Consider the following 115,343-nt stretch of genomic DNA (forward strand, 5'->3'; position numbering starts at 1 on the left):
CTTACACTTAAAGTAAGCATTCTTATGCCAACAAATGCCATAAGCACTCCTATAATATCTTGAATTATATAATAATAATGAAACTCCATATCTGATTACTCCTTTATTTATATAGCATCTTTAATATCGCTATTGCATTTAGCTTCTTCTTTTTTCTTAGCTTCCTTTAACTCTTCCTCTGTAAAAGTCTTCATATTAAATCCAGTCACACCATATATAAATGTTATTATTGGGTTTATCCAGCTTAAGAAACAATATGGAATAAACTCAAATGGGCTAACCCCTAAAGTTTGACTACAGAAGATTGCATTAGAGTTCCAAGGTATTAATGGAGCTCCAAGAGTTGCGGTATCTTGAATTATTCTTGCTAAGTTTTCTGGCTTTAACTTAAAGGTCTTGTATATTGGTGACATTATAGTACCAACAAACACATAAGTGAACATCATTGAAGAACTAAATGCATTTGCAAGATAACTTGCCACAAAAGTAGTCGTAACTAACTTAGCTCTAGAATTTCCTATTTTGCTTAGCATAGGCTCAAGTAATACTTCTAAAAAACCTGTTTTTTGTAGTATCCCAGCTATAACGAAAACTACAAATACTAATAATACAGTTTCTGCCATACTCATTATACCACCACGATTTAAAAGTTGATCCGTATAAGAAAGACCTGTCTCTATAGAGAAACCATTAAGCATATAGTTAAATAAACTTGATAAACTTTCTCCCTCTTGAACAAATGCTACTACTGCCCCTAAAGTAGCTGAAGCTAATATAGAAACTATAGATGGCTTTTGTAATAATAATAAAACAAATAAGAATATTATTGGAATTATAGCAACAAAACCTATATTAAAGTTAGACTTTAAAACGTCCATAACTTGATTTATTTGATTATAATCAATAGTGTTGTTAGCGTACTTAAATCCTATAACTGTATATAATACCACACATATTATATAAGAAGGAATTGTAGACATCATCATATGCTTTATATGCGTTATAACATCAGTCTTACAAACTGCAGCTGCTAAGTTTGTTGAATCTGAAAGTGGAGATATCTTATCTCCAAAGAATGCGCCAGATATTATTGCCCCAGCAGTTAAACCACCTGGAACACCCATACTTGTACCTATACTCATTAAAGCTATACCTGAAGTTCCTAATGTTCCCCAAGAAGTTCCTGTAGCTATAGATGTTAATGAACATACTATTAGAGTTGTAACTAAAAAATACTTCGGTGTTATTATTGTAAGTCCACTATAAACTATAGTAGGTATTGTTCCTGCTGCTATCCAAGTAGCGATTAATACTCCAACAGAAAGTACTATTATATTAGATTGAAAAGCTCCTTTTCCCATTTCAAATCCTAATTCTTCAATTTCACTATTTGTATAACCCAGCTTCATTGCGGCAGGCACTACTATTAGCCATGATAATAAAAACATTGTTGTTATAGATGCGTCAAATACAACCATCCCAACAGTAGTTAAAGATATAATTGCAATCATTACTAAGGCTGCAAATTTAAATGTAGGTTTTCTTTTTTCCGTATTTTTACTCATTTTACTCCGTCCTTTTGATATCACTTATTTTTAATCATTCGTATAACGTTTTCATACTTAAATATAAATATTCTAATGCTTTTTATAGTCTAGCTTAATTATTACCTTTAAGCTAGACTACAATAATTATCCTACTATAGCTTTTTTAATCCTCTCAAGTCCGTCTTCTACCATTGTTCTTGGACAAGCTAGATTTATTCTTTGGTACCCTTTTCCACCTATACCGAAAGAGTCTCCACTATTTAAAGCTACCTTACCTTTTTCTACTAAAGCATTAACAACTTCTTCATCACTAAGTCCTGTATTACTAAAGTCTACCCATAATAAATAAGTTCCTTCTGGCTTTCTAACTTTTAAAGATGGTATATTTTCATTTATATAATTTATAGCAAAATCTATGTTTCCTTCTAAATATTCAAGGTACTCTTCTAACCACTCTTCCCCTTGATTGTAAGCAGCTTCTGTTGCTACTAAACTAAATGAGTTGTTTCTTCTTATATCTAGTCTTATGAAAGCATCGTCTAATATTTTGTAATGTTCTTCATTCGGTAATATAACTTGAGATGTTTGAAGTCCAGCGATGTTAAATGTTTTAGTTGGGGCCATACAAGTTATACTGTTTTTTGCAAACTCTTCACTTATTGATCCAAATGGAGTATGCTTATAATTTTTTAGTATTATATCACTGTGTATTTCATCAGATACTACTAATACATTGTGCTTTAAACATATATCTCCTAATTTTTTAAGTTCTTCCTTTGTCCAAACTCTACCAACTGGGTTGTGTGGGTTACAAAGTATAAACATTTTTACATCTTTGATTTTTTCTTCTATATCTTCATAATCCATTACATAGTTTCCATCTTCTAGCTTAACCAATTGGCTTATTACAAGCTCTCTTTTGTTTTGTTTTACAACACTATTAAATGGACTATATACTGGTTCTTGTATCATTATCTTGTCATTTTCATTAGTAATTTCATTTATTAATATACTTATAGTTGGAATAACTCCTGGGCTAAATACTAACCACTCTGGCTTTATTTCCCATCCATATCTTCTCTTCACCCAATTGCAAATTGACTCATTATATGATGCAGGTCTTGTTGTATATCCATAAATACCTTGGTCTAATCTAGACTTAAGTGCATCTATTATACATGGTGCAGCTTTAAAATCCATATCTGCTACCCACATAGGTAAAAGGCCGTTAGTACCATATTTTTTGTTCATTTCAGACCACTTAGCTGAGAAATTGTCGCTTCTGTCAATTACAGTATCAAAATTGTAATGCATAATAATATACCTCCATGTTTTTTTAATTCTATAATGTTATAAAGCAACATACGTGCCAAATGTTATTTTCTTTCTTCTGCTATCTCCTAAAACATTGAAATATACATAAATATTTTTATTTTTTAATAATAATAAACAAGATTTTTTCTACCCTAAAAATTATCCCACTATTTTTTTCCTTATATATTTAACCCACAAACAAAATAAACAGGCTTAACGGTAATACCATTTAACCCGTTAATCCCGTTTATTAATTTCATTTTGTTTAATTCATTTTTTAACTTTCATTAAATCTATTTTCTAAAATTTATATTTGATATTTTTTATATTCTTTTAAAAATAATCTTCCTTTTTCCGTAACTATTGAGCCTCCTCTACCAGATAAGACTTTTACAAAATCTTTTTCTTGAAGCTCAAGGAGAATACTTCTTATTTGTTGTTCACCTAAAAACAATTCTTCTTTTAAAGCATATTCATGTAATCTTCTTCTACCTATTCTTTGTTTTAAATCAAAAGCTTCAATCATTTTTTCTAATACAAAAATATAATCTTCTAAGTCTCTCTTAAAACCTAACCTATAAATGTTTCTCTCTATCTCCTTTTTTTCCTCATTACATCTCTTGTACTCTTGTTCTCTTAAAGTTTCTCTTATATCAATATATTTTTGATCTTTTCTTTTTTCTTTTACGCTTCTTTCTTTCAAGGTTTCTCCTGCATTAACATATCCTACTTCTTCTACATTTATATCTTCGTACTCTATATTCTTTAAATTTTTATAAGTTCCATTCTGAGCTTCGATAGGCTCTAATATATATTCAGGCAAATCCTCTATCTTTATTACGTCCTTATCAATATAAGAAAAATATTCAGCTATATTTCTTAATTCTCTTATATTACCTTCCCAACTATAATTTTTAAATACTTCTATAACCTCATTAGAAAGAGTAAAATTAGCATCTAAATTTTTCTTAAAAGACTCAAATATTAAAAACAAATCCTCTATACGATCTCTTAAAGGACTAATATTTAATGGCAATACATTTAATCTATAAAACAAATCTTGTCTAAACTTTTTTTCCTTTACTAATTGTTTTAAATCCCTATTTGTTGCAGCAATTATTCTTATATCCAAATCAATAACCTTATCAGAACCAACCCTTCTTACTTCTCTTTCTTGTATTACTCTAAGAAGACTTGCTTGAGAATTCAAATCCATTTCTCCAATTTCATCTAAAAATATTGTACCCTGATTAGCCAGTTCAAATATACCTTTTTTCCCTCCTTTCTTAGCTCCTGTAAAGGCACCTTCTTCATATCCAAAAAGCTCACTTTGAAGTAATCCTTCTTGGAAAGTACTACAGTTTACAGCCACAAAAGGACCTCTTTCTCTTGAAGAAGCACTGTGTATAGACTGAGCAAAAAGTTCTTTTCCTGTACCACTTTCACCTATTATTAATATTGATGAATTTGATTGAGCCATCTTGTAAGCTATTTTTTTAGTATTTAATATTTTCTCACTACAACCTATAATATCATCTAAATTATACTTGCTTACATTTCCCGATTTCATAAGTTCAGCTCTTAGTTTTGCTTGTTTTTTCTCAGCTTCATAAAACTTGACAAGCTTTATTATAAATCCACTAAAGGAGTTAGTGTCTGTATATTTAATCTCAAAATTTATATCAATGTTATTTACTTTAACAAGTTTTTGCAGAATCGAATTTTCTTTATTTTTTAATTGGCTGAAATCAAAAGACTTTATATAATCACCAATATATTTTCCTATCATTTCGTCATCATTTATACTAAGTATTTCTCTTGCAGAGTGAGTATAAAATTGTACTATTCCATCTTCACTTACACATACCAGCCCTTCATCTATTGAAGATAATAAAAGCTCAAATATACTTTCTAACTTACTTTGGCTAACCAAAAGCTTTCTCGCTATATAACTAGTTGGAACAATTTTATCAGTAAACTTTTGAAGTAAATCTTCTTTTATTAAATGTTCCAAGTTTAGTTTTATTGCTATATCTGAGATACATCCTAAGTCTATTGTTCTATATCCAAGATCTATTATTTCACAGTTATAAGACTCTATTAAAATTTCTTCACCTGGAGTTAAAATCACAGAATCAGGTAATATATTATCTGAACCTGGATAGCTTGGTATAAGGTTTTGTTTATTAAATCCTAGTCTACGTATTATGGTTATAGTCTCAAGTGCCATAGCTTTAGTTAGATTATACACAAATGTTTTTTCATTTTTATCTATATTTGATAGCTTCTTAAAGCTTGATTTTTCAAAGGTTAATCTAGGAATTATTATTTGTGAGTCCTTTGCACAGATTGATGAAATCTCATCATACTTTAACTTAACTGAAAGAACTATTAGCTTTTCCTTAAAATACGTAATATTCCCTTCTTCATAAGAATACAGATATATCTTTATGTTATTTCCTAAAAAATCTCTTATTTGATTTGCATAAGCCTTTGCTGCATCTTTTTTTAGTGTAATTATAGCTAGTTCTCTTGTCTCCATGGTTGCTCCTTATAACCCATTAATTTTGTACAGATGATTATATCAACATTTTATCTCAAAATCAAAGTCAGCATATCACTTTATCATATTTTTATAATAAATAAGCCACTTTTTTATTAAAAAAGTGGCTTATCTACATGATTGATATTAAATTAATAGCACTATGTATTTTTCTAAGTTTGACTATTAGGCTAGTTACTATTTTTTTAAAACAGCTATAGCTTCTATTTCACAAAGTACTCCTTTTGGTAATTCTCTTACTGCTGCACAGCTACGAGCTGGATTAGATGTAAAGTATTTTGCATATACTTCGTTAAATGCTGCAAAGTCTGACATAGTTGCTAAGAAGCAAGTAGTTTTGAATACATTATCTAAACTAGCTCCCGCTGCTTCTAATATAGCTTTAACATTTTTACAGCTTTCTTCTGCTTGTAGTGTTATACCTTCAGGTACAGTTCCATTTTCTGCATTTACAGGTATTTGTCCTGATGTAAATATAAAATCTCCTATTTGATATCCTTGAGAGTAAGGTCCTATTGCTCCTGGTGCTTTTGTTGTTTCAAGTACTTTCATGATAAAATATCCTTCCTTTTGTAATAATAATTTGAACTTGTCTGATACAATCAGATTATTATTTTTATTAAAGCAATATTTATGCCAATTTTATTGAAAGTTTATTTTCAGGCTGAAAGTGTTTATATTACTTCACTTGAAGATTTTATATATTACAAGCTTTTATTTCCTTAATCTGTTTATTGTTTAAATAGGTTAAATTGTACATACCATTTATCCTTTTATATGAAATATCATTTATTTGTGATAGTTTTTTTCATTTTATTATAAAAAACAATACCTACAATTAAGTATGATAAAAATACACTGTTTATAAATGTAACCACTATTCTCCCAAGACCAACGTATCCTTTGGTCTTTAAGAAAATACTAATAGCTAATACCATAATCATAACTGCAACAAATACTATACTTAAACAAACCCTCTTTTTATTCATCTTTAAGTAATATGATTTTTTTCCAACATCTCTATTTTTATAAATATAAATAAAAATAACTAAAAATCCAATCATAGTACTACCATGCTGAAGTATTTTATAAACTGGAATACTCATACCAAATAAAACAATACTACTTCTTAAAAAATCAATATTCTCCACAAAAAATCCACTACTATGAGTAAATGTATCCCAAAACACATGTGTAGCCATTCCAACTAAACATGAGTATGTAAACTTCAAAATATCATTTTTATTTCTAGTCATATACATATATCTTTCTGATATAAACCTAGGTAAAGTAAATATAAACAACTCTTGTATATATTTATAAAACAAATAATTTAATAAAAAACACATTGGTAAGTTAAATAATATGGACCCCCATAATGTATGCCCCAAATTACTGCTTGGACTAAATAATACAAAATATATTATATCTGGAGCCATTGCCCCTAGTATTAAACCACTCAAATTAAAGTATTTACTTTTTAAAGGCAACACAATAGATGGATGCGCAAATGTAAATGGCATAACTTATTCTCCTCTCATAAATCTGTTATAATTATTAACTGTTGTATGATACTAACCACTGTTTAAAAATAAATAGTGGTTAGTATCATACAACAGTTAGTATTCTAATTATAACATGACCAATCACATAATCCATCAATAATAAATTGATTATACCTAACAACCTATTGAATTGAAATATATTCCTTTATGTATGAATACATCTGGTCTCCTAATTCTATGTAATAATATGTAGAAGTCAAATAATCCGACTCAAATAATTTTTTTGAATCTGCATTATCTGCTTTTAATTGCTTAATTAAGTTTTGTTGATGTCTTAATGATATTATATAGCTATCAACTATAAATTGAATTTCCTCAGAGAAATATAAATCCGCAAATGAATTCTTGTAAAAAGCTCTATGCCTTTCTAATGCAGCTCTTACATCATTAAGTTCTATTAAATTATTTTGTATATATAATTCTATATTATTTAATTTATCAACACTTGCATCAGCCGTTGTATTTACTGTACTCATATTTTTCCTAATTCTAGCTATTTCATCTACCTGCATCATCAAATCTGATTTTCCTTTTAGATTTTCTACTTTAATAAATTTATTCAATTTATAATAAAATTCTCAACCTTAATATAGAACATATGTTTCATTTTCTTGAATATTGTGCTATAGTATTTTTAGATAGAAAAATATTTAACACATAAAAATGCAAATCTATATACTTAATTTATATTTTGAAAGGTGATGATTCTTATTAAAATACTAGCTAAAGAAATAGATGTAATCTCAGTTACAGACAAACTTGGCAACATAAAACCTCTAAGGTTTAAGCTAAACAACAATGTTATAAAAGTAGATAAAGTAGTGGATACTAAAGAAACTAATTTTGCAGGTCAAAATGCCTACGTTTATAGATGCCAATCATGGATTGATGACCATGAAAAAGTCTATGAACTTAGATACGATAAAAAAACATGTAAATGGGTCTTATACAAAATGTAGTAATAATCAGTACATTGACATCAAATGTTTCACATTAGTTGCGCATAGATTGTGATGTATTATATATTCCTTGTACTAAAAAAGTAGTAAGCTTTTAACTTACTACTTTTTCATACATATAAAGTATTACTTGATTAAGGTAAACATTGCTAATAGGTAAATCTATAACAGCAATTTTCACCTTCTTCTTTATTCTTATGTAGTTCTTTTTCCCTAAAACATTCTTAACCATGATACTTCTATATTCCAAATTAACTTAATTCAACTCTATAGTAGCTATTAATATATGTCATTATCTGATCTCCCAAAGCAACATAATAATATATATGACCTAGGTGCTCAGAATAAAATAAAGAATTCGCCTCTCTCTCATCAGCTACAAGTAACTCTATTAAATTCAACTGTTCTTCCAAACTTATTTTGTAGTTTGAAATAGTAAGGTTTACTTGTTCTATAAAAAGCACATCTGATTTTGAATCTTTGTACTGTCTTTTTAGTTCATTTAATTGCATTTGAATATTTTTAAATTCACTCATATGAAAGTTGATTTCTTTATTTAGCCTAAGAGCATTATTTTTCCCTGTTATTGTATTAATATTTATAGCGTAAAGGTTATTCCTAATTCTATTTATATCAGATAAAATCTTATTATAATCATCTTTTCCCTTTAAGTTCTTAGACATAGGTGCCACATTTTCACTATAATGATCTATTTCATAAGCATTACTCATTGTAGGTGATAAAAAACATGAAATAATAATAATAATAGCAATATAAATACTTTTCCTTTTCATAAAGAATCCTCCTTACCTTAATAATAATAAGTTTACCTACTTAAAGACTTTATATTCACAATAAACCTTTTTATCTAAAGTAAGGAAGGATATTATTTTTCCATAAATTTTATATTAAATCATTTGCATAATCTTTTATTGGAGCTTTAACTAATAATCTAATACCCAAAACACTAAATGCAATTATTGCAACAACTTTAAATCCTATATATATACCTTGATTAGTTATTACAAAAAGTATTGGACCAACTATAGAATCTAAGATTTGTTCCATTTTTTCAGGATTTCTCATCCCAAAATTAACACCATATGCTGTAAATGCAACAGGAATTATAACAAATAAAAGCACGCTAGTTTTAACCTTAAGTCTATACCAAATAGCTCCTACCCCAAAGGCTAAAGAAAATATTGCCATATTACCAGTTATTCTACTAATAATGTTAGTAGCTAGTTGCAATCTCCCCATTTGAATCCATAACATCTCCGAATAAATTTTTACAGGCATACCAGTCCATGCTTCTAAAATTACTTTACACAACAAATCAAATACACTACTAAATAAGCCTAACCCTACTGCTAATATTACTCCCCATAAAATGGCAGATTTTAAATATCCTACTCTATCTGCTTTTATACTCATAGTAGATGCAAATAATGAGAATGAATAAAAGAATCCAACTCCTACGCAGACCATTCCACCAACTACACTACACTGGCTTACAAAATTAATCACACCATCTTGAATATGTGGACTTTGAACTGTTCCAAAAATTGATAGAGCTGTGTTTACACATAACATGGTCAAAAATATAGCCACCATCTTCATATTCATATCTTTAAGGTATTTAAAATAAGGCTTATAATTACTCATACAAACTCTCCTCTTTCTTATTAATATTTACAAACAAATCTTCTAGCTTCATATTTTCTAAATCAATATCTAACTTATCTATTAAATATAAATCATTATCACAAATCTCACCGTAGTAATAATACATTTGGGTATTCCCAAAGTCCTTAATTGGTTTTAGATTCCTTAAAATACTAAGTTTACTAAGCTCATCCTTATGTCCGCTTATATAATAAGACTTTTGATTCACCTCTTCTATATAATCATCAATAACCACATTACCATCTTTAATAACTACAACCTTTTCAAGTATTTCTTCAATATCATTTATATGATGTGTAGAAATTATTATAGTTCTATTTTCCTTCATATAGCTTTCTAATAATATACTATAAAATTCTTTTCTATTAACAGCATCTAACCCAACAGTAGGTTCATCAAATATTGTAATAGGTGCATTGGAACAAATTCCTATAATATTAGATACTGAGGTCTTCATCCCTCTTGATAACTTTCTATATTTTAATTTTGGGCTTATCTCAAATAACTTACAAAGCTTATCTTGAAGTTTGTAATCATAGTTTGGAAAGAAATATGAATATGATTTAAGTACTTCCTTTACTTTCACCTCTGTGTTTGTATTTGTTATTATTTCCTTTTCTCTTACTACACAAATATTATCTATTACACTAATATCTTCTTTCGGAGATTTTCCCATTATTTTTATATCACCATCTTTTGCTATTAGCTGATGAGCAATCATATTTATTAGCGTAGTCTTACCTGCTCCATTTTTTCCTAATAACCCGTATATTTTGTTTTTTTCAAAATTTAAAGAAAGATTATCGCAAACTACTTTATCTTTAAACCTTTGATTTAAGTTTTTAATTTCTATTGCATAATCCATTATCTCACCCCTAATATTTTTTTATCATATCTATTAACTCTTCTTTACATATAGAAAGCTTACCAGCCTCTTGTATAAGCTCTTTTACATAGATATTTTTAAAGTTTTCTTTTCTCGCTCCCTTAATTGTTTCTTTCGCTCCTTTACTTACAAACATACCTATTCCTCTTTTCTTATAAAGTATATTTTGGTCAACCAATATGTTTATCCCCTTCAGTACTGTAGCCGGATTTATCTTATATAGCTTTGACAGCTCTGTTGTTGAAGGTATTTGATCTTCTTCTCCAATTCCATCTGATAAAATTTCATCTTCAATGGCTTTTGCTATTTGTATAAATATAGGCTCATTATCACTTAAGATTAATTTCAAAGAAACACCTCCTCACTTCGATGGTTAATCACTCAAGTAACTAACCTTATGTTATATATTATGTATCACATTCCAAAAATTTACAACTATTTTTTGTATTTTTTAATTAATTTTTTCGACTATATGCAACTGCACTTATAAAAAAATGAAAACAAGCCTGTATCTTAAACTTAATTTTAATACACAGGCTTATTTTTAATTTTTAAAATCGCTAAATGTATAATCCCGCAAAAAGGTGATTTCTGTTTTGTAGAAATCACCTTTAACTTATTCTTTAGTTATAAACCACTTTATCTAATTTATATTACCAAATACAATCGCAGTCGTCTTCGTCTTCCCAATGTTTTTTACATCCGCAGTCATCTTCATCTTCATGATCGCAACTTGGCTTTGGAACTAATATAGGGCAGCTTCCACTACCTGATTCTTTTAAGCACTTAACTGAGTTTCTAAATGCATGCTCTAGGCATTCTATTATATCATTAATTTGCCCTTGAGTAATTAATGCATCTTCTACAGCTTCTTCTGCTTTTACTAAATAAGGATTTTCTTCGTCGTTTATTTCATCAATTACACCTTGAAGTGCATTTTCTGCTGTTTCAAGTCCTCTTCTTAATCCATCTAATGCATTAGCTATAGCTTGTAACTCTGGTTTTATATTATTATTTAAATCTTCAGCTGCTAAAACTTGATTTTCTTGAGCTGTAGTTAATTCGTCTTCTAATCTATCTACTTTATCTTCTAATGCTTCAATTAATTCATTAGTCTTACAGATATATTTATTACATTTTTTTGATCCACCTTTAGATTCTTTGCATTTATAATATACTACTTCTTGCTCTTTATGGCATGAACAAGAACTAGGTTTATGTTTGCACCAGTAACCATTTGAGCTTTGATTTTTACAAGACATATATCATTACCATCCTTTTAATATTTATACTAGAGGATTTTACCTCTGTAATATAAAATATGCCAAATTTCGACTTTTGTTACCATTTTATCATAAAGTTATTATTTTTCTTATGTCTTAACTTACTAAAATATGTTCACACTACCTGTACTTTTAAAGATAATGATTGTAAGAGAGTGTCTCTAACTGTTGACTCTTCAATAGAGGATGTTACTTAAGAAGAAATACATACTGTTATGAACTTTATAATTGAGAAGGATATCTTCTCTCCTGGTGGCAATAAATTAGAAGAATTATTAGAAGCTAAAGTAGTTGAAAGTAACACTACTCTTCACGATTTAGTATTGTAATCCTATAATTTTTATCTATAGAGGTGATATTTAATGGATAGTAATATACAAAGTCTTATTGCCAATGTTGATTTTCCTATTACCTTATCTATGTATCTTTTAGTTAGAATTTAGGGGAAATTAAGCAAGTTAACAGACAGTATAAATGAACTGCCTAAAAATATTGTTAATATAAAATAATTTATTACAAATAGAAAAAGAGTATATTTTGTGTTTTTTAAGACACAAAACATACTCTTTTTTATTAGCCTATTAGCATAAATATGAAGTGAGCCGAAGCCCCTGCACATATTCCACCTATTGTATGTGATATTATAGCTTTACTTGTAAGTGCTCTTGCATTTAATGCATCCATCATACCTACATGTGTACTTAAATATCCACTCCAACACATACCCATAGCTGTAAATACTGCTATATCATTAGGAGTTATTACACCATCAGTTATAAATTGTGGTACTAAAGACATTGCAGCTCCAACAGCTCCTAAAGATGTTATTGGGAATGCAATAGCTTCTGGTGATGTAAATCCAAATAAAGGTTCTAATATAAAGCTTAACTTTTCACCTATAACAGGAAGTAATGCAATACCTTCGTATGCTGCTCCTGTGTATACTGCTTGTCCTGTTGCTGGATCAGTAGATGGACCAAAAGTAAGTAACATAACTAATGTACAAACGATTAAAACACCTGGTATAATAGCAAGACCTAAATCAACACCACTTTTTCCACCTTCTAACATTGCATCTAGAACTCTTTGGAATAAGTTACCTTCTCTTATTTCTCTATATTCATCAGCTTTGCTTGATTTTTCATTTTTAACTTCTAACTTAACATCATAGTTATAATATTTTTTAGTGAAATGTAACATTATTCTAACACTGACTATACTTCCTACGATTGCTCCTACATTTCCTATGATTGCTGGTAATACATATTCTTGACCTTGTGATATCATGAATGTTGTTACTATAAGCCCCATACCAAAAGCAGTACCTAAGTTACATAATGCAGGTATTTCGTGCTTTTTAAAATATTTTGTAAATGATTTATCTTTACTAAAAGAAATTATAGCTGGGTTATCCGACAGGTAAGTTGCTAAAGCACCTGCAATACTTGCTCCCGGTAATCCATAAAGCGGTTTCATGAACATTGCAAATATCTTGTTTAATAATGATATAACTCCAAACTCAGAAAGTAGTGCACTTAATGCTCCGGCAAGAACAGCCATAGCCATTATTAAGAATACAGTGTTTAAAAGTAAATCATGTGCTGTATTCATTATTACTTTAAACATTACTCCAGCACCCATAACACTGCCTACATATCCAAATCCTAAGACTAAAACACCTAAGAATATAAATGTTTCCAGACTTACTGCTTTTACCTTATTCTTACCTTCTAATCTCTCTACACTTTCAATTTCTGTAATACGTTCTTGCATATAAACGCCCCCTTTGTTTTTTTATAAAGAATCTCTTTACTTATATGCACTTTACTTTACATAAAATTTTATTTGTTTATTATTATATACTAATTTTGATAATAAATAAACAAAAATTGTTAGCTTTCAAATTTTCGTATTATTCATATATTTCTCTATTTATGGAAAATTTTCACATATTAACTAAATCAATGAAAACGTTACACCCTTTGCAAAAACTTTAAATCAAAAAAAGAGCGAACAATTTATGTCCACTCTTCTATATTCATATGTATATATCAGAAAATTCTATTCTCATTTTATTTAAATCACTTAAGTACTCAGGCACTTTAGTTACACTACTTTTTTGACTATTAGTTAACATGTCTGGTAGTGTAATAATAAACTCACTGCCTTCTCCATATACACTATTTACACTAATGGTTCCATTATGCATTTCTACTAACGATTTTACTAATGATAAGCCGATACCGCTACCTTGTTTTTCTTGCTTAAACTTATTTTTTACTTGCTCATATCTTTCAAATATACATTCTAATTTTCCCTCAGGTATTCCTACGCCACTATCTTTTATACTTATTTTTATATCGTCTTTACAGCTCATATTAACTTCAATTTTCCCATTTGGCTTGTTAAATTTTATAGCATTAGATAATAAATTTAAAATTATTCTTTCCATGTTATCAGGATCAAAACTTATTATTTTTTCTTCTTCATCAGTATCAAATATTATTTCTAAATCATTGGTATTTACAAATGGTGAAATAGACATACAAATATCCTCAACATATCTTACTATGTCATTATTTTCCGGATTATAGTCAAAACATCCTGCATCTAATTTTGTAGTATCTATTAAATTATTTACTAACTTTAATAATCGTCTTCCATTTTGAGATATTATATTTAAATAGTTAGTAAAATACTCAAGAGTTTCTAAATCTAGTTTATCCATTCTTAAATGCAGAACTTGAAGAGCACTTAAAATTAAATTTATTGGCGTTCTCAGCTCATGAGATAAATTAGCAATAAAATCCATTTTCAAATTTTCTACTTCATTTTCCATACTTTTATGTTCTGTAATATCACTTAAAATACCTATTTTTTTAATTACTTTTTTATTTTCATCTAGTACAGATACGAATCTAGACCATATCCATTTATCATCCTGCCCTTCCTTACTAAGTTTTAAATTTGATACATAAGTTTCATCACTCTCAAATGGAGTTGGCTCTTTTTCAAATTCAATATTATCCCAATAGTCATACCATTTATTAATATCTTTATATAACTCATCAGGTTTAAATCCGTAAACCTTTTCAAACGCTGGATTTATATAATGAGCCTTTTCCTCATCTTGTATAATAATAACATCTTTTATGTTATTAGCTATTTCCAAAAATCTTTCTTCTGTTTCTTCTAGTTTTTTTCTTAATTTAACATTTTCACTAACATCTATTCCAATACCTATAGTTCCTAAAGTAAAAGTCTCATCTTCACTCATATATGGCCATTTGAACACTTCATAATATCCATCTTCATTTAATGGATTCGCAAGATAGTCTTCATATCTAAACATTTTATTTTCTCTTATAACTTGCTCATCCTGCTCTTTTGTAAATTTAGCTCTAGCTTCATCTACTATATCAAAATATGTTTTTCCTATTACCTCGTCATAAGTCTTATTTAATGACTCTAAATATTTTTGATTTACGTCTATAACTCTACCATCTCTATCTTTAATCCATGCTACAAAAGGCGAGTTTTTAAGAACAGATGATAGCTTGTCATGTTGTTTACTAATCCTATTTAACCTAAGATGAAACTCATTTTGTTTATCGCTATATATATCTATATTTAAGTGTTCACCTATAGTTTCTACGTATGCTTCCACAGTATGCTTTTTGTTTTTTATGGCACTTTTAAACATATTATTCCAAGCTATTTTTTCTTTTTCATCTCTTGGAGTTCTGATAAAACTTTTAAAATCAAAATTTTTATTTTTTACAAAGCTTTTTTTATATGCTTTATTATATCCCATTATTTCTATAGATTCATAGTCGCCAAGTTTATCATCTATAAGCTTTATATGAATATGCGGAATGGGACTATCTTCTATCATATTCTTATATATACTATCTAACATTTTTCCTCCCCCAAAGAAACTGCTATTTATAATCAATTGAAGTAATATTTTTCTTTTTATATATGTTATTTCTTACTTTTGCTACTATATCTGCTAATTACTAAGTCCGCCCCATAAATTACCAATATAATTATAACATAAGCTTATTTGTCATATTAACTGACCGCCTCAAAGAATGCTTGTTAATATATATTCATTTATTCTATGCCATACTCCTTTATATTTTAATGCAATTTTTATTTTATCATCTATAAATAATTTAAATTAAAAAGCTATTCACTTAAATAACTACCTCGTCTAACACCAGTTTATATCGCAAAAATAAAAAACATTGCATGGGCAATGTTTTTTATTCTATATATTTAAGCCAATCCAAATAATCTAAATATCGTAGTTGTCATGAAGCACACACCTATTCCAATAACCGTAGGCAAGATAAAACCAACTGCAGTCCACTTTTTGCTACCAGTTTCTTTCTTAATAGTCATTAAGGTAGTAGCACAAGGCCAGTGCAGTAAACTAAACAACATAACATTTAAAGCAGTAAGATATGTCCATCCATTATCCCTAAGAACTTGACCAAGCTCAACAAAATTATCAAGCTCTATCATAGAACCAGTAGCCAAATAAGACATTAATAAAATTGGAATTACTATTTCATTTGCAGGCAACCCAAGTATAAATGCCATTAAAATAAATCCATCTAGACCTATTATCCTTGCAAATGGATCTAATATTCCTGCCACATATGCCAATATACTAACATCGCCTATATAAATATTTGCAAAAATCCATATAATAACCCCTGCTGGTGCTGCAACTATTACTGCCCTATACAAAACAAACATAGTTCTATCTATTATTGATGAATACAAAACTCTACCAAACTTCGGAGTTCTATATGGTGGTAATTCTAAAGTAAAAGTAGATGGTACACCTTTTAATAAAGTTTTAGAGAGCAAATATGATGCTAATAGAGTTATTATTATACCTACTACTATTGTTAAAGTAATACATAATGCTGTAACAAAGTTAGCTGAAGTTGATGAACTAATTGTTGATGAAAAGAAAATTGTTGCCACTGCTATTAAAGTTGGAAATCTTCCATTGCATGGAACAAAATTATTAGTAAGAATAGCAACCAGTCTTTCCCTAGGTGAATCAATTATTCTACATCCTATAACTCCTGCTGCATTGCACCCAAATCCCATACACATAGTCAAACATTGTTTACCATGACAACACGCTTTTTTAAACAAATGGTCTAGGTTAAATGCAACTCTTGGCAAGTAGCCCAAGTCTTCAAGCAATGTAAAAAGTGGGAAAAATATTGCCATAGGTGGAAGCATTACTGATACAACCCAAGCAAGAGATCTATACATACCATAAGTTAGCATTTCACAGATCCATAAAGGTGCATGTATAGACTGTAAAAAACTAAACATGTGAGGCTCAAAGGAGAATAAAATACTTGATAAAAGTTGAGATGGATAGTTTGCCCCTTGTATAGTAATCCATAATATTACACCTAGACATAACAACATTAAAGGCATACCAAAGGTCTTTGAAGTTATTATTCTATCTATCCTTTCATCTCTCTTAAATCTGTTGCTATCTTGAATTTTTACACATTCATTATATAGTTTTTTTGCATATTCATAGCTAATATTACTTATTGTGTCTCTAATATTTATCTTGTCTATATCCTTAGGTAATTTAGATTTTATTTCTTCAATCGACTCTCTATAATCTCCTTCTATATAAGAGTCCATAGAATCATATATGCGATTGTCACCATCTATCAATCTCATACCTAGCCATCTTGATTTGATGTAAGGTATGGCATTTTTTAAGTCCTCTTCTATAAGACTTAAATTCTCTTCTATTTCATTGTTGTAAGTTATTATTTTATTGTTATAAGAATATTTTTTACTAACAACATTATCTAATGTATCTAAAAGTTCATTTATTCCTATATTATTTCTTGCTGCTGTTAGTACCACTGGAATCCCTAATTCTTTTTCTAGAACATCTTTATCTATATAAATTCCTTTTTTCTTTGCTTCGTCTATTAAATTAACACACAATATTACTTCATCAGTAAGCTCCATAACCTGAAAAACTAGATTCAAATTTCGCTCTAAAGAAGTTGCATCTGCTACTACAATTACTGCATCTGGTTTTCCAAAGCATACAAAATCCCTTGCAACAATCTCTTCTTGAGATGCAGCAAATAATGAATAAGTACCTGGTAAATCTATTAAAGCATATTCTTTATTGTTATAATCAAAATCTCCCCTTGCACTACAAACAGTCTTTCCAGGCCAATTTCCAGTATGCTGTCTAAGACCTGTTAAAGTATTAAATACTGTACTTTTACCTGTATTTGGATTACCACAAAGTGCTATAACATATTGATTGTCCTTTCTTTCAATATGAAAAATATCACTCATAGCCTTTATTTTAGTTGAATCATGTGTTAACCCCATATTCTTCCCCCCTACCTGATTATACTTAGATGTGTGATACTATTATTTTTTCCCCTTCTTCTTTTCTTAAAGCTATCATTGTACCTCTAATATTGTATAAAGTTAAGTTATCCTTAGCCCCACGTCTTATTACATCAATAGTTGCTCCCTTTGTAAGTCCTAAAGCTAACATTCTTTCTCTTATATATCCATCAGATAAAAGCTCCTCTACTTTTACAGTAGTTCCCATTTTAATATTTACTAATTTTTCCAAAGTCCTGCCTCCTAAGATGATATTTAAGTTAGCTTTAACTAACTTTTTATAATAAATAATATGATAGTAAGCATATATTTGTTACATAAGACTAACAATTTTTTGGAGGAAATAATATGAGGCAATATCACACTTTTGGTGAATATATAAAATTACATGAATTATCACCCAGCGAAGAAGATTATATAGAAATGATTTATAGGCTACAGCTTACCAACGATGGTGTAAAAGTTGTAGAACTTGCCAGTTCTTTAAATGTATCAAAACCTTCTGTAAGCAAGATGGTTAAAAGACTTCAAACTAAAGACTTACTTGTACACGAGCACTACGGCGATATTAGATTAAACGACAAAGGAGAAAAAATAGGTCAGTCTTTACTTGATAGACACAATACTGTAGAAGAATTTTTTAGAATTATTGGTGTAACTAACAATCTGCATGATGAAACAGAAAAAATAGAGCATACACTAAGTTATGAAACTTTAGGATGCATAATGACCTTTGTTAATTTTTTTAAAGAACATGATGATGTACTAGATAAATATAATAGCTATATTTCTGAAAATATTAATTGTAATAAAAAATAAGGACATAAAAGTCCTTATTTTTATTCTTCTATAAAATTACAAATTAGTAACTACCTTAGATATATTTACAAAATATTTCTGTTAATTGCTATTTTTATCTTTAAGTTAAAAATAAAGAACATAAATATTGTTTTTTATCAGATAATATTTATAATTATATAACTTAAGGAGTCTAATATGTTAAGCAGATTTGAATTTATAAAAGGAAAAGTTAAAGAATACATAAAGTTTAATATAGTTGGTTTTGCTAACTTTTTAGTTTCTCAAGGAATATATTTAGCTCTACACTTAATATTTAAATTAAACTATGTAATAGCCTACACGATTACTAGTGTTTTTAGCTCTATAGCGTCATATTTTCTAAACTCAAGATTTACTTTTAAAGAAAAAAAATACACAAAAACTAAGTTTTCTTTATCTGTTTTAATTTATATATTTGCATACGTACTTAATATGGGGATAATAATATTCTTTGTTAACATACTTCATTTTAACAGTGTAATATCACCAATATTAGCACCTGCTATCTCAACACCTATAGTATTTTTCATGATGAGAAAAGTTATAAAACACAAGAAAAAATAAAAAAACATTGCCAATAGACAATGTTTTTTTTATTTTTACATATTATTTAAAATTTCCTTCATTTCCTTTATCTCTTTGCTTTGAGATTTGATTATATTATTAGCCAAATTAGTTACGTCTTCATTATCAGTGAATTTCAAAATAATTTCAGACATAGCAACAGCCATCTCATGATGCTTTATCATTTCAGTAGCAAAAGCTTTATCAACACTATCTATATTACTAATATCATTGTTTTTCATTTCACCACTGTTCATGTCGTTCTTCATACTGTTATCAAGCATATCATCATATTCTTTTAAATACTCTTGTTCTTTTTGTTTATCTATTTTTAGATTTGACTCCATATTTTTAATCATATCTTTCATTTGATTTATTTGTTCGATCTGGCTAGTTATAATATTTTCAGCTATTTTTTTTAATTCTAGATTTTGACCACCGTATTTAAGCAAGCTTTTAGACATTTCAACTGCAGCCTGATGATGCGGGATCATACCATATAAATAATCAATTCCTGCATCACCTGTATGTACTATATTTTTCATGCCTTCCATTTCTTTATCCATTTCTGATTTTTGCTCTTCTAAGTACTTTTTAAGATTGTCTTCTGCATAGGCAATGTTACTTTTTTGATTAAATTCCACGAAAGTAAATCCACAAACTAATATTAAAGTAATACAAATCATTAACCTTTTCTTCATATTTATCCTCCTATTATCATTATTAGTCTGTGTTATTTTTCCCTAAATTACTTTATTTAATCTCTAACCGGTAAACTTACAATAAACTCACTCCCTTGGTTTACCTTGCTTTTAACTTCTATTTTCCCATTGTGTAAATCAACTATTGATTTTACAATAGTCAGCCCCACACCAATACCTCCAGTATTCTTACTTCTAGACTCATCCACTCTATAAAATCTTTCAAAAATATGACTCAGATTTTCTTTTGGTATACCTATACCCTCATCTTTAAAATGTATTTTAATATTATTTTTTTCTCTATATGCTCTCACTAATATGTTCGAACCATCCTTTGTGTATCTTATGGCATTAGATAACAAGTTGACTATAACTTGAGATATTTTGTCTTTATCTAAATAAACATCTACACTTTCTAAATCAAATATTATATTAATATTTTTTTCTAATGCTCTTCCTTGATTATTATAAACAATATTCTTAATTAAACTTTCTATATTAAATTCACTCAAATTAAGCTTACTTTTTTCACTATCAAACCTAGCCAAATTGCTTAATTGATTTACTAAACTAGTAAGTCTTATTACCTCTTCATTTACACTAGTCAATCTTTCTATATTGGGTTCCCATATACCATCTATCATTGCTTCAAGATGTGTTTGTACACTTGTAAGAGGTGTTCTAAGCTCATGAGAAATATCCGTAGTTAATCTTTTTCGTAGATTTTCTTGTTCATTTAATTTATATGCCAAATCATTGATAGACCTAATAAGAGTATCGATCTCGAAAATATTACTTTTGTAATCTAACTGAGAGTTATATCCCCCCTCACCCATTACATTTGCCATATTTGATACAACTTCTATAGGTTTTGATATTTTGCTGGCAATCACTATTGCTATGACTATCGTTATTACAGTCATCACAATACCTAACCCTAAAATAACCTTATTTATCTCTCTTAAAAAAACTACATCTTCATCCATGTAATAAAGAGATCCATATGTCCCCACTTTAATGCTACCTATATTTTTGTTATTTGAACTTAAAAGATCAAAAGTACGCTCTACATATTTACCAGACCAATTCGGAGTCAGATTATTCATGTTACTTTCAATACTTCCCTTAACCACATGACATCTATCTTTGTTATAATCTGTAGCTCCCCAAACCAAATTATTCTCTGTATCATATAAATCTATGAAAATTCCGTTTTCTATTGCATCTCTTCCTATTTTTTCAATACTTTTAACATTCCAGTTACCGTTGTTATACTCATCTTCTATTACATCAATTATACTAGAAACTTCTTTTTCATTATTCTTTATAATATATTGCTCGAACTTCTTTTCAAAGACACTATTTATAGATACTCCTATTAACACTATTGCTAAAATTATTACCGAAACTAAAGCTAAAATTAATCTAGTATTAAGCCTTAGCTTCTTTGATTTATAATCCAAATTTATAACCTATCCCATATACAGTTTGAATTATTTTTGGCTTTTTAGTATCTATCTCTATTTTTTGTCTAAGATTTTTCACATGAGCATCTATAATTCTATCCAATTTCTCAAAGTGTTCTTCTATTGTTAATTCTAATAAATGCTCTCTATCAAATACTTGATTTGGATTTTTTGCCATAAGCAAAAGTATTTTATATTCTGTATTAGTTAGCATCACTAACTCACCACGAATCTTTACCTCATGAGATGACATATTTATTTCTACCTCATCCTTAAACTTTAATATATCCTTATTTTGTGAGTCCATTTTTCTAAATACAGCCTTAACTCTTAATACCAATTCTTTAACATTAAACGGCTTACATACATAATCATCACATCCTACATTAAATCCATCTATTTTGTCGCTATCCCCTATCTTTGCAGTTAACATTATTATATGAACCATTGAAGTTTGCCTCATTTTTTCACAAATTTCTTCTCCACTTATATCGGGTAACATTCTATCTAGTATTACTAAATCAAAATTATTATTATAAAAATATTCAATAGCTTTATTTCCATCATTAGCTACAGTACAGTTATATCCTTCCTTATCTAAATATGCCTTTATTACCTGTGTTATCTTTTCTTCATCATCTACTATTAAAATATTAAACACTTCTGATTCTCCTATTCTAATGTTTGTATGTTTATTATACTTTATTTTCTAAAAATATATTTTATTTATTAACTATAACTATTCCATAAGGTCAAAAATTCAAAAATAACTTATATGTAAAAATAGACCTAATGTATCATTAAGAATTAGGTCCTATTGCACTAAACAAATATTAATTTATATTATCATAATTTCCTGAAGATACGTTTGCACAACATTCATTAGGATAATTATTATGGTGTCTATAATAATTATCATTAGATGTATTATATTGATCTGTATTTTGATTATTTGGATAATTACCATCTAATGTTTCAAACTGATTATTATGATAAGTATAACTATTTTGATTTACATTTGATGCTGCTGGAGCTAGATTATTACCAAATGAATTAGCATATACTTCCTTTTCGTTTGCGAATGTTTTCATCCCCAAACCTACTGCTGTTCCGCCTATTACTAGCCCTAGTGCTAACATTCCTATTAATGACTTTTTCATATAAACACTTCCTTCTTAATATTATTTTCGAGACAATTATAAATAAAGATTATGAATAAAATATGAATGCCTTAATTAATTATAGAAATATAAAAGGAGCCTTAAAAGACTCCTTTTATATTTCTGTTAATATGTTAGGGTTTCATACCAACAAAATTTAATCAATTGATACATTAGGGTTTTATATCAATTTGGGTTTAATTATCTTATCGCACTTACTATTATAATCTTTAAATGTGAAGAAGTTGTGAAGTTATATACTTAATTTAATTTAATAATATATTAAACTTTTTAAATGTATAATCCTATAACTCTAATCTATATCCATATCTGTAGATGGTCTCGACCTTAAGATTTGGCATCTTCTTTCTAAGCCTTCTCATAAGATCATCAACCACCCTATCACTACCAAAATAATCTCTCTCCCAAATATTATTTAGTATCTCATCTCTGGTAAAGGGTCTACCAACATTTCTATACATTAAGCATAAAAGCATATACTCTCTATTTGATAAATCTAACAATACACCTTTATCGTATACCTTATGAGTCTTAAAATCAACTTCATAATCGCCTATTTTGGCACTCTCGTCAGGTTGATAGCATCTATCTAGTATCCTCTTCGCTCTAAGCACTAGCTCCTTAGGAGAAAAAGGCTTAGTTATATAATCATCTGCTCCTTTTTCAAGTCCAAGTATTTTATCAAAATCTTGATCTCTTGCTGAAATTAAAATAATAGGTTTCTTATTGTTAATCCTCTTTATCTCATCCATTAATTCAAATCCACTCTTACCAGGAAGCATTATATCTATAATCCATAAATGAATATCATCATCTAGATTTTCTAAAACCTCCTCTACGCTACCATATGAAAATATCATATAATTTTCCTTTTCAAGATAGCTTTTCATAATATCATTTAAATTTTTTTCATCTTCAACTAACCCAATTTTAGCCCTCATAATAACTTCCTTTCTATAATAATAGCTATATAAAGCTAACTATTAATGACAACTAAATCCAGATCCAGGTATAAAAGGCATATTCTCATTACTTTTTATACTACTTGGTACATAAGACTCAACATCACCATCGACTACAGTAATTGTATTTCTTATCATTCCCATCCAACATGAATAAGTAAATGTTCCCGCTTCATCAGGATAAAACTCTACAATATTTTTTCCTTCTTGAAGCTGTCCACCTATATTAAACTTTGGTATATTTATCGCATAATTACAGCTTGTTAAAGTACCTGGCTCAACATTAAAAATCAATTTTACAGGCATATCTTTTTGAACAACTATATCTCCATAACTTCTAGATTTTACAGTGGTATTAACCACCTGATAACCATCTTCTATTACAGCTTGAGCATAATCATTATTCACTTTCCCAAAGCTTGTATTAATTCCTAATGTTGATAACCCATTTAACATCATACTTACACCAAGTAAAATTACTAAATATCCACCCATTCTAAAAACTAATTTTTTAAATGAAATTGATAACTTAGTAATAAACATACCTAAACCTAACATTAAAGGCACTGTCCCCAAACTAAATGCAAACATTGCAATAGCTCCATCTATAAAACTTCCTGTACTTAAAGCATAAATCTGCATTAATTGTAATGGCCCACAAGGCATAAGTCCATTAACTAATCCAAGTACAAAAGGACCTTTATCATCACCTAACTTATTTCTTAATTTAGATAATTTAACATTAATCTTTTCCATAAAACTAAATCCAGAAAAAGATATTAATCCTGCATTATTTAATCCCATTACTATCATAAATAAGCCTAAAATAATAGGAACTACTGAGAAAAATCCGTTATTTAAAGTTATTCCAGAACCAATTAAACCTACTATACCTCCCAGTAAGGTATAAGAAATTATTCTTCCTAGATTGTAGCTAATGTTTCTTTTTACGTTATTATTATCACCAATAACTTGTGACAGAGCAATACCTCCACACATAGAAACACAATGGAACGAAGTAGTCACTCCAACAATAAATAACATAATCACACTTAAGTTACTTCCTGTAGTTAATATACTTGAAAAGTCAGGTACAATCCTATTTACTAATAGAAAAATTATTATAGCTACACTTAATTGTAAAATTACCTTTTTCTTATCTTGGTTAATCATTCTATCTATATTTTTATCTTTTCTTTTATCTTTATTTGCATCTTTATCTTCTACTTTATCTCCTAATTCATATCCTAATTCTTCTAAAATCCTTTTTATTTCAGATAAACTAATTACATTAGAATCAAAATCCAATTTTAAAGTCCTAGTTTTTATGTCAACATCTATAGTGTATATTCCATCTCTTTTTCCAATAGATTTCTCTATAATGTTCTTACAATTACTACACGTTATCCCACTTACTTTATAAGTCTTAATCATAATTCCTCCCATTACTTTTTTAACTTAATTCTAGCAAAGCAATTTGTAATAATTACAAAGTAATTATGGGACAATTATGTGATTTTTAATATTATATAATCTTTCTACTCTTATTTTATTAGCATTATCTACTCTTACTTCATCCATATTTTATAGTTTTTTCAATATCTATCTAATTAAAAGATTTCTATTCTTACTTAAATATTTTAAATGATACGCCAAAGTCTTCTTCATTATTGAAATCAACCTCATAACCGTAAAGCTTCACAGTCTTTTTAACAATAGAAAGGCCAAGTCCTGTCACTCCACCTTTACCAACTTCAAAAGGATTAAAAATACTTCCATATATACTTTCTTCAATATGAGGACCATCATTATATATTAAAAGTTCACCATCTTTAACAGTAACTATTATCTTGCTCTTAGCATATCTTTTTGAGTTGTCTATTAGATTTTCTATTACTACTCTCCACTTTTCTTTATCTCCTATAAAAATAGAGTCATCGACCTCTACCATCATTAATATAGAATTTTCCACATCATTCATATATTCTACAACTTCTTTTACCAAATCTCCTATAGCAAACTTATCATATTCTTCACTTTGACCTTTTATATAATCTAATCTATTAAGATACAATAAACCCTGAACCTTCTTTTCTAGTCTTTCCGCTTGATTATAAATTACATGAGCAGTTTCCTCTATACTTCCATAAGGATATACTCCATCAATTATGCCTTCTGCATAGTTTTTTATAACTGCTAAAGGAGTTTTTAAATCATGAGAAATATTATGAATCATATCTTGCTTTACTTTTTCATTTTCATAAAGCTTTCTTCTCATAGTCTCCAATGACTTCATTAATTCCTCAATTTCTAATGTATAATCATCTACTTCGATTGATTTCTCCAAGTGACCTTCTCCTATATAGTCCAACTTATTTTGAATATCCTTTAAATTATTTATTAACCTTTTATTCCATTTATAAAATATATAAAATATTATAGTCATTGTAACTGCTGCAATTACTAATATATTCATAAATAATTGATGAGAAATCACCTGACTACTATAGTCTATCTTATAAGATATCAAAACATCTTTAGGATAGGATTTATTAATAACATAATAAATCACATCATCTCCTTGAACATATTTATTCTTAGAAACTATACCACTTTTTTCTACCTTATCTTCTACTTCCTCAAAAAAATCTTTATACATTAACTTTTGATGAAGTAATTCTTTATTTTTCTCAAGGTCTATACTCTTAATAAAGTCACTATATAAAAGATGATATACATCATGACCTTCTTTATTTTGCTCTTTCCCCATCAATAAATTTTCTTGAGATTCATAAATATCCCTAAGCAATTTATTTTCTATAAAGTACTTACTTGTAGTAGGCATAACTATTGCAAATGCAATTATACTTCCTACAATTAATGCAACAATAGTTAAGAACAATTGAAAGTTTAATCTCTTAATTTTTTTCATATAACAACCTACTTTACTAAATCTATTTAAAATAGCACAATAAACATTTTATAGATAATTACTTACATTATTAATTATCTACAAAATGTTTATTTGCACCATTGCTTATTTTTATATTATAGTTTATACTTTTCTCATTTCATCACTTATACTTACTTTTGATTAATAACTTACACTTATTTTAATTTCTTAACTCACATTTTATTTTACTATATTTCCCAATTCATTACTATTATATTTGCTAGTGCTATAAATATTATTCTTTTATAGCCTCTTCTTTTTTACAACAACTGCTTCCCTTTTCACCACTTAACAATCCAAACACCATTAATCCCATGATTATTGGGCAAATCAGTGACGATATCATTGTAACAATTGAAGCAGATCTGAAACTTATTCCAAGTAATGGTAGTACAAAGACTGCAATAATAGGAAGTAGACAGCATATGCCCATCATTCCAATGTATTTAAGTGGTCTCTTTAATTTGGATTTTTTATTTTCTTTCATTTTCATAATAGCCCTCCATATTTTTCATTAATTATTAAATATACCTTCAATATATATCTTCATATTTTTATAATTCTATATATCAAAAATAACCTCTAAACATATATGTTTCTCTACACTGTCATTGTACTAAGAAACTTTGGAATAAATATAACGTAATTTCAGAATAAATATGTGATTTTCAAATATACCCCAAAATAAAAGAACTACCTCTTATAGGTAGTCCTTATTTGGGGGTATATTTCATGATAACTTATTTATCCTTGATAGCTTATTAAATTCATTTAACTTAATGATTTTTATCTTGCTTCTGTTGTATATCTAGATTCTTGACTATAATTTCCTCTCATGTACTCTCCACATTGTTTATGCATATTATAGTAATAATCATCTCTAGAGTTATAATTTTCTACATTATCTCTATCTTCTACATTATTATTTTTCGGTAAGTAATAGTCATCTTCATAATCCATCTTATCCATATATTGTGGATTTTCTGTACTATTGTTATTTTGAGAAATTACATTTACTGGTGCATTGCTAAAATCATATCCTACCTCTTTATTATCGGCAAATGCTGTGTATCCTAAAGAACTTACTATTACCCCTAGACCTAATATTCCTAATACTTTGTTTTTCATAATAAACCTCCTTATACTACCTTTAATATATTTACCATCTTTAAATTGTTATTTTATTCCAAGTAACTTGGGCTTAAATACATTATAAAATACAATTATGAGATGACTATGTGTAATTTATGGGATAATTATGTTATTTACGGAGTCATATATCCAATCCCCTCCTTATTTTTCTTCAGTTATACTAACTACGAAATATCTATCTCCTAATAAATTAACTATTTCATAATTATCTAAAGTACTATCTAATAATACATAAGATTCTTCTAAATTAACTTCCACAGATTTAACTTCTTTTAAATCTTCAAACATACCTCTTACTCTAGCTACACAGTGCCCACAATTCATTCCTGTTATTATTATTTTTTTCATTTTATTAATCACCTTTTATCGTCACTATATTTTATCGATTATTTTTATTTATTACTTATAAGGTTTAAATCTCTTTAATCTAAGTGCATTACTTATTACTGATACAGAACTTAAACTCATCGCAGCTGCTGCAAACATTGGATTCAATAATGATCCTCCAAAGATGTATAACACACCTGCTGCTATTGGAATTCCTATTGTATTGTAAGCAAATGCCCAAAATAGATTTTGCTTAATATTTTTCATTGTTTCTTTACTTAATTTTATAGCCGTTGGAACATCCATTAAGTCACTTTTCATTAGTACTATATCTGCAGATTCCATAGCTACATCTGTACCACTACCTATTGCTATACCAATATTTGCCTGAGCTAAAGCTGGAGCATCATTTATACCATCTCCTACCATGGCTACAAACTTACCTTGTTCTTGAAGTTCCTTAACTTCATTTGACTTATCTTGAGGTAAAACTTCAGCTAAGACTATATCTATTCCAACTTCTTTAGCTATTGCCTCTGCTGTTTTCTTATTATCACCAGTAACCATAGCTACCTTTATTCCCATAGAATGTAACTTTTCTATAGCTCTTTTACTACTTTCTTTAACCACGTCAGCCACAGCTATTATACCTGCTAACTCATTTTCTATAGCTATATACATAGGTGTTTTACCTTGTGATGCTAATTCATCAGACTTGTTCTTTAACTTTCCTAAGCTTATATTTCTATCATCCATAAGCTTCTTATTTCCAAGTAATACATTTTTATTATCTATACTTACTTCTATACCATGACCAGGTATAGCCTTAAACTCATCAACTTTTAAATATTTAACTTTCTTTTCTTCACCAAATCTTACTATAGCTTCACCTAGTGGATGCTCTGATCCTTTTTCTGCACTTGTTGCTATAGTTAATAAATAATCTTTATCTACATTTTTAGTCACTATAATATCTGTAACTTGAGGTTTACCTTCTGTTATAGTACCTGTCTTATCAAAAATTATAGTATCTATTTTGTGAGCTAACTCTAAAGCTTCCCCACCTTTTATTAAAATACCATTTTCTGCACCTTTACCTGTGCCTACCATTATTGCTGTAGGTGTAGCAAGACCTAATGCACAAGGACAAGCTATTACAAGCACTGATATAAATATTGTAAGAACAAACTCTAAATCCTTACTTCCAACTACAAACCAAAGTAATGCTGACACTAAAGATATTACAATAACCGCTGGTACAAAATATCCAGATACAGTATCTGCTAACTTAGCTATAGGCGCTTTATTTCCTTGAGCATCTTCAACTAACTTTATTATTTGAGAAAGTACAGTATCTGCACCTATTTTCTCTGCTCTAAACTTAATACTTCCATTTTTATTAATACTTGCTCCTGTCACCTTATCTCCAACATTTTTCTCAACAGGTATACTTTCACCAGTAAGCATAGATTCATCAACTGAAGTATGACCTTCAACTACTATACCATCTACAGGTATCTTGCTACCTGGTTTAACAACTATTATATCTCCCACTTCAACTTCATCTATTGGAGTTTCTATTTCTTTTCCATTATTTATTACTATTGCTGTCTTAGGTTGAAGACCCATAAGCTTCTTAATTGCTTCACTTGTTTTACCCTTAGATCTTGACTCTAAATATTTCCCAAGTAATATAAGCGCGATTATTATACCTGCACTTTCATAATATAATTGGTAGTGTCCATGGCCCATCAGCATATCTGTAGTAGCCATTTTGATTGTTGTATAAACACTATATAAAAATGCTGCTAACGTACCTATTGCAACTAACGAATCCATATTTGGACTTTTATTAATCAGTGCTTTAAATCCATTTGTATAAAACTTACTCCCAGCTATCATTACTGGTGTTACTAATGCTAACTGTATTAATGCATAGTTTAATGGGTTAGCTATTGGGTCTATAACATTTTGGACTGGCCATGGACCAAAAGGCTTAGAAATCATAGGTCCCATAGCTATATAAAATAATGGCAATGAGAACCCTATCGCCACTATAAACTTTGTAAATAATGACTTCATTTCTTTTTCTTTTCTTATTTTATCTTCATCTACATTTGAATCTTTACTTTCATTTTTTTCTAATACTTTATATCCTGCTTTTTCTATTGTATTTCTTATTTGAGTTAACTTAATTTTTGTAGCATCATAGCTTATTGTTGCTTTTTCAGTAGCTACATTAACGCTAACCATATCTATACCATCTAGCTTATTAACTACTCTTTCTATTGCTTTTGCACAAGAGGCACATGTCATACCTCCTATTTTAAAATCTATCTTACTATGACTTATATCTTCTAGTAAGTTGTAACCTGCTTTTTTAACTGCACTTTCTAAATCCTTAAATTGTACCTTACATTCATCAAACTCTATTGTTATTTTTTCTGTAGCCATATTTACACTTTGGCTGGTTACTCCATCGATTTTTTTAACAGCTCTTTCAGCTGCCTTACCACAAGATGAACATGTCATTCCTGTTACTTTATAACTTCTTTTTACCGTACTACTCATTTTGCTTCTCCTTTCAGTTTTTTATAAAAACTCTTTATATTTTTATAAAGCTTTGTATTTTTTCAGCCGCTTATTTTTGTTTTCAATATACCCCCTACGGGTATATTACGAATTTAATTATACTCTCATTTTGATAAATGTCAACCAAAATATATAAAAAATATTTTAAACTAATATTACTTATCCTGCACTCTTTTATTTTAGATAAATTGTAAGCTATTATAATTTTCTTATACATAAAAAAAGACACTGTATTTAAACAATGTCTTTTTTACTCTTAAACTTAATACTTTAAAATTTTACACGTAAGACTTTAAAACTTCTATCTTACCTTTTATAGTGTATTCAACACCAGATTTAATATATACAGTTTCCTCAGCCTTTAATTCAACTAAACCTTCAGCTGATTCTATAGTCCCTTCCCCACTTATTACAGTATAAGAATGGAACTCTCCACATACCTTATCATCATAACTTCCATCAACATCTATCTTTTCAACAGTAAAATAAGGAGTCTCAAGCTTTGTAAAGTTTTCTACCATCCCACCCTTATTTTTCATATCATAATCAATAACATCAAGAGACTTCTCTATATGCATCTCTCTATCTCTTCCCCAGTCATACATTCTGTAAGTTACATCACTACTTTGTTGAACCTCTAATATTTTAAGTCCACCTTCTATAGCATGTACAGTGCCTGCTGGAATATATATCATATCTCCCTTTTTAACACTAACTCTAACTAAGTTTTCTTCAACCTTATTTTCTTCAATAACTTTCGCAAAGCTATCTTTATTAAATCCTTCTTTAATGCCACAAACTAAAGTAGCATCTTCCTTAGCATCTAATATGTACCAACATTCTGTCTTCCCGTTATCGTTTTCATACTTTCTAGAATATTCATCATCAGGGTGAACTTGTATAGATAAAGCTTCATTTGCTTGTATTATCTTTATTAATATTGGTAATTCTCCTCCTAAAGCATCTGCTAAAGACTCTCCAGTACCCACTACTGTAGAACAACCATTTCTATGAGTAGATAAGTTCCACTCTTCATATCCCCATATTTTTTCACTATAAAAAGGTTTTAATTTTAGTATTCCATTCATATAAAGTCCTCCATAACCGTCTGTTAATATTTGTTATTTACTTTTATACTTTACCTTGTTACTAATATATCAACTCATTATACCACGTTTTCCTATTATTTCAAATCGCTGTACAGTTCTTTTTGTTCAAATATTGACACAACTTTAATAAGAGTAGCGATACTAATAATTATAAAGTCAGCTCCATCTTTCTTTTCTACTTTATAATGTTTTTTATCTGAAGAATTCATTCTTATTTCTACTGTAAATTCATCTCAATCTTCTTTAATATGCCTTTCTACAGTAAATACTTCTCTATACTAAATCTAACATTCTTTAGTTAACACTTGGTTAAATATTTTTTGATATTTGTTATAATTTCCAAACTTACTTACATAAAAAAAAAAAGACTGTTTCCGATACAGTCTTTATCAAAAGGGTATATTGTGTTTTATACTATATAGGGGATATAGTATTTTCAAATGTTATATAGGGGATATAACATTATTTTACTTATACAGTTTAAGTTTATATTTGGAGGAGAATTAATTTTCTCCCCCTTATGTCAATTCCTAATGTCTATCAGTTCTTGTCGTTTCCTGTTGTCTATGTATACAATATATTATATTTTAAATACTTTGTCTATAATATAAATAAAACTTTATATAAAAATAACATTTTGCGATATTTTTTTATTACAACTTCTATTTTTTAAAATCAATTAAAATATTTTATACAATATTCTTTTAAATCATAGTACAATCAAAACTTTTCTAATATTTTTTATTATTTAAATCCAGACAATAACGATGCCCTTTAACTGTCTGTTCATACTTTTTAAATCCAACCCCCTCAAATAGCTTTTGTGAACCTGTATTGTAACTATATATTTCATTTACAAATAGTTTTTCATATCCCAGATTTCTTCCTCTCTCAATTAAATTTATAACTACCTTTTTACCTATTCCATAACCACGATATTTTGTATTTCCTATTATAATCGGCATATCATATTCACTAAATGCTACATCTCCAATTTCAACATATATATCATTTATTTTATACTCGATAAAGTAAAGTTCACCATGTTTATCTAAATAGGTATACATTCTATTTAAACGCTCCATATTGTATATCTCATTTTTCCCATCAACAAGCATGAGTGTTTCCTCATCTTGATACCAACTTAGTGCAAAGTCTATTCTTCCATCATATTTACGTAGCCTAATTTCATTATTAATATTAATACATTCTGGTTGTATTACACTTTCTATAGGCATAGTATTCCCCCCACAAATTCTTATTTATATAAATAGTATCAAAATTACTTTTAATTCGCATTATATAACAATTGCATATTTGTTCTTTATATATGATTTTCAAATTATTTAAAACAGGTCCTATTACTTGAATTTACATATGATTAATTTTTTGCAATAAAAAAAGACTGTTTCCGATACAGTCTTTGTAAAAGGGGATATTAGTTATATACTATACAGGGGAATATAGTATACTGCAATGTTACATAGGGGATATAACATTATTTTGCGCTATAAAGTTTAATATTATACGTGGAGGAGAATTAATTATCTCCTCCTTATGTCAATTCCTACCGCCTATCAATCTTTGTCGTTTCTTGTTGTCTATGTATACAATATATTATATTTTTTATACCTTGTATATAATATAAATAAAACTTTATATAAAAATAGCATTTTATATCATTTTTTATTATTTATAACTCTTTTATTCTTTCATCGAAGCAATTAATTAAAATTATATTTTATCTTTTAATTTAAAAGATTATTTTAACACTTTTTAATTTTTTCTATCTCCTAAATTAGATTTTATAATTTATTGCTGCTCATTCACCATATTTAATGTTTATATCTTTACCATTCTACTTTTATACAACTTCCTATTTTTTCTTCTAATAGAATCTCCATTATTTTCACACCATTGTCACTTAATTCACTTGATTATATTTTTATAAATCTCATATTATTATACATAAAAAAAAGACTGTTTCCGTTACAGTCTTTATCAAGAGGGGTATTATTATCTTAATACTACATAGGGGATATAGTATTATTTACTTAATACATTTTGGGATTATGGTAGGAGGAGAATAACTCCCCCCCTTATGTCAATTCCTATTGTATATCGCTTATTGTCGTTTCTTGTTGTCTATGTATACAATATATTATATTTTTTGTACCTTGTCTATAATATAAATAAAACTTTATATAAAAATATCATTTTATACTATTTTTTTATTCAAACTCACTTTCACCGTTATTTTATAAACTATATTTTATAGTTTTATTTTATTTTTATTTAAAACACTTCATACTCCACTAATTTAAAATTTATATAATTTCAAGTTTTCAAAACATATCTATAAATATTTCTCTATCTATAAAACTAAACATCATGATTATATTCTACATGAACTATACACAGATAGTCGCTCTCAGACTTTCCTTATACGCAAAAAGAGTTGCTCTAACAGCAACTCTTATATATTATTCTTCATCTTTATTTTCTTCTACTTTAACGCTGTCAACATAAGCTTTGATATCTTCAACAACATTACCTTCAACAAATTTTATAGCCTGTCTTATAGCATTCTTTACTGCAACACCATTTGAGCTACCATGAGCCTTTATAACTCCACCATTTACTCCAAGAAGTGGTGCTCCACCATACTCAGAATAATCCATATAACTCTTTAATTTCTTTAAATCATTCTTAAGTAGCATAGCTCCAACTTTACCTTTAGTACTTGATAAGAACGTTTCCTTTAATAGACCCATAACAGACATAGCTACACCCTCAGTAGCTTTTAATAATATATTACCTGTAAATCCATCACACACTATTACATCAGTATGAGCATTTATTACATCTCTAGCTTCAACATTTCCTATAAAGTTAAGATCTAATTTTTTAAGTTCTTCATAAGACTTCTTAACTAAGTCATTACCTTTACCTTCTTCTATGCCCACGTTAGCTAAAGCTATTCTTGGACTGTTTATTCCTAAAACCTTGTTAGAGTATATACTACTCATTACAGCAAATTCAACTAAATTATTTGGCTTACAATCAGCATTAGCTCCACCATCAGCTATTATTGTCATACCTCTTTTTACGTTAGGTAGTGCTGGACATAAACAAGGTCTATCTATCCCTTTTATTCTTCCAACAACAAATAACCCACCTGCAAGTAAAGCACCAGTATTACCAGCTGATACAACAGCCCCAGCATTACCTTCCTTAACTTGTCTAAGCGCTACTACCATTGAAGAATCCTTCTTGCTTCTTATGGCTTTTACAGGTTTATCTTCATTTTCTATTATTTCAGTTGTATGTATTATTTCTAACTTGCTTTTGTCAAAATCATATTTTGCAAATTCAGCTTCTAATATGTCTTTATCTCCAGTAACAATTAAGTTTACCCCATATTCTTTGATTGCTGCAACACAACCTTCTACATTAGACTTTGGTGCATTATCTCCACCCATTCCGTCAATAACTATCTTCATCTGTACTCCTCCTATTCTATTTCCTCAAATACAAATTCACCTATAAATATTTGCTCTTGCAATCTATTATTTACAATTACATTTATGTAGTGCTTCTTATCTTCTACTTTAGATATTTCAGCTTTTGCTATCAGTCTATCTTTTTTCTCTATCAGTTTTAAATACTCAGAATTACAAGCTGAAAGTCTCACCTTTGGTGCATCTATTACAGCCATAGCTAATGAATTTGCCATAGAAAATATATATACATCTCTTAGGGTATTAGTTTTGGAGTAAATCATATCATCAGTGATTTCTAACATAGATATACCTACATCACCTACATTTAAGTCTATAATTTCTCCCGTAATCTCTGTAAGACCTAATGTCTTTACCTTTGAGCCTTGTATCTTTGCTATAGACTTGACTCTCTCTCTTAGCTCAGGTATATTTAAACTCATTCTATCTAATCTTATAGTCTGAATGCTTACTTCAAAAATATTAGCAAGCTCTTCATCCGTATAGAAAGTATCGTCTTTAAGCATGTCCACAAGCTCTTCTTGTCTTTGCTTCTTGCTTTTCTTTTTCATGTTACCTCCAGGTGTTTATGTCTGAAATTTATACTAGCTACTAATAGTAGTTTATGATACATTAGTAAAATTATCAATAGTTATATTATATCCTATATACATTATAGCATCCAATGAAAACACTACATTTATTAACCTTCAAAATATAAAAGCATATCATAAAGATATGCTTTTATCTAAAATCATTGTATATATCTTGAACAAATTTTTCAAAATTTTCTCTTTGACTATGATTATTTCCATTGTAAATTTTAAGAGAAGATAAATATTTATTTAATTCTGTGCTATCTAGAGATTTCATTTTGCTATATCTTCCTCTTTCATACAACTCTTTCAGGGTTTCTCCTATTTCCAAAAGTGCTCTATAGTGCTTTCCATTTGAGAAACCAGGCTTCTTAGAATTGTCATTCAATTGACCAAAGAAAACTGATTTACAGAGCCATCCTTTTATTGCAGTGCTATCTAGTGTTGTATTAGATAGAACATAGTTTATATAATCTGTAAACTCACCAAATTCGCCCTCTTTTAGTTTAATACCTACAATAGGATACCATAATCCCTTTACCTTACCATCATTAGTTCCTGATGACCTATAATAAGCTAATGTTACTATCTCTACTCCATAAGAATATTTAATTTTCACATCCACTAGCCCTATAGCTCTAAATGGTCTTTTAGAATATTGATTTGCTCTAAAGCTACTCATATCAATTTCTAGTATTTGATTAATATTTGCCACATTATACATCTCCATTTATATATTGCTTAAACGTTAAATGATTAACCTTTTTAAGCAATATCTATATGTTTAACCCTTATTTAGAATTCTTATATCTCGAAGACTAAATTTTATTTCATCTACACTTTTAAAACTGACTTCAATACCCATTAATCTTTTTAAAAACAAAGATTCTTCTTTGCTTATATTAAGTTCTTCAAACCATGGTCTTTCTTCTAAATCACTTTCCTCATAAAATGATGTGTAATATAGATGTATTAGAAAATCTGCAACATACCAGTAATCTACTTCTTTTACATATCTTTTACTATCTATATATCTTGATAATCCAAAATCAATTAACTTTATTTTATTCTCTTCATCAAGTATTATATTTGGCGTTCTTAAGTCTCTATGAATTATACCTAATTCTTGAAGAGTAGTAATTATTTCTACAAGTTGTTCGGCTATATCATATATCTCGTCCTTAGTAAACTCATGTTCATCTTCAGTTAATATTACTTCAAAATCTTTACCATCTATATATTCTAATACATAAATTTGACTACCTTCATAATTAAACTTTTCTATAAACTTAGGAAACCTATCATCATCTAATATTTTTAATATTTCTTCTTCATAGAACATTTTTTTTCTAGAGGCTTCTAGCATCTCATTTTTTAGTTGTTTTAATACATATTTAGTTAGGTTTAAATCCTCCACTAAATATGCAATGCCATATCTGCCTTCCCCTATTATTTTTATAATAGAGTACTGATTTATATTATCACCAGGGCCATAATGCTTATCCATAATATCCCCCCATATATTCATATATTATGCACTATATGGCTTACTATTTGATACATTTGATTTAGATCCACTCTTTGATGCAGCTGACTTAGATCCACTTTTTGATGCCTTAGACTTACCTGCTCTTGTATAATGACTAGATCCTTGATAAGATTGCTCTTTTAAAGATTCCATAACCTCACCTCTTATATAATTTTAGTGCTGTATTAAATTATATGATATATTATTCTATTTTGTTACTTAATAGCATATTTTATATTTTTTCATAATAATATGAATCCTTGTTTTAAATATAAAAAATGTATATAAATTTGAATTTATCCAAATCTACATACATCTTTATTTTTTTAATATATTTTAAAGCTAAACTATGATTTAGGAATATAAGTCTTAAAAAGACTTAGTTTAGAATTTGCTTCGGAATTAACTACATAAAACAATTGTAAATTAATATACTTATCTTCATCCGTTTCTGCTAAAATATATGCTTCTAATTGCGTCAAGGCAAACCTATATTCATTTAGTATTAATCCTATTGCGTAAAGACTATTTAATGTATAATTATCATCTTTGTATTGACTGTATTTTTTTTGAATATCAAGAATTAAAGAATTTATCTCGATTATTATAAAATCTATTTCCTTTAAGTATTTTTCTTTGTTATTTTTAAATTCTTCATCATCTGCATTTATTATAGTCTTTGCAGTTAAGTGAATTTTAGATGATAGTCTATCTAAATCATTATATATATAATCATGAACTATTTGATTTTTAGGTTGTACGATTTCATTTCCATATGAAATCTCCCCTTTTATATATGTAATTACACAAATAAATAATATTGTAGTTATAAGTAAATGAGCCTTTTTCATATGTACCTCCATAAATGATTTTTTTTATAGTTTTTGCAAGGCATAAATAAATATTCATTTATTATTACAATAAAAAAAACATGTAGCTTAACTACATGTTTTGATTAGAAGTTATTATTCTCCAACAACTTCTTTACCTTTATAATGTCCGCAATCTGGACATACTCTATGTGGTAACTTTGGCTCATGACATTGTGGACAACTTACAAATCCAGTTGCTGTCATTTTTGAGTTAGCCGCTCTTCTCATTTTAGTTTTTGATTTAGACGTCTTACGCTTTGGTACTGCCATTTACGCCACCTCCTTAGTCATTTTTAAATAAATCTTTTAATTTAGCAAAACGGGGATCTATAATCTCCTCGTCGTTCGCGATTTCACTACAAGAACAATTTTCTTTGTTCAGGTTTGCGCCACAGCCTTGACAAAGACCTTGGCAATCTTCATTACAAAGACTAACAGGCGGTAAATTAAAGTCTAATGTTTGTTCTATTATAGACATAAGGTCTAAGTCAGCCCCTTCTATAAAGAACGCATCATAATCTTCAAATTCATCTTCAACATAGTCTTCTTTAACTAAAAAACCTTGTATAGAATAATTTATAGGTACTTCAACATCTTCAAGGCATCTTGCACAACTATCAAGTATTGTAAATTCAACGTCTGCATCTATATACAACCCCTTATTGTTAGTCGATATTTTACCTTCAATATTTATAGGTGAAGTTAGTCTATAAATGTTATCACAATAATTAATAGTATCAACTTTTTCAGAAAAATTCAAGTCTATTTTCTCAATTTCTCTTCTAAGTAACTTATCTAAATTAATTTTCATTGGTCTCACCTCAATTTGTCGCCAAATTTATTATACAAATCTGAGATTTGTTTGTCAAGTATTTTTACTTGATAGATAAATTTGTCAGTATTACCTTTTTTGTAATGGTGACTAACATGACTTAAGGTAGGTTAATAACCTACCTTAAATATATTATAACCAAATTTAATTATTTTACTAAACTAACTGTATCTCTAGCTATAACTAATTCTTCGTTAGTAGGTATTAATAATATCTTAACTTGAGAATCTTCAGTAGATATTACTCTTTCTTTTCCTCTAACCTTATTAGCTTCAGCATCTAACTTCATTCCTAAGAATTCCATGTTAGCAGCTATTTCAGCTCTCATATCTATTCCATTTTCACCTACACCAGCAGTGAATACAACAGCGTCAACACCGTTCATTTCAGCAGCGTAAGCTCCTATATATTGCTTAACTCTCTTAGCGTATGCATCTAAAGCAACTTGAGCTAATTCATTTCCTTCTTTAGCAGCACCTTCTATATCTCTGAAGTCAGAAGATATTCCAGTCATACCGTAAACACCTGATTGCTTGTTCATTAAATCAGATAATCCTTTAGCATCTAAGTTTTCTTTTTCCATTAAGAATGGTAATATAGCAGCATCTATATCTCCACATCTAGTTCCCATTATTAAACCTTCTAATGGAGTGAATCCCATAGAAGTGTCAACACACTTACCACCATCAACAGCAGCTATAGAAGCTCCGTTTCCTAAGTGACAAGTTATAACTTTAACGTCCTCTGGATTCTTACCTAACATAGCAGCAGCTCTTTGAGAAACGTAGTAGTGAGAAGTTCCGTGGAATCCGTATCTTCTTACTCCGTACTTAGTGTATAATTCATGAGGTAAACCATATAAGTATGATGACTTAGGCATTGTTTGATGGAAAGCAGTATCGAATACTCCTACCATTGGTACTCCAGGAAGTATAGCTTTACAAGCTTCTATTCCCATTATGTTAGCTGGATTGTGAAGTGGTGCTAATTCAACACACTCTTCTAAAGCAGCCATAACTTCATCAGTTATTACAACTGAAGATGCGAACTTTTCTCCACCGTGAACAACTCTGTGTCCTACAGCTTCAACTTCGCTTATTTCTTTAACTCCACCGTAAGTTGGATCTACTACACCTTTTAATACTAGTTCTATAGCATCTTGATGGTTTTTCATAGGTTGTTCTACAACGTATTTACCTTCTACTCCATCTTTCTCTTGCTTTAATACAGAACCTTCTATCCCGATTCTTTCAACTAATCCTATACATAAAACTTCTTCATTTGACATATCTATTAATTGATACTTTAATGAAGAACTACCACAGTTTAATACTAATACTTTCATTAGTATACCTCCTTAAATTTTATCAATAATATGTAACAAGTCATTAAGACCTTAAATTTACCTATCTTGTAACATTGTATACATTGAACATTCATTTCTTTAAATAATATAACATCTTTTACATAAAAAGTACATACTCTTTATAAGATTTTCAAAAATATCAAGAAATTTGCGTTGACATAGATTATTTTTCTCTATTTGTTATAATATTATAATAGAATATTTTAATTTTGAAAAAATATTATAAATGTATAAGAAACATCATAGTTTGCGCATACGGTATTATAATTCCACAAAAATATCGTTTTCCCTTTATTTTTTATATATTTTTTTATAAATATTCACCTATAATATTATTTATAATTTTACTAAGTTTCATACTTAATAAAATAAATATAAATCCAAGGAGAAAATAATGAATATATTAGGTTTAATCGTTGAATATAATCCATTCCACAATGGTCATTTATATCATCTATTAAAATCAAAGGAAATAACAAATGCTACTCACACTGTAGCAATAATGAGCGGTAATTTTCTTCAAAGAGGAGAACCTGCATTATTTGATAAATATACTAGAGCTGAAATGGCTGTAAAAAATGGAGTTGATTTAGTAATAGAACTTCCTACATTGTTTGCTTGCCAAAGTGCTGAGATTTTTGCTTACGGAGCTGTAAATACTTTAAACTCTCTAAACTGTATAAATTCAATTTGCTTTGGAAGCGAGGAAGGCAATATAAATACTCTTTCTACTATTTCAAAAATATTAGTAGATGAACCGGAAGAATTTAAAATCCTTTTAAAAGACTATCTAAACCAAGGTATGCTTTATCCTAGCGCTAGAAGTAATGCTTTATTTGATTATATTTCAAAATACAAGTTATTAAATGTTTCTAAAGAAGACTTATTAGAAATTCTTAATTCATCAAACAACATACTAGGACTAGAATACATAAAAAGCTTGTTTAAGTTAAATAGTAATATTAAACCTTATACGATAACAAGAGTATCCGCAGCATATAATTCTGAAGATATTAATAGTAATATTTGCTCTGCTACTGCAATAAGAAAATCATTAAAGGAAAATAATAATCTAAATGATATAAGTAATGTTGTTCCATCTCCTACATATAACAAAATGGAGGAAAAAATAACTTCTAACTTTAATCCAATGTTTGATGATTATTATTTTGACCTATTATCTTCTACAATACTTAGAGATGTTGATATACTAAACACTTATTTTGATGTAAATGAAGGTATAGAAAATAAAATATACCAAAGTGTATTTACTTCAAATTCTTTAAGTGAACTTCAACAAGAAGTAAAATCAAAAAGATATACTCTTACAAAAATAAAAAGAACTTTAAACAACATCTTACTTGGTATTACTAAAGATGATATGAGGAAAGTAAAAGATATAGAAACTATGCCTTATGTAAGAATTTTAGCTTTTAATGATAAAGGCCGTGAAATAATCAAAGCTATTAAGACTAATTCTGAAATAAATATAATAAACAAATTTTCTAATATCTCTTTCAATATGAATGATGATAAATTTAAAACTTTAATTTCATACGATCTTAAAGCTAGTAACATGTACAATATGCTTTACTATAAAAATAATAAAAATCTTTTAAAAGGGCCTATGGACTTTTACATCACCCCAACCTACGTTAGGTAAACTTAATTTACTACTATAATTTCGTAGATAATTTATATAAGTATAGAAAATAGTGAGGTATCTTACCTCACTATTTTTTATACTTATATAATATCTAAGAACTCAAAATTTTGTTATACACAACAATCTATTACAATATATCAACTATCCTATAAGAAATCACACAATCATTTTTATCTATTCTTTCTACAATCTTAATACTTATAACATCTCCAACATCATAATTATCAAAGGTATCTTTATCATCAAAAGAATAATCCCTATTCTCATCACTACAAAATATCATACATGTATCAGGATATCTAGGATAGGCAAATTTTCCAGATACAGTAGTACTCATAGGTAACCCATCTACCATTTCTTTCTTATATATTTTAACTTCTATTATTGATTCTACCATTTCCTTCGTTCTTACCTTCAGCCTAATTTTCTCTCTACATTCTTGTATGTATTTTACAAGCATATACAAACTTCCAATTACAACAGCAAGTATCCAAATTTCTGACTGTAACTCCATTATTTATATCCCCCCTAATACCTATGTAACTTAACTAATTATATTGCATAAACTTTCGTACTAATATACCACAAATAAATAATAATATATTTATATGGATGATAGCAAATTTATAGAGTAATTATAAAATAGCTATGTTTAAATAAGATAACTAAAAATGAAGCAAGCTATATTCTTGGCATTAGGCAACTATAACTGTGGAGTAATAATTAATAAAGCATAATACCAACTTTTGAATAATATAATAGTTCTATATTATTTAAATATGTTAGGTGGTATAGATATGAAAAAAAGCAAACTAATAATATTTTTTACCCCTATAATAATCGTACTACTTCTAATACTTGGAATAATATGCTATCCTTCAGAATCTTTAGAAGCTGCTAAAGGTGGGCTTAATATTTGGACTAGTGTTCTTATTCCTTCTCTTCTACCTTTTATTATAGGTGCAAACCTAATTGTAGAACTAAAAGTAGTTGATATTATAGGTTTTTTAATTAACCCAATTACAAAATTTATATTTAATGTATCAGGAAAAAGTGCACTAGTATTTGTAATTTCAACGGTGTCTGGATATCCTGTTGGTGCAAAACTAGCTTCAGAACTTCGAAGTAATCATCAAATTTCTAGGGCTGAGGCTCAAAGACTAGTATCTTTTTGCTCTACTTCTGGCCCACTATTTATAATAGGTGCTGTTGGTACTGGTATGTTTAAAAACCCCTCTCTTGGATATTTAATGATCGTCTGTCACTATCTATCTTCAATAACAGTTGGGCTACTATTTAGAAAATATGGCGGCGAATATCTGCCTAAGTCTAAAGACAATATCAGAAGCAATATAACAAGAGTCATAGGTGAAAGATACTCAAACAATCAAGGATTCTTTGTACTATTTGGAAATTCCGTATTTAATGGAGTTAATACCTTACTTATGATAGGCGGATTTGTAATAGTATTTTCAGTAGTTTTTAAAGTATTATCTTTGTTCAATATAATATCTCTATTCGCAACAATATTATATATTCCACTAGCTCTATTTGGAGTTAATAAAGACCTTTGTTATGCATTCATAAGTGGTCTATTTGAAATGACTATAGGGTGTAATAATATATCAATGGTAACTTCTTCTCCAGATATAATAAAAGTTGCCTTAGCAAGCTTCTTAATCGGTTTTAGCGGCCTTTCTATACTTGCTCAGTGCTGTACATTTATATCTAAGACTGATATTGATACTAATTTGTACATATTTAGCAAAGTATTGCACGGGACTTTTGCATCATTCTTTACCATAGTTTTATATCCAATATCAAACTCTGTTGCTTTAGTTTCTAATTTTTCAAATATATATGATGTTTTTTATAACAACTCACTTTGGTTAACTTATATAAATAATTTTAAATCTATCTTGCCTTTATTTATCATTATTTATTTAATATCATATTTGTACATATGCATTAACCGTGAAAAAAGCATTGGATAATCTTATAATAACTAAGTTAGACCTATTAGAAAGGAAGAATTAATGTCTTCCTTTTTTACATAAACAAATACCCCCTAAGGGTAATACTTGTTCTTTTTATGGCAAATGTATTATAATTTTAATATAAACATTTAAATAAAAATAATAGTAGAAGGTGAATATAATGCTTGATAAATTGTACAACGATTTACTTAACAATGTTAACAAAGGAATTCAATGCGTAATGCTTACTTATTTAAAACCTGATAGTGATACAAAAGGTTCTATAAAAGAAAAAATATTATTAACTATAAGTGATATAGATAATAAAACTCTACCTCTTGAAGATAGTATTTACAAAAGTATTAATAACGCTATTTCTACAGGAAAGATTGAGACCTTAAGTACCGAAAATAATAAACTGATTCTAATAGAGCCTTTTTTCCCTAAGCCAAGACTTATAGTTTTTGGTGGAGGACACATCGCCAAGCCTTTAGTAGAATTTGCTTCTAAGGTTGGTTTTTCAGTAACAATAATTGACGATAGACCCTATTTTGCAAATATTTCTAGATTCCCAGAAGCTGAAAAAGTTATATGCGAAGATTTTAAGAAATCATTTGACCTTATTGATTTCAGAGAATCAGACTTTGTGGTTATAGTTACTAGAGGTCACAGACATGATGGTCTAGTTTTACGAAATGTTTTAAATCACAACTTAAGATATACTGGAATGATTGGATCAAAGCGTAGAGTAAAAGGTATGATGGAAGAGTTAGCTTCAGAAGGTTATCCTAAAGAAGCTCTTAATAAGGTAAACTCCCCTATAGGTCTTGATATTGGTGCTGTTACTCCTGATGAAATAGCAATCTCTATAGTTTCTCAGCTTATTGCCTTTAAAAATAAAGGAGCTATAGATAGTAAAAATAAAAAACATTCTTATCCTGAGTTCGATAATGATGTTATCTCTGAAATATACAAGGAAGATATTATGCCTAAAGCACTTTTAACTATACTTTCTTCTAAAGGATCTGTTCCTAGAAAAGCAGGGGCTAAAATGATTGCTTATTTTGATGGTAGAACTTTAGGAAGTATTGGTGGTGGCTGTAGCGAGGCCGAAATTTTATACAAAGCTAGAGACCTTATACACGAAAGGGGATACTCTATTGAGCGTGTAGATATGACTGGCGATGTAGCAGAGGCCATGGGTATGGTCTGTGGTGGAGTTATGGACGTACTTATAGAAATAATATAAATACACTCTTTGAATTAAATTAATATATATAATTTTAATTATATTATTGCCGCCCTTTATTTTATAACCTACAATAATATAAATTTATTGAGAACCTATAGTAAATAACTAAACTCAATTAAGTAAAGGGGGCCATACTAATGTTTTACGGAGAAAAAGTATGTCTTAGAGCATACAAAGCTGATGATATAGAAATTGCTACAAAATATGTAAATGACAAAGAACTAAAAAAACTACTAGTAACAACTATCCCATTCCCTATGACAAGTTGGGAAGAAGAAGGATGGATAAAATCACAAAAATCTAACAACCAAGGAAATTATAACTTTGCCATAGAAGATATAGAAACAGGCAAATACATAGGTGGTTGCGGAATTCAAAGCGTAGACTGGCTTGCTCGAGTAGCGATAGTAGGAATAATGATAGGAAACAAAGACTACTGGGGTAAAGGTTATGGAACAGATGCAATGAAAGTTTTAATAGACTTTATCTTCAACGATATGAACATAAATAAAATAAGGCTACAAACATTCTCCTTCAACGAAAGAGCAATAAAATCCTATGAAAAATGCGGCTTCAAAGTAGAAGGTGTATTAAAAAATGAAATATTCAAAGAAGGAAAATATTACGACGAAATAATAATGTCCATATTTAGAGATTAAAAAAACCTTCATCAAGAAGGTTTTTATTTTTATATTCTCTTTTTCAACTAATAATAAAAAAGAGTTATACAACTCTTATTTATTACTTAGTTGTGATCTATCTCTTGCTACTTCTTCAAGTATGCTTTTTAAGCTTTGCTCTACGCTTAAAAGTACATCCTCAGCATATTCTATAGAACCAAGCCTTATTTCTGTAGCAACTCTTTCAGCTCTTTCAACCATATCTGTAGCTTTTTCTTCAGCTAAACTTACAGGATCACTAGCTTCAACATATGCATTAACTATTTCCTCAGAATTCTTCTTTAATTCTTCAACATTTTGAGCATAATCAGCTTGTATTCTTTCAGCTTCTTTTTGGGCTTGTGCTATAATTTCTTCAGCATTTTGCTTAGCTTCACTAATTATTTTTTGTCTTTCTTTATTTATCCAAACTGCTTGAGTAACTTCCTCTGGTATAACAGCCTTAATGTCATTTATTATATTTAATGCTTCTTCTCTTTCTATACTACACTTGTGACTTGAAAAAGGTAGTGAAGATGCATTTCTTATCATGCTTTCTAACTCTTCGAATAACTCAATCATCTCTAGGTCTACGTTCATTTCCTAATTCCCCCTATTTGTTTTTCTTTTTAACTCCTTTAATACTTCTTCTGGCACTAAATTCTTAATATCTGCATCAAAAGTTAATACTTCTTTTATTAAAGATGAACTAATAAATGAGTACTTTGTACTTGTTGGTAATATTACAGTCTCAATATTAGGGCTTAACTCTTTATTCATATGAGCCATCTGAAGTTCATACTCAACATCTTGCCCACTTCTTATTCCCCTGACTAGCGTTTCTATACCATTTTCTTCACAATACTTTACTAATAGACCATCAAAACTTACTATTTTTATGTTGTTTAAATGACTTGTACAGGATTCTATTAGCTTTACTCTTTCTTCAAATGTAAATAATCCTTTTTTATTTGGATTATATGATACACCTATATAAAGCTCATCAAATATTTTTGATGCTCTACAGATTATGTCTAGATGTCCGTTGGTAATTGGGTCAAAGCTTCCTGCAAACATAGCTCTGTGAATTTTATTTACCATTAATTAGTCCTCCATCTTATAAAATGTTAAAGTAGTATTTCCATATTTTTTACTCTTATTTTGTATAAGTCTTCCGATTTTTTCTGGGAAAGAATCCTTTGAGTCATGCTCAATCATTATTATTCCCTCTTCATCAAGTAAATCTGCATTATCTACACTTTCAAGAGCTTTAACAAACATCTCTTTATAATAAGGAGGGTCCATAAATATTACATCAAACTTATCCTTACCTTCTAATCTTTTAATTGCCTCTTTAAAGTCTGCATTGATAACAACACTTTCATTTTCGACTCTTGCTTTTTTAATATTTGATTTTACTATACTTATACTTTCTTTGCTTACATCTACAAAGACACATTTCTCTGCTCCCCTTGATAGGCACTCTATCCCTAAAGAACCCGTACCTGCAAACAAGTCTAGTACTCTACTATCCATTATGTAAGAATTTATTATATTGAATAAGGACTCCTTTACTCTATCAGTAGTTGGCCTTACATCATCATTTTTAGGAGTATCTAATTTTAGTCCTCTTACTTTTCCTGAAATAACTCTCAATGTCATTTCTCCTCTCAGTATATTTTATCACAAAATTTGTATTAATTTAACGAAATTTCTTTCACTGCATACTCAAATTTATCAAGAATTTCCTTTTTTAATAATACATTCTCATAGTGAATTAATTTTTTATCTTCTCCCATTATATAACGGGCTTCTTGCTGAGCAATCTTAAGTATTTTCATATGTTTAAATATATTAGCAATCTTAAGTTCTGGAAGACCATGTTGTCTTGTTCCAAAAAATTCTCCAGGACCTCTTATTTCCAAGTCCTTTTCTGAAATTTTAAAACCATCGTTAGTTTCTTCCATTATAGACATTCTCTGTTTACATACATCAGACTTTGAAGCATATATAAGTATACAGTAAGATTTATGGCTACCTCTACCAACCCTTCCTCTAAGCTGATGAAGCTGAGCAAGTCCAAATCTCTCTGCATTTTCAATAATCATCAATGTAGCATTAGGAACATTTACCCCAACTTCTATAACCGTAGTTGAAACTAATATATCTATTTCTTTATTTTTAAAGCTTTTCATTATAGCATCTTTTTCTGAGCCTTTCATCTTTCCATGAAGTAGTCCTACTCTAAGATCGCTAAAATATTCTTCTTTAAGCTCCTCTACAAGTTCTGTAGCCGCTTTTGCTTCTATAGCTTCACTTTCTTCTACTAAAGGACAAACAATGTATACTTGCCTTCCCTTTTCTACTTCCGTCCTTACCAAGCTATTATATGCCTTATCTCTCTTAGACTTATCTAGCGCAATAGTTTCTATTGGTTGTCTTCCTGGAGGAAGTTCATCTATTATAGAGATATCTAAATCTCCATAAAGAATAAGTGCAAGTGTTCTTGGTATCGGAGTAGCAGTCATAACTAATATATCTGGATTTTGGCCTTTTTCAGAAAGCTTACTTCTCTGTCTAACGCCAAATCTATGTTGTTCATCTGTAATAACAAGTCCTAGTTTTGCAAACTCAACTTTATCTTCTATAAGTGCATGAGTCCCTATTAGTATATCTACTTCTTTATTTTTAACTCTCTCTAAGACTTTTTCTTTTTGCTTCTTAGTAAGACTCCCAACTAAAAGTTCTACATTCATCCCAAAGTCTTTTAAAGTCTCTGTAAGAGAAATATAGTGTTGTTCTGCTAGAATCTCTGTAGGAGCCATTAAAGCCCCCTGATAGCCATTCAAGACGCAATCTGCAAGGGCAAGTAGTGCCACAACAGTTTTACCACTACCAACATCTCCTTGGACAAGTCGGTTCATTACCTTATCAGACTCCATATCTACCATTATCTCATCTAAAGCCCTACTTTGAGCACCAGTTAATTTAAATGGAAGTGAATTTCTTACAGCTTGAAGATTTTCATTTTTATTAAACTTAATTCCATCATTTTCTGTTACTCCATTTTTAAACATAAATAAACCTAGTTGTAAAATTAAGAATTCTTCAAAAACTATTCTATACAAAGCAATCTTTAAAGCCTCCTTGCTACTTGGAGAGTGAATATTTTTCACTGCGTAGTCAATACTACATAACTTATACTTCTCAATTATTCTAGGTGGCATATATTCTTTTATTTTTATTTCATTATCATTTAATATTGATTTTATTATACTTATGATTTCCTTATTTGTTACTCCATATGTAAGTGGATATATAGGCATAACCTTACAAGTATTTTTAGGTGCGTTAGTTAAGTGCTCTATTTCACAAGAAGTAAACTCTATAGTCTTAAAAGCTTTTTTAACCTTACCAAATACAAGTATTGTATCTCCTGGCCTAAAAGTTTTCGCTACAAAGTCTTGATTAAAAAAGGTAAGCTTAGCAAGGCCTGTTTCATCTTTTACATCCACCTTAGTTATTTTCATTCCCTTTTTAGGGCTTGTTGTATTTATCCCGACTATAATAGCTTTTATAGTTGCTTTATCTTCATTTTCAAGTTGTATTATTTTTTTTAGATTATTTCTATCTTCATATTGTCTTGGAAAATAAAATAATAAATCTTTTAAAGTAAATATTCCTAGTTTATTCAGCTTGTATGCTTTTTTAGGTCCGATTCCCTTTACATACTGAATATCTTTATTTAAATCCATCATGGTAATCACCTATTGGTATTATTTATTATTATAACTATGTACTAGAAATTCACTTTTATTACGTGAATTATCATTTCCTTATACTTAAAAGTCCTGTATAACCGACTTTAATAACAGTAGGATATACAGGACTAATTAATCTTATTCAACTGAAACTAAATAATAGTATAGAGGTTGACCTCCGTAGTATAATTCTATGTCTAAATCTTCAAACTTTTCTTCTAAAGTATCTCTTAGAACATTTGCTTGTTCTTCAGTTACATCTTCTCCATAGAATAAAGTTACGATTGCGCTGTCTTCATCTACTAGCTTTTCTACAAGTTCAGTAGTTATTGCATCTACTCTATCTCCTGCAGATTGTATCTTACCTTCTGCTAATCCTATTATGTTTCCTTCTTTAACTTCAACATCATTCATTACAGTATCTCTTACTGCAAATGTTACTTGACCAGACTTAACCATGCCTAGTGCTTCCATCATAGCTTCTTCATTTTCTTCAACTGAAGCTTCTGCATTGAAGTTAACTAATGCACTAAATCCTTGTGGAGTGTTTTTAGTAGGTATAACTACTATATTCTTCTCACTTAATTCTTTAGCTTGGTTAGCAGCCATTATTATGTTGCTATTGTTAGGGAATATAAATATATTTCTAGCATGTATTCCTTTTATTGCCTTCATAAAATCTTCTGTACTTGGGTTCATTGTTTGACCACCTTCTATTATGTGATCTACTCCAAAGTCTTTGAAGATTTTAGCTAAACCGTCACCCATAGAAGTAGCTATAAATCCAAATTCTTTTTCTTCTACAGACGCTACTGCAGTTTCTGCATCGCTATCTATTAGTGTATTTTCATGTTGCATTTTCATGTTTTCTATTTTTATAGTTAATAATTGTCCGTGCTCTAAAGCCTTTTGAAGAGCTAAACCTGGCTCATTGGTATGAACGTGTACTTTTATTACTCCGTCATCTCCAACAACAGCTAAGCTATCTCCAAGAGGTAACATTATGTCTCTTATTTGTGTATCACTTACAGTGTTACTTTCTAATATGAATTCTGTGCAGTAAGCAAACTTTATATCCTCAGTGTTTATTGTACCTTGAGGAACATTTATAGTTTGAGTAGTTGCTGGAGCTTCATCCATTAATACAATAGGATTTCCTTTTAAGCATGCAAGCATACCTTCATATATAAGAACTAGACCTTTCCCTCCAGAGTCAACAACTCCAGCGTCCTTTAAGTTCTTTAAAAGTTCTGGTGTTCTTTCAACAGAAGCATTTGCTTCTTTTATGAATAATTCTAAGAACTCAACTATGTTCTTCTCTTTTTTACAAGTTTTTACTGCATATTCTCCACTTTCTCTAACAACAGTAAGTATAGTACCTTCTATAGGCTTTATTACAGCTTTGTATGCTGTATCTGATCCGTTCTTAAAAGCATGTGCTAAATCTTCGCTAGATAACTTCTCTTTACCTTCTATTGATTTTGCAAATCCTCTTATTATTTGTGATAATATAACTCCAGAGTTCCCTCTTGCACCCATTAAAGACCCTTTAGATAGTGCTTTTCCTATATCTGTTATGTTATCATTATCAACTTTAGATAATTCCTTCATTGCATAAGATATAGTAAGAGACATGTTAGTACCTGTATCTCCGTCTGGAACAGGGAATACATTAAGTCTGTCTATCAAATCCTTATTATTTTGAAGATTGTTTGCCCCAGAGACAAACATCTCTTTCAGGGTTTTACCGTCTATATACTGAATCATTTTTTTCCTCCTAAATTACTTAACTCTTATACCTTGTACGTTAATATCTATCTTACTAACTTTTATTGCCGTCATGTTCTCAACTGTATATTTTACTCTATCTATTATATTGTTTGCAACTGTTGATATATTTGTTCCGTACTGAATTATAACATAAAGTTCTATTGCTATGGTATTATCTTCTAATTCCTCAACGTTAACACCTTTAGTTATGTTGTCACCTTTTAATAATTCCACTATACCTTTTTGCTTGTATGCTAATCCTACTAATCCGTAGCTTTCCATTGCTGCTCTGTACGCTACTTGCGCTATTACTGCCTTATCTATTTCGATAGTTCCATATTGATTTACTACTTTTGCACTCATGGTTGACCCCCTTAAGTTCATTTTTATTTTTTATTTCTATTTTGCTCAAAATTAATCTAAAACTTTCTACTTTTTTCAAATTCGCTAAACTTTAATAAAAACCTTGCATTAATATGTACTTTAAAATAAAAAATTTTAAGATGTCCTATTTCAGTCTTTGATTTTAAGATACTAATTCTATCTATAAAACTCAATTTATTCAATAGGATAAATTTTTTATTCAACTATTTTTAATTTTTTGCGAATTTTTGTGTTATATAAAATTATAACTACTATAATACTATAAATATGTTATAATTTAAACCTACCAATTTTTTTGACATTTTAATCAAAATTTATTGGAAAAAAATAAAATATTTAAGATTTCTTTTTTAATATTTACATTATGTGAATTTATATATATAATTTTATATGATAATAAGAAAATCTTCAATATATGAAAGGCAAATATATATTTATATTGCACGTTTTCGATATTTATGTTAAAATAAATATGTTTTTAGTCTTTAAATAGTTAACATTTTAAGGAGGTGCACGTAATGGCAAAGATATGTAGCGTATGTGGTAAAGGGAAGGTTGCTGGAAACCAAGTATCACATTCAAATAGACACAGCAGAAGAACATGGTCAGCTAACTTAAGAAGCGTTAGAGCTATAGTTGATGGAACTCCTAAGAGAGTAAAAGTTTGTACTAGATGTTTACGTTCTGGTAAAGTTGAGAGAGCTTAATAGTTCTCTTTTTAAAAGCCTACAACTTAGTAGGCTTTTTTTATTTTATTTATTTTTTCTCATAAACTTCAAAACTATATTTGATAACCACTTAGGAAGTTTGATTGTTACCATTTTCATAATGTATCCCTCCACCTTTTCATAATATAATAAAACCATTCCTCAAATTTCATTCACGTTATGTAGTGTGAATTTCATCTATATAATTTTATATTACTATTTTTTATAAATTATTCTTTTGTATTTCACATTTAAATTATATTTATCTCTTTACCAAATTATGTACTAATAAAAATTAATAAGCTTTTATTAATAAAAAAATAATAGCGCTCCACATCCTATAAGTAATAATGCACATAGACCTGACCAAATCCAATTAGGTAATAAAATAGATAAAAGTAATGTAGCGCCAGTAGCCAAGCATAGAATTCCTAGTAATCCTTTAGACTGATTCCTCATAATACACCTCCTTCTACCATACCTACTTGAACCAACAGGCTATTTGTATACTTAAATTTATGCGCCATTAGTCAAATTTAGACCTGTCCTAATCTTTTTTATTATTTTTTCCTCAGTTTAACTTGTCCATTTACTTTCAACAAAATTTTGTAAATTAAAAGGCACATCACCGTATCATTAATTGATAAAGTAATGTGCTTTTTCTTCTAAAAAACTTCTTCAGCTTTTATATTTTCTATTATTGATATTGCTTCTCTAAGATTTTTTGCTCTTGAGTATGCTAATTTTAAAATTTCCTCTTTAGGTTCTTTCATGTCTGGTATTACAATAGGTAACATACCTGCTCTACTTGCAGCTAATACCCCATATTCAGAGTCTTCTAACACAACCACCTTATCAGCATCACATCCTAGTTCTTTAGCTACCTTCGCAAATATAAATGGATCAGGCTTAGATTTTACTACTTCATCTCCACATATTATATAATCAAATAAATTTATTATACCTGCTTTTTTAAGTAAACTGTGAGCTCTTTCTTTACCTGAAGAAGTAGCTACTGCCATTTTTATGTTCTTATATCCTAAAAAGCTTAGTACATCCCTTAAACCTTCCTTTTCTATAAGCCCATCTTCTTCTATAATACTATGCATTTTAGAAATTCTATCTTTTAGTATTTCATCATATGGAAAATCATTACCATAAATGCATCTAAAGTAATCACCGATTTCAACTTCTCCAACACCTAAAGTATTTATAAATATCTCCATAGAAAAGTCATATCCTAATTTTTCGACTGCATACTCCCACCCTTTATAAGAAACAATCTCTGTATCAAACATAAGTCCATCCATGTCAAAAATTACTAATTCTACCATTAACAAATCCCCCTTAGTATGATAAGCTTATTAATTTTTTTACTTAAATAATAAGCTGAAATAACTTCCTCTAAACTTCCTACTAATTTTAACATATATTTATCCATATATAAGAAAAAGTTTGTACAGATAATTTTACATCTACACAAACTTTTTCTTTAACTATTTATTTCTTACTATTAATAAACTACCTTTATTTACTTTAACGCTACATTTATCTGCTAACATTATATTTGAAATCCCTAATGGTAGTCCATATTTCATATTGTAATTATTTAGTGGATACTCAAATCCACTAAGGGTTACACCATTAGCATCTCCCCCTAAAGGAATTACAGATAATGTATCCTTGACTTTACCTTCAATAATTACTTCTTCATCTATTGCTATATACATTTCTTCGCTTTCTGTTAGTATTCTCGGAACTATGTTCATATTTCTTATACAATAAAGTAAACTAACATTGGCTAACATATGGTCAACTCGTCCACCTAGCGCACCTATAAAATCTATTTTAGTTGCACCAAGTTTATTAGCCTGGTATATGCATAACTCAGTGTCCGTTTCATTCTTTTTAGACGGAAATTTTTCAAAGATTACATTGTGACTTCTAAAGTATTCTATAACATTAGTATCAGCAGAATCTAAATCACCAATAATATAATTAGGTACTATTTCCATCTTATATGCATGATTACTTCCACCATCAGCACAAATTATATAATCATAATTATTTTTTACAATTCTTTTAGTAGCTTCATAATCTTTTATTTCTCCATTTAAAATAATACAAATATTCATATTATCTGCCTATAAAGATGCATTCTTTCTAAATAATTTTACTGTTTCTTCAATATCAGCACTATTAAATATTGCTGATCCAGCTACTATTACATTAGCTCCTGCCTTAACTACTTTGTGTACGTTATCCGGCTTTATACCACCATCAACTTGTATATCTACATTTAAACCTTTGCTATCTATTAAAGCCTTTAATTCTTCTATCTTCTCTATCATAGACTCTATGAAAGATTGTCCCCCAAATCCAGGATTAACAGTCATTATAAGTACCATATCTACATCAGCAAGTACATGCTTTATAGTTTCTATTGGTGTACCTGGATTTAAAGATACTCCAGCCTTTATGTTGTGAGATTTTATGTTTTGTATAGTTCTGTGAAGGTGTGTACAAGCTTCTTGGTGAACTACTATCATATCACATCCTGCATCTACAAAATCAGCTATGTAGTTATCTGGATTTTCTATCATAAGATGTGCATCAAATACCATATTAACATCTTTTCTTAAACTTTTAACTATACCAGGTCCTAATGTTATGTTTGGAACAAAATGCCCATCCATTACATCTATGTGTAAATACTCACATCCTGCTTTCTCAACTTTTTTTACATCCTCAAGTAATCTTGCAAAGTCTGCCGATAATATTGATGGCGCTAACTTAATCATCTTTAGTATCTCCTTTTCCCCTGTCTAATTTCGTTTAGTAGCTGTATATAACTATCATATCTTTTTTTAGATATTTTTCCGTTTTCCACAGCCTCTTTTACAGCACAAGCAGGCTCATTTTGGTGAATACATCTTGAGCCAAATCTACAATCATCAAAGTCATCAAATTCTATAAAGTAATCCTTAAGTTCATTTTCACTTATATCATCTAATGTTAATGAACTAAATCCAGGTGTATCTGCAACCATTCCACCACATTCTAGTTTTAATAACTCTGCATGACGAGTAGTGTGCTTACCTCTTTTTATTTTATCACTAACTTCACCAGTTTGTAGCTTAAAATTACTATCTATTTCATTTAATAAACTAGATTTACCAACACCAGATGGTCCGGCAAATACTACAACACTGTCTTTTAACTCTTCTTTTATTTTATCTATGTTAATATTAGCTTTATTACTTACCGGTATTACCTTATATCCACTAAGCTCATAAATACCCTTTATTTCTTCTAAATAGTTTTCATCATCTAAATCTATCTTAGTGAATACTATTACTATTTCTAGGCTTTCTTTTTCCGCTAATACTATAAATCTATCTAATAGAGATAAGTTTGGCTTAGGATTTTTTATAGCAAATACTATTAGCGCTTTACCAACATTTGCTATAGGTGGTCTTATAAGCTCTGTATCTCTTTTATCTATCTCCTCAACAACACCTTTTTTAGTTTCTTCATCAACTACACTTATACTAACTCTATCTCCAACTAAAGGCGTGATTTTTTGCTTTCTAAATATCCCTCTAGCTCTACACTCATAAAGTCCATTATCTGTATCTACGTAGTAAAATCCCCCTATTCCTTTTATTATCGTTCCATTTAACATTAAGTTCCTCCTTAAAAATTTTGATACTATCTAATTGCTTCTATTTCTATATAATATCATAATACCATTGCAAATTAATATTCTTTTCAAATTTTAACACTATTATATTTTATGCATACCTTTTCTAAATTATAAATTTATTTCACGTAAAAAAAACCAACTTGTTTAAGTTGGGTTTTAGTATACTAAAAATTATTATTATTGTCCTTGTGATCCCGTTCCTTGATCTGTTCCACCTGTATTACCATTATTTCCACTATTACCATTATCTCCTGTAGATGGAGGTATTGGCTCTGGTTCCGGTGTTGGCTCTGGATCTGGTGTTGGCTCTGGCTCTGGTTCCGGTGTTGGTGTTGGTGTCGGTGTCGGTGTTGGTGTTGGTGTCGGTGTTGGTGTTGGCGTTGGTGTTGGTTCTGGTGTTTCTACCTTATCCTCAACCTTAGGACCTTTACTTACTACAACATTTATTTTGTCACCTTCTTCAACGCTAGATAAACCTTGCGCTGGGTCTTGGCTTAATACTATTCCTTTTTTATAGATTTCACTATATTCATAAGTTATTTTGCCTAACTCAAGTTTATTTTCTTTTAATACATTTTCTGCTTCATCTAAAGTAAGACCTTCAATATTTGGAACTTCAGCTCTCTTTGCACCCTTACTTATAACTACATTTATTGTATCACCTTTTTGCATTACTGTTCCAGCTGCTGGAGTTTGCTCTATTACGTTATTCTTTTCTATTTCCGCGTTGTACTCATCTCTTACAGTTATCTTCAATCCTAACTTATCAAGTTGTTTTTGTACTTCGTCTAAACTCATATTATGGAAATCTGGTGCTGTGATCTCTTTATTACCTAAACCACCGCCTCCAAAAATCTTAAATGCTATAAATACCTGAGCTATAAGAACTATACTTAATACTACTGCTGCAATTTTAAGTCTCTTTTTAGTCTTTGGACTCTCTTCCTTCTTTACTTTCTTTCTTTTTTTCTTATTTTTCTTTTCTGCCACTATTTCTTCCTCTTCTTCTAAAGGTTCCTCATTTTCTTGTACTTCAACTATTGGGACTGCCTTAATAGATTTCTTCATTTCAGTTTCATCTATTTTTTGAGTGGCAAAGTTATCATATTCCTTTATGAAATCTAAGTCTATATTCTTTTCTATATATTCTATATCTTCTATTAGCTCTTCAGCACTTTGATATCTATCAGAAGTAGACTTCTCAGTTAATTTCTTTATGATAGTTCTAACACTTTGAGGTATATTTACTTTTTCCTCAGATGTAAATTCTATCTCATCATTTATATGTTGCAGTGCTATTGATATAGGACTATCTCCTCTAAAAGGAACCTTACCTATTAACATTTCATATAAAACTATTCCTAAAGAATATAAGTCTGCATTATTACTTACAAATTTGCCCTTAGCTTGTTCAGGTGAGAAGTAGTGTACCGAACCTATAATACTACCAATATTTGTCATTGTAGAGTTTGATACAGCCTTTGCTATACCAAAGTCAGCTACCTTAACTACTCTTCCTTCACTAGATATAAGTATGTTATGAGGCTTTATATCTCTATGGATTATACCTTTTTTATGTGCTGCACTTAGTGCCATAGCTATTTGCTTAGTAATATCTAAAGCTGTATATTCATCTAAAGTTCCTTCGTTTTTTATTATTTCCTTTAGATTTTGTCCGTCAACATACTCCATAACTATGTAGTGGACTTTTCCATCTTCACCTACATCGTATACATTAACAATGTTTGGATGAGAAAGGCTAGCTACTGCCTCTGCTTCTCTTTTAAATTTAGTTAAAAACTCTTCATCATCTACAAATTCAGGCCTTAATACCTTAACTGCAACAGTTCTGTTTAATAACTTGTCCTTTGCAACATACACAAAGGCCATACCTCCATCACCAATTTTCTTCATGATTTCGTATCTATTTCCTAGTACCGTCTCTCCCACTTTATCACCATCCTATTTATGCTTTATTAATATGACTGATACGTTATCTTTTCCTGATGCTTCATTTGCCATATCTATCAATTCATCACTTAATACTTCTGTGCTATTATCTTTTTCTATTATGTTTTTTATATCATCATCTTCTATACAACCAGTTAATCCATCAGTGGCAAGTAATATTTTATCATCTTTTTTAAGTTTTAACTTAAAAATATCTACTAACACCATATCATCAGTGCCCATAGCTCTAGTTATATGATTTCTTCTTGGATGATTTTTTGCTTCAGCTTCTGTAATTATATTTGCTCTTAAAAGCTCTTCGACTACAGAATGGTCTATGGTAATTTTTTTCATCTCATCATCTTGTAAAAGGTAACATCTGCTATCCCCAACATTTGCAACATATAAATTATCTTTATATATCACAGCCGTAGTCAAAGTTGTACCCATTCCGTTAAACTCTAATTCACTAATTGATTGTTTGTGAATAATACTATTAACGCTATTGTAAGCTTGTTTAATTATATCATCTATATAATCTATTTTTATGCCATTGCTTTGCAGTAAATTCTCTTTTAAAAATTTAATTATATTTTCTACAGCTAATTTACTTGCTACTTCACCTTTATTATGACCACCCATTCCATCAGCCATAGCAAAAATACCTACGATATCTAAGCCATCTGTTTGGATAATTTCCCCCCTACAATAGTCTTCATTATTTTTTCTGACTTTTCCTATGTGGGAGGCACAACTAAAGTTCATAAGCTTTCCCCCTTACAACTACTTATATTTTCTTCTTAACTGCCCACATGCTCCACTTATATCTGATCCCATAGATATTCTAACTGTAGCAGGTATATTTTGTTTTTCTAAGCTATCTCTAAACTTGTATATAAATGTTTTATCAGGCTTCTCATAATCTCTTTCTTCAACCTTATTTATTGGTATAAGGTTAACATGGCATAACATTCCCTTTAAAAGCTTAGCTAGCGCATTAGCATGCTCTTCAGAGTCGTTTACACCTTTTATTAAAGAATATTCAAATGTAACCCTTCTATTAGTTTTCTTTATATAATATCTACAAGCATCTAATATTTCTTTTATTGAGTATGCATTAGCTATAGGCATTATTTCTTTTCTCGCTTCATCAAATGGTGAATGTAGAGATAATGCAAGATTTATTGGTAACTCTAAATCTGCAAATTCATACATTTTTGGCGCTACGCCACACGTTGATAAAGTAATATGTCTATACCCTATATTTAAACCATTCTTATCATTAACAACCTTTAAGAATTGCTTCGTATTATCAAAGTTATCTAATGGTTCACCACTTCCCATTAAAACAATATTCGATACTCTTTTCCCTGTATCCTCTTGTATCTTCATAATTTGATCTAAAATTTCCCATGGTTCTAAGTTTCTTATAAGTCCATCCATAGTCGAAGCACAGAATCTACACCCCATTCTACAACCTACTTGATTAGATATACATACTGTAACTCTACTTTCATAGTCCATCATTACTGTTTCTATTATATTTCCATCATCTAATAAAAATAAATACTTCTTAGTTCCATCCACTTTTGACTCAAGTTTAAGCTCTACTTCTAAGTTTCCTATATATGAAACTTCTTCTAGCTTATCTCTAAGACTTTTAGGAATATTATTCATATCATTAAAGGTCTTCGCACCTTTATATATCCATGAATAAATTTGGCTTCCTCTAAAGGGTTTTTCACCTATAGTTTTCATAAACTCTTTAAGTTCATCTTCTGTAAAGTTTTTTAATGCTACTTTTTTATTTTCCATAAATATCACTACCTTACTCTTTTAAATTTAGCTATAAAGAAACCATCCATACCATGAATATTTGGATATATCTTTAAATATCCCTTATCTTCATTCTCTAAATCTACATTTACTTCATCTATTGGCACAAGTTCGAAATTATTATTTTCTCTCAAGAAAGCTTGTACCACTTCGATGTTCTCAGCATCCTGAATAGTACATGTACTATATACTAATGTTCCACCTATTTTAACATATTTAGATGCATTTTCAAGTATTGTCTTTTGTATAACTGGTAAATCCTTAAGTTCCGCCTTTTCTTTATATTTTATCTCTGGTTTTCTTCTTATTATTCCAAGGCCTGAACAAGGAACATCAGCTAAAACATAATCAAATTTATCTATACAACTTTCATCCACTACAGATGCATCACTTTTTTCTACTATTACATTTGTAAGACCTAATCTATCTACAGTTGACTTAATAAGCTTTAGTTTATGATCAAATACATCTCTAGCCACTACTGTACCAGTATTATTCATAAGTGTTGCAAGATGCGTAGACTTACCTCCAGGAGCACTACATACATCTATAACTAATGAATTTTCTTTTGGATTCATAACTTTACCAACTATCATAGAACTAATATCTTGTATTGTAAATAAGCCATCTTTAAATAACTTATTATTTTCAATATTTTTAAGGTTTTCAACTCTAATAGCTTCTTCAACAGTAGGAACCTTGCTACACTTAATGTTACTCTCTTCTAGTAGCTTTATAAGTTCATCTCTATTAATCTTAGTAGTATTAGTTCTTATGTATAAGCTTGATTTCTCACTATTTGCCTCTAATAAATCTTCAGTAAACTCTTTTCCAAAAGCATTTACCCAGTTTTTTATTATCCAAGGTTGATAAGAATATTTTGTAGCAAAGTACATAATAGTATCACTATCATCTAACTCTATTACACTCTCTTTATTTCTTATAACATTTCTCAAAATTGCATTAACGAATCCAGAAGATCTTTTATCATACTTTTTACATAAATTAACAGTCTCATTAACTGCCGCATGATCAAGAATACTGTCTAAAAATACAATCTGATAAATGCCCATTCTAAGCAATATTTTAACATAAATTGATAACTTTTTCGCCTTAATCTTAGAAAGTTTATCAATAATATAATCAAGATAATATTTGTTCTCAACCACCCCATAAATAATCTCAGTAACAAGCCCTCTATCTTGATCACTCAAGTTAACTTCTCTAAAATGTTTGTTAATCGCGATATTAGAATAATTTTCATTTTTCTCTATATCATAAAGCACTTTAAGCGCAATTTCTCTAGCGTTCATTATATATTTTCTCCTTCTATTAAAGAATTTTTGAGTTGTTTAAAATATTAAGATTTATCGTAAAACCAGCGAAGGGGAGATATATAAGTGCAGTAGCATTTGCAGGCCCGCTCTTGGCCTGCATGCCTACAAACTTATATACCTCCCCGAAGCGGCGTTTAACCGATAAATCTTATTTTAACATAATCTCTATATTCTAGTCATTTCTTCTTTCTGCTATTGCTAATAATCTTACTAATTGAAGCACAGAAGTAAGTGCCGCTGCAACATACGTAAGTGCCGCTGCTGTTAACACACTTCTACTTTGACGTACTTCTTGACCTTCAACGATTCCTAAGTCTCCCATTTGAGCTATAGCCCTACTTGATGCATTAAACTCTACAGGTAATGTTATTATTTGGAATACTACTGAAGCAGAGAATAATAATATACCTATTTTTAATGCTGGACCTCCTGTAAAGAAAAGTCCTATAGCTATTAAAAACCAAGACATATTAGAAGCAAAACTCACAACTGGAACTAAGCTATTTCTAAGTTGTAATGGAGCATATCCTTTAGCATGCTGTATCGCATGACCACACTCATGACATGCAACTGCAACTGAAGTAATAGATGTTCCATAATACACATCTTGAGATAACCTTATTACCTTACTTCTTGGATCATAGTGGTCACTTAAACGACCTCTAGTCATGTCTATTTTAACGTCATATAAGCCATTTGCATCTAATAATCTTCTTGCTGCCATTTCTCCAGTGTATCCTCTACGTGTGTTTACTCTAAAGTATCTACTTGTAGTAGAAGTTACTTTAAATTGAGCATACATAGTAAATAATATTGCTGGTATCAATATAAACATAGTTGGATCAAAACGGAATCCATAATAATACGGATACATATACAACACTCTCCTATTATTTTAAGTTAGAAGCAGTAAAGAATTCTATTGCTTTTTCTACTTCTTTAATATCTATACTTGTATCTACACAAGGACCATTTGGCCTTTTGTTAAATACACCTAACACAGGGATTTTATTTATGTCTTGTACTCCTGATGTCAAATCTCTTTCACAAGCCACAGCTATTACTGCCTTAGGTCTATTATCCACTATAATTTTTCTAGCTAAAGTTCCACCTGTTGCAATAAAAACTTTAACATTAGCTTCTTTCTTTAACCTAACTAAATCACCTACATTACATATACCACATTGTTTACAGTTTTCTACTTCATTAGTTACTTTTAATTTGCAACTATGGTTTTGAATACAGTGAGGTGTAAGTATCATAATATCTTCCGGCTTTAAATTATAGCTATTACTGTATATATATTTATTATTTAGTTTAATATACACTTTTCTTATATCATTTTTTGATATTCCCATTATATTACCTATACCAGTTAAAACAGGGAATAGTATTGTTACTATTTTAAAGTTTAGACTCATTAATTTTGAATCAACGTCTTTATCTTTTATTATTCTGTAAGTAATTATTGTTGAAAATACTATGATTAACATAATAACTATAGCTATAGTATTCATTATTATTGAAAATACCTGTGTCAAACTTGATAATAATACATTTATTATTGTTGTACCTATTATAAGTGTTCCCAAAAGAACACCTACAATAGTTATATATTTCTTAGTATCAGTCATATATTAATTATCCAAGTACTACGTCTGTTTCTATAGAATTTCCTTTGATATATTCCGCTACTTGTACTCTTTTCTTACCAGGCATTTGTATCTCTTCAACTAAAATCACCTTATCATTTGTACTAACTCTTATTCCTTCTTTATCAACTTTAAGTATTGTCCCAGGTGCTTTACTACTTTCCTCATTTAATACTTTAGTCTTCCAGATTTTCATTGTTTGATCGTTGTAATTTGCATAAGCACTTGGCCAAGGATTAACTCCTCTAACTAAGTTATGAACTACCTTTGCAGACTTTGTAAAATCTACATGTCCTAATTCTTTGTTCATCATTGGAGCATATGAGAATTCTTCATGGTTTTGAACTTCTCTAGGTGCTTCACCTTTTTCGATTAACTCTAAAGTTTCTCTTAAAGTTTCTGCTCCTATTTCCTTCATTTTATCATGAAGTTCTCCTGCTGTTATTTCATCATCAAGATTAAATTCAGTCTTTAATATCATATCACCTGTATCTAAACCTTCATCCATGTACATTGTAGTTACACCAGTTTTTTCTTCACCATTTATTATTACCCAGTTTATAGGTGCTGCTCCTCTATACTTTGGAAGCAGTGATACGTGAACATTTATACATCCAAGCTTTGGTATGTCTAGTATTGACTTTGGAAGTATTTGTCCAAATGCAACAACTACTATAACATCTGGATTTAATTCTTTTAAAGTTTCAACAAAGCTTTCTTCTCTAGCTTTTACTGGTTGATATACTGGTATATCATATTTAAGTGCAAGTTCCTTAACTGGAGGCATCCCCATTTTTTTGCCTCTACCAACTGGCTTGTCTGGTTGAGTTACTACACCTATTACTTCGTGTTTTTCATCTATTATTTTTTGTAAACATCCAGTTGCTATATCTGGAGTTCCCATAAATACTATTTTCAAAATTATCAGCTCCTACTACTTTTCTATTTTATCTACAAATAATACTCCATCTAAGTGGTCTATTTCGTGGCAGAACGCTCTTGCTAAAAGTTCTTCACCTTCTATTTCAAATAATTGACCTTGTCTGTTATATGCTCTTACTTTTACAACATACGGTCTAGTAACAGCTCCTGATTCGCCTATAACACTTAAACAACCTTCATCATCAGTTTGAGTTCCTGAAGTCGCAATTATTTCTGGGTTTATAAGTTCTATTATTCCATCTCCAACATCTATAATAGCTATTCTCTTTAAAATTCCAACTTGTGGCGCTGCAAGACCTACACCATCAGCAGCGTACATAGTGTCTGCCATATCATCTAATAATTGTATTATTTTATCATCTATTTTTTCTACTGGTTTACACTTTTTTCTTAGTACTTGATCTCCTATTTGAACTATTTGTCTTAATGCCATATTTATTCCTCCTAAATTTATAATACAGTATTTGGATTAATATCAATTGATATATTAATATCTTTGTTAAATACTACATCTCTCTTTGTTATACATATATATTTTATTATACCCTTTAATAAATTTATTTCAATATTATCATCTTTAAATAATATCTGCCATCTATAATTTTGGTTTATTTTACTAATAGAGCATGGGTTAGGACCTAAAATAAAATCAAAATCCTCTATTCCTCTTTGCTTAAGAATATATGTAAGAGAGTTATACATATTTCTAGCATTTTTTTCAACCATCTTTTCATTTTCTCCACTTAATACAACACTTAGCATATTATTAAAAGGAGCATATCCAAAGGCTTTTCTTATTTTTATTTCATCTTCATAGAAGTGTTCGTAATCATAGTTAATAGCTCTTCTTATTGCATAGTGGTCAGTGTCATAAGTTTGAAGTATAACAGTTCCTTCTTTATCTGCCCTTCCCGCTCTTCCTGATACCTGTGTTATTAACTGGAAGGTAGTTTCAGAGCTTTTAAAATCTGGGAAGTTTAGTATCATGTCAGCTGATAATATACCTACCAAGGTGACATTATCAAAATCTAGACCTTTACTTAACATTTGTGTACCTATAAGTACTTGAGCTTCTTTATTATTAAACTTATTAAGAATTTCTTCCATTGACCCTTTTTGAGAGGTAGTATCTTTATCCATTCTTAATACTCTAATATTTGGAAATATGCTTTTTATCTCTTCTTCAATTTTTTGAGTCCCTATTCCAAAAGGCTTAATATAGTTACTTTTACACTCTGGACATTCTGTAGGTATTTCTATTTCATATCCACAGTAATGACAACGCCCTACATTATTTCTTTTGTGGTAAGTAAGAGATATATCACAGTTTTCACATTGAAATACATATGAGCATTGTCTACATGATATAAAGTTACTATATCCTCGTCTGTTTAAAAATAATATTACTTGATTATCATTTTTTATAGCTTCTTCTATTTCTTCATGTAGCTTATAACTAAATATACTCTTATTTCCATTTGTTAGCTCATTTTTCATATCCACTACTTGTATCTTTGGTAGAGGCTTTTTATTTGCTCTATTCTTTATAGTAATTAAATCATAATCACCAGTTTCAGCTCTATAATATTCATCAATTGATGGAGTAGCAGAACCTAGAACTAATGATATATTATTTTTTATAGCCATAAATCGTGCAACTTCTATAGTACTAAACTTAGGATTTTTCTCTGATTTATAAGAAGATTCATGAAACTCATCTATAATTATTACACCTAAGCTATTAAAAGGAGCAAACAATGCAGATCTTGCACCTATTAATATTCTTATTTTACCTGCTTTTATAGCTTTATAAACATCATGTTTTTGACCTTCTGAAAGTTGACTATGGAATACTCCAACAATATCACCAAATCTATTTTTAAGTCGTGCTATTGTTTGAGGAGTTAATGAAATCTCTGGAACTAAAAATATACTATCTAAGCCTTGGCTTAAAGCATAATCTATTATCTCCATATAAACTTCAGTCTTACCACTTCCAGTAACCCCATGAATCATGTACGGCTTCTTATGTTCCTCAAACATTTCAGAAGTTATTTTATTAATAGCGTATTTCTGTTCATTATTTAATATAATTTCTTTTGAAGATGCTTTATAAATACTATCAGGCTTTCTATAATAATCTTTAAACTCTAGATTTATAAGTTCTTTACTATGTAAAGAAGTAATACTACTTTTAGATGCACTAACTAGCTCCATTAAGTCATTTATTTCTACCTCTTCATTATACTTTAAGAAGTGTAATATTTCTTTTTGCTTAGAACCAAGAGATATTTTATTATCTGCAATATGCTCATCTATTTCATTTTGATCTATGCTTAATGACACATAGCATATCTTTTTTTCATTTTTATGATTTTTATATTCCCATTTTAGATTTATAAGTTCTTTTTTCCTCATCCTATCCAAAATGTTATTTACATTTTTTATATCTTTAAGCTTTTCAACTTTTAAAGGACCCTTACTTTCAAGTATCCTTTTTATTATTTTCTTCTCATTATCATTTAAATCACTTATATATGCTTTTAAATGCATCTCACTTAAACTTACTAACTCTTCTCCCAAAGTAGCAACCTTATAATTATTTAGTTTATAACCTTTAGGATATATTAAATTTATACAATCAATATAAGTGCACAAATATCTATTCTTCATCCAATTTACCAATTCTAAATCTTCCACCCTAAAAATAGGATTTTCATCTAATAAATCGGCAACATTCTTAATTCTAAAGCTCTCTTCTAATTTATCCACGATCTCAAAAACAAAAGCCTCAGTAGGCTTATTACCCATTCCAAAAGGAACTAAAACCCTATGTCCAACCTTTAAATCCTCAATAAGAAAATCAGGTATCTTATAAGTAAACAAATTATCTGTATGTACAGTATTACTTCTAACAACAACCTTAGCAAATCTCTCCACAGTCTCACCTCCCTTTTCCCACTCTTATCTTTAATATTATTTGTTATATTTTTCGTCTTAGTCTTATCTTTTTTTCTTATACCTTCTCCAAACTAATAATGTAAAGTCATGCGTATAAATAAAAGGGGTGTCTCATGACATAAAATTTGAGAAGTACACCAGCGAAGGGGAAAGTATAAGATCGTCTTTCATTTGCAGACCCGATCTTGGTCTGCATGAAAGCGAAATTATACTTCTCCCCGTAGCGGCGTATCTCCGATAAATTTTATGTCGAGACATCCCCTTATTTATTAAGTAGCGACTTTACTTTATCTAGTATCACATTCGCTACTTGGTCTTTTTTCATTTTAGGGAATTCTTCTATATTCCCATTTTTATCAATAATCTTCACAATATTAGTATCAACGCCAAAGCCTGCACCTTCTTGTGTAAGATCATTTGCTACTATGAAATCAAGATTTTTCTTAGTAACTTTACCTTTAGCATTTTCTAACAGGTCGTTAGTTTCTGCTGCGAAGCCAACTAAGATTTTATCTTTCTTAATCTTTCCTATTTCATATGCAATATCCTTATTTCTATCTAAACTAATAACTAAATCGTCATCACTTTTCTTTATCTTTTTAGTACTATAATCTTTTGGCTTGTAATCAGCTACTGCTGCACTTTTTATTACAACTTGGTTTTCATCTAAGTTTTCTAATACTGCTTCATACATTTCTTCTGCAGATTCGATTTTAATAAGCTTCTTAAGATTTTGTGGTGGATTTAATTTAGTAGGTCCAGTAATAAGAGTAACATTAGCTCCTCTACTTATAGCAACTTGCGCTATTGCGTATCCCATTTTACCTGTAGATCTATTAGTTATGTATCTCATTGGGTCTAAACTTTCTACAGTAGGTCCAGCTGTTATTATCATACTTGTCCCTTTTAAATCTTCTTCAACACTTAAAAGTTTAACTACTTCCTCTACTATGGTTTCAGGGTTAGCTAATTTACCTTTTCCAGTATCACCACAAGCAAGTCTTCCACTTTCTGGCTCAACAAAACTATATCCTAATTCTTTTAAACTATTTATGTTTCTTTGAACTATAGGATTTTCATACATATTAGTATTCATCGCTGGTGCAATAAGTACCTTACCTTTTGTAGCCATAACAGTTGTAGTTAACATATCATCAGCTATACCATTTGCCATTTTTCCTATAACATTAGCTGTAGCTGGTGCTATTAAAAATACATCTGCTTTTTTCGCTAGTGAAATATGTTCAACATCCCAAGTTTTTGGTTCTTCAAACATATCGCTAACTACATAGTTTTGGCTTAGTGATTGGAATGTTAGCGGCGTAACAAATTCAGCTGCGCTTTTAGTCATTATAACGTGAACATTTACACCAAGTTTTCTTAGTCTACTTACCACGTCACAAGATTTATATACTGCTATTCCTCCACTTACACCAAGTACAACAGTCTTATTACTAAACATTTAGATTACTCCTCTTCTGTAGTTATCTCTAATTCTTGAGCTTGTAATGCTTCTGCTAAATCAACTTCTTCTTGAGTTAATATTCTGTAGTGTATTTCACCTTCAGCAACTTCTTGAGTAGCTAAACTAACTGGCTTAGTTTCTTTATTTTTATCAAATACATATGGAGCTGAACCGTCGATTATTTCTCTCGCCCTCTTTGATACTGTAGTTACTAAGTAGTATCTGTTGTCTATTTTGTCTAATACGTCGTTTATAGATGGTTTTAACATATTATAATTCCTCCTTGAACTTATCTATTATATTATTTTTATATCTTGTAACTTTATTCTTTTCAGCACATATTATACTTTCTATCTGCTTAACAGAATCATTAACATCTTTATTAACTATGAAGTAATCATAGTTTACTATTTGGTTTATTTCTTCAAAGGCGCAGCTGAATCTCTTTTCGATTTCTTCAACTGTTTCTGTTCCTCTTCCAACTATTCTATTCTTTAGCTCTTCTAAAGATGGTGGAAGTACAAATATAAACACTCCGTCTGGGCAAACATCTTTCATTTGCTTTGCACCTTGCATTTCTATTTCTAAGATAACATCTTGTCCTCTATCTAAGCATTCCATTATAGCTTCCTTTGGAGTACCATAGAAGTTATCATATATTTGAGCATATTCTAAGAATTCGCCATCCTTAATCATTATTTCAAATTTTTCTTTACTTATAAAGAAATAATTTACTCCGTCAACTTCCCCGTTTCTTGGCTTTCTTGTCGTAGCTGATACCGAAAGTTTTATCTGGTCATTGTCTTTTAATAACTCCTTACATATAGTACCTTTTCCAGCCCCTGATGGACCTGATACTACTAGTAGTAGGCCTTTTCTTTTAACCATTAGTATATTCTTCCTTTCCAATTGTCATTTAATAATCTATAAATATCTTTTAAAATAGTATTATTCTATGTTTTGTATTTGCTCTCTTATTTTTTCTAACTCGCTTTTTACTTCAACTACTAAGTTAGTAATATTTAAGTCTGAAGACTTAGAACCTGTTGTGTTAGTTTCTCTATTCATTTCTTGAATTAAGAAATCTATCTTTCTTCCTATAGATTCATCTTTAACTACAGTCTTTTTAAGTTGCTCTATATGACTTCTAAATCTTACTATTTCTTCCGTAATACTTGCTTTATCAGCATATATTGCTACTTCTTGAGCTAATCTATTTTCATCTATTATACTAGGATCTTCTACTAATTCATTTATTCTAGTATTTAACTTTTCTTTATAATCAATAACAACATTATATGAGTATTTTTCTATCTCTTCAATATAATTTTTAAGAAGATCGCATCTCATTATAACATCATCAGCAAGCTTTTTACCTTCTTCGCTTCTCATTTCTTTTAATTTTATAAGAGCTTCTTCAACTGCTTGCTTTAACATTGACCAAAGTAAATCTTCATCTTCTTCTTTTTCTTCACTTTTTATAATATCAGGAAACTTTGCTACACTCATAACACTTATATCATCTACTAAGTCAAACTTATCTTTTATCTGCTTTAGCATGTTTACATATTGAGTTGCCAACGCTTCATCGAATTTTAAGTTTACATCCTCACTACCTAATAAGTCAAGTTTTATGTATAAATCAACTCTACCTCTTTTAACGTGATCTTTAACTAAATTTCTTACCTTATCTTCTAAAAATGAAATTTTTCTTGGAAGACGCACATTTATATCACAATATTTGTGATTTATAGTTTTGCATTCTACTAAAAAGTAGTAGTTGTCATCTTTATATTCTCCTCTTCCAAAGCCTGTCATACTTACAGCCATATTATACCTCCAAAGTTCCTTCACATATTTTTACTGCTTCACCTGTCATATAAACAAACTCTTCTATATCTATCTTAATAGTTCCACCTTGAGAGGTAACATTTACACTTTTTCCTACTTTATTTAAATAATTACATATGATTGCACTTGCTGTCATTCCTGTTCCACAGCCTAAAGTGTATCCGCAACCTCTTTCCCAAGTATGAACAGATATATTTTCATAGTCATTGACTTTGACAAAGTTTACATTAGTCCCATTAGGGAATATCTTATGCTTTTCTATTTCTTTTCCATATTTATGTACTTCATCTATATCTAAGTTATCAACTAAAATTATTGTATGGGGAACACCCATTAACATAGATGATAATTTAAATTCTTTATCTAATATTTTTAACTCTTCGTTTATGAATATTTCTTTCTGAGAAATTACTGGTATGTCATTAACAAGAAAACTTCCTTTTCCCATGTTTACTTTTATATTTATTATATTGCCATTTTCATCAAGGTTTAGGTTTACCTTTTTTATTCCATCTAATGTATCTACATTAAATTCATTTTTCTTAACTATATTATTGTCATAAATAAACTTTACAAAACATCTAAGTCCATTTCCACACATGGCTGCTCTAGAGCCATCAGAATTGAAGTATACCATTTCTATATCTGCATTATTTGAGCTTTTTACAACTAATAATCCATCTGCTCCTATTCCAAATCTTCTATGACAATATTTTTCAGCCATTTTTGAATAACTTGAAGCTTCTTTTTCATCAAATCTTCCATCGATTGCAACAAAATCATTACCTATTCCATGTAACTTCCAAAACTTCATAATCTCGCCCCTTATAATTAAATCTCTAACTTAGTATTATACAATATTTAAGAGCCTTGTGCTAGGTATGAATTTGGTCTAAACAATTATTCCAAACCATTTAACTGTACCATATTCTTCAAAACCACATTTTTTTGCTAACCTATGAGATGCTTCGTTGTCTTTAATAATATGAAGAAATGGTATTTTATTATCTTTTAAAAGTTTATCAATCACATCCAAAGTGACATCTATTGCAAATCCTTCTTTTCTAAATTCTTCTTTAGTAAACATCGGTCCCATAGAGTTATCATCATGAAGAAGTAACCAAGATGCTATTTTTCCATTTTGATATACACAAGAATTATGTCTATTATATATAGAATCTCTTATTCCATGTATACTCTCATCATCTTTAAAAGTATAATATTCATTTATAACATAATCATCTTCTATCTTAACTGGCATCACATTAGATTTTATCTTCCCAGTATCTACAGATTTATCTTTATAATAATATAAAGAGCATACACTTTCCCAGTCTACTTCAAATTTATCTTTTATTCTGTCTGCTATCTCGCTTTTTAATGCTGAGAATCCATAATATCCTTTATTCTTTAATATATGTTCAATAATCTTATCTGTAAATTCCTCATTTTTAGTATAAATATAATTAAAATATCCATTATTTACAAAAACGCCACTCGGATTCTCTATATCGTCAACACAAATCTTAGCTTCTTTTGAATTTTCAATTATGCCAAATATATTTAAGTTTGTTATAATATCCTCTTCTAATAATTTTTTTATCTTATCATTAAAACTCGTTTGTACTAACATTAAATCACCTTCTCCTTCCACTTATCTTTTTTATAGTAGAAAATAATAATTATAGCTTCTATAATCACAGATAGAGCTATTGCTAGCCATACACCATTTGTACCCATATTAAAAATTCTTGAAAACAGATATGCTAAAGGTAACTTTAACAATACATTAGCAACAATTGATGCTATCATAGGCGGCAATGTATCCCCCGCACCTTGAAATACGCCACCTAATATCATAGGAAAAACTACAAATAGTATTCCTATATAGACTATTCTTAAATAACTAATTCCCATATTTATAACCTGAACATCTTTAGTAAATATCATCATTATTTCCCTAGGAAATATAAAGTAAGGCACAGAAAATACTACCATATTAATCATCGCCAATATCATTCCGGATTTAATTATTTCTTTGCATTCTTCCAAATCATTGCTGCCTAAACTCTGCCCAACTAATATGGCAATAGCTATAGATAATCCATTTAAGAAGATAAATGTATAATTTAAAATCTGTTGTCCAGCTGAAAATGCTGCACTACCTGCCTCTCTACCTACATAATATACAAGACTTGCCATAAGCATTCCTGTAAAGGGTCTCGCTCCCTCCTTTATACAGGCCCAACTTCCTATTCTTAGTATTCTAAAACTAGTATTTTTAGATATTTTTAATTTTTTTACAAAAGTGGTGATTTTACCATCATATAATCTTTTTACAATTACTACGTTGATAATCACAAAACTAAATATTGTAGATATTAAAGTAGCTAAGGCTGCTCCCTTAACTCCTAATCCAAATGTAAAGATAAATAATGGGTCCAATATAATATTTAAAATATTTGATAGTCCGAAAATATACAGAGGTGTTTTTGTATCACCTAAGGCTTGCAGAATTGTTCTTAATGTTGATGATATGAATACAAATACAGTCCCTAAAAAAGCTATAACAGCAAACTCATATGCATATGTTAATGTTTCTATGTCTGGGTCAAATAATAGTTTTAAAAATGATTTTGCATAAAAGCAACATACTACAGTACAAATAAGCCCTGTTATCAATGACATTAAATAAGCCTCTCCACTTATTGCTTTAACTTCTTCTATTTTTCCCTCTCCAAAATACCTTGATACTAGTGCTATCATCCCTGATGATACCAATGTTGATAATACAAATATTACTGTAAGTGCTGAATTTGAAATTCCAACAGAAGCTAATTGTACGGTTCCTAGTCTTCCCACAAAAATCATATCTACTGTAGATAGTAAACTTTGAAGTATCATACCAAGCATAACTGGCCATGATAGTTTAAATACTTTGTTCAATTATCATCACTTCTCTTTGTATAAATTTTATTTTTATTAATTAACTTTTGAATAATTTTTATGAAATGCCCTTTTTATGAATTTATTTAAGATAATACTTTTTACATAAGAAAATTGTAGTATATTAGTAGCCTATTATCAATTTAAATATATCCAAATGTTATTACATTTATTTTGATAATAGACATTGTTAAATTTAGTTTAATTTTTATAAATAATTATGACTATGCTAATTATTTATCCCTTATTATTTGAACCTATAATTCATCTTCATCAAAATTAAGATTAGAATGCGATTCTTTATAAATCTTCTTTCCTTTTACAAAGAAATATACTGTTGATACTAAAAGTATTGATGCTACAATAATGCCTTCTATTCCCCCTAGTAATTTAAATAATGTTAATGCCGCTACTATAAAGCTTACTACTGTTCTCATATACGCTAGATGTGTTCTTTCAATTGCTAATATTGTCCTGTCTATTGATAAACGATCACTTAGCGTAATGTCCTCTAGATTATTTTTATAGTTATCATACTTCATGTTCATTCCCCCTTATGCTAGTGATTCCTATATAATTTTAATTATTTTACCATATTATGTATATTTTTTCTCATGATTTTTAATTCTTTTTAAATAACTTCTCTAACTTTGCTAAGAATATATTTATATACTTAAATAAGTCCGCTATTCACATTACATATTTTATATGTAATAATTAGTTATATGAAAGTTTCACCTATGAAAGGAGCGATATTATGGCTTTAGATGGTTTAGTTATACATTCTATTGTAAATGAATTATCATCAAAGCTTTTAGGTGGTAAAGTTGATAAAATACAACAACCTGAAAGTGATGAATTAGTTTTACATATAAGAAACAACAAAGAAAATTATAAATTGGTTTTAAGTGCAAACTCATCAATTCCAAGAGTATACATAGCAAATGATTATAAAAAGGAAAATCCTCTTAAAGCACCTATGTTTTGTATGTTATTTAGAAAACATATTCAAGGTGGTAATATAGTAGGAATTTCTCAAGTTGGATTTGAAAGAATAATAAAAATATCAGTAGAATCTTTAGATGAGTTAAAAGAAAAGACTACTAAAGATATTATTATAGAAATAATGGGAAGACATAGTAATATAATACTTACTCATGCAAGTGATGATAGTATTATAGATTCTGCTAAAAGAATACCTACTAGTGTAAGTAGAGCTCGTCAAATATTACCTGGTCTTACTTATACACTTCCTCCTGAACAAAACAAGTTTAATCCATTAAATGATATATCTAATAATGAATTTAATGATGCTTTAAAGGAATTTGAGGGTCCAGTATTTAAAGGAATTTACTCAAAAATTTTAGGTATAAGCCCTATTGTTGCAAAGGAAATTTGTTTTAGAGCAAACATAGAAGAATCCTTAAAATCAAATGAATTAAGTAATGATGATTTAAACTCTTTATATAAGGAGTTTGATAACTTATTTAAGGATATAAGAAATAACAACTACTCACCATCTATGATAATTAATGAAAAAACAGATAGAGTTATAGATTTTAGTTGTGTAAATTTATCAATATACAATGATCTATCTTTTGTAAATAGTGATAGTATGTCTGACATAATTGAAAAATACTACAGAACTAAGGATATAAAAGATAGAATACATCAACGTTCTGCTGACTTAAAGAAAAGTATATCTATAAAACTTGATAGACTTTTAAACAAGCTTAAAAAACAAGAAGAGGAATTATTAGATTCTGAAAATGCTGAGACTTATAAAGTTAAAGGGGAGCTAATAACTTCTTACATTTATATGATTGAAAAAGGTATGGAAAGCGTAGAGCTTGCAAATTTCTACGATCCAAACTATTCAAATGTTACAGTAGATTTAAAGGTAAATCTTACTCCTTCTGAAAATGCTCAAAAGTATTTTAAGAAGTACAATAAGATGAAAACTGCTAAAAAGGAAATTACTCATCAGTTAGAAATAACTAAGGAAGAAGTGGATTATTTAGAAAATACCATCCTTAGTATAGAAAACTGTGAAAACTTAGCTGAGCTACAAGATATTAGAGAAGAGCTTATAAAGCTTGGTTATGCTAAAGCTCAAGGTAAGGCTAAGGCTAAAAACAAGAAAGAATCTGAACTTACTACTAAACCTCTTGAGTTTATATCTAGTGATGGATATAAAATACTTGTTGGTAAGAATAATAAGCAAAATGATCACCTTACTTTAAGGCTAGCTGATAATGATGATATATGGATGCATACGAAGAATATTCCTGGTTCTCACGTTATTATAAAGTGTGCCGGTCATGAAGTTAGTGATGAGACTTTAATGGAAGGAGCTATGCTTGCTGCTTTCTTTAGTAAGGGTAAGATGTCTTCTCAGGTTCCTGTTGATTATACTAAGAAGAAAAATGTTAAAAAGCCTAGTGGTTCTAAGCCGGGTATGGTTATTTATGAGACTAATAGTACAATATATGTAACCCCAAATGAGGAAACTGTGGCAAAACTTAAGGTAAAATAAAGGCTATTTGAAATAGAATTTTGGGTCGCAGAATCAGCGCTCCGGTAAGAGTGATAAGTTCACTTCCATGCAGGCAAAATACGCGCCTGCAAATGTCAGTTAAACTTATTCACTCTTACCTTCGCTAGATTCTGCTCCCAATTCATATTTTCAAAATAGCCTTTTTATTTTACGATTAAATTTTCCCATTGGTAAGAGTAAGTAATGATATATATTTTATAATTTCTAATACATATCTCCTTTTTGTATTTTCATTATAATATATTCAATTAGGTTATTATTTTCTAAGCGGGTTAATTTATCATGATGCACAAACCCTAATTTTTCGTAGGTTTTTATTGCTCTAGTGTTCCAGTTTCCTACTTTTAGAAATATATCCTTATTATGGTGTTTATTTAATTCAATCAACTCATTAATACATTTATTTGCAAACTCCCTACCTATTCCTTGACCACATAAGTCTGGTCTTAATGACCATCCTACCCACATTTCTTTATTTATCATTTGGCATGCTACATATGCCATTATGTGCTTATTTTCAGCTAAAACAAATTGCTCTCTTCCCCAAGAGCTACTATCTTTTAAGTATTGGTTTAGTTCTAAATCGTATACGTTGTATGGTTCTTCATATTTCCAGGTACATATATACTTTAGTATATCCTTATTCAAAGCAACTAGCTTGCACTCATCAATATTTATGATTCTTATCACCTCTTTTTAATACCTGTAATTCTTATATAATATTTACTATGCCACTATACATGGCTTCGTGTATCTTTACATCTAAATGGCTAATTATTAATTAAGGTCATTATTTATATACAACTTCAAACTCTTCAAATACTACTTCCATATCTTCATTAAATTCTAGACCTTGAGAATTTAATTCTCTAGTAAAGAATTCTATATGTACATCTCTCCAATATTTTAGAGACTTATCACCTTCACCTTCTATGTATGCTAGTTCTTCACCTACATTTTTAAAAGGTAATATCGTTACTTTCTTATTTCTGATTATGCATTCTGCTTTTCCGCTGAAGTTTGTTACTACACTGTAGTCTCCTTTTTGGGGTACAGGTTCATTGTCTATTTTGTACAAGTAATGTAAAGATGCTGTGCCTCTTTTAACTCCTCGTTTAACAAGGCTTACTAAATTATTTGCACTTTCTTCATTATCACAAAAATACCATGATGTGTATTTTTTCGTAGTGTTATTTAGATCTTCATCTATCGTTATTAGGTAGTTTTCCCACATTTCTCTAACTGATCTATGTTCTTTTATCATAAAATCCTCCCCCTGATATGCTACGTTTAAATATTCTTTTCTGTTTTAAATTTCATTTATTCGATAAATTTATATATTATTTGGCTAATATAATATTATTCATAGCTTGATTTATCGCCCATTTTTGATGTTCTAATGTTATTTTGTATTCTATTTCATTAGCAGATATCCATTCAAATTTATGATCATTTTCTATTGGTTCAATTACTTTATCTTTTATTTCTGTAAAATAATAATAACAAATAGGATTAAAGTACCTATTTAGTCCCTTTGAGAAACAATACGTTTCACTCTTACAAATATAGTCTTTTACCTCTACTTCAGATCCTGTTTCTTCTAATGATTCTCTTACTATACATTCCTCATGTGTCTCTCTATCTTCTATTCCACCACCAATTAAAAAGTTGCCCTTTGGTGTTTTAACAGTTGCTATTTTATTATCCTTTATTATTATTGCATAAACTCCTAAACGTTCATAATAGCTAACATCTTCTATTCTTTCTCCAAATATTTTATTAATCATGTTATCACCTTTGATTTCTCATATCTAAGAATCCTATAATATTTCATATAGTAATTTACTTAAGTTTTAATCTTAATATATCTAAATTATGTTCTTCATTCCTCATTTTTATGGTAGTTATTTTTTCTTGTTTGTATCCTAAAGAATCCCAAAACTTTTTACCCTTAACATTTTTTTCAATTACCCCTATCCTAAACTCATCAGCACCTTGACTTGTGGCATACTCTTTTATTTCTTCATGAATTATTTTACCTAAGTTTTTACTTCTTTCACTTGGCGATAGTAAAAGTAAACCAATCATCCAAGTTTTATTTTCAGGATAATTTTTAAATATGTCTACCATACCAATTAATAACCTTTCATTATTATATGCTCCAAGTGTTAAGGAGTCTTCCATTGTCTTTTTATCTGTATACTTAAAAATTTCAGCTATATCTTTATCAGTAGCATTTTCTCCACTACACATTATATGGTAATCTGAACATAAATCATAAAGGTACTTAATTTCAATATGGTTCTCATATGTTATAGGCCTAATTAAATACCCATTTTCTAATATTTCTTTTATCATATTATCCCTCCCCCCTTTAATTAGTTAAATTACATAGGTTACAATGATCATTAATTTAATCATAGCATAACAATATATACTATATTGATATAAACATAGTATAACGTTAAAAAGCCGAGATTTCTCTCGACTTTACTTTAAATATATTCATAGATCACTTTTATAAGAACATATAATACTCATCCACAAATATGAGCTATTATTTTATTAGTACTCCATACCCAATGTTTTGCTTCCACCAATCATACCTGCTCCAAACATTAGTGAAGATTTACCTGTTCTAAATTTATAAAGACTTAAATTATAGTTTATTTCTGGCTTTTCTAAATCAAATACTTTTTCATCTAAATTAAGAGCTTTAGGTATCCTAAATATTACTTTTTTTTCAGTTCCTGGATCTATTCCATATACTCCACCTTCAACGTGTCTATCTTCTTCATATCCTCTAAAATAAAAATCTTTATCGCTAGTCCATGTTCCGTCATCCTCTTTATAATCCCACTTATAGCTAAATGATAAATCTATATTATTTATAGTCGCTATATCTTTAGTACCATTCTTAACAACCATGGTAATTATATGATCATACCTATCTTCTTCATGACCTTTATATTCTATTGCTATTTGGTCAGGTAATGAATCAGGCTCTTCGCTTTCTCTAATAGTCATAGTATAAAATCCAATTAATAATAAAAATGGTATACAAATCATTAAACTTATTTTTATAAACTGCTTATTCATATTTTCTCCTCCTAATTAGCTATTTCTTTTTTAGCATATATTCTTGAGCTGATATACATTGATGCAATATACACTATTATTGAAATTCCACTTAAGATTAAGTATTTCGGCTCCACTAAACTCTTTGTAGTACCTTCTATCCATATGTCAGCTGTTGGTTTAGATGCAGAAAATACAGTGAATAAAGCAACTGCTATCATAATTAGGTTTGCAAAAATATAAGACTTGTTATATCCATATTTAAATACGATTGGGATACATATTGATATTACTAATAGCACAAGGCTAAGTGATATTAAAGCTACTTTTAAATTAATTAAATCAATATACCATATACCTTTCAACATTTTTGTATATAAAAATGTAAATATTAAAGATACTACCATGATGATTGTAGAAAATAAATATTTTCCATAAACTATGTCATCTTTTTCTATTGGCATACTGTTAAAAAATAAATCTGTCTTATTTAATTCATCTAGATAAAAACTTCTAAGTATGAAAATATAACTTATAAATAACGGTATTGCTATTCCTGCTACAGGCATTAAAATAAAAGAAAATAACAATAATCCAAAAGCTAATTTGCCAATAGTTTTTAAGTCTGCTTTAAAACAAGCTCTTAAGTCCTTTTTTATTAAATTAATCATTTATATTCTCCTTCCCATAATAATAAATTATTTCTTCTAGTGAAGCTTTATTTATGTTTGTAGCCTCTACTTCATAACCTGACTTTATAAATAATCCTTCGCTATAATAATGGCTATCTTTTCTACTTATAAGCTCTATACTTTCTAGTTCTTCTTTACTACCCTTAATTATTTTATAATTTTCATCTATATACTCTTTACTTTTGCTAAATACTAATTTTCCATTATTGATAAATGTAATATAGTCTGCTGCTTGTTCTAAATCTTGAGTTATATGAGTAGAAAATATTACACTTTTTTCCCCATTTTCTAACTCTTCTTGAAGTATATTAATCATTTCTTTTCTAAATATTGGATCAAGTCCTGAAGTAGGCTCATCAAGTATTAATAACTTTGCATTATGGCTTAATGCATTAGCTAGCATTAATTTAATTTTTTGTCCTTTTGAAAGTTTCCCAACCTTGGAATTCTCTGATATATTAAACTTTTGAATATAACTACCAAACTTTTCATTATCAAAGTTAAAGTAAAAAGATGAAACAGTCTTCTTAAAATCACTTACTTTTAAGTTTTCATAAAAATGCAAGTCATCATATACAAACCCAATATTTTCTTTGAGCTTTTTAGTATTATTTTTTATATTTTCTCCCATAAAATATATTTCTCCAGAATCACAATTAAGCAAATTCATTATTAACTTTATAAGTGTAGTCTTTCCCGAACCATTTGGTCCGATTAAACCCATAATAAAGCCTTCTTCTAGCTTAAAAGATATATTCTCTAGTTTAAAGCTTCCAAAATCTTTACTAACTCCTTTTAGTTCTAGCATTTTATTCCCCCTCATATAAGCTATCTAATATTTCTATCAACTCATCCTTAGTTAAACCTATCACCCTAGATAGATTTATGCTTTCCTCTAACTTATCTTCTATTTCTCTTATTTTAGCTTCATAAACAAGCTCTTTATTAAAAGATGATACATAACATCCCTTACCTGGAACAGTGTTTATCATCCCCTGTTTTTCAAGTTCTTCGTAAGCTCTCTTAGTAGTTATGAAACTTATATTCAAATCCCTTGCTAAAGCCCTCATTGAAGGCAACATTTGATTTTCCTCTAGCTTTCCACTTAATATAGCATTTTTAATTTGGTTTACAATCTGAAGATATATTGGTAGATCTGATGCATTTGAAATAATAATATTCATATTTATTCACCTCCCACACTGTATAATATGTATATACTGTATATATACATATTATACAGTTGTTCATAAAATTGCAACCCTATTTGTAAAAATATACGTAAAAAAGGTACTATGAAAATCCATAGTACCTTTTTACACTTATCTATACACAACAATTTAACTTATAGAGTTGAAAAACTCTTCATTTTTAGATATATAGTAATTGTTTGGGTTAATTTTATAAGCCTTATTATGATGATATTTTGATTTTTCAATATTATTTATTTTGAAATAACAAACAGAAAGTTGTAAATGTGGCTTCCAGGTCCAATATTCTGGAGATAAGAATCCATAGCACTCTCTAGGCATTTTCAAATTAAATATATATTTATACCAGCTGATTGCTTCTTCATATCGCTCTTCAGCTTTAAATATGTCTCCTATTCTATATAATGCCTCTGCTCTAGGTGTTGTGTATTCAAAGGTTTTATATAGGCTATTTCTAGCATTAATATAATCTCCTTTTTCGAAGTAGCAATCTGATACTTTACATTGAGAATCTATTTTTTCTTCTACCCAAGCATCCATTTTAGAAAACCTGTCTAAAACTTCTATTGCCTCATCATATAGACCATTATAGTATAATTCCTTACCATAATAGTACACGTCTCTAGTAGACAATATATGACCTTCCTTAATCTTATTTTTGTATATTCTTAAATTTCTATCTCCTACGTCATTTATTTTTTTATGTGTAATAGCTATATTGCTTTCATATACATTTCCTGTAACATGAAGAAATTCATGTATAAAACCAACCCATTTAAAATTATTTTTTCTTTTAACTAACCTATTTCTTTTGTATCTTAAAAGCGGTTGACCACTTTCATCTAGCCCCCTATGGTCGGTCATAGTAACAGTATCAACATTAGAATCCATGATATGTTTTAAGTTTAATAATAATCCTTGGTCTTTTTTTAAAAGCACTTCATCTGCGTCAATCCAAAATATGTATTCTTTTGTTGCCTTACTAAAAGAATAATTTCTAGCAACCGAAAAATCATCTATCCACTTAAAATCATAAATTTTATCTGTGTATTTCTTCACTATTTCTTTTGTTTTATCAGTAGATCCTGTATCTATAACAATAATCTCATCAACTATGTCTTTAACGCAATCTAAGCATCTTCCGATTACATCTTCTTCATTTTTTACTATCATACATAAACTTATTGAAATCATTTTACCCTCCAAAATAATATAAAATTTATTTATAAATAAAAATATCTACTAATATTTAAGTTATGATAATAAATAAAAAAGGACCTATAATCTTTTAAGATTTTAAGTCCTTTTTTATTATTATGTTTTAATTTGTTATCATATAATAAATATTATTTTTGTATCTCTCTCTTATTTGATCTTATAGGCGTTCTAATTAACTGATGTTTTAGGGCTTCCCAATTAAATGGATATAAAGGATAAATATAAGATTGACCTGTCATTGTCTTATTTGTAGCCATCAATAATAATGTTAATAATAACCCTGCCACAAATCCCCATATACCAAATATGGATGTTAAAATAAGCATAACTATCCTACATAGCTTAATAGCAAAGCCAAGTTCAACACTTGATTGTGCAAAGCCCCCAAGGGATACTATAGCAGTATAAAGTATTGTCTCTGGTATAAACCATTCTGTCTTAATAGCAAAATCACCAAGTATCAAAGCACCTACCACTGACAATGACATGCCTAGTTGACCTGGAGTATTTAATGATGCTAATTTTAGTGAATCTACTGCAAATTCTAGAAGTAAAAACTGAATTATTATAGGGACTGCAAATCCTTTATCTGGCTCAATAAACCTAATCCAACCTGGAAGTACATTTATATATTCTAAAAGCAACAAATACAATGGTGTTAGTATTAGAGTAATTAACAATGTAAAGTTCCTAATAAATCTTAAGTAATTACCAGTTATAATTGGTTCATAGTAATCATCTGACTCTTGCATAAAATCAAAAATACTTGCTGGTAAAATTATTATATTTGGAGATGTATCTATAAGAAGTACTATCTTTCCTTCAAGAACATGAGCTGATGCCACATCTGGCCTTTGTGTTGTCTTTATTTTAGGGAATGGATTGTACCATTTTTGTTTAGTTAAGGTTTCAACCAAACTTTGATCTCCCATTACAAGAGCCCTTACATCGATACTTTCCAGTTCTTTTTTTATTAGCTCAACATTATCTGATTCCGCAAGACCATCAATATAACCAATACAAATGTCTGTCCTAGATTTATTTCCTATATTCATCATTTCGAAAACTAAATTTTCATCTCTTACTCTTCTTCTAATAAGAGCAGTATTCATTACTAATGTCTCTACAAATCCATCCTTAGAACCTCTAAGGGTTTGTTCTTTCTGAGGTTCTTCTGTACCTCTTGCTGGGTAAGTTCTAACATCTAATATAATACCTTCATCAAATCCATCAATAATTATGCCCATCGGCCCTGTCAAAACACCAGACACTATTTTATCTATATCATCTTCTTTATCCACTTCAATATGAGCTATAAAATTGTTCATAAAATCAGATATGTTTTTTAACTCGTTCATTTCTTCTTTAGATATAGATATAAACTTATTTAAAACCCTTTCAGCAACTTCATCTTTCATAAAGCCATCTACGAAAAATAAATATGCCTTTCTTCCACCTATATGTATTTCTCTAGCTACTAAGTCAAAACTCTTTTTTACCTTTAACTTTGAAATAATATGATTATAGTTTTTATTCACATCTTTAGTTAATTTAATATTAATCACCCCTTTTTACTAACTATATTTTTAACTATTATTTCTAAATATATGTCATATATATTATTTAAAATATATAAAAGTAAAAAATCTCATCCCTTATATCTCATTTCTTTGTATTTAAAAAGCCCAGTAAATTTACTGGGCTTTTTATATCTTAACTATTTCATTGAATTATATTCTTCTTCAGTTTTAGGAACTTTTATTTCTCCACTTATTATCTTTGCTGTTACTTCATCAATGTAGTCTAATACTTCTTTAGTTGCAAAACTTTCTATATTTGATGCAAGTCCTACTCCGTCTTCTTTTAATCCGTAAACTTTTTCAGCTCCACCTTTGTAGTTTCCTTCAACTAAATCTTTAGCTAAGTTGTAAGAAGCTACATTTAACTTTTTAAGTATCGAAGTTATAACATTTTCTGGTGCTAAGTCGCTTTGGTCTCTGTCTACACCTATTGCATATTTACCATTTTCTTTAGCTGCTTCTATTGATCCATTTCCAACAGCTCCTGCTGCAGTAAGTATTATATCAACATTTGCAGAGTGCATTTGTTTTGCTATAGACTTTCCTTTTGCTGCATCACTAAAAGAGTTTGCATATTGTTCACTTACTTTTATAGCTGGATCAGTATTTTCAGCTCCTGCTTTAAATCCATATTGGTATCTAACTACTGATGGTGCTGGCATACCACCTATAAACCCAATGTTTTTAGTTTCACTCATTTTAGCTGCGACAGCTCCTGCTAAGTAAGCTCCTTCTTCTTCTTTAAATACTACTGGAACTACGTTAGCTGGTATTTGCTCATACGTTTCATCTAATATTGCAAACTTTTGATCTGGATAGCTACTTGATACTTCTTGTATAGTATCTTTTAATTGATATCCTACTCCTATTATTAAGTCTACATCTTGATCTATAAATGTTTCTACATTTTGTATGTATTCTGATTCTTGTTGTGATTCTAAGTATTTCACTTCTATTCCAAACTCTTTTTTAGCTTGTTGTAAGCCTTCCCATGTTGATTGGTTAAAGCTTTGGTCATTTATGCTTCCTTCTCCAAGGACTATACCTACTGAAAGATTACTTTTTGCTTCTTCTTTTTTAGAACATCCTGCTAATAATGATGCTGATATCACCATAGCCATTGATACTGATAATAATTTTTTAAGTTTCATTCGCTTCCTCCTATATTACCATTTCTGAACTATATTTATAACTTTTGTGTTTTAGTTCGAAAACAGAATACTATTTTATAATATTTTTTATAATTTGTCTATATTTTTACTTAAATATTATTATATAAAGGTTTTTCTTAATTATTATTACCATAATCATTTTATAAATTCTCTAATATATATTATTTCTAAAATAAAAAGCCCTATTACTCTAGGACTTAATTTTTGATATTTACTTTATATAAACAAAACAAAGCTATACCTAATTCAACCAAGTTAACCTGCATGGATTTACTCTGGCCAGTTTTACACCACATGGACACATGTTCACAGTTATTAGTTAGTAAGTTAAAACTACCTTCTCCAAGTCTGCTTTTTGCCCTGTGTACAGTTTCTTCTGGAGAATAGTAAGACTTGCCTTTATATATATAGTATCTATCCGCACCAGCCAAAAATCTTTTCATATTAGTTTGTCTTATAAACATATTTCTAAGCCACATATCATCTATTTTTCCATCATAGTGAATTACACAATCATCATTAATATATATCCCATAATGCTTGTATATTTTGTGTTTTGTATAAATCACATCACCATATTTAGCCTTTTCCATATTTTGTCCCCCCAAGATACCTACTAATATTATCTATGATATTACACAGAAAAGGGTTAATATAAAAATTACCTCCCATTAATTAACTACATTTTTAAATCGCTCTTTATGACCATTTCTCAAAGGTCTTTATATATAAAAAATTCGCTTCGCTCATGTCGCCAACGACTTCGTCCGTTGCTCAAAATATTTTTTACTTACAATTAGTGCATTGGTATAATTTCGTTACATGAGTTATACACATATTGAGAACTATTGTGATTTCCTTATACGTAAAAAAGGTTACATCAAAATATTTATATTTCGATGTAACCTTTTAACTTATAATTATATAGTTGTTTCTGCGATAACAGCTTTTTCTTTTTTTGTTTCTGTAAAGTCTTCGTTGTTTAATAATCTATTTAAAACTATACCAACTATAGCTGCTAAACTTAATCCTGTTATCATAACACTATCAGTTATTGGTATACCTATTGCTATACCTTTATTTCCTAAGTATGTTGTTCCAAGACCTATTATCATTATAGTTGCTATTATTATTATGTTATTTTTATTTTCTACACAAGAGCTATCTTTTATAGTCTTAACTCCTACTAAAGATATCATTGTGAATAACATTAAGCTTATACCACCCATAACTGCTGTTGGTATACTTTGTAAGAATCCACCGAACTTACCTACACATGCAAGTAATACTGCAAGTATTGCTGTACGTCTTAATATAGAAGGGTCGTAGTTTTTAGTTATAGCAAGTACTGCTGTATTTTCTCCATAAGTAGTATTTGCTGGTCCTCCTAAAAATCCTGCTACTATAGTAGCTAAACCATCTCCAAGCAAAGTTTTATTTAATCCTGGATTTTCTATAAAGTTTTTACCTACAACTGCTCCATTTGTAGTCATATCTCCTATATGTTCCATAAATACTGCAAGAACAACTGGTGCTATCATAACTATTGCATCTAAGCTAAACTTAGGTAATGTAAAGCTTGGTGCTGCAAATAAACTTGCTTCTGTTATAGTACTTACGTCTACTATTCCCATCATTAAGCTTATACCATATCCAACAAATACTGCTATTAATATTCCAAGTTGCTTTATGAATCCTTTAGCAAATTTATTTATTAAAATTGCTAATACTAATGTTATGCCAGCTATCATAAATTGATTAGATGCCATATCGAATGCTGTCGGTAATAAGTTTAAACCTATAACAGCTATCATTGCTCCTGTAACTTGCGCCGGGAAATATTTCTTTATTTTATCTACTCCCACAGCTCCTACTAATAATGATAACCCTACATATAATAAACCTGCTACCATTATTCCACCTTGTGCATATGCTAAATCTCCACCGTGAGCTTCTTTAGCTGCTATTATTACTGGAATAAATGCAAAACTTGAGCCTAAGAATACTGGTACTTGACCTTTTGTACATAAGTGAAATATTAATGTTCCTATCCCTGCGCAAAATATTGCAACAGCTGGGTCAAACCCTGTTAAGATTGGAACTAATACTGTAGCTCCAAACATTGCTAATAAATGTTGTAATGATAATATAGTTTTTTTCATAAAAAAACCTCCCTCAATTTTTTAACTAGGGAGAACTCATTCTCCCTTTTTCAGTATCTCTGTACTGAATTAAAAGGCATATTATAAACCTTATACAGTTTATGTTTCTACTCTTTTATTGTTACCGAATCTTCTCCGTCAATTTCAGCTAACTTAACAGATATAATTTCATGTCTTGACGTAGGTACATTTTTTCCTACATAGTCAGCTCTAACAGGAAGTTCTCTGTGTCCTCTATCTACTATAACTGCAAGTTGTATAGACTTAGGCCTACCAACATCCATTATAGCATCTAATGCAGATCTAACTGTTCTTCCAGTGTATAAAACATCATCTACTAATATTACTATTTTGTCATTAATATTAAAATCTATATTAGATCCGTTTATAACAGGATCCACGTCTACTTTCTTTAAATCATCTCTATAAAGTGTAATATCAACTTCACCAGTATTTACCTTAGTGCCTTCTATCTGCTCTATCTTGTTAGATATTCTCTGAGCTATTGGTACACCTCTAGTTTTTATTCCAACTAGTACTATATCTTCTACACCTTTGTTTTTTTCTATTATTTCATGACTTATTCTTGTTATGGCTCTTCCTATTGCTTTTTCATCCATTAATTGGGCCTTTTCTATCATGACTGACCTCCTAATTTTAATATGTTATTATGTTTCAATATAAAAAGCTTCTTATCAAAAGACAAGAAGCTGAGAATTGCATACTAAGTATAAATAGCGTCTCACTTATGCCTTTTGATATCTCTGTATCATTTAAAGGTATATTACACTTTCTAAACCTATTATATATTCTTAAATAAGATTTTGCAAGTTATTTAATTTTATTAACAATATCTACAAAATACTTCGGCAACTCTGAATTAAACTCTACATACTCATTAGTTGTAGGATGTATGAATCCTAATTTTCTAGCATGTAGTGTTTGTCCATTAGTTTTAAATTTATTATTTTTAGGTCCATATAAAGGGTCTCCTAATAAAGGATGATTAATAGACAGTGCATGTACTCTTATTTGATGAGTTCTACCAGTCTCTAAAGTAGCTTTCATATGTGTAAAGTTTTCATATCTTTCTATAACTTCAAAATGAGTTATAGCTTCTTTTCCGCCATTTACTACTGCCATCTTTAATCTATCCTTAGGATTTCTTCCTATTGGTTTATTTACCGTTATTTTGTCTTCTTTAACTACTCCATGACATATAAATTCATATTCTCTAGTTATAGAGTGATCCTTTAATTGTTCTGCTAAAGAATTATGTGCATTGTTATTTTTTGCAATCATTAAAAGCCCTGAAGTGTCCTTGTCAATTCTATGAACTATACCAGGTCTAATTACTCCATTTATTGATGATAAATTATCTTTACAGTGGTATAAAATAGCATTCACTAATGTTCCTTCATAATTTCCTGGTGCAGGATGTACTACCATGTCTTGAGGCTTATTTACTATTAATAAATCTCCATCTTCATATACTATATCTATAGGTATATCCTGTGGTGTTACCTCTAAAAGTTTAGGGGCTGGTATTTCAATGCTTATCTTATCATCTTCCTTAACTAAATATTTAGCTTTTTCTACTTTATTATTAACCTTTACTTTATTTTCCTTTATTATCTTTTGGATATAGCTTCTAGACATATCTCCAAGTTGTGCTGATAAATATACATCTAGTCTATCTCCTTCTTCTTCATCTATTACTAAAAACTCTTTTATTTCGTCCATTCTTTCACCTACTCTTTGTCTTCAAAAAACAATATATATACACATAAAAGTATTGTACCTACTACTACAAATACATCCGCTATATTAAATACATATTGCCAAATAAATCTAAAATCAAAGTAATCAACTACAAATCCTAGCCTTACTCTGTCTATTGCATTTCCTACTGCTCCAGCTATTATTAGTATAATAGCACTTTTTCCTAAAAGATTAACATTTTTCTTATATAGATAGTATAACCCAAATATAGAAGCTACTACAGCAACAATTACAAATATCCATTGTTGATTTTGTAACATTCCAAAAGCTGCTCCTCTATTTTCTACATATGTAAGATGAAACACATTTTCTATAACTGGTATAGAACCTATTTCTTGTAAAGAATTTAATGCCCAAACTTTAGATAATTGATCTATTCCTATTAAAAGAGCAATAATTGCCGCATATATATATATCAATATCTTTTCCTCCTAAAAATATATTCATATACTCATTATACAAAAAAAAGCTTCCAAATTGGAAGCTAATTTGATTAAAAGAAATTTTTAAATTACTGTTGTTGAGTTTCTTTATCTTCTCCTAAATGATCAATTAATTCAGATATAGTTACAAACTTATATCCTTTTGCTTGTAGCTGTGGTATAAACACATCTAAAGCTTGTATAGTTTGAGATTTAGAATTTCTAACGCTATTATAATCATGAAGGAGTATAATACTACCATTTTGTATCTTGCTTACTATTGTGTTGCATATATAGTAAACTCCTGGGTTAGACCAATCTCTTGGGTCAAGGTTAGACCATAATATTATATTCATGTCTTTGTCTTTTGCAATACTGCACATATTTTTGCTTATAGCTCTATATGGTGGCCTAAATATTTTTGGCTCTTCCCCTATTGTTTGTTTTACTATTTCTTGCGTTTGAATTATTTCCTTTTCTATTTCTGCATATCCTCTTTTTGAAACATTGATATGTGTAAAAGTATGATTTCCTATTTCGTGACCCTCTTCATGCTCTCTTTTTACTATTTCAGGATTCCAGCCCACTTTTTGCCCCATTACAAAAAATGTAGCTTTAACATCATACTTTTTTAAAACATCTAGTATTTGTGGAGTAAAATCCTCGTCGGGCCCATCATCAAAAGTTAAAGCTATAAGCTTCTCATCATTTCTACCTCTTTTGATTATTATGCTTTCATAATCGTTTACTACATCACTTTTAATGTTTGTTACTTCTTTTGTTTCTTCACTCCTAATATTATAAGTGTATATACCTAAAACAAATAACATTATAGCAGGTAGTATATACAGTATTTTTTTCATAATAGCACCTTCTCCTGAAAGTTTAGTTTTTATCTTCTATTTTTTCCTGTCTTATTTAAGTTAGTTAGCTTTTCTAAATCCTCAGAGTAAAAATTGCATCCTTCATTAACAAAGTTAAGATCCATTTGTTGATTTTCATTAGGTAAATTATCATGTTCTTTAGCACAGTGAGAACATAATCCAGTCTCTGGTAATATATCTAGTCTGTCCTCATCAATTTGATTTTTACATATGTCACATACACCATAAGTTCCATTTTCAATTTTTGTAAGAGCAGACTCTACTTGACCTAACTTTCCTTTTTCATGAGTAGTTAAACTATTTTGCATATCTTGCATAAATACATCTGTACCTATATCACCTATATGATTATCATAACTTGATAACTCTCCTGAAGCATATCTTTCACTAGTGTGATGAGTAGTGTTTCCAAATAAAGTATTATCTTGCATTTCTGAGATAAGATTTGTTAATTTACTCTTCTCTTCTTGAAGTTGTTTTTTGTATTTGTTTAAATCCATAATATACACCTACCTATTTCTATATTTGTCTACAATGTCTACTAATTCTGCTATGTATTTACCTATAATAGGCAAGTCTACCCAGCTAGCTAATAAATAAAATGCTACACCTGCTAGTAAAGTAAAGCCTATAGCTTGTCCAAATCCTTTTCCTACTCCGGCTACAAAGTTGATAACAAATAATCTACGCCTACTATCAGTAAGCATCATATAATCTCTTATTCTGCTTCTTTCAATAATTAAGATTAGTCTTTCTAAATATCTTCTTATTATTCCTAAATCCTTTTCCATATCTCCTGATAAATAAAGTTCATTTATTGCTCTATCAACTTCCTTCATATCTACAGGATTTGTATCGTCATTATTAAATTTTCCGGGTATCAACTTTTGTCACATCCTTTATAAAACAATGATTACTAAATTATTATGTGGAGAAAAGTCTCTTATAATGCAAAAACAAGGTATAAATAGATTACATAATTTTATAATCTATTTATACCTTGTAAGTTATCTATTTTTTATATTTGCACCAATAATTATCATCACATTTCTTCTCTGGTTTATCTTGAACTAATGCCATTAATATTAGTTGATCTAAACTTGGATGTCCACATGGTAAACAACCTCCATCTACTAATTTTTGTAAACTGCATATTAATGATGGATGATTACATGGTAGTTGTAATTCTTTTAATAAGTTGTAAACGTGTCTTCCCAAATACATATATATTTCTCTCATATCTTGATGACTGCAACATTCACAACAGTTTTGGCAACATTTATTGCAGTTATCATGTTTTTTACAGTTATCTTTTTCAATACATTCATTATTTTTTGAGCAAGTGTCTTTAAATATATAAACATGTTCTACTACAGTTTGTTCCTTGCATTTTTTATTTTTATTGCATCCCATATATCTAGCTCCTTGTACTATATTGTAATAATGGATTTATTATCCATGATATAATATATGAAGGCAATCTAGCTTTTGACATATGAATACACATTTTTATTTTTTTACTTATATTTATATAAAAATATACAATACAAATATGTCTAGCCTCTAATATATTTCTTATTAAAAAGAAAAGAGAATCAGCTCAAAATGCCAATTCTCTTATTTTTCTATAAAAACTTTCTTTCTATTAATCCTACTTTTTTGTATACTTTTCTTAGTGTTTTTCTAGCTTGTCTTTCAGCTTTATCAGCACCCATAGCATATACTTTTTCTAAGTAATCCTTGTTATTTAATAAATCAACATATTGCTCTCTTATAGGTCTTAGAGACTCAACTATAACCTCAGCTACATCATTTTTAAAGTCTCCATACCCTTTACCTTCATACATAGCAACTATTTGCTCTACAGACTTGTTGTCTAATTGAGAGTATATGTCTAATAAGTTTTTGATTCCTGGTTGTTCGTCATCGTATCTTATTATACCTAATGAATCTGTAACACTTCTTTTTATCTTTCTTCTTATTGTATCTGAATCATCAGCTAATAATATAAATGCATTTTCATTTTCATCAGACTTACTCATTTTTTTAGTAGGTTCTTGTAAACTCATTACTCTTCCTACTTCTTTTTGTATATATGGCTCAGGTATTTTAAATGTAGGTGAATATCTATTGTTAAATCTAGCACCTAAGTCTCTAGCTAACTCTAAATGTTGCTTTTGATCTTCTCCAACTGGTACTAAGTCTGTTTGATATAAAAGTATATCAGCAGCCATTAATACTGGGTAAGTAAATAATCCTGCATTTAAGTTTGCTTCACTTTTTTGAGACTTATCCTTGAATTGAGTCATTCTGCTTAACTCACCCATGTAAGTCATTGTGTTTAATATCCACATAAGCTCTGTATGCGCACTTACATGTGATTGTATAAATATTGTATTCTTTTCTGGATCTAAACCACAAGCTAAGTATTGAGCTAATAGTTGCATAGTGTTAGCTCTTAAATCTTTAGCTTCTTGAGGCACTGTTATAGCATGTAAATCAACTACACTATAAAAACAGTCGTATTCATCTTGAAGCTTGGTCCAGTTTTGGATTGCTCCTAAATAGTTTCCTAGAGTCATTTTTCCAGATGGTTGAGCACCACTGAATATTACCTTCTTTTCACTCATTTATTTCACCCCTATATTGATTTTAACATGTTTAATACTATATCTTTAGAGTTGTGAGCTGCATCTTGAACAAACTCTTCATATGTAACATCTGCTGTTCCATCAGCCTTATCTGACATTGCTCTTATTATTACAAATGGTGTATTGTTTAAAGCACAAACTTGAGCTATAGCAGCTCCTTCCATTTCTCCACAGTAAGCTTCAAATTCATTTACTAACTCATCTTTTAATTCTTTAGAGCTTATGAATATATCTCCAGAAACCACTCTTCCTTTAACTACTTTATGAGTTTTAGTTTCTTCTACTGATGACTTGAAAGCTGCTTCTACTAGTCTTTCATCTGCAACGAAAGTTGAAGAATCCATTCTTGGTATTATACCTTTTTTGTATCCAAATACTGTTGCATCAAAGTCATGTTGTATTGCATCTGTTGATATTACTATGTCATATACATCTAATTCTGAGTGTAGAGCTCCTGCCACACCTGTATTTACTACTGCATCAACATTAAACTCACTTATTAATATTTGAGCACATAGTGCTGAGTTTACTTTACCGATTCCACATCTTACTAAAACTATTTCTTTTCCTTCTATTTGACCTTGGTAGAACTTTAGGCTAGCCTTTTCTACAGTTTCTCTAACATCCATTAGTTCAACTAATATGTCTACCTCTTCGTCCATTGCTCCTATTATACCTATTCTGTTCATATGTTCCTCCTACGTATTTAAATTTATCTTCATCTAAGCTTGGGATTTGTTTCTATAACTTTTATGATTTATTATAAGTTATTTATAGCAAGCTTAGTATTTTTGTAATTTGATTTTTTCACATTAAAAAACCGTCCTAAATAAATAGGACGGATATTTTCCGCGGTACCACCTAAATTATATACACTTATATAATAAATGTATATCTCTTAATATCTGCTATAACGTGCAGTCACGATATCAGCTATTTTAAAGTAAATTACTTTATTTCACCTAACTCCTCAAAGGTCCATTCACTAAACTTTTCTTGTTAAGTTCTCACCACTCTTAACTCTCTGTATTGAAACTATATTTAGCTACTAATCCTTATCATAGGATTATTTTATTCTTTTTTATAATAATATGTTTGGACAATAATTTTGTCAACTATATAAATAGATTTATTTTTATATTATAGATGTTATTATATTGTATTAGTATTATTATATCAAATATTTTAATAAATAAACATGTATTACATATATTTATTATTTCTATAAATACATATCATTAACTTTAATATTTGGATTTGTATATCTTCCTTTTTTGGTTGTCAACTTTCCATATTGTATAGCCTTAGTTGGACAATAATTTATACAGGCTAAACACTGACTACACTTACCATTCCAGACAGGCTTATCATCTACTTTTATACATTTATTGTTACATACTTTCTCACAAATCTTACACCCTATACAGTTGTCATTAACACTAAATTTTTTAGTACTCCTTGCATAATCATTAAATAATGGGCTTATGATATTAGTTGTAAATTTAGGTGCTCTACCCTTATCAACTTCAAAAACACCTCTATCTTTATTATCAATAGTATTTTTAATTACTTTAATTTTATTTTCTAATTCTTTAAGCTTATTTGCTTCTACTTCTTTGCTATCAACATCTCCCATAATAATATAATTATTAGGTGCTACTATTGAAAATCCGCTACTTAAATTTAATCCTACATTGTTTAATTTATTATTAAAATAATCCATAGCATTTCCTATTTCTTCTCCACAAGTAATTACTGAGCATATATAATTATTCTTATAATTATTTAGTTTTATTTTATTTATAAAATTAGTAACCATCTCAGGTGGAGCCCATGCATATACCGGGTATACAAATGTTATACTTTCATCGTCTTTTAAATCATATTCATATATATCTTTATTACTATAAGTTTCTTTAGCTATTGAAATTAATTTTTCATCATTATCCTTAATACTCTTTGCTACGTATAATGAATTTCCCGTTCCAGAAAAATAAAATATCACCTTAATCACCTCATAAATTATTATACTTAATTATAATATATATTAGGCAATCAAGGTGGTTAATGATTAGTTTATTAAATTGTTATCATTTGTGGTTTAGAGCTAGATTTATAATACCCCTACTAATATAGCTCCTTCAGATGTATATGTTCCCATTACAGAACCAACTTCACTTATTACAACCTGATCAAATTTATGTTTCTCTTCCATAATTGCTCTTACTTTTAAAGCCTTTTCTAAGCAGTTAGAATGTCCTATAGCTAATATTTTTCCACTCATGTCTGGTGATCCACTATTAACTTTTTCTAATACCTTCTTTAAGCTACCCTGTTCTCCCCTTGCTTTATCTACAGGTTTAACTAAACCATCAGTTACATGTATTATCACCTTAAAGTTTAGTGCATTTATTAACTTTCCTGCTAAAGGATTTATTCTTCCACCTTTTATAGCATTTTCAAGAGTTTCAAGAGCTCCAAAGAACACTATTTCATCTCTAAGTCTTTCTATTTCCGAAGTTATTTCATCAATAGTTTTTCCCTCTTCAATCATTTGTCCTGCTTTTATTACTAAAAGCCCTGCTCCTACAGAACCACTAGTAGAGTCTAATACTCTTATATCTTTTTCTCCATATTCACTTATATACATATCTTTAGCTAGTACTGCTGTAGAGTATGTTGCAGATAATTTAGACGTTAATGTTATTACTAAAACACTTTCCTCTTCACAATCAAATAAATTCATAAACCTATCTGGTGAAGGGCATGATGTTTTTGGAAGATCTTTCTCTTCTCTCATTCTTTTGTAGAATGTTTGATTATCTATTTCTACTCCACCTATAAAGCTTTCTTCTCCAAAGCTAACATTAAGACCTATTATCCCTATGTTATATTTATCTATTATATCAATTGGTAAATCGCAAGAACTATCCGTAATTAATTTTATTTTCTTCATAAATATTTACCTCATTTCTCCATTCTAAAGATGTCGGTCGCCCGACCGACTGATTATTTTAATTTAATTTTATACTGGAATGATTAAAAAGTCAATATAAATGTAATATTATAAAATGGTAGGAATTTAGCTTTATTGACAATATATTTTTACACATTTATAATAATATTGATTTATTAATGTTTCTTTGTATGGAAAGGTTGATTATATGAAACCAAATAACACAAATATGAAGCAGACTATTTTGTTAGCTGCTACAAAATTATTTACAGAAAAAGGTATAAAAAATACCAGCCTGGCTGATATTGCTAAGGCTGTTGGCATAAGCAAGGGTACTCTATATTATCATTATTCTTCAAAAGATGACTTGGTCGGTGAAATAGCTGATGCACATTTAAGCATAATAACAAGCTCAGTTCTTGACTGTGTTCAAGATGTAAGTAAGGAACATTCTAAAGAAGATATGATTAAAGCTATATTAGATAAAATTTCTAAGATTAAGGGTACAGGTAGGATACATATGTATCTCCTTTGCGAGGCTATAACAGGAAATGACTCTTTAAAAGACAGAATTATGCTAAATTACATTGAGTGGAGAAAAACACTTAAAAGTGAAATAGAAAAAACATTAAATATTACTGGCTCTTCAGATGCACTATCATTCTTACTTGTATCTATAGTTGATGGTCTTGTAGTCCAAAGCTTATTAAAAACAGAAGAAATACCATTTGAAGATATTGCAGAATTTTTAATTAATCACTGGGCTTAATTTACAAAAAAAACTGTCTTAATCTAAGACAGTTTTTTATATGTGGTCACCTCTACCATGCTTTATTTTCTAAAAAATCACTTGCTCTATTTTCTGCATTTAGAACAATGTTATTATCATAGCCTATAAGACCTAATAGCTTAATTGCATTTCTTGTTTTTGATTTACCTTCATAAAGTTTATAATCAAATTTAACATCTGTATCTGTTATAACCTCTTCAAAGTGATAATTGTCAAACTTTTCTTCTAATATAGAAGTTAACTCTATATCATGTGTAGCTGAAATACATATACAGTTACTATTACCTAAAAAAGATAATACCTCGCTAGATGCAGCAATTCTTTCAACGGTGTTCGTACCTCTTAATATCTCGTCTACAAAACAAAGGCAAGGTACTTTGTCATTTATATTATCTAATATCCTCTTTAAAGATTTTATCTCAACTATATAATAACTTTCATTACTAAATATATCATCTTTAAGTGCCATAGAAGTATAAATATTAAAGTAAGGTGACTTATACTCTCTAGCCAAAGAAGTGTATATTGTCTGGGATAAGATTGCATTTATTGCTATTGATTTTATAAATGTAGATTTACCAGATGCATTTGATCCAGTTAATAAAACATTTTTATTAAAAATTGCACTATTAGCTACAGGATTTTTTATAAGAGGATGATAAATATCAACAAACTCTAAATAATTCTCTTCTTTATTTCTACTCGTTGTAAAAACTGGTTTTGTATAATAATCTAAACTTTCTCTATATGAAGCTACTCCAATTAATGCATCTATCTTTCCTACATACTCATAAATATTTTTAAAATCTTCTTTGTATTTAATTAATGTATTTTTAACTTTTTCATAATTTATTAGTTCTGTAAGAGAAATTATGTTTGTATATTCTGAAATTATATCAATGTCTGACATTATAGAATCTGAAGATGTTCTTATTGATTTCTTCTTAATACTTTGTACATTTTTTATACTCGCATCTATATCATGTAGATTATCATCAATATAGCTTAGCCCCATATTTTTTATCTTTTCTGCACTTCTAACCGTAGATATAATATAGCTAAATCCATCAGCATTATAATTTTTATTTTTATTATTTTGACTTATGTAAATATTTATGAGTATTGATAAAACTAACAATATTAGAAAGTACTTACTAATAAACATTAATAAAATACTCACTATAGGAATAGATGATAATATTCTATATTTTAGTAATTTATTATCGCTAAAATCATCTTCATTATAAAGACAATTAGATATGTAAGGTAACCTTGACTTTCCTAACTTTCCCAAAATATACTGTATCTCTTTTCTCTCTTTTTCATTTTTACTAAAGTACTCTATTAAGTTATCTGTTTTCTTCAAAGAATTCTCATCTAAAACAGGATTTCTTAATATATCATATAGTATTTCCTCTCCTGCTGTACTTTGAGTATTATTAATCTTTTTAAATACATCATCTAAATTTAAGTCATTCCATGTTATATCATCTATATAATGACTATTTTTATTATCACTATTTCTAAAGTAGTTTGATACACTATTCATTTTTGTCATTACATCATCAATATCTATTTCTTTTCCGTAATCTTCTTCTATATTTTTCTTTATATATTTAAGCTTTTTTGTATGTTCATACAATGAAAACACAGCTGATATTAAAAATATACCCATTACAGCAGCTATAAACTTCAGAATTTCTTCCATAAATATCTCCTTTTTATAAAACCAAATTTATCCTTTACTTAGTTCTTTTATTTCTGCAAGGATACTTATATACCCTTCATTATTTTTTAGTTCACTTAACTCTACTTCAATTACATTAGCTAAATTTTCATAAGTTTTATTTAATATTTCATCGGTACATATTGGTTCTCCATCAGGTAAATAGTCAAAGCACCACATTTCATTGCTATTAAATAAACAATCTTTATTAAACTTTCTTGCATCATCTAATATTTTGCTTAAACAATCTATTGCTTTTTCTATTTCTTTACTATTCATATATATTTTAGCTAACATTAAATAATTTGAATCCATGGGAATAAAACTTTTATCTTCTGCATAAAGAACTTCTTTAATTTTTATTGATAAATCTATATATTGCTTAGCTTTTTCTATATCTAAGTTTTTTTTATCAGACTCTGCTCTGTAATCACAATAAGTAGCAGCTAGTATACTACAACTAGAGTACATCTGTATAAATGAATTTAATAAATTATTTTGAAGTAATTTTCTTCCCTCTTCTATTTTACCTTGCCCTAAATAGATACTTGGTAATATTGTATTTGGATCTACTTCTGGAACATGTATTTTAAGTAAACACTTTTTTGCATTTTCTAGTTCACTTAATGATATATACTTAGAGCTTAAGTGAAACAAAGATGCTTCTCTTAAATCAATGTTGTCACTATTCTCTATAATATCATTAAGTATTTCTATACTTCTAATGTTTATATTTAGTGCCTTTTTCTTGTCATTTGATAACGTAATATACATATCGTATACATGTATTAATTTATGTTTTAGTAAGTAACTTGACGGATATTTTCTAATACTTTCATCTGCTAATATTACAGCTTCTTCTAAATTCTCACTTGCTATTAATTCTTCACATTCTCGTAATATATTAGATATGTCATCATTAGTAATATTTACTTTATAATCCATAAGCTCATCTATTGTAACATTAAAGAAACGTGCTAACTTAGGTAATACTACAATATCTGGATAAGATGATTGATTCTCCCACTTTGATACTGCAGCTGTTGAAACACCAATATAATTTGCTAATTGCTCTTGTGTTATTTTATTTTTTCTTCTTAATGTTTGAATAACTTCTCCTATTTGCAATTTTCCCATTTTTACTCCCCTTTTATATAAAAATATATTTTATCCTCTTTGCCATTATATGTTTTAAGTATATATTAAAAGGGTATATGTAACAATGGAGTTAAAGTTAACTTATACTACTAAAAATCAACTGTTGGTTAAGTTATATTTTACATGTAACCTCTTTACACGTTTTAATTATATGCCTAAAAATTAAAAACAATTAAAAATAACCTTAGTACAATTTTTATATTGTACTAAGGCTATTTATTTTATCAAACTATACTTATTTGTATAAATTTATTACTTATATAAAGAATGCTGTTCCTGGTCCTATTGGTAATCCTACTAGCGCCCAGATTATAGCAAATATAGTCCATCCGAATAAGAAAGCCATAGATATTGGCATCATTGTTGATATTAAGTTACCAACACCAAAATCTTTCTTATACTTTTGTCCAAATACTACTATAACACCTAGGTAGTTCATTAATGGTGATATTACGTTAGTAGCAGAGTCACCTATTCTGTATATTAATTGTACCCCTGCTGGCGTAAATCCTGCTACCATTAATATTGGTACGAATATAGGTGCAAGTAATCCCCACTTAGATGAAGCTCCACCCATAAATAAGTTTACGAATGCAGTTAAGAATATAAATGCAACCATTAATACCATAGTCCAGAATTGGCTATCTGTAGGTATCATAGAAACTAGCTCAGCTCCTAAAGATGCAACTAATACACCTAAATGAGAGTCGTTAAAGTAATTTAAGAATTGAGCTACGAAGAATAATATAACTATTATCGGAGCCATATCAGCCATAGCTTTAACCATTGCAGGTACTATATCTTGAGATTTCTTAAACTTCCCTGATTTAAATCCGTATAAAAGCCCACTAGCTCCAAATATTACGAACATTAACATGATTATCATGTCACCTTTGAAGAATAAAGTATCTAAGAATTTATCAACAGTAGTTAATGCTAATCTTCCATCTTCTCCAACACTTGTTATACCAACTGTAGATGATAAATCTCCAACTATAGGTATAGTGTTATTTTTATCTATAGGTAATACTGTTAATACTATTAACCCTATTATTATTAACATTATCTTATTTGTGAATTTGAATGCAGATACTTCTTGAGCAGAAGGTTCATGATCTGGTTCTACATTGGCTTCACTCTTGTTGTATTGACCTAATCTTGGTTCAACATACTTGTCTATAACTAAAGTACCTAATATCATTATTACAGCAGTAGATGCCATCATAAAGAATAAGTTACTAGTTACTGATAATCCACCAGCTAAAGCTGTTCCTGCAAGAACGTCCCCTGTTTCTGCTGCTGCTTGTGTGAATGGTAATAATAAAGCGTCTGTTGAAGACACGAATAAGTTTGCACTAAATCCTCCAGAAACCCCCGCAAAGCCTGCTGCAAGTCCTGCTAAAGGATGTCTACCTAATGTATAATACATTAAAGCTGCAAGTGGTATTAAAACAACGTATCCTGCATCTGAAGCTAAGTTTGACATAACCCCTAAGAATATAACAACTGGTGTTACAAGCTTCATTGGAGTAGCCTTAACTATACTCTTCATTGACATTGTTAAGTATCCACTTTGTTCCATTAATCCTATTGCTAACATTATTATTAATATTGTACCTATTGCGTACATATTCATAAAGTTAGCTATACCTGTACCTATGATGTATGATAGTCCGTTTGAATATGTTTCCGATACAACTGCACCACCAGCCCCTACTTTTAATACTTCTATTGGCTTTTGTCCTAATAAGTTGTTAATTGGGAATTCTCCAAGTGGCGTTTTTGCAACTACACCAAAACTTCCTAGTACTGCAGACGCTATTAATACAAATATTGATATATATATGAACATTAGTACTGGGTGAGGTAACTTATTTCCAAGTTTCTCGATTGCGTCCATGAATCCGCCAGATTTCTTTTGATCTTTTTTCTTCATGCTTAAATCCATTTTTTACTCCTCCTTTTGTATATTTAATTATTATGCCTATAAAATATTTTAACATATAACGATAAAAAATACATTGTTTTTACATTTTTCCTTATTTTATACTTAGTTTCCTAAGTTTTCATTTATTTAATGTGGGTCATTTTTCTCAAAACTTTATTTTATAATCACAAAATAATGTTTTCCTAACTTTTTTTAAGTCTATTTGCTTATCTTTTTTAATTTTTCACGTATTTAGTAATTTTAGCAATATTTATTAAAGTTTGTATTTTAAAAATCTTTTCATAATTGAATGATTTTATAATATAATTTCATATTTTAGTTAAATAAACATAATAACATGCATAGATTATTAGATATACTAGTTCCCTTATACATAAAAAAACTCCTCATAGATGAGTATTAATACTTTTATCTATGAGGAGTTTTATCATTTTTTAAATTTTATTTAATTTAATTATTTAACTATTTTCTAACAACTTTTATACCAGTCATATGGTCATTTAAGTTGTGCTTTTCTAAAGATTCATCTTCTACTCTGTTTATTTCTAAAGCTAAAGTTTCAGATTTTATATAGTCATCGAAGTTAGCTACAGCCTTAGCTATTTCTTCATCTCCACAGAAGTCTATAACTATGTTATCTAATACATCAAAGTTGCTTGATTTTCTCATTTGTTGTATCTTAGATATAAACTCTCTTGCGTATCCTTCTTCTATTAACTCATTAGTTAATGTAGTATCTAATATAACGAATAAGTTATTTTCCATAGATACGTTAAATCCTTCTTTAGCAGCTATGTTTATTAAAACATGCTCTTTATTAAACTCGAAGTCTTCTCCATCTATATCTACTGTTAAAGCCTCTTCATTTTCTAACTTAGGCACAGCATCTTGTGCATCTAGCTTATTTAAAGCTCCAGCAAAGAATTTCATCTTAGGTCCTAGAACCGGCCCTAATACTTTGAAGTTTGGCTTTAAACTAAAGTTCATGTATTCACCTAAATCTTTAGCAAATACAACATCCTTAACATTAAGTTCTTCTTTTATTAAGTCTACAACGTCGCTTATAGTATTTTCAAACTTACCATCAACTAAAACTTTTTGTATTGGTTGACGTACTTTTATTCTTGTAGCTTCTCTTGAAGCTCTACCTAAAGTAACTAAGTGCTTAACTAAATCCATTTTTTCTTCTAATTCATTGTCTATTAAGTCTAAATTAGCTTTTGGATATGAAGTTAAGTGAACTGATTCTTCACCAGTTAAGTTTCTGTATATTTCTTCAGCTATATAAGGTGTAAATGGTGCTACTAACTTACAAAGCTCTGTTAATATTTCATAAGTTGTGTTATAAACTGATTTCTTATCTTCAGTTAATTCAGTTGCCCAGAATCTTCTTCTAGAACGTCTTATATACCAGTTAGATAAATCTTCATTTATAAAGTCTTGTACCATTCTTACTGTTTTGTTTAATTCGAATATTGCTAAGTTTTCTTCAACTTCTTTCTTTAAGTTGTTAAACTTAGATAATATCCATCTGTCAAGCTCTGGTCTATCTTTGTATTCAACAAAGAATTCGCTTGGGTTTATATCATCAGTGTTTGCATATAATGTGAAGAAGTTATATACGTTTTTCATTGTTCCTAAGAACTTACTTTGAACTTCTTTTAATCCATCTACATCAAATCTTGTTGGAGTCCATGGTGGTGATACGTATAATAAGTACCATCTTAAAGCATCCGCTCCATATTGGTCAAATAACTCAAAAGGATTTACTGTGTTTCCTCTCGATTTACTCATCTTCTTACCTTCTTTATCAAGTACAAGGTCATTTACAAGTACTTTCTTGTATGGAGCTTTCCCCATAACAAATGTAGATATAGCAAGTAATGAATAGAACCATCCTCTAGTTTGATCTATACCTTCACAGATATAATCAGCTGGGAATAATTGTTCAAAGTTTTCTTTGTTTTCAAATGGGTAGTGATGTTGAGCAAATGGCATAGCTCCACTATCAAACCAACAGTCTATAACGTCAGTTACTCTTGTCATTGGCTTTCCACAACATTCACATTTTAAATGTATATTATCAACGTATGGTCTGTGTAATTCTACTGTTTCTGGGTTTACATCTTCTACAGCTTTCTCAGCAAGTTCTGCTCTTGAACCTACAGAATCTTTGTGTCCACATTCACATCTCCATATGTTTAGTGGAGTTCCCCAGTATCTACTTCTAGATACAGCCCAGTCGTTTAAATTTTCTAACCAGTTACCAAATCTTCCTTCTCCAACGAAAGCTGGATACCATTCAACAGTCTTGTTATTAGCTATTAATTGGTCTTTTAACTTAGTCATCTCTATATACCAGCTTGGCTTAGCATAGTATACAAGTGGAGTTTGACATCTCCAGCAGTGAGGGTAGTTATGAGCTACTTTTTCCTTGCTGAATAATTTATTTTCTGCATGTAACCATTTTATTATTTCAACGTCTACTCCTTCTTCCATAACGAATTTACCTTCCCATGGAGTAGTAGTAAACTTACCAGCTTCATCAACTGGTTGTAATACTGGTAATCCGTATTTTCTACCTAAGTTGTAGTCATCTTCACCAAATGCTGGCGCAGTATGAACTATACCTGTACCATCTTCAGTAGTTACATAATCTCCGCAAGTTACGAAGAATGCTTTTTCATCAGTTTCAACGAAAGGCATTAATTGTTCATATTCTATATGTTCTAAATCTTTACCTTTCATTTCTGCTAACACTTCATAATCTTCACCTAATACTTTGTTAGCTAAAGCCTTAGCAACATAGTATACTTCATCATTTTGCTTAACTTTTACGTAGTCAACTTCTGGTCCTACTGTTAAAGCAACGTTTGAAGGTAATGTCCAAGGAGTAGTTGTCCACGCTAAGAAGAATTCGTTAGCATCTTTTCTCTTGAACTTAGCTACTACAGTATTGTTCTTTATCTCCTTGTATCCTTGAGCAACCTCATGTGAAGCAAGACCTGTTCCACATCTTGGGCAGTAAGGAAGTATCTTATGTCCTTCGTAGATGTATCCTTCTTTATTGAACTTATTTAATATCCACCATACAGATTCTATATAGTTATTATCTAGTGTTATGTATGGATTATCTAAATCTATTTCATAAGCCATTCTTTCTGTCATTTCTCTCCATTGCTTTTCAAAAGAGAAAACAGAAGCTCTACATTTTTCATTGAATTTATCTATTCCGTAGTTTTCTATTTCTTGCTTATCAGATAAACCTAATTCCTTTTCTACTTGTATCTCAACTGGTAAACCATGAGTATCCCATCCAGCTTTTCTCTTTACTTGATATCCGTTCATTGTTTGATATCTACATACAGAGTCTTTTAATGTTCTAGCTATAACGTGATGTATACCTGGGTTACCATTAGCTGTTGGTGGTCCTTCGTAGAATACGAAACTTGGATCATTTTCACCTTTTTCTAATGTTCTTTCAAGTATATTTATATCATTCCAATACTTTGAAACTTCAGCTTCTGCTTGCTTTACAGAGCTATCTACTAGTGGCTTAAACTTTGCCATACTATCACCCTTTCCTAAATGATTATTATATTAATGATTGTTAGCATATTTAATATAAGCTAATCTTTTTTAAACATAAAAAAACCCGTCCCCTATAAAAAGGGACGAGTATTAATCGCGTTACCACCCTAATTTTGTATGCATTATAAAATAATAATACACACAACACTCTTATTGTATAACGGCATTACCCGGCACAGCTTAATAGGTATAACCGTTCAGCCTGCAGCTTAGGAGTGATATTCATCTTTATAAATTTATTGGTTCTCAGCTTACCCAACTCTCTGTAAAATTATCTAAAGACTACTGTCTCCATCATCGCTTTTGATGTTTTAATTAATTTATATATAATAGTAGATTTTATATTAAATTGTTTGAATAGTCAATATAATATTACAAACTTACTATAATTTAACTAATTACGAATTAATTTTTCTAAATTATTCTTGAGTTACTGCAGCTTCACCTGTTTCAGTTTCCTCTAAAGTATATATACTTGTAGTTTCAAAAGGATTTTTACAAGTTTCATCTACATCATAGAATATTTCATCTATACTTCTCATTTCATCTTCTATTAAAGACTTAAACTTGTTTCTAAATATCTTAAATTCTTTTACTAATTCATCGTACTCTTTTCTTATTTCTATAACACGATTATTAGCTGTTTCTATTATTTGTCTTGCTTTTAAGTCTGCTTCTTCTACTATTATTTTAGCTTTTGTATTCGCCGCATGAGTAGTATCTTCAGCTGCACTTTGAGCTGTTATTAAAGTAGCTTTTAAAGTTTCCTCGATATTAGAATACTTATTTATTTCAAGTTCATATAGTCTTATCTTTTCTTTAAGGTCTAAATTTTCTCTATATAACTTTTCAAAATCTTCTTTTACAATATCTAAAAATTCATCTACTTCTTCTTCTTTATATCCTCTTAAACCTTTTTTAAAATCTTTGTTTTCTATTTCTATTGGAGTTAGCATTATTCCCCTCCTATATTATTATCTTCGCTTGGATTTTTATTTTGCCTTTTTTTGTTAAATCTCCTATTTGACTTACAATAGCACGCCCCTTACCTCTAACAGATAGTAAGGAACCACCTTCTATTATCTTAGATGGAGAATCTATTTTTTCATAATTCACATGTACTCTATCACCATTAATGTATTTTGCACTATCTTGCCTAGATATATTGTATAAACCACTAATTATACAGTCCAATCTATCTGAAGACACCGTAAAAGATACATCTTTATAGCTTGGAGGATTATATGAAATTTCATTTCTGCTAATTTCTTTAACATTAACATTATTTCTAGATACTTTTTCTAGATTCATAGTAATAAAATCACATATATCTTCACTAACTATTAATTGACAGAAATTTTCATGTATTATTATATCTCCAATTTTTTCTCTCTTTATACCTAGATTCAGAATTGCACCTAGATAGTCTTTATGAGATATACTTTTAAATTTAAAATTACCTTCAACTTGAATAAATCTAAGATTATTTTCTATATTTTCATAGTCCATATAAAATGGATATATGAATATAGTGCTTCTTTCTGCTTTCTCATAACCACCATCAACAGTATATTTTAAATCACTTTCTGAATTTAAGATGGCAATAGCATTTTTAACCTCGAAAGGATTTAAAAACTCTGTTTGTTTAACATCATAGTTTTTTAAACAACTATTAGCTTTGTCTATAATCTTAAACATCTTATTTTTAAGGTCAATGTCTTTAATATGATTAGTAAGTTTTAACTTGTCCATTTATTCACCTTAATACATCATCATTACTATGACTCTCTGAGCTAATCTAACAAGTAATATAGCTACTATTGGAGAGAAATCAACAGGCCCATTCATAAACTTGTACATAGCAGATCTAATAGGCTCTTCTATAGGATTAGTCAATGTAGTAATTATTTCATAAACCCTATTTTGAGTTCCACCCGGAACCCATGACATAATACATCTAACTATTATCAAAAAAGATATCAAATCTAATAGTTTATATACCGCAAATCCTATCGTACCCATATTTATACCCCTTTATTATTTATTTTGCCAAGGGAAAAATGCCTTACTTTCTAACTCTTTTTTCATGTTTGCATCTATATCCACATTATTTGGCGCTAGTATAAATATTGCCTTAGAAACTTTTTGCATACTTCCTTCTAAAACATAAACTGCACCATGCATGAAATTAAATATAGATTTACGAGTTTCAGCATCTTCTAATAAACCTTCTAGGTTAACTATAACTGCTCTTCTTTGCTTAAGATGATCTGCTATTTGAGTAACCTCTTCATATTTTTTAGGTTCAACTATTACAACCCTCATTTGACCTGCAGTATGTATATTTACAATTTTACTAGCTTTTGCACTGCTTATTGCATTAAGTTGACTGCTTAACTCCTCTTCTTCTTCAGATTCTACAGTCTCTTCATACTCATCTTCATTGTAATCTTCTTCATCATCAACTATCCAATTTTTAATTTTTGAAAACATTCCATCTCCCATATTCGTATCCTCCTTAAATAAGTTTTATTATTTGTTGTAGTTTCTTTCTCCAAAAATTGATGTTCCAACTCTAACAATAGTAGCACCTTCTTCTATTGCTATTTCATAGTCATTGCTCATTCCCATAGATAATTCTTTCATTTCTACGTTAGGTATATTTAACTTATCTATTTCTACAGATAAATTTTTAAGACCTTTAAATACATTTCTCACTTTTTCTTCATTTTCAGTGAAAGGTGCCATAGTCATAAGACCTTTTATGTGTATGTTTTTATAATTTTGTGAAACAGTCTTTACAAAATCGGCTACACCTTTTTCTTCTAAACCATGTTTACTTTCTTCCTTAGATATATTGACCTGAACTAAGCAGTTAATTATTCTATCTATATTTTCAGCACGCTTTTGAATTTCCTCACATAATGCTATTCTATCTAAAGAATGAATCATATCCACCTTATCAATTATGTACTTAACTTTGTTAGTTTGGAGACTTCCAATTAAGTGCCACTTAAGGTCTTCTCCTATAACATCATACTTTCTAGCTAATTCCTGAGGTTTATTTTCGCCTACAGAAGTTACACCATTTACCATAGCTTCTTTTACTGCATCAACATCTACAGTTTTTGTGACTGCTAATAAAGTAATTTCTTCACTTGATCTATTAGCTTTTTTTGCTGCATCTTCCATATTTTTTCTTATAATACATAAATTTTCTTTAATAGATCCCATTATGCCACCTACTTTATTTTTATATTTTTGCTTATACTATTGGGTTTTAAAATTATCTCATCGTATAAATTTATACTGTTAATACCATTTACTTTGTTGTTGTAGTAATCTATGTAAACATACTCATCATCTTCATAAACTATTCCTTCTAACTTTACAAAGTATGAATCATTATTTTCTTGATTTACAACATATACACCTTGAGTATCATCTACAACTTCTATTGATGTCTTTGGTATCTTTAAACCATCTATTTGCTTATATATTATATCAAATTCTTCCACTCTTGTATCATAAATTCCAATATTTTGGCTAGTAATTTTAAATATAACTATAGTATTCTGCCCATCTTCGTATATATTATCAATTTTCGCACTTATCACATCGTCCTTATAATTTAATTTTACATTTTTATTTAAATCGAATTTTTCTGATTTGGATTTTTCAACACAAATAGCCATATACATATTGTTATTATCAATTAATCTAAGTATTGGTTCTTTATTTTTCACATTTGAATCTGATGTATTTATTTCCCTGTAGTTATTATCGGTATTTTGTATATCTTTTTTAGTTAATTGAGACAACTTGTCCAAAGTAAACTTTTCTTCATTCCCATCAACTTTAAAAGAAACTATACCTGATATTTCAGAACTTAGCGTTGAAGTATTTTTCTCCAACTTAGTGCTTAATATCTTTTTTTGACTTTCCTTAGTCTCAAGCTTTTTGGTATCTATATCATTATTCAACAGCCTATTTCTCTGTTCTATAATACTATCTAAAGCTTCTTTATCGCTACTAATTTCATTGTATTGTTGATTTAATAAGCTTAATTGTATTCTAGTGCTAATTTCCTCAATTTCATTATTAAGTTTTGTTATTTCTTCACTAGAAAAATTTTTTTCTCCACTTTTAAGTGCATTTATTTCTTCGTTTAGCATTTCTATTTCTTTAACTGTTTCTACATCTTTTTTATCAGAGTATATTGTGGCTACCTCTTGAGATTTTGCTATTTTTTCGCCTTCATCTACTAAGGTTTCCACTTTACCTGAACTGTTCGAATATACTACATGTTCCTCTCTTACTAATAGCCCCTTAGCGTTAAGTTTAAATTCAATTTGCTCATTCTCTAGCACCAAAGTATCTATGCTTTTTGCAAAAGCATTTAGCCCAAACTGAAAAAGTATATATACAAATATTATTAGAGTAACCAACCTAGAGTATTTTATTTTTCTCAAGACAACACCTCACAATCTCTGTAGTTTAATTCTAACTTAATAATTCTTCAGAATGATTGGATTTCCTCTATTTCTTCGCAAATTTCAATAAAAAGAACACTACATAATCAGAGTATTTTATTAAGTACCCTAAATTCAGTAGTGTTCTTTGTCTTATATTATTTAAATAAAATTATAAGTGCATTACTCCAAATGATGCTGTTAATAGCGTTTATTCCTCCACACAAAAAGAGTTGTGAAGTTCACCAGCGAAAGTAGGATATATATGTATCCTGACATTTGCAGGCGCCATTTTGCCTGCATGGAAGGTAACCTATATATCCCGACGAAGCGGCCAACTACACAACTCTTTTATTTATCTATATCTATTTAGCTGATTGCTTGTTTCTTTCTACCCAGAAATCAGCATTTTTTATTCCTAATTTAACAGGGTCAAAGTTAATTTCTTCTCTTGGAACTCCTGCTTTTAATTGTTGATCATAGTCTTTAAAACACTTCATAGCTGTGTTAGATAATAATAATATTGCTATTATATTTAACCAAGCCATACCTCCAACACCTATATCACCCATAGTCCATGCAAGTTCTGCTGTTTTCACACATCCAAATACTACCATTATTAACAATGCTATTCTTAATATATTTGTAGCTATCTTATTACTACTTCCACCACTCAGTTTCTTAGTTATATAAACTAAGTTAACTTCTGCTATATAGTAGTATGCCATTATTGTAGTAAATGCAAAGAAGAATAACGCTATTGCAACGAATGCTGAACCAAATCCACTACCTGGTAATAAAGTATCTACTGCTGTTTGAGTATATGCTGGACCAATTTCTGCTCCTGGAAGATTTTCAACTATATAACCGCCTGCAGCATCTTGGACGTTATAACTTCCTGTCATTAATATCATAAATCCAGTTGCTGAACATACAAATAACGTATCTACATATACAGAAAATGCTTGAACTAAACCTTGCTTAGCCGGATGGCTAACTTCTGCTGCAGATGCTGCTTGTGGTCCTGTTCCTTGCCCAGCTTCGTTTGAATAAACACCACGTTTTACTCCCCAAGCTATAGTTGAACCTATAATTCCACTAAATGCGGCTTCAGCACCAAATGCTGATTTAAATATTAATGCTAATATATCTGGAACATGAGTTATATTTGCAACTATTATAACTATAGACATAATAATATATATTCCGCCCATAATAGGAACTATCAATTCTGCTGCTGAAGCAATTCTCTTTATTCCTCCAAATATTATAAGTGCCAATAATACAAATAAAATACCTGCTGTTACTGTTGTGCTTATTCCAAATGCATTATTCATAGCTGTAGCTATAGAATTGGATTGTACTCCTGGTAATAAGACTCCAACTGCTATAAGCGTAACTATCGCAAATAATATACCATACCATTTAGAGAAAGTTGTATTTCCTAGACCTTTTTCAATATAATATGCTGGACCTCCACGATATTGTCCTTCATGTTCTTCTTTATATATTTGCCCTAGTGCAGATTCTGCAAACGCTGACCCTGCTCCTAAGAATGCTATAGCCCACATCCAAAATAAAGCTCCTGGACCACCCATAGCTATTGCAGTTGCAACACCTGCTATGTTACCTGTACCTATACGACCTGCTAGTGCTGTACATAATGCTTGGAATGAAGATATACCTTCTGCTGATTTTTCACCTTTGAATAATAATGTTACCATTTCTTTAATGTGTCTTACTTGTGAAAACTTAGTTCTGAATGAGAAATAAACACCTGTTAATAAACATAAAATTACTAGTGCATTACTCCATATGATGTTATTGAGTGCTGTAACAAATCCTTCCATAAATTACCCCCTAAATTAATATTTTATAATACCCATATTTAGAGACTTAAGCCCCTTTGTGCTTTTGCATTATGAAATTATTCTATTGTTAGGTTCTATAGACTTTTGACTCTTTATTAATATTTTCTATATTAAATTACTTTTTCCTTTATATTTTCTGTAAATTTTTAATTTTTTTAATATTCATAATTCTAATCGCATGAAATTACTCGATAATCAAACTTTAATACATAGAAGTGCGTCATGAGATATGTGTATTAGTATTACTTGGTTGCATAAGTTTTATAAATATTGTGAGCTATTATAATTCCTTATACGTAAAAAAGGTTAAATCAGCTTACTATTTAACCTTTTTTATGTATAGTGCTTTTATTTTTAGTTAAGATAAACAATAATATTAATTACTATGATATTTTTCATTTTATTATAATAAGATAGTTATTATGTTACTGCTTCCTTCATTAATTATTTTTTGTAGTGTTCTTTGTATCTTAACTCTTATTTCTTCTGGCATTGTATATAATTTACTTTGTAATTGTTCTTTTACTAAATCATGTAGAGATTTACCAAACATATTAGATGCCCAGATCTCACTTGGATCTTGTTGCATTAACTCATCTAAATATTTTATCATTTCTTCACCTTGATTTTGATTTCCTACTATCGGAGAAACCTCAGTAGATATATCAGCTTTAATTATGTGAAGAGATGGAGCATTTGCTCTTAATTTTATTCCATATTGCTTTCCTTGCTTCATTATTTCAGGCTCTTCTAAAGTAAGCTCATCTAATGATGGAGCAACAACTCCATATCCCTTAGTCTTGGCATCTACAAGTGCACTTTCAACCTTGTCATACTCTGTTTTAACTCTAGATAACTTAGTTATAAGACTTAATAATTGATGGTCTCCCTCAATCTTAAATCCACTTTTCTCTTCTAGTACATTGTAGAATAAATCCTGCTTAGTGCTTAGATCTATAGTTATTACGCCTTCTCCTAACTCTACATTATCTACTTCTGTATCATCTAAGAATTCTAATTCAGAAAAACCAGCTACTATACTTTCTACATCTCTAATCTTACCTATTTCAGCTATACTTTGCTTCAATGTAAATATTATGTTATTTTTTATCCAATGATTTCTTTCTAAACTTTCTACCCACTTAGGTAAATTTATTCTTATTTCATTTAGTGGGAAATCATATAATACAGTTTCCATAACTTGTTCTATGTCCTCATCTTCCATCTCAGCAACGTTTAAAGGAACTATTGGAACTTGATATTTATCCTCTAGCTCGCTTCTTAGTTGGTTAGTTTCTTCGCTATATGGATTTAAAGTATTTAGTATTACTGCAAAAGGCTTGTTTAGAGATTTTAATTCATTTATTACTCTTTCTTCAGGAACTACATAATTCTTTCTTTCTATTCCTGTTACAGAACCGTCAGTTATTACTACTATACCTAAAGTAGAGTGATCTCTAATAACCTTTTTAGTACCTATTTCAGCTGCTTTTTCAAAAGTCATCGCTTCTTGTGACCAAGGAGTTGACACCAATCTTTGTTTTCCATCCTCCTGATGGCCTAGTGCTCCATCAACTATGTATCCAACACAATCTACCATTCTTACTTTTAGAGATACAGTGTCTCTTAATTTTATTTCTACTCCGTCTGCTGGAATAAATTTTGGCTCAACTGTCATTATTGTTTTACCTGATCCACTTTGTGGTATCTCATCTTGCGTTCTCTCTCTTTTGAACTCATTTTCTATGTTTGGCAATACAAGCTTTTCCATAAACTTTCTTATAAATGTTGATTTACCTGTTCTTACAGGCCCTACTACACCAATGTATATATCACCTTGAGTTCTTTTAGCTATGTCCTCGTATATGTTGTTCATCCTTTTTCCCTCCTGCATATGGTTTCTTAGTAAATTATATTTATGATAAGGATTTAATATTACAAAAATATAAATTAAACTTATATAAATTGTTATTCTTTAATTATTTTTATAATATTTTCGATATTTCTACTATGGTGTTTTGCAGATTCAATATTCCATACCCCTGAGTAGGATTCGGATATTTATATATATCTATCTTAGTTGCCCCAAGGATTAAATACGTCTTAAGCACTGCAGTATATACTGTATTTTCTGTATATGTTTGTTGCTCTGTGAGATAATCTATTAAAACCGCAACTACTCCACTTACAATAGAACTACTAACACCTGTACCTGTTCCTGTATTATACGTCTGACCTCTATATGTTGAAATTATATCAACACCAGGTGCAACAATATCAGGCTTTATCCTTCCTTCTTCCAAAGGTCCTTTAGATGATCCAATCCACATACTATCTATTACATCATTGTATGCTCCTACTGTTATTACATTCTCCAAAGTAGCATAAGAACTTATAGTAGATGCAGGATCCGGAGCAAGGAATCTTGTATCTGAAGAAATCATTTTTTTATTAGGTATATAAATATCATAGTTTCCTTCTATAATAAATTCTGGATTAACTCTAAACGTCCAAACTCCTGGCTTAACATCTTTTAAATACATGAAAAATTTCTCATAACCAGTTTCTATCCATGGGTAAACATACTGTATTTCATATTCAGTATCTTCTAAATTATAAATTCCCAAATAAGGGTAATAGTCCGGTGAATATTGAATATCATTACTAATTTCACCTGATGGAGAAATCAACTGACCTCCTACTTTATCTGGCCCTTTCATGTATAAGACAATTTCTAAATCTTTCTGATTTCCAACTTGAATCAAAACATCTCCTGACTCATTAGCATTTTTAATTTTTCCTTGGTGATGTATGTCAGTATTACCTTCATTTCCTGCCCCTCCTACCATTACTACACCTGGTTTATTGAGAAATTCAAATGATTCAAGGAGGGACGCTTCTATTGACGGGCTCGGAGACTTACCTACAGAAAGATTTATTATTAAATATTTATCCTCTCTCAATACGAGTTTTTCTAAATATTTGATAGCGGCAAGGAAATCAGCTGTTTGATAGCTTATTTTCCCCTCATCATAAGGTCCTCTGTACTCTCTTAATTTTATTACTACTAGTTCGCTATCTACTGCAATACCTCTATAGTTAGAGTTTAAATTCCCCCTACCACTACATATTCCTGCTGCAAGAGTACCTGTTCCTATTTTATCCTCACTTAATGTTGAATCATTTTCTTTTATTGCTTTATTTATTTCTTCTCTAGAAAATTCAGTTCCAAATAAAAGCCCCTCAGGAGGAGTTCCTTTAGTACTATCCTGATCCCATATAGACATTATCTTAGTAGTACGGTCTTTATTTATAAAATCTGGATGCAAGTAATCTATACCCGAGTCAATAATTGCAATAATCACATTCTTACCACTAGCACTAATATATGGATTTTTATCAATAAACTCTATGTTTGATGCAGCCGCTACAGTTTGACCTTGTTCAATATTATCTGTAATATTAATTAATGAGGACATAGGTTCAGACCTTTGCCACCATGCAATAATATCAATTTGAAAAAAAATAGTTTCGTCAAAATTACTTAATGTATATATTGATGCTATTTTAGAATTTAGAATAATAAATCGATCTATATTATTTTCTTTTAAAGCTTTCTCTAGCTCTTCCTTAGTGCTCTCATAAACTATTAGATAAGATTTTTCCATACTTTTCAAAATCCCTCTTCCTTCAATTATTTAAATACTATTTCATTATTTAATCTTAATATATTTTTTGGCTTTAATAATTTATCTTTGCATTTATATATTTATTAATTTTTATTGTATAACTTATTTTTTAGCTTTTTTAATTCGTTTACGAAAATAG

At 29.3% G+C, this 115,343-nt stretch carries 118 protein-coding genes and 2 other annotated features (2 of these 120 cut by a window edge); of the genes, 12 read left to right on the plus strand and 106 right to left on the minus strand.

Translation table 11 applies throughout. The features are described 5' to 3' along the window. The 7 genes from ACI48P_RS04220 to ACI48P_RS04250 form a co-directional block, all read right to left on the minus strand. Nucleotides 1-89 carry the 5' end (the start) of a hypothetical protein gene (locus ACI48P_RS04220; RefSeq protein WP_475213776.1) on the minus strand. It extends 181 nt beyond the left edge of the window, so only the first 89 of its 270 coding nucleotides appear in the window; it begins with the start codon at nt 87-89; its stop codon lies off the left edge, out of view. A gap of 18 nt (nt 90-107) precedes the next feature. Continuing rightward, the gene (nhaC, locus tag ACI48P_RS04225; RefSeq protein ID WP_475213778.1) at nt 108-1,565 is read right to left on the minus strand and encodes a Na+/H+ antiporter NhaC; all 1,458 of its coding nucleotides are present in this window, start codon (nt 1,563-1,565) and stop codon (nt 108-110) included. A 126-nt stretch (nt 1,566-1,691) separates the two neighbouring features. After that, nucleotides 1,692-2,861, minus strand: coding sequence for a MalY/PatB family protein (locus ACI48P_RS04230; RefSeq protein ID WP_475213780.1), 1,170 nt, complete (start codon nt 2,859-2,861; stop codon nt 1,692-1,694). 307 nt (nt 2,862-3,168) lie between these two features. Beyond that, nucleotides 3,169-5,403 carry a sigma-54 interaction domain-containing protein gene (locus tag ACI48P_RS04235; RefSeq protein WP_475213782.1) on the minus strand — a complete coding sequence of 745 codons (2,235 nt, stop codon included), beginning with the start codon at nt 5,401-5,403 and terminating at the stop codon, nt 3,169-3,171. 198 nt (nt 5,404-5,601) lie between these two features. Continuing rightward, complete coding sequence (locus ACI48P_RS04240; RefSeq protein ID WP_475213784.1) at nt 5,602-5,976, minus strand: RidA family protein; 375 nt, start codon at nt 5,974-5,976, stop codon at nt 5,602-5,604. Between the two features lie 233 nt (nt 5,977-6,209). After that, on the minus strand, nt 6,210-6,947 hold the full coding sequence (locus ACI48P_RS04245) for a DUF4184 family protein (protein ID WP_475213786.1): 738 nt from the start codon (nt 6,945-6,947) through the stop codon (nt 6,210-6,212). Nucleotides 6,948-7,111: 164 nt separating this feature from the next. Beyond that, nucleotides 7,112-7,552 (minus strand): hypothetical protein, encoded by a 441-nt coding sequence (locus ACI48P_RS04250; RefSeq protein WP_475213788.1) that lies wholly within the window; start codon nt 7,550-7,552, stop codon nt 7,112-7,114. A gap of 138 nt (nt 7,553-7,690) precedes the next feature. Here ACI48P_RS04250 and ACI48P_RS04255 point away from each other — a divergent pair, with 138 nt between their 5' ends. Next, entirely contained in the window at nt 7,691-7,948 is a 258-nt protein-coding gene (locus ACI48P_RS04255) for a hypothetical protein (protein WP_475213790.1), read from the plus strand. 251 nt (nt 7,949-8,199) lie between these two features. Here the strand turns inward: ACI48P_RS04255 and ACI48P_RS04260 are convergent, their stop codons facing one another. The 5 genes from ACI48P_RS04260 to ACI48P_RS04280 all read right to left on the minus strand — a co-directional run bounded on the left by ACI48P_RS04260 (nt 8,200) and on the right by ACI48P_RS04280 (nt 11,782). After that, nucleotides 8,200-8,742, minus strand: coding sequence for a hypothetical protein (locus ACI48P_RS04260; RefSeq protein WP_475213791.1), 543 nt, complete (start codon nt 8,740-8,742; stop codon nt 8,200-8,202). A gap of 109 nt (nt 8,743-8,851) precedes the next feature. Beyond that, a complete protein-coding gene (locus ACI48P_RS04265) occupies nt 8,852-9,613 on the minus strand; it encodes a hypothetical protein (protein WP_475213793.1) in 762 nt (253 codons plus the stop codon). Further along, nucleotides 9,606-10,499 carry an ATP-binding cassette domain-containing protein gene (locus tag ACI48P_RS04270; RefSeq protein WP_475213794.1) on the minus strand — a complete coding sequence of 298 codons (894 nt, stop codon included), beginning with the start codon at nt 10,497-10,499 and terminating at the stop codon, nt 9,606-9,608. The genes ACI48P_RS04265 and ACI48P_RS04270 overlap by 8 nt, the downstream gene beginning before the upstream one ends. Before the next feature lie 10 nt (nt 10,500-10,509). Beyond that, nucleotides 10,510-10,869 (minus strand): GntR family transcriptional regulator, encoded by a 360-nt coding sequence (locus ACI48P_RS04275; protein WP_475213796.1) that lies wholly within the window; start codon nt 10,867-10,869, stop codon nt 10,510-10,512. A gap of 304 nt (nt 10,870-11,173) precedes the next feature. Beyond that, nucleotides 11,174-11,782, minus strand: a complete 609-nt coding sequence (locus ACI48P_RS04280) for a zinc ribbon domain-containing protein (protein ID WP_475213798.1) — start codon at nt 11,780-11,782, stop codon at nt 11,174-11,176. A gap of 224 nt (nt 11,783-12,006) precedes the next feature. Between ACI48P_RS04280 and ACI48P_RS04285 the strand changes: the two genes are divergently transcribed. Continuing rightward, nucleotides 12,007-12,132: a DUF2922 domain-containing protein gene (locus ACI48P_RS04285; protein ID WP_475214149.1), complete on the plus strand. Its 126-nt coding sequence runs from the start codon at nt 12,007-12,009 to the stop codon at nt 12,130-12,132. A gap of 33 nt (nt 12,133-12,165) precedes the next feature. Further along, on the plus strand, nt 12,166-12,246 hold the full coding sequence (locus ACI48P_RS04290; RefSeq protein ID WP_475214150.1) for a YvrJ family protein: 81 nt from the start codon (nt 12,166-12,168) through the stop codon (nt 12,244-12,246). A gap of 130 nt (nt 12,247-12,376) precedes the next feature. Here ACI48P_RS04290 and ACI48P_RS04295 read toward each other — a convergent pair whose 3' ends face one another. The 4 genes from ACI48P_RS04295 to ACI48P_RS04310 form a co-directional block, all read right to left on the minus strand. Then, nucleotides 12,377-13,576 carry a CD0519/CD1768 family membrane protein gene (locus ACI48P_RS04295; protein WP_475213800.1) on the minus strand — a complete coding sequence of 400 codons (1,200 nt, stop codon included), beginning with the start codon at nt 13,574-13,576 and terminating at the stop codon, nt 12,377-12,379. A 265-nt stretch (nt 13,577-13,841) separates the two neighbouring features. Continuing rightward, a complete protein-coding gene (locus ACI48P_RS04300; RefSeq protein ID WP_475213802.1) occupies nt 13,842-15,722 on the minus strand; it encodes a sensor histidine kinase in 1,881 nt (626 codons plus the stop codon). A gap of 362 nt (nt 15,723-16,084) precedes the next feature. Continuing rightward, nucleotides 16,085-18,211, minus strand: coding sequence for a ferrous iron transport protein B (feoB, locus tag ACI48P_RS04305; protein ID WP_475213804.1), 2,127 nt, complete (start codon nt 18,209-18,211; stop codon nt 16,085-16,087). A 25-nt stretch (nt 18,212-18,236) separates the two neighbouring features. Beyond that, nucleotides 18,237-18,464, minus strand: a complete 228-nt coding sequence (locus ACI48P_RS04310; protein WP_475213806.1) for a FeoA family protein — start codon at nt 18,462-18,464, stop codon at nt 18,237-18,239. A gap of 116 nt (nt 18,465-18,580) precedes the next feature. Between ACI48P_RS04310 and ACI48P_RS04315 the strand changes: the two genes are divergently transcribed. Further along, on the plus strand, nt 18,581-19,051 hold the full coding sequence (locus ACI48P_RS04315; protein WP_475213808.1) for a metal-dependent transcriptional regulator: 471 nt from the start codon (nt 18,581-18,583) through the stop codon (nt 19,049-19,051). A gap of 177 nt (nt 19,052-19,228) precedes the next feature. Beyond that, nucleotides 19,229-19,636, plus strand: coding sequence for a GtrA family protein (locus tag ACI48P_RS04320; protein WP_475213810.1), 408 nt, complete (start codon nt 19,229-19,231; stop codon nt 19,634-19,636). 35 nt (nt 19,637-19,671) lie between these two features. On the opposite strand, the gene ACI48P_RS04325 is transcribed toward ACI48P_RS04320, so the two are convergent. The 23 genes from ACI48P_RS04325 to ACI48P_RS04435 form a co-directional block, all read right to left on the minus strand. Continuing rightward, nucleotides 19,672-20,337 carry a DUF305 domain-containing protein gene (locus ACI48P_RS04325; RefSeq protein WP_475213812.1) on the minus strand — a complete coding sequence of 222 codons (666 nt, stop codon included), beginning with the start codon at nt 20,335-20,337 and terminating at the stop codon, nt 19,672-19,674. A 56-nt stretch (nt 20,338-20,393) separates the two neighbouring features. Next, a complete protein-coding gene (locus ACI48P_RS04330) occupies nt 20,394-21,800 on the minus strand; it encodes a sensor histidine kinase (RefSeq protein WP_475213814.1) in 1,407 nt (468 codons plus the stop codon). Further along, nucleotides 21,790-22,464 (minus strand): response regulator, encoded by a 675-nt coding sequence (locus ACI48P_RS04335; protein WP_475213815.1) that lies wholly within the window; start codon nt 22,462-22,464, stop codon nt 21,790-21,792. Before ACI48P_RS04335 ends, ACI48P_RS04330 begins: the two co-directional genes overlap by 11 nt. A 172-nt stretch (nt 22,465-22,636) precedes the next feature. Continuing rightward, nucleotides 22,637-22,963, minus strand: coding sequence for a hypothetical protein (locus ACI48P_RS04340; RefSeq protein WP_475213817.1), 327 nt, complete (start codon nt 22,961-22,963; stop codon nt 22,637-22,639). Between the two features lie 305 nt (nt 22,964-23,268). Beyond that, nucleotides 23,269-23,925 carry a response regulator transcription factor gene (locus tag ACI48P_RS04345; protein WP_475213819.1) on the minus strand — a complete coding sequence of 219 codons (657 nt, stop codon included), beginning with the start codon at nt 23,923-23,925 and terminating at the stop codon, nt 23,269-23,271. A gap of 42 nt (nt 23,926-23,967) precedes the next feature. Beyond that, nucleotides 23,968-25,380, minus strand: a complete 1,413-nt coding sequence (locus ACI48P_RS04350; RefSeq protein WP_475213820.1) for an urease accessory protein UreH domain-containing protein — start codon at nt 25,378-25,380, stop codon at nt 23,968-23,970. A gap of 193 nt (nt 25,381-25,573) precedes the next feature. Next, entirely contained in the window at nt 25,574-26,878 is a 1,305-nt protein-coding gene (locus ACI48P_RS04355; RefSeq protein WP_475213822.1) for a HAMP domain-containing sensor histidine kinase, read from the minus strand. Nucleotides 26,879-27,134: 256 nt separating this feature from the next. Next, nucleotides 27,135-27,392, minus strand: coding sequence for a hypothetical protein (locus ACI48P_RS04360; protein WP_475213824.1), 258 nt, complete (start codon nt 27,390-27,392; stop codon nt 27,135-27,137). Nucleotides 27,393-27,685: 293 nt separating this feature from the next. Continuing rightward, entirely contained in the window at nt 27,686-28,027 is a 342-nt protein-coding gene (locus ACI48P_RS04365) for a hypothetical protein (RefSeq protein ID WP_475213826.1), read from the minus strand. A gap of 165 nt (nt 28,028-28,192) precedes the next feature. Next, nucleotides 28,193-28,399 (minus strand): heavy-metal-associated domain-containing protein, encoded by a 207-nt coding sequence (locus ACI48P_RS04370; RefSeq protein WP_475213828.1) that lies wholly within the window; start codon nt 28,397-28,399, stop codon nt 28,193-28,195. Between the two features lie 51 nt (nt 28,400-28,450). Next, nucleotides 28,451-30,949 (minus strand): heavy metal translocating P-type ATPase, encoded by a 2,499-nt coding sequence (locus ACI48P_RS04375; protein ID WP_475213830.1) that lies wholly within the window; start codon nt 30,947-30,949, stop codon nt 28,451-28,453. A gap of 299 nt (nt 30,950-31,248) precedes the next feature. Then, the gene (locus tag ACI48P_RS04380; RefSeq protein WP_475213832.1) at nt 31,249-32,058 is read right to left on the minus strand and encodes a type I phosphomannose isomerase catalytic subunit; all 810 of its coding nucleotides are present in this window, start codon (nt 32,056-32,058) and stop codon (nt 31,249-31,251) included. Between the two features lie 95 nt (nt 32,059-32,153). Beyond that, nucleotides 32,154-32,288 (minus strand): hypothetical protein, encoded by a 135-nt coding sequence (locus ACI48P_RS04385; RefSeq protein ID WP_475213834.1) that lies wholly within the window; start codon nt 32,286-32,288, stop codon nt 32,154-32,156. A 522-nt stretch (nt 32,289-32,810) separates the two neighbouring features. Then, the gene (locus ACI48P_RS04390) at nt 32,811-33,317 is read right to left on the minus strand and encodes a GNAT family N-acetyltransferase (RefSeq protein ID WP_475213836.1); all 507 of its coding nucleotides are present in this window, start codon (nt 33,315-33,317) and stop codon (nt 32,811-32,813) included. A gap of 1,245 nt (nt 33,318-34,562) precedes the next feature. Further along, nucleotides 34,563-35,582, minus strand: a complete 1,020-nt coding sequence (gene plsX, locus ACI48P_RS04395) for a phosphate acyltransferase PlsX (RefSeq protein ID WP_475213838.1) — start codon at nt 35,580-35,582, stop codon at nt 34,563-34,565. 11 nt (nt 35,583-35,593) lie between these two features. Then, the gene (gene fapR / locus ACI48P_RS04400; protein WP_475213839.1) at nt 35,594-36,151 is read right to left on the minus strand and encodes a transcription factor FapR; all 558 of its coding nucleotides are present in this window, start codon (nt 36,149-36,151) and stop codon (nt 35,594-35,596) included. A gap of 172 nt (nt 36,152-36,323) precedes the next feature. Beyond that, complete coding sequence (locus ACI48P_RS04405) at nt 36,324-36,890, minus strand: hypothetical protein (RefSeq protein ID WP_475213841.1); 567 nt, start codon at nt 36,888-36,890, stop codon at nt 36,324-36,326. Nucleotides 36,891-36,959: 69 nt separating this feature from the next. Continuing rightward, nucleotides 36,960-37,682: a serine/threonine protein kinase gene (locus ACI48P_RS04410; protein WP_475213843.1), complete on the minus strand. Its 723-nt coding sequence runs from the start codon at nt 37,680-37,682 to the stop codon at nt 36,960-36,962. A 24-nt stretch (nt 37,683-37,706) separates the two neighbouring features. Next, entirely contained in the window at nt 37,707-37,856 is a 150-nt protein-coding gene (locus ACI48P_RS04415; RefSeq protein WP_475213845.1) for a hypothetical protein, read from the minus strand. 194 nt (nt 37,857-38,050) lie between these two features. Next, a complete protein-coding gene (locus ACI48P_RS04420; protein WP_475213847.1) occupies nt 38,051-38,554 on the minus strand; it encodes a hypothetical protein in 504 nt (167 codons plus the stop codon). 114 nt (nt 38,555-38,668) lie between these two features. Continuing rightward, nucleotides 38,669-38,845, minus strand: coding sequence for a 50S ribosomal protein L32 (rpmF, locus tag ACI48P_RS04425; RefSeq protein ID WP_475213848.1), 177 nt, complete (start codon nt 38,843-38,845; stop codon nt 38,669-38,671). A gap of 13 nt (nt 38,846-38,858) precedes the next feature. Further along, nucleotides 38,859-39,386, minus strand: coding sequence for a YceD family protein (locus ACI48P_RS04430; protein ID WP_475213850.1), 528 nt, complete (start codon nt 39,384-39,386; stop codon nt 38,859-38,861). A 169-nt stretch (nt 39,387-39,555) separates the two neighbouring features. Next, nucleotides 39,556-40,752, minus strand: coding sequence for an acetate/propionate family kinase (locus tag ACI48P_RS04435; protein WP_475213852.1), 1,197 nt, complete (start codon nt 40,750-40,752; stop codon nt 39,556-39,558). 415 nt (nt 40,753-41,167) lie between these two features. Here ACI48P_RS04435 and ACI48P_RS04440 point away from each other — a divergent pair, with 415 nt between their 5' ends. Then, entirely contained in the window at nt 41,168-42,436 is a 1,269-nt protein-coding gene (locus tag ACI48P_RS04440) for a nucleotidyltransferase (protein WP_475213854.1), read from the plus strand. Between the two features lie 130 nt (nt 42,437-42,566). Here the strand turns inward: ACI48P_RS04440 and ACI48P_RS04445 are convergent, their stop codons facing one another. Next, complete coding sequence (locus ACI48P_RS04445; RefSeq protein ID WP_475213856.1) at nt 42,567-42,953, minus strand: hypothetical protein; 387 nt, start codon at nt 42,951-42,953, stop codon at nt 42,567-42,569. 283 nt (nt 42,954-43,236) lie between these two features. Here ACI48P_RS04445 and ylbJ point away from each other — a divergent pair, with 283 nt between their 5' ends. The 3 genes from ylbJ (at nt 43,237) to ACI48P_RS04460 (ending at nt 46,326) form a co-directional block, all read left to right on the plus strand. Next, nucleotides 43,237-44,433 (plus strand): sporulation integral membrane protein YlbJ, encoded by a 1,197-nt coding sequence (gene ylbJ, locus ACI48P_RS04450; protein ID WP_475213858.1) that lies wholly within the window; start codon nt 43,237-43,239, stop codon nt 44,431-44,433. Nucleotides 44,434-44,596: 163 nt separating this feature from the next. After that, nucleotides 44,597-45,664, plus strand: a complete 1,068-nt coding sequence (locus tag ACI48P_RS04455; protein WP_475213860.1) for an XdhC family protein — start codon at nt 44,597-44,599, stop codon at nt 45,662-45,664. 140 nt (nt 45,665-45,804) lie between these two features. Beyond that, nucleotides 45,805-46,326: a GNAT family N-acetyltransferase gene (locus tag ACI48P_RS04460; protein ID WP_475213862.1), complete on the plus strand. Its 522-nt coding sequence runs from the start codon at nt 45,805-45,807 to the stop codon at nt 46,324-46,326. A gap of 75 nt (nt 46,327-46,401) precedes the next feature. On the opposite strand, the gene ACI48P_RS04465 is transcribed toward ACI48P_RS04460, so the two are convergent. From ACI48P_RS04465 to ACI48P_RS04490, 6 genes are all read right to left on the minus strand, one after another. After that, on the minus strand, nt 46,402-46,926 hold the full coding sequence (locus tag ACI48P_RS04465; RefSeq protein WP_475213864.1) for a hypothetical protein: 525 nt from the start codon (nt 46,924-46,926) through the stop codon (nt 46,402-46,404). A 3-nt stretch (nt 46,927-46,929) separates the two neighbouring features. Further along, nucleotides 46,930-47,427: a pantetheine-phosphate adenylyltransferase gene (coaD, locus tag ACI48P_RS04470; RefSeq protein WP_475213866.1), complete on the minus strand. Its 498-nt coding sequence runs from the start codon at nt 47,425-47,427 to the stop codon at nt 46,930-46,932. Between the two features lie 3 nt (nt 47,428-47,430). Further along, nucleotides 47,431-47,988 carry a 16S rRNA (guanine(966)-N(2))-methyltransferase RsmD gene (gene rsmD / locus ACI48P_RS04475; RefSeq protein ID WP_475213868.1) on the minus strand — a complete coding sequence of 186 codons (558 nt, stop codon included), beginning with the start codon at nt 47,986-47,988 and terminating at the stop codon, nt 47,431-47,433. Between the two features lie 35 nt (nt 47,989-48,023). Then, complete coding sequence (gene recG, locus ACI48P_RS04480; protein ID WP_475214152.1) at nt 48,024-50,081, minus strand: ATP-dependent DNA helicase RecG; 2,058 nt, start codon at nt 50,079-50,081, stop codon at nt 48,024-48,026. Nucleotides 50,082-50,225: 144 nt separating this feature from the next. Next, nucleotides 50,226-51,854 carry a DAK2 domain-containing protein gene (locus tag ACI48P_RS04485; protein WP_475213870.1) on the minus strand — a complete coding sequence of 543 codons (1,629 nt, stop codon included), beginning with the start codon at nt 51,852-51,854 and terminating at the stop codon, nt 50,226-50,228. Between the two features lie 15 nt (nt 51,855-51,869). Then, a complete protein-coding gene (locus tag ACI48P_RS04490; protein ID WP_475213872.1) occupies nt 51,870-52,220 on the minus strand; it encodes an Asp23/Gls24 family envelope stress response protein in 351 nt (116 codons plus the stop codon). A gap of 539 nt (nt 52,221-52,759) precedes the next feature. On the opposite strand from ACI48P_RS04490, the gene rpmB reads away from it, so the two are divergent. After that, nucleotides 52,760-52,948 (plus strand): 50S ribosomal protein L28, encoded by a 189-nt coding sequence (gene rpmB / locus ACI48P_RS04495; RefSeq protein ID WP_475213874.1) that lies wholly within the window; start codon nt 52,760-52,762, stop codon nt 52,946-52,948. A 309-nt stretch (nt 52,949-53,257) separates the two neighbouring features. Here the strand turns inward: rpmB and ACI48P_RS04500 are convergent, their stop codons facing one another. From ACI48P_RS04500 to ACI48P_RS04605, 22 genes are all read right to left on the minus strand, one after another. Next, nucleotides 53,258-53,407, minus strand: a complete 150-nt coding sequence (locus ACI48P_RS04500) for a 2-oxoglutarate translocator (RefSeq protein ID WP_475213876.1) — start codon at nt 53,405-53,407, stop codon at nt 53,258-53,260. 206 nt (nt 53,408-53,613) lie between these two features. Further along, a complete protein-coding gene (locus ACI48P_RS04505; protein ID WP_475213878.1) occupies nt 53,614-54,282 on the minus strand; it encodes an HAD family hydrolase in 669 nt (222 codons plus the stop codon). A 162-nt stretch (nt 54,283-54,444) separates the two neighbouring features. After that, a complete protein-coding gene (locus ACI48P_RS04510; protein WP_475213880.1) occupies nt 54,445-55,083 on the minus strand; it encodes a thiamine diphosphokinase in 639 nt (212 codons plus the stop codon). A gap of 9 nt (nt 55,084-55,092) precedes the next feature. Beyond that, complete coding sequence (gene rpe / locus ACI48P_RS04515; protein WP_475213882.1) at nt 55,093-55,749, minus strand: ribulose-phosphate 3-epimerase; 657 nt, start codon at nt 55,747-55,749, stop codon at nt 55,093-55,095. 2 nt (nt 55,750-55,751) lie between these two features. Beyond that, the gene (gene rsgA / locus ACI48P_RS04520) at nt 55,752-56,633 is read right to left on the minus strand and encodes a ribosome small subunit-dependent GTPase A (protein ID WP_475213884.1); all 882 of its coding nucleotides are present in this window, start codon (nt 56,631-56,633) and stop codon (nt 55,752-55,754) included. 198 nt (nt 56,634-56,831) lie between these two features. Further along, the gene (gene pknB / locus ACI48P_RS04525) at nt 56,832-58,604 is read right to left on the minus strand and encodes a Stk1 family PASTA domain-containing Ser/Thr kinase (RefSeq protein WP_475213886.1); all 1,773 of its coding nucleotides are present in this window, start codon (nt 58,602-58,604) and stop codon (nt 56,832-56,834) included. Nucleotides 58,605-58,616: 12 nt separating this feature from the next. Next, nucleotides 58,617-59,369, minus strand: a complete 753-nt coding sequence (locus ACI48P_RS04530) for a Stp1/IreP family PP2C-type Ser/Thr phosphatase (RefSeq protein WP_475213888.1) — start codon at nt 59,367-59,369, stop codon at nt 58,617-58,619. A gap of 18 nt (nt 59,370-59,387) precedes the next feature. Beyond that, nucleotides 59,388-60,419 carry a dual-specificity RNA methyltransferase RlmN gene (rlmN, locus tag ACI48P_RS04535; RefSeq protein WP_475213890.1) on the minus strand — a complete coding sequence of 344 codons (1,032 nt, stop codon included), beginning with the start codon at nt 60,417-60,419 and terminating at the stop codon, nt 59,388-59,390. Between the two features lie 8 nt (nt 60,420-60,427). Then, the gene (gene rsmB / locus ACI48P_RS04540) at nt 60,428-61,753 is read right to left on the minus strand and encodes a 16S rRNA (cytosine(967)-C(5))-methyltransferase RsmB (protein WP_475213892.1); all 1,326 of its coding nucleotides are present in this window, start codon (nt 61,751-61,753) and stop codon (nt 60,428-60,430) included. A gap of 196 nt (nt 61,754-61,949) precedes the next feature. Further along, complete coding sequence (locus tag ACI48P_RS04545; protein ID WP_475213894.1) at nt 61,950-62,651, minus strand: zinc metallopeptidase; 702 nt, start codon at nt 62,649-62,651, stop codon at nt 61,950-61,952. 16 nt (nt 62,652-62,667) lie between these two features. Continuing rightward, the gene (locus tag ACI48P_RS04550) at nt 62,668-63,411 is read right to left on the minus strand and encodes a DUF116 domain-containing protein (protein ID WP_475213896.1); all 744 of its coding nucleotides are present in this window, start codon (nt 63,409-63,411) and stop codon (nt 62,668-62,670) included. 7 nt (nt 63,412-63,418) lie between these two features. Next, nucleotides 63,419-64,348 carry a methionyl-tRNA formyltransferase gene (gene fmt, locus ACI48P_RS04555; protein WP_475213898.1) on the minus strand — a complete coding sequence of 310 codons (930 nt, stop codon included), beginning with the start codon at nt 64,346-64,348 and terminating at the stop codon, nt 63,419-63,421. A 15-nt stretch (nt 64,349-64,363) separates the two neighbouring features. Next, nucleotides 64,364-64,804, minus strand: a complete 441-nt coding sequence (def, locus tag ACI48P_RS04560; protein WP_475213900.1) for a peptide deformylase — start codon at nt 64,802-64,804, stop codon at nt 64,364-64,366. A gap of 17 nt (nt 64,805-64,821) precedes the next feature. Further along, complete coding sequence (gene priA, locus ACI48P_RS04565) at nt 64,822-67,311, minus strand: primosomal protein N' (protein WP_475213903.1); 2,490 nt, start codon at nt 67,309-67,311, stop codon at nt 64,822-64,824. 283 nt (nt 67,312-67,594) lie between these two features. After that, complete coding sequence (coaBC, locus tag ACI48P_RS04570; RefSeq protein ID WP_475213905.1) at nt 67,595-68,794, minus strand: bifunctional phosphopantothenoylcysteine decarboxylase/phosphopantothenate--cysteine ligase CoaBC; 1,200 nt, start codon at nt 68,792-68,794, stop codon at nt 67,595-67,597. 5 nt (nt 68,795-68,799) lie between these two features. Next, nucleotides 68,800-69,066, minus strand: coding sequence for a DNA-directed RNA polymerase subunit omega (rpoZ, locus tag ACI48P_RS04575; protein ID WP_475213907.1), 267 nt, complete (start codon nt 69,064-69,066; stop codon nt 68,800-68,802). A gap of 1 nt (nt 69,067) precedes the next feature. Further along, nucleotides 69,068-69,685 (minus strand): guanylate kinase, encoded by a 618-nt coding sequence (gene gmk / locus ACI48P_RS04580; protein ID WP_475213909.1) that lies wholly within the window; start codon nt 69,683-69,685, stop codon nt 69,068-69,070. A gap of 60 nt (nt 69,686-69,745) precedes the next feature. Then, entirely contained in the window at nt 69,746-70,627 is an 882-nt protein-coding gene (locus ACI48P_RS04585) for a YicC/YloC family endoribonuclease (RefSeq protein ID WP_475213911.1), read from the minus strand. A 1-nt stretch (nt 70,628) separates the two neighbouring features. Beyond that, on the minus strand, nt 70,629-71,462 hold the full coding sequence (dapF, locus tag ACI48P_RS04590) for a diaminopimelate epimerase (RefSeq protein ID WP_475213913.1): 834 nt from the start codon (nt 71,460-71,462) through the stop codon (nt 70,629-70,631). A 78-nt stretch (nt 71,463-71,540) separates the two neighbouring features. Further along, nucleotides 71,541-72,281 carry a GNAT family N-acetyltransferase gene (locus tag ACI48P_RS04595; protein ID WP_475213915.1) on the minus strand — a complete coding sequence of 247 codons (741 nt, stop codon included), beginning with the start codon at nt 72,279-72,281 and terminating at the stop codon, nt 71,541-71,543. Then, nucleotides 72,281-73,594: an MATE family efflux transporter gene (locus ACI48P_RS04600; protein ID WP_475213916.1), complete on the minus strand. Its 1,314-nt coding sequence runs from the start codon at nt 73,592-73,594 to the stop codon at nt 72,281-72,283. The genes ACI48P_RS04595 and ACI48P_RS04600 overlap by 1 nt, the downstream gene beginning before the upstream one ends. A gap of 257 nt (nt 73,595-73,851) precedes the next feature. After that, nucleotides 73,852-74,136 (minus strand): DUF202 domain-containing protein, encoded by a 285-nt coding sequence (locus tag ACI48P_RS04605; protein WP_475213918.1) that lies wholly within the window; start codon nt 74,134-74,136, stop codon nt 73,852-73,854. Nucleotides 74,137-74,351: 215 nt separating this feature from the next. Between ACI48P_RS04605 and ACI48P_RS04610 the strand changes: the two genes are divergently transcribed. Next, nucleotides 74,352-76,130, plus strand: a complete 1,779-nt coding sequence (locus ACI48P_RS04610) for an Rqc2 family fibronectin-binding protein (protein WP_475213920.1) — start codon at nt 74,352-74,354, stop codon at nt 76,128-76,130. A 225-nt stretch (nt 76,131-76,355) separates the two neighbouring features. On the opposite strand, the gene ACI48P_RS04615 is transcribed toward ACI48P_RS04610, so the two are convergent. The 24 genes from ACI48P_RS04615 to ACI48P_RS04730 form a co-directional block, all read right to left on the minus strand. Next, on the minus strand, nt 76,356-76,841 hold the full coding sequence (locus tag ACI48P_RS04615) for a GNAT family N-acetyltransferase (protein WP_475213922.1): 486 nt from the start codon (nt 76,839-76,841) through the stop codon (nt 76,356-76,358). A gap of 100 nt (nt 76,842-76,941) precedes the next feature. Next, complete coding sequence (locus ACI48P_RS04620; RefSeq protein ID WP_475213924.1) at nt 76,942-77,415, minus strand: ASCH domain-containing protein; 474 nt, start codon at nt 77,413-77,415, stop codon at nt 76,942-76,944. A gap of 76 nt (nt 77,416-77,491) precedes the next feature. After that, nucleotides 77,492-77,938: an NUDIX domain-containing protein gene (locus ACI48P_RS04625; RefSeq protein WP_475213926.1), complete on the minus strand. Its 447-nt coding sequence runs from the start codon at nt 77,936-77,938 to the stop codon at nt 77,492-77,494. A gap of 55 nt (nt 77,939-77,993) precedes the next feature. Further along, the gene (locus ACI48P_RS04630) at nt 77,994-78,509 is read right to left on the minus strand and encodes a GNAT family N-acetyltransferase (RefSeq protein ID WP_475213927.1); all 516 of its coding nucleotides are present in this window, start codon (nt 78,507-78,509) and stop codon (nt 77,994-77,996) included. Between the two features lie 207 nt (nt 78,510-78,716). Further along, complete coding sequence (locus tag ACI48P_RS04635) at nt 78,717-79,250, minus strand: hypothetical protein (protein WP_475213929.1); 534 nt, start codon at nt 79,248-79,250, stop codon at nt 78,717-78,719. An 11-nt stretch (nt 79,251-79,261) separates the two neighbouring features. Beyond that, nucleotides 79,262-79,900, minus strand: coding sequence for an ABC-2 transporter permease (locus ACI48P_RS04640; RefSeq protein ID WP_475213931.1), 639 nt, complete (start codon nt 79,898-79,900; stop codon nt 79,262-79,264). Further along, nucleotides 79,893-80,729 (minus strand): ABC transporter ATP-binding protein, encoded by an 837-nt coding sequence (locus ACI48P_RS04645; RefSeq protein WP_475213933.1) that lies wholly within the window; start codon nt 80,727-80,729, stop codon nt 79,893-79,895. The genes ACI48P_RS04640 and ACI48P_RS04645 overlap by 8 nt, the downstream gene beginning before the upstream one ends. A 1-nt stretch (nt 80,730) precedes the next feature. Continuing rightward, nucleotides 80,731-81,105 carry a GntR family transcriptional regulator gene (locus ACI48P_RS04650; RefSeq protein ID WP_475213934.1) on the minus strand — a complete coding sequence of 125 codons (375 nt, stop codon included), beginning with the start codon at nt 81,103-81,105 and terminating at the stop codon, nt 80,731-80,733. A gap of 156 nt (nt 81,106-81,261) precedes the next feature. Continuing rightward, nucleotides 81,262-82,326: a glycosyltransferase gene (locus tag ACI48P_RS04655; RefSeq protein ID WP_475213937.1), complete on the minus strand. Its 1,065-nt coding sequence runs from the start codon at nt 82,324-82,326 to the stop codon at nt 81,262-81,264. A gap of 152 nt (nt 82,327-82,478) precedes the next feature. Next, on the minus strand, nt 82,479-83,915 hold the full coding sequence (locus ACI48P_RS04660; protein ID WP_475213939.1) for a spore germination protein: 1,437 nt from the start codon (nt 83,913-83,915) through the stop codon (nt 82,479-82,481). A 152-nt stretch (nt 83,916-84,067) separates the two neighbouring features. Further along, the gene (locus tag ACI48P_RS04665) at nt 84,068-85,081 is read right to left on the minus strand and encodes a BMP family lipoprotein (protein WP_475213941.1); all 1,014 of its coding nucleotides are present in this window, start codon (nt 85,079-85,081) and stop codon (nt 84,068-84,070) included. 218 nt (nt 85,082-85,299) lie between these two features. After that, on the minus strand, nt 85,300-85,695 hold the full coding sequence (locus tag ACI48P_RS04670) for a lecithin retinol acyltransferase family protein (protein WP_475213943.1): 396 nt from the start codon (nt 85,693-85,695) through the stop codon (nt 85,300-85,302). Between the two features lie 327 nt (nt 85,696-86,022). Beyond that, complete coding sequence (locus ACI48P_RS04675) at nt 86,023-87,264, minus strand: uracil-xanthine permease family protein (RefSeq protein ID WP_475213945.1); 1,242 nt, start codon at nt 87,262-87,264, stop codon at nt 86,023-86,025. A 107-nt stretch (nt 87,265-87,371) separates the two neighbouring features. Then, entirely contained in the window at nt 87,372-87,905 is a 534-nt protein-coding gene (pyrR, locus tag ACI48P_RS04680) for a bifunctional pyr operon transcriptional regulator/uracil phosphoribosyltransferase PyrR (RefSeq protein ID WP_475213947.1), read from the minus strand. Nucleotides 87,906-88,095: 190 nt separating this feature from the next. Then, nucleotides 88,096-89,007 (minus strand): RluA family pseudouridine synthase, encoded by a 912-nt coding sequence (locus tag ACI48P_RS04685; RefSeq protein WP_475213948.1) that lies wholly within the window; start codon nt 89,005-89,007, stop codon nt 88,096-88,098. Between the two features lie 8 nt (nt 89,008-89,015). After that, a complete protein-coding gene (lspA, locus tag ACI48P_RS04690) occupies nt 89,016-89,456 on the minus strand; it encodes a signal peptidase II (RefSeq protein WP_475214154.1) in 441 nt (146 codons plus the stop codon). Between the two features lie 101 nt (nt 89,457-89,557). Further along, nucleotides 89,558-90,331, minus strand: coding sequence for a polysaccharide deacetylase family protein (locus tag ACI48P_RS04695; protein WP_475213950.1), 774 nt, complete (start codon nt 90,329-90,331; stop codon nt 89,558-89,560). A 29-nt stretch (nt 90,332-90,360) separates the two neighbouring features. Beyond that, nucleotides 90,361-90,852, minus strand: coding sequence for a TraR/DksA C4-type zinc finger protein (locus tag ACI48P_RS04700; protein WP_475213952.1), 492 nt, complete (start codon nt 90,850-90,852; stop codon nt 90,361-90,363). Between the two features lie 9 nt (nt 90,853-90,861). Continuing rightward, nucleotides 90,862-91,236, minus strand: coding sequence for a DUF5665 domain-containing protein (locus tag ACI48P_RS04705; RefSeq protein WP_475213954.1), 375 nt, complete (start codon nt 91,234-91,236; stop codon nt 90,862-90,864). Between the two features lie 127 nt (nt 91,237-91,363). Beyond that, nucleotides 91,364-91,765 carry a hypothetical protein gene (locus ACI48P_RS04710; RefSeq protein WP_475213956.1) on the minus strand — a complete coding sequence of 134 codons (402 nt, stop codon included), beginning with the start codon at nt 91,763-91,765 and terminating at the stop codon, nt 91,364-91,366. A 212-nt stretch (nt 91,766-91,977) separates the two neighbouring features. Beyond that, nucleotides 91,978-92,982: a tryptophan--tRNA ligase gene (gene trpS, locus ACI48P_RS04715; protein WP_475213958.1), complete on the minus strand. Its 1,005-nt coding sequence runs from the start codon at nt 92,980-92,982 to the stop codon at nt 91,978-91,980. 11 nt (nt 92,983-92,993) lie between these two features. Next, on the minus strand, nt 92,994-93,692 hold the full coding sequence (locus ACI48P_RS04720) for a 5'-methylthioadenosine/adenosylhomocysteine nucleosidase (RefSeq protein WP_475213960.1): 699 nt from the start codon (nt 93,690-93,692) through the stop codon (nt 92,994-92,996). Between the two features lie 142 nt (nt 93,693-93,834). Beyond that, nucleotides 93,835-94,074, minus strand: a binding site (T-box leader). A 151-nt stretch (nt 94,075-94,225) separates the two neighbouring features. Continuing rightward, the gene (locus ACI48P_RS04725; RefSeq protein ID WP_475213962.1) at nt 94,226-95,008 is read right to left on the minus strand and encodes an EFR1 family ferrodoxin; all 783 of its coding nucleotides are present in this window, start codon (nt 95,006-95,008) and stop codon (nt 94,226-94,228) included. A gap of 108 nt (nt 95,009-95,116) precedes the next feature. Next, nucleotides 95,117-95,959, minus strand: a complete 843-nt coding sequence (locus ACI48P_RS04730; protein ID WP_475213964.1) for a DegV family protein — start codon at nt 95,957-95,959, stop codon at nt 95,117-95,119. Between the two features lie 208 nt (nt 95,960-96,167). Here ACI48P_RS04730 and ACI48P_RS04735 point away from each other — a divergent pair, with 208 nt between their 5' ends. Then, nucleotides 96,168-96,728, plus strand: a complete 561-nt coding sequence (locus ACI48P_RS04735; protein WP_475213966.1) for a TetR/AcrR family transcriptional regulator — start codon at nt 96,168-96,170, stop codon at nt 96,726-96,728. Nucleotides 96,729-96,780: 52 nt separating this feature from the next. Here the strand turns inward: ACI48P_RS04735 and ACI48P_RS04740 are convergent, their stop codons facing one another. The 14 genes from ACI48P_RS04740 to ACI48P_RS04805 all read right to left on the minus strand — a co-directional run. Continuing rightward, entirely contained in the window at nt 96,781-98,457 is a 1,677-nt protein-coding gene (locus ACI48P_RS04740) for a MutS-related protein (RefSeq protein ID WP_475213968.1), read from the minus strand. Nucleotides 98,458-98,484: 27 nt separating this feature from the next. Continuing rightward, on the minus strand, nt 98,485-99,612 hold the full coding sequence (locus ACI48P_RS04745) for a helix-turn-helix domain-containing protein (RefSeq protein WP_475213970.1): 1,128 nt from the start codon (nt 99,610-99,612) through the stop codon (nt 98,485-98,487). Nucleotides 99,613-99,889: 277 nt separating this feature from the next. Then, nucleotides 99,890-101,581, minus strand: coding sequence for an AbgT family transporter (locus ACI48P_RS04750; protein ID WP_475213973.1), 1,692 nt, complete (start codon nt 101,579-101,581; stop codon nt 99,890-99,892). Between the two features lie 462 nt (nt 101,582-102,043). After that, nucleotides 102,044-105,151 carry an isoleucine--tRNA ligase gene (gene ileS / locus ACI48P_RS04755; RefSeq protein WP_475213975.1) on the minus strand — a complete coding sequence of 1,036 codons (3,108 nt, stop codon included), beginning with the start codon at nt 105,149-105,151 and terminating at the stop codon, nt 102,044-102,046. 97 nt (nt 105,152-105,248) lie between these two features. Continuing rightward, nucleotides 105,249-105,479: a binding site (T-box leader), on the minus strand. Between the two features lie 112 nt (nt 105,480-105,591). Further along, the gene (locus ACI48P_RS04760) at nt 105,592-106,128 is read right to left on the minus strand and encodes a DivIVA domain-containing protein (protein WP_475213977.1); all 537 of its coding nucleotides are present in this window, start codon (nt 106,126-106,128) and stop codon (nt 105,592-105,594) included. A gap of 10 nt (nt 106,129-106,138) precedes the next feature. After that, complete coding sequence (locus ACI48P_RS04765) at nt 106,139-106,924, minus strand: YlmH family RNA-binding protein (RefSeq protein ID WP_475213979.1); 786 nt, start codon at nt 106,922-106,924, stop codon at nt 106,139-106,141. A gap of 9 nt (nt 106,925-106,933) precedes the next feature. Next, nucleotides 106,934-107,194 carry a YggT family protein gene (locus ACI48P_RS04770; RefSeq protein WP_475213981.1) on the minus strand — a complete coding sequence of 87 codons (261 nt, stop codon included), beginning with the start codon at nt 107,192-107,194 and terminating at the stop codon, nt 106,934-106,936. A gap of 15 nt (nt 107,195-107,209) precedes the next feature. After that, nucleotides 107,210-107,677: a cell division protein SepF gene (locus tag ACI48P_RS04775; RefSeq protein WP_475213983.1), complete on the minus strand. Its 468-nt coding sequence runs from the start codon at nt 107,675-107,677 to the stop codon at nt 107,210-107,212. A 27-nt stretch (nt 107,678-107,704) separates the two neighbouring features. After that, nucleotides 107,705-108,406: a YggS family pyridoxal phosphate-dependent enzyme gene (locus ACI48P_RS04780; RefSeq protein WP_475213985.1), complete on the minus strand. Its 702-nt coding sequence runs from the start codon at nt 108,404-108,406 to the stop codon at nt 107,705-107,707. A gap of 8 nt (nt 108,407-108,414) precedes the next feature. Beyond that, entirely contained in the window at nt 108,415-109,644 is a 1,230-nt protein-coding gene (locus ACI48P_RS04785) for a hypothetical protein (protein ID WP_475213987.1), read from the minus strand. Between the two features lie 365 nt (nt 109,645-110,009). Next, nucleotides 110,010-111,494 (minus strand): alanine/glycine:cation symporter family protein, encoded by a 1,485-nt coding sequence (locus tag ACI48P_RS04790; RefSeq protein WP_475213989.1) that lies wholly within the window; start codon nt 111,492-111,494, stop codon nt 110,010-110,012. 424 nt (nt 111,495-111,918) lie between these two features. Then, nucleotides 111,919-113,391: a stage IV sporulation protein A gene (gene spoIVA / locus ACI48P_RS04795; RefSeq protein ID WP_475213991.1), complete on the minus strand. Its 1,473-nt coding sequence runs from the start codon at nt 113,389-113,391 to the stop codon at nt 111,919-111,921. A gap of 109 nt (nt 113,392-113,500) precedes the next feature. After that, nucleotides 113,501-115,183 carry a bile acid germinant receptor pseudoprotease CspC gene (gene cspC / locus ACI48P_RS04800; protein WP_475214156.1) on the minus strand — a complete coding sequence of 561 codons (1,683 nt, stop codon included), beginning with the start codon at nt 115,181-115,183 and terminating at the stop codon, nt 113,501-113,503. 123 nt (nt 115,184-115,306) lie between these two features. Continuing rightward, nucleotides 115,307-115,343, minus strand: the 3' portion of a protein-coding gene (locus ACI48P_RS04805) for a S8 family serine peptidase (protein ID WP_475214158.1). 1,601 nt of this gene lie beyond the right edge of the window; the window shows 37 of its 1,638 coding nt (coding positions 1,602-1,638); its start codon lies beyond the right edge, outside the window — the gene reads right to left on this strand; the stop codon is at nt 115,307-115,309.

This window comes from Romboutsia sp. LXY-2 (assembly GCF_056171995.1).

What these genes read in the sequence shown, in the direction of transcription:
- nhaC (WP_475213778.1), bottom strand. Translation starts at nt 1,565, where the DNA reads ATGAGTAAAAATACGGAAAAAAGAAAACCTACATTTAAATTTGCAGCC.
- ACI48P_RS04230 (WP_475213780.1), bottom strand. Translation starts at nt 2,861, where the DNA reads ATGCATTACAATTTTGATACTGTAATTGACAGAAGCGACAATTTCTCA.
- ACI48P_RS04235 (WP_475213782.1), bottom strand. Translation starts at nt 5,403, where the DNA reads ATGGAGACAAGAGAACTAGCTATAATTACACTAAAAAAAGATGCAGCA.
- ACI48P_RS04240 (WP_475213784.1), bottom strand. Translation starts at nt 5,976, where the DNA reads ATGAAAGTACTTGAAACAACAAAAGCACCAGGAGCAATAGGACCTTAC.
- ACI48P_RS04245 (WP_475213786.1), bottom strand. Translation starts at nt 6,947, where the DNA reads ATGCCATTTACATTTGCGCATCCATCTATTGTGTTGCCTTTAAAAAGT.
- ACI48P_RS04255 (WP_475213790.1), top strand. Translation starts at nt 7,691, where the DNA reads ATGATTCTTATTAAAATACTAGCTAAAGAAATAGATGTAATCTCAGTT.
- ACI48P_RS04260 (WP_475213791.1), bottom strand. Translation starts at nt 8,742, where the DNA reads ATGAAAAGGAAAAGTATTTATATTGCTATTATTATTATTATTTCATGT.
- ACI48P_RS04265 (WP_475213793.1), bottom strand. Translation starts at nt 9,613, where the DNA reads ATGAGTAATTATAAGCCTTATTTTAAATACCTTAAAGATATGAATATG.
- ACI48P_RS04270 (WP_475213794.1), bottom strand. Translation starts at nt 10,499, where the DNA reads ATGGATTATGCAATAGAAATTAAAAACTTAAATCAAAGGTTTAAAGAT.
- ACI48P_RS04280 (WP_475213798.1), bottom strand. Translation starts at nt 11,782, where the DNA reads ATGTCTTGTAAAAATCAAAGCTCAAATGGTTACTGGTGCAAACATAAA.
- ACI48P_RS04290 (WP_475214150.1), top strand. Translation starts at nt 12,166, where the DNA reads ATGGATAGTAATATACAAAGTCTTATTGCCAATGTTGATTTTCCTATT.
- ACI48P_RS04295 (WP_475213800.1), bottom strand. Translation starts at nt 13,576, where the DNA reads ATGCAAGAACGTATTACAGAAATTGAAAGTGTAGAGAGATTAGAAGGT.
- ACI48P_RS04300 (WP_475213802.1), bottom strand. Translation starts at nt 15,722, where the DNA reads ATGTTAGATAGTATATATAAGAATATGATAGAAGATAGTCCCATTCCG.
- feoB (WP_475213804.1), bottom strand. Translation starts at nt 18,211, where the DNA reads ATGGGGTTAACACATGATTCAACTAAAATAAAGGCTATGAGTGATATT.
- ACI48P_RS04315 (WP_475213808.1), top strand. Translation starts at nt 18,581, where the DNA reads ATGAGGCAATATCACACTTTTGGTGAATATATAAAATTACATGAATTA.
- ACI48P_RS04320 (WP_475213810.1), top strand. Translation starts at nt 19,229, where the DNA reads ATGTTAAGCAGATTTGAATTTATAAAAGGAAAAGTTAAAGAATACATA.
- ACI48P_RS04325 (WP_475213812.1), bottom strand. Translation starts at nt 20,337, where the DNA reads ATGAAGAAAAGGTTAATGATTTGTATTACTTTAATATTAGTTTGTGGA.
- ACI48P_RS04340 (WP_475213817.1), bottom strand. Translation starts at nt 22,963, where the DNA reads ATGAAAAAGTCATTAATAGGAATGTTAGCACTAGGGCTAGTAATAGGC.
- ACI48P_RS04345 (WP_475213819.1), bottom strand. Translation starts at nt 23,925, where the DNA reads ATGAGGGCTAAAATTGGGTTAGTTGAAGATGAAAAAAATTTAAATGAT.
- ACI48P_RS04350 (WP_475213820.1), bottom strand. Translation starts at nt 25,380, where the DNA reads ATGATTAAGACTTATAAAGTAAGTGGGATAACGTGTAGTAATTGTAAG.
- ACI48P_RS04355 (WP_475213822.1), bottom strand. Translation starts at nt 26,878, where the DNA reads ATGAAAAAAATTAAGAGATTAAACTTTCAATTGTTCTTAACTATTGTT.
- ACI48P_RS04360 (WP_475213824.1), bottom strand. Translation starts at nt 27,392, where the DNA reads ATGAAAATGAAAGAAAATAAAAAATCCAAATTAAAGAGACCACTTAAA.
- ACI48P_RS04365 (WP_475213826.1), bottom strand. Translation starts at nt 28,027, where the DNA reads ATGAAAAACAAAGTATTAGGAATATTAGGTCTAGGGGTAATAGTAAGT.
- ACI48P_RS04370 (WP_475213828.1), bottom strand. Translation starts at nt 28,399, where the DNA reads ATGAAAAAAATAATAATAACAGGAATGAATTGTGGGCACTGTGTAGCT.
- ACI48P_RS04375 (WP_475213830.1), bottom strand. Translation starts at nt 30,949, where the DNA reads ATGAGTAGTACGGTAAAAAGAAGTTATAAAGTAACAGGAATGACATGT.
- ACI48P_RS04380 (WP_475213832.1), bottom strand. Translation starts at nt 32,058, where the DNA reads ATGAATGGAATACTAAAATTAAAACCTTTTTATAGTGAAAAAATATGG.
- ACI48P_RS04385 (WP_475213834.1), bottom strand. Translation starts at nt 32,288, where the DNA reads ATGAATTCTTCAGATAAAAAACATTATAAAGTAGAAAAGAAAGATGGA.
- ACI48P_RS04390 (WP_475213836.1), bottom strand. Translation starts at nt 33,317, where the DNA reads ATGCCTATAGAAAGTGTAATACAACCAGAATGTATTAATATTAATAAT.
- plsX (WP_475213838.1), bottom strand. Translation starts at nt 35,582, where the DNA reads ATGAAGATAGTTATTGACGGAATGGGTGGAGATAATGCACCAAAGTCT.
- fapR (WP_475213839.1), bottom strand. Translation starts at nt 36,151, where the DNA reads ATGAAAAAGAAAAGCAAGAAGCAAAGACAAGAAGAGCTTGTGGACATG.
- ACI48P_RS04410 (WP_475213843.1), bottom strand. Translation starts at nt 37,682, where the DNA reads ATGGATAAGCATTATGGCCCTGGTGATAATATAAATCAGTACTCTATT.
- ACI48P_RS04415 (WP_475213845.1), bottom strand. Translation starts at nt 37,856, where the DNA reads ATGGAATCTTTAAAAGAGCAATCTTATCAAGGATCTAGTCATTATACA.
- ACI48P_RS04420 (WP_475213847.1), bottom strand. Translation starts at nt 38,554, where the DNA reads ATGAAAAAGGCTCATTTACTTATAACTACAATATTATTTATTTGTGTA.
- rpmF (WP_475213848.1), bottom strand. Translation starts at nt 38,845, where the DNA reads ATGGCAGTACCAAAGCGTAAGACGTCTAAATCAAAAACTAAAATGAGA.
- ACI48P_RS04430 (WP_475213850.1), bottom strand. Translation starts at nt 39,386, where the DNA reads ATGAAAATTAATTTAGATAAGTTACTTAGAAGAGAAATTGAGAAAATA.
- ACI48P_RS04435 (WP_475213852.1), bottom strand. Translation starts at nt 40,752, where the DNA reads ATGAAAGTATTAGTATTAAACTGTGGTAGTTCTTCATTAAAGTATCAA.
- ACI48P_RS04440 (WP_475213854.1), top strand. Translation starts at nt 41,168, where the DNA reads ATGAATATATTAGGTTTAATCGTTGAATATAATCCATTCCACAATGGT.
- ACI48P_RS04445 (WP_475213856.1), bottom strand. Translation starts at nt 42,953, where the DNA reads ATGGAGTTACAGTCAGAAATTTGGATACTTGCTGTTGTAATTGGAAGT.
- ylbJ (WP_475213858.1), top strand. Translation starts at nt 43,237, where the DNA reads ATGAAAAAAAGCAAACTAATAATATTTTTTACCCCTATAATAATCGTA.
- ACI48P_RS04455 (WP_475213860.1), top strand. Translation starts at nt 44,597, where the DNA reads ATGCTTGATAAATTGTACAACGATTTACTTAACAATGTTAACAAAGGA.
- ACI48P_RS04460 (WP_475213862.1), top strand. Translation starts at nt 45,805, where the DNA reads ATGTTTTACGGAGAAAAAGTATGTCTTAGAGCATACAAAGCTGATGAT.
- ACI48P_RS04465 (WP_475213864.1), bottom strand. Translation starts at nt 46,926, where the DNA reads ATGAACGTAGACCTAGAGATGATTGAGTTATTCGAAGAGTTAGAAAGC.
- coaD (WP_475213866.1), bottom strand. Translation starts at nt 47,427, where the DNA reads ATGGTAAATAAAATTCACAGAGCTATGTTTGCAGGAAGCTTTGACCCA.
- rsmD (WP_475213868.1), bottom strand. Translation starts at nt 47,988, where the DNA reads ATGACATTGAGAGTTATTTCAGGAAAAGTAAGAGGACTAAAATTAGAT.
- recG (WP_475214152.1), bottom strand. Translation starts at nt 50,081, where the DNA reads ATGGATTTAAATAAAGATATTCAGTATGTAAAGGGAATCGGACCTAAA.
- ACI48P_RS04485 (WP_475213870.1), bottom strand. Translation starts at nt 51,854, where the DNA reads ATGATTCAGTATATAGACGGTAAAACCCTGAAAGAGATGTTTGTCTCT.
- ACI48P_RS04490 (WP_475213872.1), bottom strand. Translation starts at nt 52,220, where the DNA reads ATGAGTGCAAAAGTAGTAAATCAATATGGAACTATCGAAATAGATAAG.
- rpmB (WP_475213874.1), top strand. Translation starts at nt 52,760, where the DNA reads ATGGCAAAGATATGTAGCGTATGTGGTAAAGGGAAGGTTGCTGGAAAC.
- ACI48P_RS04500 (WP_475213876.1), bottom strand. Translation starts at nt 53,407, where the DNA reads ATGAGGAATCAGTCTAAAGGATTACTAGGAATTCTATGCTTGGCTACT.
- ACI48P_RS04505 (WP_475213878.1), bottom strand. Translation starts at nt 54,282, where the DNA reads ATGGTAGAATTAGTAATTTTTGACATGGATGGACTTATGTTTGATACA.
- ACI48P_RS04510 (WP_475213880.1), bottom strand. Translation starts at nt 55,083, where the DNA reads ATGAATATTTGTATTATTTTAAATGGAGAAATAAAAGATTATGAAGCT.
- rpe (WP_475213882.1), bottom strand. Translation starts at nt 55,749, where the DNA reads ATGATTAAGTTAGCGCCATCAATATTATCGGCAGACTTTGCAAGATTA.
- rsgA (WP_475213884.1), bottom strand. Translation starts at nt 56,633, where the DNA reads ATGTTAAATGGAACGATAATAAAAGGAATAGGGGGATTTTACTACGTA.
- ACI48P_RS04530 (WP_475213888.1), bottom strand. Translation starts at nt 59,369, where the DNA reads ATGAACTTTAGTTGTGCCTCCCACATAGGAAAAGTCAGAAAAAATAAT.
- rlmN (WP_475213890.1), bottom strand. Translation starts at nt 60,419, where the DNA reads ATGGAAAATAAAAAAGTAGCATTAAAAAACTTTACAGAAGATGAACTT.
- rsmB (WP_475213892.1), bottom strand. Translation starts at nt 61,753, where the DNA reads ATGAACGCTAGAGAAATTGCGCTTAAAGTGCTTTATGATATAGAGAAA.
- ACI48P_RS04545 (WP_475213894.1), bottom strand. Translation starts at nt 62,651, where the DNA reads ATGTATCCGTATTATTATGGATTCCGTTTTGATCCAACTATGTTTATA.
- ACI48P_RS04550 (WP_475213896.1), bottom strand. Translation starts at nt 63,411, where the DNA reads ATGACTGATACTAAGAAATATATAACTATTGTAGGTGTTCTTTTGGGA.
- def (WP_475213900.1), bottom strand. Translation starts at nt 64,804, where the DNA reads ATGGCATTAAGACAAATAGTTCAAATAGGAGATCAAGTACTAAGAAAA.
- coaBC (WP_475213905.1), bottom strand. Translation starts at nt 68,794, where the DNA reads ATGTTTAGTAATAAGACTGTTGTACTTGGTGTAAGTGGAGGAATAGCA.
- rpoZ (WP_475213907.1), bottom strand. Translation starts at nt 69,066, where the DNA reads ATGTTAAAACCATCTATAAACGACGTATTAGACAAAATAGACAACAGA.
- gmk (WP_475213909.1), bottom strand. Translation starts at nt 69,685, where the DNA reads ATGGTTAAAAGAAAAGGCCTACTACTAGTAGTATCAGGTCCATCAGGG.
- ACI48P_RS04585 (WP_475213911.1), bottom strand. Translation starts at nt 70,627, where the DNA reads ATGGCTGTAAGTATGACAGGCTTTGGAAGAGGAGAATATAAAGATGAC.
- dapF (WP_475213913.1), bottom strand. Translation starts at nt 71,462, where the DNA reads ATGAAGTTTTGGAAGTTACATGGAATAGGTAATGATTTTGTTGCAATC.
- ACI48P_RS04595 (WP_475213915.1), bottom strand. Translation starts at nt 72,281, where the DNA reads ATGTTAGTACAAACGAGTTTTAATGATAAGATAAAAAAATTATTAGAA.
- ACI48P_RS04605 (WP_475213918.1), bottom strand. Translation starts at nt 74,136, where the DNA reads ATGAAGTATGATAACTATAAAAATAATCTAGAGGACATTACGCTAAGT.
- ACI48P_RS04610 (WP_475213920.1), top strand. Translation starts at nt 74,352, where the DNA reads ATGGCTTTAGATGGTTTAGTTATACATTCTATTGTAAATGAATTATCA.
- ACI48P_RS04620 (WP_475213924.1), bottom strand. Translation starts at nt 77,415, where the DNA reads ATGATAAAAGAACATAGATCAGTTAGAGAAATGTGGGAAAACTACCTA.
- ACI48P_RS04625 (WP_475213926.1), bottom strand. Translation starts at nt 77,938, where the DNA reads ATGATTAATAAAATATTTGGAGAAAGAATAGAAGATGTTAGCTATTAT.
- ACI48P_RS04630 (WP_475213927.1), bottom strand. Translation starts at nt 78,509, where the DNA reads ATGATAAAAGAAATATTAGAAAATGGGTATTTAATTAGGCCTATAACA.
- ACI48P_RS04635 (WP_475213929.1), bottom strand. Translation starts at nt 79,250, where the DNA reads ATGAATAAGCAGTTTATAAAAATAAGTTTAATGATTTGTATACCATTT.
- ACI48P_RS04640 (WP_475213931.1), bottom strand. Translation starts at nt 79,900, where the DNA reads ATGATTAATTTAATAAAAAAGGACTTAAGAGCTTGTTTTAAAGCAGAC.
- ACI48P_RS04645 (WP_475213933.1), bottom strand. Translation starts at nt 80,729, where the DNA reads ATGCTAGAACTAAAAGGAGTTAGTAAAGATTTTGGAAGCTTTAAACTA.
- ACI48P_RS04650 (WP_475213934.1), bottom strand. Translation starts at nt 81,105, where the DNA reads ATGAATATTATTATTTCAAATGCATCAGATCTACCAATATATCTTCAG.
- ACI48P_RS04655 (WP_475213937.1), bottom strand. Translation starts at nt 82,326, where the DNA reads ATGATTTCAATAAGTTTATGTATGATAGTAAAAAATGAAGAAGATGTA.
- ACI48P_RS04665 (WP_475213941.1), bottom strand. Translation starts at nt 85,081, where the DNA reads ATGAAACTTAAAAAATTATTATCAGTATCAATGGCTATGGTGATATCA.
- ACI48P_RS04670 (WP_475213943.1), bottom strand. Translation starts at nt 85,695, where the DNA reads ATGGAAAAGGCTAAATATGGTGATGTGATTTATACAAAACACAAAATA.
- ACI48P_RS04675 (WP_475213945.1), bottom strand. Translation starts at nt 87,264, where the DNA reads ATGAAAAAAACTATATTATCATTACAACATTTATTAGCAATGTTTGGA.
- pyrR (WP_475213947.1), bottom strand. Translation starts at nt 87,905, where the DNA reads ATGATAGAAAAGGCCCAATTAATGGATGAAAAAGCAATAGGAAGAGCC.
- ACI48P_RS04685 (WP_475213948.1), bottom strand. Translation starts at nt 89,007, where the DNA reads ATGGACGAAATAAAAGAGTTTTTAGTAATAGATGAAGAAGAAGGAGAT.
- ACI48P_RS04695 (WP_475213950.1), bottom strand. Translation starts at nt 90,331, where the DNA reads ATGAAAAAAATACTGTATATACTACCTGCTATAATGTTATTTGTTTTA.
- ACI48P_RS04700 (WP_475213952.1), bottom strand. Translation starts at nt 90,852, where the DNA reads ATGGATTTAAACAAATACAAAAAACAACTTCAAGAAGAGAAGAGTAAA.
- ACI48P_RS04710 (WP_475213956.1), bottom strand. Translation starts at nt 91,765, where the DNA reads ATGGGATGCAATAAAAATAAAAAATGCAAGGAACAAACTGTAGTAGAA.
- trpS (WP_475213958.1), bottom strand. Translation starts at nt 92,982, where the DNA reads ATGAGTGAAAAGAAGGTAATATTCAGTGGTGCTCAACCATCTGGAAAA.
- ACI48P_RS04720 (WP_475213960.1), bottom strand. Translation starts at nt 93,692, where the DNA reads ATGAACAGAATAGGTATAATAGGAGCAATGGACGAAGAGGTAGACATA.
- ACI48P_RS04730 (WP_475213964.1), bottom strand. Translation starts at nt 95,959, where the DNA reads ATGAAGAAAATAAAATTAATTACGGATAGTTCTTGCGATTTACCAATT.
- ACI48P_RS04735 (WP_475213966.1), top strand. Translation starts at nt 96,168, where the DNA reads ATGAAACCAAATAACACAAATATGAAGCAGACTATTTTGTTAGCTGCT.
- ACI48P_RS04740 (WP_475213968.1), bottom strand. Translation starts at nt 98,457, where the DNA reads ATGGAAGAAATTCTGAAGTTTATAGCTGCTGTAATGGGTATATTTTTA.
- ACI48P_RS04745 (WP_475213970.1), bottom strand. Translation starts at nt 99,612, where the DNA reads ATGGGAAAATTGCAAATAGGAGAAGTTATTCAAACATTAAGAAGAAAA.
- ACI48P_RS04750 (WP_475213973.1), bottom strand. Translation starts at nt 101,581, where the DNA reads ATGGATTTAAGCATGAAGAAAAAAGATCAAAAGAAATCTGGCGGATTC.
- ileS (WP_475213975.1), bottom strand. Translation starts at nt 105,151, where the DNA reads ATGGCAAAGTTTAAGCCACTAGTAGATAGCTCTGTAAAGCAAGCAGAA.
- ACI48P_RS04760 (WP_475213977.1), bottom strand. Translation starts at nt 106,128, where the DNA reads ATGCTAACTCCAATAGAAATAGAAAACAAAGATTTTAAAAAAGGTTTA.
- ACI48P_RS04765 (WP_475213979.1), bottom strand. Translation starts at nt 106,924, where the DNA reads ATGGACAAGTTAAAACTTACTAATCATATTAAAGACATTGACCTTAAA.
- ACI48P_RS04770 (WP_475213981.1), bottom strand. Translation starts at nt 107,194, where the DNA reads ATGGGTACGATAGGATTTGCGGTATATAAACTATTAGATTTGATATCT.
- ACI48P_RS04775 (WP_475213983.1), bottom strand. Translation starts at nt 107,677, where the DNA reads ATGGGAGATGGAATGTTTTCAAAAATTAAAAATTGGATAGTTGATGAT.
- ACI48P_RS04780 (WP_475213985.1), bottom strand. Translation starts at nt 108,406, where the DNA reads ATGGGATCTATTAAAGAAAATTTATGTATTATAAGAAAAAATATGGAA.
- ACI48P_RS04790 (WP_475213989.1), bottom strand. Translation starts at nt 111,494, where the DNA reads ATGGAAGGATTTGTTACAGCACTCAATAACATCATATGGAGTAATGCA.
- spoIVA (WP_475213991.1), bottom strand. Translation starts at nt 113,391, where the DNA reads ATGAACAACATATACGAGGACATAGCTAAAAGAACTCAAGGTGATATA.
- cspC (WP_475214156.1), bottom strand. Translation starts at nt 115,183, where the DNA reads ATGGAAAAATCTTATCTAATAGTTTATGAGAGCACTAAGGAAGAGCTA.